Below are 115,343 nucleotides of genomic sequence, written 5' to 3'. Positions count from 1 at the left end.
GGGCGCCCGAAGGCTTGTTCGAGCGCGGCATTCCGATTCTGGGTATCTGCTATGGCATGCAGACCATGGCCGAACAGCTGGGTGGCAAGGTGGCCAGCTCCGAAAAACGGGAGTTCGGTTATGCCCAGGTCAAGGTGCGCGCCAAGGGACCGTTGCTGGCTGACATCACGGACCACCTGACCCCGGCCGGCGACTCGCTGCTGGACGTCTGGATGAGTCACGGTGACAAGGTGGTGACCATGCCGGAAGGCTTCGAGCTGCTGGCTTCCACCGAAAGTGCCCCGATTGCGGCGATGCAGGACCTGAGCCGCAACCTTTATGGCGTGCAGTTCCACCCGGAAGTCACCCACACCCTCCAGGGCAAGCGTATTCTTGAGCATTTCGCATTGAACATCTGTCAGTGTGAGGCGCTCTGGACACCGGCCCGGATCGTGGACGATGCGGTGAAGCAGATTCGCGAGCAGGTGGGTTCGGATAAGGTGCTGCTGGGTCTGTCCGGTGGCGTGGATTCCTCGGTAACCGCCGCGCTGTTGCACAAGGCGATTGGCGACCAGTTGACCTGCGTGTTCGTGGACAATGGTCTGTTGCGTCTGCACGAAGGCGACCAGGTGATGGACATGTTTGCCAGCAACATGGGTGTGAAGGTCATTCGCGTAGACGCCGAAGACCTGTTCCTGTCCAAGCTCAAGGGCGTGGATGACCCCGAGCAGAAGCGCAAGATCATTGGCAACACCTTCATCGACGTGTTCGACGACGAAGCGGCCAAGATCACCGACGTGAACTGGCTGGCCCAAGGCACCATCTACCCGGATGTCATCGAGTCCGCCGCTTCCAAAACGGGCAAGGCGCACGTGATCAAGTCCCACCACAATGTGGGTGGTCTGCCAGAGACCATGAAGATGAAGCTGGTGGAGCCGCTGCGCGAGCTGTTCAAGGACGAAGTGCGCCGGATTGGTCTGGAGCTTGGCCTGCCGTACGACATGGTCTACCGCCATCCGTTCCCGGGGCCTGGCCTCGGCGTTCGCATCTTGGGCGAAGTGAAGAAAGAGTACGCCGACATCCTGCGCCGCGCCGATGCGATCTTCCTGGAAGAGCTGCACCGGGCCGACCTGTACCACAAGACCAGCCAGGCCTTTGCTGTGTTCCTGCCGGTCAAGTCCGTGGGCGTGGTGGGTGATGCCCGCCGCTACGAATACGTGATTGCCGTGCGTGCCGTGGAAACCGTGGACTTCATGACCGCCCGTTGGGCACGCCTGCCATATGAAGTACTGGAAACCGTGTCCAACCGGATCATCAACGAGATCACCGGTGTGTCCCGGGTAACCTACGACATTTCCTCCAAGCCGCCTGCCACCATCGAGTGGGAATAAGCGTCGTTTCCGATGGCGTCTGAAAACCAGCTCCCGGATGATCTATTCTGGATGAACCGGGCTCTGCAATTGGCGGCTCAGGCGGCTGAATTGGACGAGGTCCCAGTGGGTGCTGTGGTGGTGCTTGATGGCCGGGAGATTGGGGCTGGCTTCAATGCCCCCATCTCCGGCTGCGACCCCACGGCCCACGCCGAAATCCGGGCGCTACGAGATGCCGCTGCCCGGGTTGGCAACTACCGTCTTTCCGGCGCAACTCTGTATGTGACCCTGGAGCCTTGCACTATGTGTGTGGGGGCCATTGTCCACGGCCGCATCAGTCGGCTCGTGTATGGTGCAACGGAACCGAAGGCCGGAGCGATTGAATCTGCCAGGAACACCCTGGATGAGCCGCACCTGAACTGGCGGGTTGAGCCGGTGGGTGGCGTCATGCAGGAACGCTGCAGCCAGATACTCAGCGATTTTTTCAGCCGGCGCCGGCGGGAAATCCGGCAGCGTCGTAAACAACAAAAAGCAGGGAAGGGGAGCGACCACGTATGAAAGTGCTTGTTACCGGCGGTGCCGGCTATATTGGCAGTCACGTTGTTCGGCAGTTGGCTTCAGCGGGTCACGATATCGTTGTCTTTGACAACCTATCCACCGGCTATCGCTGGGCGGTAACGGCCGGAGAGCTGGTGGTGGGCGACCTGGCGGACGAAGAAGCCATTGAATACCTGTTCTCCCAGCACCGATTCGAAGCGGTACTGCATTTTGCCGCCAACATCGTGGTGCCGGAATCGGTCGCCAACCCCCTGAAGTATTACAGCAACAACACCCGGAACACCCTGAACCTGCTCAAGGCGGTAGAGCGACACCAGGTGCCTTACATGGTGTTCTCGTCCACGGCGGCGGTTTATGGAATGCCCGATGAGACCGTGCTGACCGAAGCCTTGCCCTTGGCGCCGATCAACCCTTACGGTGCCTCCAAGATGATGAGCGAGCGCATGATCATGGACCTGGCCAGTGCCAGTGAGCTTAACTACGTGATCCTGCGTTACTTCAACGTGGCGGGCGCCAATCCCGATGGCTTGCTGGGCCAGGCAACACCCGAAGCCACCCACCTGATCAAGGTGGCGAGCGAGTGTGTCACGGGCCAGCGTGATGGCATGAGCGTGTTTGGTACTGATTATGACACCCGTGACGGAACCTGCATCCGCGATTACATCCATGTGGAAGATCTGGCCAAGGCCCACGTTATGGCGCTGGAATACATGGCTGGGGGTGGTGAATCGCAGGTTCTCAATTGCGGTTATGGCCGGGGCTTCACCGTGCGGGAAGTGATCGATGTGGTAAAAAGCGAATCCGGCGTGGATTTCCCGGTCGAGGAAACCGGTCGCCGCGCTGGCGATCCTGCTGCCCTGATGGCAGACAATACCCGTATTAAAGATGTGCTGGGCTGGCAGCCGGATTACGACGATCTGAATACCATCGTTCGCACCGCGCTGGCCTGGGAGAAAATCTGGCAGGAGAAAAAGACGCAGAATGTTTGAATTGCACCCGAAACTGGCAGCGGATACCCATCACCTTGGCACCTTTGGTTTGTGCGAAGTTCTCCTGATGAATGACAGCACCTGGCCCTGGGTGATTCTGGTGCCGACTGTGCCTGATATTCGAGAGATTTACGAACTGTCGAAAATCCAGCAGATTCGACTGCTCGAAAGTTCTGCCATCCTAAGCAAGGGTATGATGGGCTTGTTCCGTGGCGACAAGATGAACGTTGCTGCCTTGGGGAACATGGTTCCGCAACTGCACCTGCATCACATTGTCCGCCACGAAGGCGACCCCGCCTGGCCGGCGCCGGTATGGGGTAAGCAGGCTCCGGTGCCCTACACAGAAGAAGAGCTGAAAAAGGTTCAGGAAAAACTGCAGCCACTGCTGGAAAAGCTGGTCTGAGCCGGATTTTAATCCAGACCCTGCTGCCACTGTGCCAGGGTCTGGGAGCCCACCAGGATCATCCGCAATTCTGTTTTAAGCTTTACTTTCAGTTCCTCCCGCTCCCGGGAAGTGGCATCCAGTGCCTCGGCCCCCTGATTGAACACCAGGGTTACCATGGATTCCGCCACCAGCCGGGCATCGGACAGCAGCTTTCCCTGTTCCTCGGCAAAACGGTCAAGATCGTCCGCCAGTTCCGCCACAAAGTGATCGATCTCCGCCTTTACGGCGGTACGGAACGTTTTCGACACCCCCGTGCGCTCGCGCAGCATCAGGCGGAACAGGTTGGCGTTATTGCCCAGGTATTCCATGAAGGTATCCACGGAGGTGGCAATGGCACTGCCATCCCGGGCAATCCGCTTGCGGGCCTGACGCATTAACTGGCGGAGCGCAACACCGCCTTCATCAACCAGTGCCAGCCCCAGTTCGTCCAGGTCATCAAAGTGTCGATAGAACGACGTCGGCGCAATCCCCGCTTCGCGGGTGACTTCCCGCAAACTGAGACTGCCGAACCCCCGGTCCGAACTCAGCTGGTTCAGCGCCGCGTCCATCAGCGCCCGGCGGGTTCGTAATTTCTGCTCTGCTCTGGTCGACAAGGCGTGGCTCCATTTACCGCTAAAAACGGGCATTCTAGCCGGCGGGTCATCCAACGTCATCCGCTGACCATATTTGCCCTTCAGTACACCTGATTTCCGGCCCTATTGTGTTTATAATAGGCGGCTTTCTTTTAAGGTCTGAATGGCAGTTTTCAGGCTACGCTCGGAGTAGCGTCAGGTTGGGTAGGGCTTTCCGAAAATTTGCGGAGCCAGGGATGGCGGAGCATAAGCGCCACATGGATGTGCCGCAGGAGCGCTTTTCGGAAAGCCCTACCCAACCTGATGCGGGCGACTTGCCCGATGAGCTAGACCATGCGAGGCAAGCAATCAGGCAGAAGCAAACTTTCCGGGACACACTGTGAATACGTCCCTGTACGCTTGACTGCAGCATCCATGCTGCAGACAGTCCCGGAAAGTTCACTTCTACCTGCTTGCCCAGACAACACAGTTAAACGTAAACGCACACATTAAACGTAACGGGAACCGGTATGCGCAGTCATTATTGCGGTGGGATTAACGAATCCCACATTGATCAGGAAGTCACACTTTGCGGTTGGGTACACCGCCGCCGCGACCACGGTGGGGTCATCTTCCTGGATCTGCGGGATCGGGACGGCATGTCCCAGGTCGTGGTTGACCCAGACACCCCCGAAAGCTTCGCCCTGGCGGAAAAAGTTCGCAGCGAGTTCGTCATCAAGGTTACCGGCCGTGTGCGTCGCCGCCCCGCCGGTACCGAGAACAACAACATGCCCACCGGTCAGGTAGAACTGCTCGGTAAAAATGTTGAAATCCTGAACGCCGCCGCCACCCCGCCGTTCCCGCTTGACGAACACGTGGACGTGGGTGAAGACGTGCGCCTGCGCTACCGCTTCGTGGACCTGCGCCGTCCGGAAATGATCAACCGCCTGCGCTTCCGTTCGCGGGTCACCAGCTACATCCGCAACTTCCTGGACAGCCGCGGCTTCATGGATGTGGAAACCCCCATCCTCACTCGCGCCACTCCGGAAGGCGCCCGTGACTACCTGGTGCCCAGCCGGACCCACGAAGGTTCCTTCTTCGCACTGCCGCAGTCGCCCCAGCTGTTCAAACAGCTGCTGATGGTGTCCGGCGTGGACCGCTACTACCAGATCGCCAAGTGCTTCCGTGACGAAGACCTGCGTGCTGACCGTCAGCCGGAGTTCACCCAGGTGGACATCGAGGCCTCTTTCATTGATGAAGAGACTCTGATGGAACTGAACGAAGACATGGTCCGCTCCCTGTTCAAGGACGTGCTGGAAGTCAGCCTGCCGGAATTCCCGCGCATGCCGCATTCCGAAGCCATGCGTCGTTACGGCAGCGACAAGCCGGACCTGCGTATCCCCCTGGAACTGGTCGACGTTAACGATCTGGTCGAAAACGTGGACTTCAAAGTGTTCGCCGGCCCGGCTAAAGATCCCAAAGGCCGCGTAGCAGCCCTGCGTGTACCGGGTGGCGGTAAGCTGACCCGCAAGCAGATCGACGACTACACCAAATTTGTTGGCATCTACGGCGCCAAGGGCCTGGCCTACATCAAGGTCAACGACATGTCCCAGGGCGTTGAAGGCCTGCAGTCGCCGATCATCAAGTTCCTGGGCGACGAGCCCGTGATGGCCATGATGGAACGCGTGGGCGCGGAAGACGGCGACATCGTCTTCTTCGGGGCCGACAAGACCATGGTTGTTAACGAAGCCCTGGGCGCGCTGCGCGTTAAGCTGGGCCACGACCTGGAAATGCTCACCTGCGAATGGGCACCGCTGTGGGTAGTAGACTTCCCGATGTTCGAGGAAACCCCGGACGGCGGCCTGACCGCCATTCACCACCCGTTCACCGCGCCGTCCTGCAGCCCGGAAGAGCTGGCGGCGGACCCGGCCAACGCCTTGTCCCGCGCTTACGACATGGTCCTGAACGGCACCGAGCTGGGCGGCGGTTCCATCCGTATCCACAGCGAGCAGATGCAGGAAGCGGTGTTCCGCATCCTGGGTATCGGTGAAGAAGAAGCCCGTGCCAAGTTCGGCTTCCTGCTCGACGCCCTGAAGTACGGTTGCCCGCCGCACGGTGGCCTGGCCTTTGGCCTGGACCGCCTGGTGATGCTGATGACCGGCTCCAGCTCCATCCGTGACGTGATCGCCTTCCCGAAAACCCAGAGCGCCACCTGTCTGATGACCCAGGCGCCGGGCGAAGTGGATGAGCGTCAGCTGAAAGAGCTGAACATCCGCCTGCGTCGTTCCGCCAAGGCGGCCGATGGCAACAAGGCAGAGGACAAGGCGTAAATTCTGTTCACCGGGGTGGCGTCATCACGCCATCCCGGTTAACCGAAAGGAGTTTTGATAATGGCTGGACACAGTAAATGGGCCAATATCAAGCACCGCAAAGCGGCCCAGGATGCCAAGCGCGGCAAGATCTTCACCAAGATTATCCGTGAGCTTACCGTGGCCGCCCGCCTTGGAGGCGGTGATCCCAACGACAACCCTCGTTTGCGGGCAGTGGTCGACAAGGCCCTGACCGCCAACATGAAAAAAGACACCATCGAACGGGCTATTGAACGCGGTGCCGGCGGTGGTGACGACAACAACTACGAAGAACTGACCTACGAGGGTTATGGCCCTGGTGGGGTGGCGTTCTTCGTGGAAGTCATGACTGACAACAAGAACCGCACTGTGGCCGAGGTTCGTAACGCCTTCAATAAATCCGGCGGCAATCTGGGCACCGACGGTTCGGTGGCGTATCTGTTCACCAAGCAGGGCATCATCAGTTACGGGCCGGAAGTGGACGGCGACAAGCTGATGGAAGCGGCGCTGGAAGCTGGCGCCGAGGACCTGCAGGAGCAGGATGATGGTTCCTATGAGATTGTCACCACGCCCGAAGAATACCTGGATGTGAAGGAATCCCTGGTCAATTCCGGCCTCAAGCCCGATAACTCGGAAGTGACCATGGTGCCAGCCACTCGCGTGGACCTGGACCAGGAGGGCGCCGAGAAAATTCTCAAGCTGATCGACACGCTCGAGGACCTGGACGATGTCCAGAACGTCTACCATAACGCGGAGATTTCCGCCGAAATCATGGGATCGCTCTGAGGTGATTCCGCCAACCGGGAGCAGGGGAGTCTGATGGCCATCATTCTGGGCGTGGACCCCGGATCCCGCATTACCGGCTACGGCATCATCCGTGTGGAAGGCCGTACCACCGAGTACATCGACAGCGGCTGCATTCGGGTGGGCGAGAAGCCCTGGGCCGAGCGCCTGCAGACCATTTTTCATAGCCTGGCCCTGCTGATTGGCGAGTATCGCCCTGAAGAGTTCGCCATCGAGCAGGTGTTTATGGCCCGCAACCCGGATTCCGCCCTCAAGCTGGGTCAGGCCCGGGGCGCGGCCATTGTCAGTGCTGCCAACAGCGGGTTGCCGGTGCACGAGTATTCGGCCCGCCAGGTGAAGCAGGCCGTTGTAGGCACTGGTGGTGCGGACAAGGCCCAGGTGCAGCACATGGTGCAGGCGTTGCTGAAGCTTTCCCGAAAACCCCAGGCGGATGCCGCCGATGCCCTGGCGATCGCCCTGTGCCACGCCCACATGAACCAGAGCGTGCTGCGCCTGGCATCAACGGGTGGCAAGGTGCGTAGCGGGCGGGTGCGCCGACAATAACTGGCTTTTCAGAGCCAAAGGAGACCTCCCTTGATTGGTCGTGTTCGAGGACTGTTGATCGAGAAAGCCCCGGGCCATGCCCTGGTGGAATGCGCCGGGCTGGGATACGAAATCGATATCCCCTATACCACCTTCTTTCACCTGCCGGACACCGGGCAGGAAGTCACCCTCCATACCCATTTTGCCGTTCGTGAAGATGCTCAGAGCCTGTTTGGTTTTGCCGCGCGCCTGGACCGGGACCTGTTCCGCCTGTTGATCAAAGTGAACGGCGTGGGCCCCAAGCTGGCGGTGGGCATTCTGTCCGGCCTGGATGCGCAGCAGTTTATCCGCTGCGTGGAAACCCGGGACGTCAATGCCCTGGTCAAGTTGCCGGGGGTGGGCAAGAAAACCGCCGAGCGCCTGCTGATTGACATGGCCGACCGCATTGGCCAGTTGGAAGGCCAGTTTGTGCCCTCTGATATCCCCGCCAGTGGCGAAACCGGTGCAGGGATACCCCCTGCCGCCGGCCCGGATCCGGCCGAAGAAGCGGAAGCGGCCCTGATTGCCCTGGGCTACAAGCCCCAGGAAGCCGCCAAGGCCATCGGCCGGGTGGCCGAGCCGGGCATGAACAGCGAGGCTCTGATTCGCCTCGCACTGAAAAACATGATTCCGACCCGCTGACGCGAAACAGAAGCCAATCAAGGGATTGTTGTTAAAACTTCATGACGACAACCTGTAAAGAGCGTAACGTGACTCACACACTGCCCCTTGTACAATCTGCGCAACATGAACAACCGGCAGAGCCGGCAGTTACCCTGTTCATTGCCAGCAACCGGATAACACCATGATCGAATCGGACCGACTGATAACACCAAAAGCCGGCGAGTACGAAGAGGTCCAGGATCGGGCCATCCGACCGACGTTGTTGGCCGAATACGTGGGCCAGCCCACCGTGCGCGAGCAGATGGAAATCTTCATCTCCGCCGCTCGCGCCCGGGAAGAGGCGTTGGATCACGTACTGATTTTTGGTCCGCCAGGTCTGGGTAAGACCACGCTGGCCAACATCATCGCCAATGAAATGGGCGTTGCGATCAAAACCACCTCTGGTCCGGTGCTTGAGAAAGCCGGTGATTTGGCAGCGTTGCTGACCAACCTTGAAGAAGGCGATGTGCTGTTTATTGATGAGATCCATCGCCTGAGCGCGGCAGTGGAAGAGGTGCTGTATCCGGCCATGGAGGATTACCAGCTGGATATCATGATCGGTGAAGGCCCGGCGGCCCGTTCGATCAAGCTGGATCTGCCGCCGTTTACGCTGGTGGGCGCCACCACCCGCGCAGGGTTGCTGACGTCGCCGCTGCGAGACCGTTTTGGCATTGTCCAACGTCTTGAGTTCTACAACCATCGGGACCTGACCGACATCATCGTACGCTCAGCGCGGCTGTCGTCTGTGGATATCGATGAGGCTGGTGCGTTTGAAATTGCTCGCCGTTCCCGGGGTACGCCGCGAATTGCCAATCGCCTGCTGCGTCGGGTTCGCGACTTCGCCGAAGTGCGCAGCAATGGCCACATCAGTTCCGACATCGCTGACCAGGCCCTGAATATGTTGAAGGTGGATAATCAGGGCTTCGACCACATGGACCGTCGTCTGCTGCTGGCCATGATCGAGAAATTCGATGGTGGCCCGGTGGGCGTGGAAAGCCTGGCTGCCGCCATCAGTGAAGAGCGGGGCACCATTGAAGACGTATTGGAGCCGTTCCTGATCCAGCAGGGGTTCATGATCCGGACACCTCGGGGCCGTATGGTCACATCCAACGCCTACCAGCATTTCGGCGTGGTGGCTCCGGCTTCCGGCAAGGAGGATGATCTTTTTGACTGATACTCAGACTTCTTCCCGTTTTGAGTTGCCAATCCGGGTCTACATTGAGGATACCGATGCCGGCGGCATCGTATTTCACGCCAAGTATCTGCACTACATGGAGCGGGCGCGAACCGAGTGGATCCGTAGTGAAGGCGTTGGCCTACGGGCCGGCCTGGAGCACAACATCAGTTACGTGGTCCAGCGCATGAATATTAACTACCGGGCGCCGGCCAAGCTGGATGATCAGTTGCTGGTAACCGCCGAGCCCGACGATTTCTCCCGGGTCTGGATGGCGTTTCGCCAACGGGTCTATCGCGCCTCTGACCGGCAGCTTTTGTGTGACGCCGAGGTGCGGGTGGCCTGCATTGCCCTGGATACCGGGCGGCCCCAGCGGCTACCGGAAAACATGCTGGAAATCCTGCAGAGAACAGCATAACTTACTGAAAACGAATATTTATTGCTTGGGAGTGAACAGTGGAATCGGAACTTTCAGTCTGGCATCTGATTGCGAACGCCGGGGTTCTTGTGCAGCTGGTTATGTTGCTGCTGGCACTGGCATCGGTAATTTCCTGGGCGTTGATTTTTCAGCGCATTCAGGTGTTCCGGAAGGCCCGCGCCGCACAGCTTGAGTTTGAAAACCGCTTCTGGTCGGGAATGGATCTGGGGCAGTTGTACAAGGAAGTGAACGACAACCCCACGCCTTATTCCGGCCTGGAGTCGGTATTTCGGGCCGGTTTCAAGGAATTCTCACGCCTGCGTCAGCAGAGCCGGGATGCCGATGCCGTTATGGAAGGTTCCCAGCGGGCCATGCGGGTGGCTTTCTCCCGGGAGCAGGAGCGGCTTGAAACCCATCTGCCTTTCCTGGCGACGGTTGGTTCCACCAGCCCCTATGTCGGTCTGTTCGGTACGGTATGGGGCATCATGAATTCGTTCCGGGGTCTGGCGCAGGTGCAGCAGGCGACCCTGGCCACCGTGGCACCGGGCATTTCCGAGGCGCTCATTGCCACCGCAATGGGCCTGTTCGCGGCGATTCCGGCGGTTGTGGCCTATAACCGGTTTTCGGCCCGATCAGAATCCCTGCTGAAGAACTACGAGACCTTCGCCGAGGAGTTCTCCAGCATCCTGCATCGCCGCGTGCACAGCAGTGAGCAGGCTGCATGATTAATCGCACCGCGAAGGGGAGGCAGGCAGCATGAGTGGCATGAAAGGCATGGGATTGATGCCGCAGCAGCGGCGTAAGCCAATGGCTGAAATCAACGTGGTGCCCTACATTGATGTGATGCTGGTGTTGCTGATCATCTTCATGGTGACGGCACCCATGCTGACACAGGGTGTGAAGGTGGATCTACCGGAGACCACATCAGAGCCCATTCAGCAGGAGCAAGACGTTGAGCCCATCACGGTGTCGGTGGACAGCAACGGGGCCTACTACCTGGAAGTCGGGGATGAGCGCGGCAATCCGATATCGCTACCCCAGGTGCGTGACCAGGTCAGCAAGATTCTCTCGCAGCGTTCGAATGCCGAGGTGTTTGTGCGGGGTGACGAGTACGTGGATTACGGCGTTGTGGTGCGACTGATGGCCGAGCTTCAGTCTGCCGGCGCCACCGGCATCGGCCTCATAACCGATGCTCCCGATAATAAGCAGTAACCGGTTGGTGGGTTCGTAGTGAAAGGTCATGAACGGGACAGTATCAGTACCGGCAAGGCACCCTGGAAATCACCGGTGGCGTTGTCTGTGGCGCTGCATGTGTTGGTGCTTGGCGTTGCCATGGCTGGCTGGTCCTGGGCGGAGCGGCCGCCTGAGCCCAAACCCAACGTTATTTCGGCCCGGTTGATCAGTCCCGAACCCAAGCCCAGCCCTGTTGTTGATGACAAAGAGCGACAACGGGAAAAACGGGCGGAAGAAGAGCGGGAGCGTCAGCAGGCGGAAGCCGAGCGTAAGCGCCAGCAAGAGCAGAAACGCCTGGAAGCCGAGCGCCAGGCCCAGGCAGAAGCCCGCAAACGTGAGGAAGAGCGCAAGCGTCAGGAGGCCGAAGAGGCCCGCAAGCGCGCTGAACAGAAAGCGCGCGAAGAAGCCGCCAAGCGCAAGGCGGAAGCCGAGGCCAAAGAGCGGGAGCGTCAGCGCCTCGAAGAGAAGCGACGCCAGGAAGAAGCTGAGGCAAAACGCAAGGCGGAAGAGGAAAAGCGTCGTCAGGAAGAGGCAGAGCGCAAGCGCCGGGAAGAAGAGGCCCGTAAAGAGGCGGAACGTAAACGTCTGGAAGCTGAGCGGCGTTTGCGGGAAGAGCAACTGCAGGCCCTGGCAGAGCAAGCTCGTCAGGAGCAGGAAGCCGAGGAACGCCGACGACGTGAAGCGGAGGCCGCCCGGGCCCGGGAAAAGCAGATGTTGTCCGAGAGCGAGAAATACCGGGGTTTGATCCAGAAGCGAGTGATTGATGCCTGGTACATACCCTCATCCGCTACCGAGGATATGGTGGCACGGCTTCAGATCAACCTCCTGCCCACCGGCGAGCTGGTTGGTGTAAAAATACTCGAGAGCAGTGGTAATGCTGCCTTTGATAACTCCGCGCTGGCTGCGGTGCGTTCCGTGAATCGTTACCCGGTTCCGGAAAGCCGGGATACTTTTGAGCGATACTTTCGGCAGTTTACGATCGAATTCAACCCACGACGCCTGTGACGAGACTGGTGATTCCGATGACTCAAGAACAAGTGCCTGTTAAGTCCCCGATGCGTTCATTGGTGCTGGTCTGCATGACCATGCTGATGCTTGCAGCGGGCAGCGCCCGGGCCGAGTTGCTGATTCGCATTACCGAGGGTGTGGAGTCGGCAATCCCGATCGCTGTGGTACCTTTTAAAGAAACCGGCACCATGCCCCCGGGCGATAAGATCAGTAGTATTGTCCGTTCTGATCTGACCATGAGCGGAGAATTCAATCCGTTGGAACCGGAGAAGATGCTTAGCCTGCCTTCCCGTCAGTCGGATGTGTATTTCCGTGATTGGCGCATGCTGGGACAGCGTTACCTGCTGGTGGGTGAGGTCACTCGTCGTGGGGAGCGCCTGGAAGCCCGTTATGAGCTGTTCGATGTCAACCGTGAAGAGCGGATTCTGGGCGAGACCGCGGCAGCTCCGGCCAGCAATGCCCGATCCCTGGCCCACCACATAAGTGATAAGGTTTATGAAGCGATCACCGGCGAAACCGGTGTCTTCTCCACCAAGCTGGCTTATGTCACTGTTACCGGGCAGGGAGATGATATCCGGTACCGCCTGCAGGTCAGTGATATTGATGGTAAGCGCGCCAAAGTCCGCCTGGAAAGCGATGAGCCCATTCTGTCGCCAGCCTGGTCTCCGGATGGCAAAACCCTGGCCTACGTTTCGTTTGAGACTGGCAAGCCGGTAATCTTCACTCACGAACTGGCTACCGGCAAACGTCAGAAGGTGGCAGACTTTCGGGGGCTTAATTCGGCGCCTGCCTGGGGACCCGATGGAAAATCCCTTTTGATGACCCTGTCGCGGGATGGCAACGCAGAGGTTTACAACATGGATCTTTCCACCCGCGAGCTGACCCGGCTGACCAACCACTGGGCAATCGACACTGAAGGTGTCTGGGATCATGCCGGCAGAGGCATCTTTTTTACCTCCGACCGTTCTGGCGGCCCACAGATCTACCATATGGAGCGCCCGGGTGCCGAGGCCCGCCGCATTACCTTTGGCAGCCGCTATAACGCCCGGCCCCGTCCGGGACCGGATGGGCAGTATGTGTACCACGTGCACCAGAGAGACAATGCGTTCCTGATTGCCCGCACGAACCTGAATACTGGCGAAGAAAGTATCGTCACCCGCACGGAAGCGGATGAATCCCCGAGCCTGGCGCCGAATGGCCGGATGCTGATTTACGCAACCGAACAGAATGGTGACAGCGTGCTGACTGTGGTGTCGGCGGATGGAGGCGCCGCCTACAGCCTGCCGGCGGCCGAGGGCGAAGTCAGGGACCCAGCCTGGGGACCGGTGACGACGCGTTAAGCCCTTAACGTCACAAAATAATTACTCATATCACCAAGAGGAAACCCGAGTATGAATCTTTCAATGTCGAGCAAAATGGTTGCAATGTTGTTGGCCGCCGGCCTGGTGGCGGGTTGTAGTTCAACCGGTGAAACCATGGATGACGAAGGCTACGGCTCCGATGTGGAAGCGATCGACCAGGAAGGCGGTGCCACGGTTTATGATGGTACAGGTCAGGAAGGTGGCGTTTCTTCCTCTGCCATGACCGATGAAGAGCGTGCAGCGGCTCAGCGCAAGGCAGAGAGCGAGCAGGCGGCCCAGGCAGCGCTGCGCGATGTAACGACCTTCTATTTCGATTTCGATACCTCTGAAATCAAGCCCGAAGCCCGGGAAGTGCTGATTGCGCACGCGCGCTACCTGGCAGAAAACCCACGTGCGGAAGTTCGTATTGAAGGTCACGCCGATGAGCGCGGCAGCAAGGAATACAACCTTGCACTGGGCGAGCGCCGAGCCAACGCGGTCGAGCGTTTTCTGATCGTCAACGGCGCTTCCCGTGGCCAGACCGAAACCGTAAGTTACGGTGAAGAGAAGCCGGCGGTTCGTGGCTCTGGTGAAAATGTCTGGGCACAGAACCGTCGAGTTGAGCTGGTTTTTGACTAAGCTTGCATTGAAAAGAACCATGTAACTATCGGATGTTCCCATGAGAAAAAAACTCATGGCGGCGGTGCTTGTCCCGCTGGGCCTTGGCCTGGCGGGGCCTCTCCAGGCACAGTCGTCGACGCCGGCATTCCAGAACAACAGTTCCGAGGCCCAGAGAAAAGCGGCCAACAGTCAGGCTACCGCAGAGCTTTTCTACATGATTCAGCAGCTTCAGCAGACCGTGCGTGAACTGCAGGGGCGGGTCGAAGAGCAGGGCTACCAGATTGAACGGCTGCAACAGCAGGGACGGGATCGCTACGTAGATCTGGACCAGCGCCTTCTGGATCTGGCCAAAAAACTGGAGGAGCGTGGCGGCAGTGCTCCTGATTCGTCGCCTGCGGGGGCTTCCGCTGGTTCCGGTGAACAGGAAAAAACGCCTACGAAAGCGTATCGCCCGCCCGAACCTAACGAAAAGCAGGCCTATAACGAAATTATTAGTCTGATTCGTGAGGAAAAGGCTTACGATGCGGCGATAGGGCGCCTGTATGAGTTTATCGACAAGTACCCGGAAGGCGATCTGACAGTCAATGCGTATTACTGGCTGGGCGAAGTCTATCTGGCCAAACCCCAGCTTGAGCAGGCCAAACAGGCCTTTACCATTGTTGCAACCCGCTACGCGGACCATCGCAAGGCACCGGATGCCATCTATAAGCTTGGGGTTACCCTGGAGCGCCTTGGCGAATCAGAGGAGGCCCGGCGGCGTATGGAAAGCGTGGTGAACAAATATCCGGAATCCGGGGCGGCGAAACTGGCGCAGGATTTTCTTGATAACAACCAAGGTTGATCATAAATTCATCGTCTTGATTGCTTGCTGATCAGAGATCAAAAAAAGTGACAAGAAAGTGAATAAAGGGGTTGAACAGCCCAAAAAATTCATTACTATATGCGCCTCGTTTGGGTCGTTAGCTCAGTTGGTAGAGCAGTTGGCTTTTAACCAATTGGTCGAAGGTTCGAATCCTTCACGACCCACCAAATTCAGGGCAGCAGGCTATGTCTGAGGTCCGCCGGATGAAAGGCCGGCAAAACCAGTTAGGGGTCGTTAGCTCAGTTGGTAGAGCAGTTGGCTTTTAACCAATTGGTCGAAGGTTCGAATCCTTCACGACCCACCAACACGCAAGCTGGCCAATACGGCGGTTTGCAGAAAAAAGAGCCTTCGGGCTCTTTTTTTTTGGCTGGCAGAACCCATATAGGCAGGCAAGTTTTCAGATTGGCTGTTCCGGCAGTAGGGGTATGTTGCAAGTCCCTGAAGCATCGTGGGAAATGATATACTCTGCCGGCAAATGCATTTCAGAGACCCAGTGATGACACGATCGCAAGACCGTATCCTTGTTCAGGAACACTTGGCCCATCAGGCGGAGCCCCAGCCCCTGAGTGCCCATGAAAAAGCCGGGCTGGAAGCGCGTATCAAGGAAGTCTTGAAAGAAAAAGATGCCGTTCTGGTCGCGCACTACTACACAGACCCGGACATCCAGCGCCTCGCGGAAGAATCTGGCGGCTGTGTGGCCGATTCCCTGGAAATGGCCCGTTTCGGCAATCAGCACCCCGCATCAACCGTGGTGGTGGCCGGGGTTCGTTTCATGGGCGAGACGGCCAAGATCCTTAATCCTGAAAAACGGGTGATCATGCCCACGCTGGAAGCCACCTGTTCGCTGGATGTGGGCTGTCCCGCCGATGAATTTTCCGAGTTTTGCGATCAGCATCCGGACCGCACCGTGGTGGTTTACGCCAATACCTCTGCGGCGGTAAAAGCCCGCGCGGACTGGGTGGTAACCTCTAGTTGCGCCCAGGCCATCGTGGAGTACCTGGACGCCAAGGGCGAAAAGATTCTCTGGGCGCCGGACAAGCACCTGGGTAGCTACGTGCAGAAGCAGACTGGGGCGGACATGTTGCTCTGGGATGGGTCGTGTATCGTTCACGAGGAATTCAAGTTTCGCGGTTTGGAGGATCTCCAGGCACTGTACCCGGAGGCGGCCGTTCTGGTGCATCCCGAGTCGCCCGATGCGGTAGTAGAACGGGCCGACGTGGTTGGCTCTACGTCGCAGCTGATTCACGCGGTACAAACCCTGCCCAACCAGGAATTCATTGTAGCGACCGACAACGGCATTTTTTACAAAATGCAGCAACTGGCGCCGAACAAGACCCTGATTGAGGCGCCGACAGCCGGAAACGGTGCCACCTGTCGCAGTTGCGCCCATTGTCCCTGGATGGCGATGAACGGTCTGGAGAACCTGCTGCAGGCCATAGAGCAGGGCACCCAGGAAGTTCAGGTGGATGCCGGGTTGCGTGAAGCCGCTCTCCGCCCGCTCCGCCGCATGTTGGATTTTACCGCCGATATGAACCTGAAGGCTGCCGGTAACGCCTGATTGTTGCCGGCTTAGCCGTTCTGCGTCTGAATGCGGCGTGTAAGGTCGCCCAGTCGCTCGTTCACCACTTGCCGTTCGGTCGATCCCGCCGGCAGTATCTCCTGGGCCTGGCGCAGTTGGCGCCGTGCCGACTCCAGATCCCCCATCAGTACGTAGTATTCCGCCCGCGCCCGGTGTACCCCGACAATGTTGCGGGCCATGCCCTCGGCTTCGGCCAGTCTCAGCCACAGGTGTTCATGGCCTGGATAATCCCGGGTAAGGTCCCGAAGCAATCGTGCGGCAGCAGCCCCGTTGCCAGCCTCTATTTCTGCTTTGGCCAATGCGTAAGATACCGGGTAATTGCCGGGGTTGCGGTCCAGTGCGGGCTGCAATAACCGTTTGGCTTCTTCGTGGCGCTGGGCGCTGATGAGGACATCGGCGAGCGTGACCTGGAAGGTGATTCGTCCCGGGTTGCTGTCCAGAAGCTGTTCGAGAATGTTTTGTGCCTTCTCGTATTGGCCGTTTTGCTGGTAGGCGACGGCCAGGCCGTACTGGATGGCCTCACTTCTGACAGCATCCTCTCGTTCGAGGTAGGCCTCAAAGGTATCCACGGCAACCTGTGGTGAGCGAGCGTAATGCACCTGGAACCGGTTGCGCATTAAATGGTATTCCTGTCCCTCACGGATGTGCTCGTCCGGGTACTGTTCGGCCCGGCTGCGGGTGTCTGCCACCCGGCTCTGGGTTAATGGGTGAGTCGACAGGTATTCGGGGACGCGGTTCCCCTGCAGGCGGTTCTCGCGCATCATGATTTCGAACATCTCCGGCATACCCCTGGGGTCCATGCCGGAGCTGGCAAGAATATCCAGTCCCACCCGGTCGGCTTCTTTTTCGTGAGCGCGGCTGTAGGCGAGCATGTTCTGCATGGTCAGCGCCTGGGTCCCGGCGATGGCGGCAATGCCGATGTCGGACTGGGTGACGGCGGAAAGGATGATGCCGGCAATCATGCCAGCCACTGTCAGCGGCGTTGTGGTTTCCTGTTGTTGCATGCGCCGGGCGAAGTGTCGCTGGCTGAGGTGAGCCAGCTCGTGGGCCAGAACCGAGGCAAACTGGTGTTCGCTGGTTGCTTTCAGGAAAAGCCCTCCGTTAACGCCGACAATGCCGCCGGGCACTGCAAAGGCGTTAAGGGCGGGATCGTCAATGATGACCAGTTGCAGGTCCCGGTCTTCAAGGGGGGCTGAAGGCACCAACTGGTAGAGGATGTTGGTCAGGTAGTTGAAAACCAGTGGATCCTGGATGCGTGGTGCCGACCGGCGCAGGGAGACCATCACCTGTTCCCCGATGCTGTCTTCCTTCTGGCCGGCAATCAGCCCTCCGCTTCCCCCGATATCGGGCAGGTCCCTGTCCTGTGGATACCCCGCCACGGGGCTGAGTGCCAGCGCTGCTGACAGTGCCACTGCAGTGGGGGAGGGAGATTTGGCGAAGAGCTTGAATAAGTGCTTCATGGAGTCCGATAATGCTCCGGTCGTGGGGTGCTCGACATTAACAGGTTTAATGATGCAATAGAGTAACACCCCCGGCATAATGCCTGCCCGAATACTGTCTGAATCTTAATGGTAAGTTCTGCTTATGGCTGACCGAGTGCTCGATGCCAGTGGTTTGCGTTGTCCGATGCCGCTGTTGAAAACCAAGCTGGAGCTCAATGGCATGGCGCCGGGCGAGGTGCTGGAAGTGTTGGCAACGGATTCCGGTTCTTCGCGGGATATCCCTGCGTGGCTGAATTTGTCTTCCCACAGCTTGATCAGCCAATCGGAGAATCATGGAACCTGGCGTTTCGTGATAAAGTGCGGCGGTTAAAACCCGGAGTTATTCATGGTCAGAATTTTACGGGGCCTCGCCCACAAGTATTTCTCGGACGAAGAAGCGGTCATCCTGTTCCTGCTTCTGGTAACCGGTACCTTTTTCATCATCTGGTTCGGTGCCATGTTGGCGCCAGCGATTGCCTCACTGATCATTGCCTTCATCCTGCAAGGCCTGGTCACAAAGCTGAAACGCCTTGGCGTTCCTGAATTTGCCGCGATTCTTGGCGTCTTCCTGGTGTTTCTGGGTATTTTGGTAGGCGTCATTTTCGGCCTGTTGCCGTTGATCTGGACCCAGGTCAGCACGTTGGCCGGCGAAGCGCCCCGCATCATTGGCGAGCTTCAGAGTTATCTCGATTTATTGCCCCAGCAGTATCCCCACCTGGTGTCGGCTGAAGCCGTGAATGCCTTGTATGAACAGATTTCTCAGGAAGTGGGAAACATTACCCAGTGGCTGGTGTCTTTCTCGCTGTCGAGCATCCCGGATCTCGTGGCGCTTCTGATCTACGTCGTGCTGGTGCCCATTCTGGTGTTTTTCTTCCTGAAAGATCGCGAGGTTCTGGTGGGTTCTGTTGGCCGGCTGTTGCCGCCCCAGCGGCCGATGATGGTGCGTATCTGGCAGGAAGTGAATCAGCAATGTGCTAATTATGTCCGTGGTAAGGCGCTGGAAATTTTCATCGTCGGCGGAGTGACCTACGTGGTGTTCAAGCTGCTGGGCATGCCGTACGCCGCCCTGCTGTCCCTGCTCGTGGGTCTGAGCGTGGTGATTCCCTATATTGGTGCCGCCGTGGTCACCATCCCTGTGGCGGTTATCGGTCTGTTTGCCTTCGGTTGGGGCACGCACTTTATCTGGGCGATGGTGGCCTACGGCATCATCCAGGCACTGGATGGCAATGTCCTGGTCCCGGTGCTGTTCTCGGAGGTTAACAACCTGCATCCGGTGGCCATCATTATCGCGGTGTTGTTCTTTGGCGGTATTTGGGGGCTTTGGGGTGTGTTCTTTGCTATTCCTCTGGCTACCATGCTCAAGGCCGTCTTCGCAGCCTGGCCGGTGAAAGAGAGTGCTCCGCCACCGACCGCCAAAGAGTAAAGCGCCAGCTCAGAGCTGGCGAACCGTTTCCAGCACCTCGTCCACGTGGCCCGGCACTTTGACCTCTCGCCATTCGTTACGCAGCACGCCTTCCTTGTCGAACAGGAACGTGCTGCGCTGAATGCCCATGTGCTCTTTGCCATACAACTTTTTGAGCTTGATCACGTCGAATAGCTTGCACAGGGTTTCGTCTTTGTCTGAAATCAGGTGAAACGGAAACTGGTATTTGGACCGGAAATTTTCATGGGCGCGCAGGCCGTCACGAGAGACCCCGAGAATGACCGTGTCCTGGTCCTCAAAGTCGGTGATCCGGTCCCGGAAGTCCTGGCCTTCGGTGGTGCAGCCCGGCGTGTTGTCTTTCGGGTAGAAATAGATGACGATGTTCCGTCCCCGGAGATCTGCCGGGCGTATGGTCTGATCGCCGGTTGCCGGAACTTCGAAATCGGGGATCGGCTGGTTCAGTGCTACGGATGTCATGACATCTCCTTTAATTCTCTTGTGTCAGTTCAAACCCAACATTACCATATCGGTTTTATTCGGACGGAGCTTTTATGATTACGGGTAGCCTTGTCGCACTGGTCACGCCCATGTATCCCAATGGTGATATCCACTGGGAAGAGCTGGACAGACTGGTCGAGTTTCATATTGAAAACGGCACCAATGGTATTGTCGCTGTTGGTACCACCGGTGAGTCCGCGACCCTGGATCCGGAAGAACACATCCGGACCATTGGTCACATCATAAAACGTGTTAACGGCCGAATCCCCGTGATTGCCGGTACCGGTGGCAACAGTACCCGGGAAGCCATCGAGCTCACCAGCGAAGCTGAAAAGCTGGGTGCCGACGCCTGTCTGCTGGTTGTGCCTTACTACAACAAGCCGACACAGGAAGGGCTGTATCAGCACTTCAAGGCCATTGCCGAGGCTGTGCCGGGCATGAACCAGATGCTGTACAACGTGCCGGGACGCACCGCCTGCGACATGCTGAACGAAACCGTGCTGCGTCTGGCCGACATTCCCAACATTGTCGCCATCAAAGACGCCACCGGTAACATCCCTCGCGGTGCCGAACTGATCGAAGCCCTTGATGGCCGCCTGGCGGTTTATTCCGGCGACGACGCCACAGCTGCCGAACTGATGCTGGCTGGCGGCAAGGGCAACGTGTCTGTGACTGCCAACGTGGCCCCTAAAGCAATGTCCGAACTTTGCGCCGCTGCGATTGCAGGTGATGAAAAGGAAACTCAGCGCCTGAATGAACTGTTGAGCCCGCTGAACCGCAAGCTGTTCCTGGAAGCGAACCCGATCCCGGTCAAATGGGCGTTGCACCGCATGGGCATGATCAGCGAGGGCATCCGTCTGCCTTTGACGCCGCTGAGTGAGAAGTTCCACGGTGAGGTGGAAGAAGCGCTCAAGGCTTCAGGTGTCCTCTGAAGCTCATGCAACCACCCGTTAACCGGAGTAACCCGATGCAGGTTCTTGCTGGAGCCCGTACTAAAACTGTTTCCCTGTCCCGGCCCATGGCCGGGATTCTGCTTTTCGCTACCCTGGCTGGTTGCAGCCTGGTTGAAGACCGTTCCGAACGCTACGTGGATGCGCCCGAAGGCCAGCCCATTTCGGTGCCTGAAGGAGCGCGAGCATCCCGTATTGACCAGGCGATGCCTATTCGCGATATCAACACGGATGATAACCGTCGCCTGTATCCTTCATCCATTCCCAAACCGCCGGACATGACCTCCGACATCCTTGAGCAGAATTATGTGATCGAGGAGCTGGACGGTCGTGTCTGGTTGCTGGTCAATGAAGTGCCGGGGCGCCTGTGGCCGGCAGCGAGTGGCTGGATGAGCGAATCCGGTCTTGGAGTGGCTTACGACAGTCCGCAACTGGGTATCCAGCAAAGTGAGCTGGTGAACTTCAGTAAGCGCAGCCGCCAGCTGGTCGGTCTGCCGGACAGTCCGGACGCCAATGAACCCAAAACAGTCGTGCAAATGCGTCTGGCGCCTGGTATTCGCCGCAAGACCACCGAAATCCGGATGCGCGTTCTGGAACGGGATCAGGCACCGGATGAACTGGTAGCCTGGCAGGATCGGGAAACCAGTGCCGCCCGCATTGAACAGCAAAAAGCGTTGTTGGCGGATCTTGGTGCCTACCTGCAGGGCCGGGAAGACAGTAAGTCTTTCTCTCGGGCAGCATCTGGCATGGTGGCCGAGCCGAAGGTACGTTTGATTTCCAGTGATGACGACGTGGCCCAGGCGGTGACCGTGGCGCTGGATTATGGCCGTACCTGGGCGGAGCTGAATCGCTCCCTCGAGGAGATCGGTGCCCAGGTACAGGATCTGAACCGCAGCGAAGGCTGGTTCCAGGTGGATTTCCGTACCGAGGATGAGCGCTCAGCCGGTCTGTTGTCGTGGTTCAGTAATGACGACAAGCCGCTGCACACGCACACCGTGTTTGTGGAGCAGGCCGGTGACGTTCAGCGTGTGACGGCCGAGCAAACCGATGCTTATGATGGCGAGCTGACCTCTGCGGATCTGCTCACCCAATTGTTTGAAAATTTGTATTGATAGGGCGAGTCCCTGTTCGCAGCTATCTGTCTGGAGAAAGTAATGGAAAAGCGTGAAGAGCTTTATGCCGGCAAGGCCAAGTCAGTTTACCGGACCGACGACCCGGAGCGGTTTGTTCTGGTATTCCGCGATGACACCTCGGCCTTTGATGGTGAAAAGAAAGAACAGCTCGACCGCAAAGGCATGGTCAACAACAAGTTCAATGCCTTTATCATGGAGAAGCTGGAAGCCGCCGGCGTACCCACCCATTTCGAAAAACTGCTGTCGGATACCGAATCACTGGTCAAGAAGCTGGATATGATTCCGGTGGAATGCGTGGTGCGTAATGTCTCGGCCGGCAGTCTTTGCCGTCGTCTGGGGGTGGAAGAGGGCCAGGACCTCAATCCGCCGACGTATGAGCTGTTCCTTAAAAACGATGAATTGCATGACCCGATGGTCAACGAGTCTCTGGCAGTGACCTTCGGCTGGGCGGGTGAACAGGAACTGGCTCACATGAAAGAGCTGACCTATCGGGTCAATGAGGTTCTTAAGAACCTGTTCCTGGATGCCGGTATGTTGTTGGTGGATTATAAGCTTGAGTTTGGTCGCAGTGGCGGCGAAATCGTCCTGGGCGACGAATTCAGCCCCGATGGCTGCCGGATCTGGGACAAGGAAACCCGCAAGAAGATGGATAAGGACCGCTTCCGTCAGGGATTGGGTGATGTGATTGAGACCTACGAAGAAGTGGGCCGTCGCCTGGGTATCAACTTCGACTGAAAACCGGACAAAGGCAAAGGTGAGATATGCGTAAACTGATGATTGCCCTAAGTGGTTCGCTGGTGCTTGCGGCACCGTTGGCCCAGGCAGACGTGGTCGGGCTGGGTGCCAGTGTTAACTATTGGGACTCGGATCTGTCCGGTAAAGCTGGCACCAACAACGACATCGTGGATGTCGATAACCAGCTCAACCTCGACAGTGACACCAATGCCAACGCTTCCGTTTACGTGGAACACCCTGTTCCTGTGCTGCCCAATGTGAAGCTGAACTACACTCTGATTGAGCAGAGTGGTCGTGGGCAGCTGACGACATCATTTGATGGCGTTCCCGCTGGTGAAGTGCAGTCCGATCTCGATCTCGAACAGCTGGACCTGACTTTCTACTACGAAGTTCTGGATAATTGGGTCAACTTGGATCTAGGCTTGACGGCTCGTGATTTGGAGGGCGAATTAGTCGTTCAAAAAGCTGGTGTTACGTCTTCAAAAACTGAAATTGATGGCTTGATCCCCATGGGTTACCTCGCCGCCCGCTTTGATCTGCCGTTTACCGGTGTTTCGGTGGGTGCCGAAGGCAACCTGATCAGCTATGACGGCGACTCGGTGCACGACTTCAACGCCTACGGTCAGTACGAGTTTGCCATGCTGCAGGTACGTGCCGGTTATCGCCAGATGGCCATTGACTATGAAGACGACGATGACCGCCTGGACGTGGAAATCGACGGCCCGTTCATCAGCGCGGGCGTGGCGTTCTAGGGAGAGAAAATCTTGAGGATTCTGGTTACCGGAACTGCCGGTTTTATCGGCTCACACCTGGCCCACCGCTTGCTGGATAGGGGGGATGAAGTCATTGGCGTGGACAACGTCAATGACTACTACGACGTCCGCCTCAAGGAAGCGCGCCTGGCCAGGCTGCTGGACAAGCCCGGCTTTACGGAAATCCGCAAGGACGTGGCGGACCGCAACGCCATGGAAGCCCTGTTTCGGGACTATCAACCCGAGCGCGTGGTGCATCTGGCCGCCCAGGCCGGCGTCCGCTACTCCATCCAGAATCCCAACGCCTACGTGGACGCCAACCTGGTTGGCTTCATGAATATCCTGGAAGGTTGCCGCCATAACAAGGTGGAGCACCTGGTATATGCCTCCAGCAGTTCGGTGTACGGCGCCAACGAAACCATGCCGTTTTCGGTCCACGACAATGTGGACCATCCCCTGAGCCTGTACGCCGCCTCCAAGAAAGCCAATGAGCTGATGGCGCACACCTACAGCCACCTGTATAACCTGCCCACCACCGGCCTGCGGTTCTTTACCGTGTACGGTCCCTGGGGCCGTCCGGACATGGCCCTGTTTATCTTTACCAAGAAGATCCTGGCCGGCGAGCCGATTGATGTATTCAACCACGGCCACCACAAGCGGGACTTCACCTACATCGATGACATCGTGGAAGGTGTTGTTCGCACCCTCGATAACGTGGCGGAACCCAATGCCGACTGGAGCGGTGACCAGCCGGACCCCAGCAGCAGTAAGGCGCCGTACCGGCTCTACAACATCGGCAGCAACAACCCGGTGGAGTTGTCCCGTTTTATTGAAATCATCGAAGAGCGGACTGGCAAAAAAGCCGAGAAGAACCTGCTGCCGATGCAGCCCGGGGACGTGCCGGCCACCTACGCCAATGTGGACGACCTGATCAACGATGTTGGCTACAAGCCTGCGACACCCGTGGAAGAAGGCATTGGCCGCTTCGTGGACTGGTACCGGGGTTTCTACCAGGTCTGAGACCGGTCACTGCTCCGGTCGTGAGCCAAACACCTGCGGTGTTTGCGTCAGCGGGCAGGTGAACGCCAGGTAAACCGCTTCGAGCTGCAGACCCGTCCTATCTGGTTTGCCGTAGAGGCGATCACCAACAATCGGATGCCCCAGCCCAGCCAGGTGCCTGCGTATCTGGTGCTTGTGACCGGTTTCAATCGCGACAGATACCTTGCTGGTATTTCTCTCCTCATCAACCTCCAGTGTGGTAACCCGGCTTACAGAGGGCTTGCCATCCAGGGCAACATCGATCACCTGATCGTCTGCCTCAAGAATGCCGGTCACTTCAGCTTGATAAACCTTGGTGACATCGCGGCCGGAGAACAGCGCAGACAGCGCACCGGCAGCCTTGCTGTCGTGCGCCACCAGCATTAACCCTGCGGCCTCACCATCGAGCCGGTGCACCAGAAAACAGGGCTTGTTCAGGGTGACCTCGGCCAAACGCAGCAAGCTGCAATGATCCCCCCATTGGGAACCCTGTGACAGCAGGCCGTGGGGTTTGTGCCAGACACTGTACCTGCCTTTGTCTTCAATCAACGTGGGAACTTGCGGTTTTCGGGCAAGTACCTGATCATCGTAGAAAAGCTGGACCCGCGTACCGGGCTGCAGGGACCGCTTGGCCTTGCGAAGCCGCACCTGCTTGCCTTTTGAGGTCCACCAGCAGGCGCCCTTGGCCATGGCATCCTTGATACGCTGCTTGGACAGGCCTGATGCTTCAGCCAGGAGGTCCACCGCCAGTTGCGGTTTTTGGGCAGTCAGGTCCAGCGTTTTTTTCATAATGGGTGGGCTCGTTCGGCCATCAGTGAATGGGGCGATTATAACCAGAACCAGCCATGTTTCAGGAATAGTTCATCAAGGTAAGCTCGACTATGCATTCATCCTGGATGATCGGTGTGGATCTCGGTGGCACCAAAACCGAAGCGATTCTGTTGGACAAGGACAGCCACGCGCATTTCCGTAAGCGCGTGCCCACGCCTCGTGAGGATTACCAGGCGGTTCTGGCCACCATCAGGGATCTGGTCACGGAGGCGGAATGCCAGTCTGGGGAGCGGGATCTGCCCGTGGGGGTCGGCATCCCCGGCAGTGTCTCCGGCGTCACCGGAAAGGTAAAAAACTCCAACACCCCTTGCCTGAATGGCCGCAATCTTCCCGATGATCTGTCGGACATACTGTCCAGGGCGGTTACCGTCACCAACGATGCCAACTGTCTGGCGCTGTCTGAAGCTACCGATGGCGCGGGGCAGGGCGCTGGCGTCGTCTTCGCCGCCATCCTGGGGACCGGTTGTGGTTCCGGTATCAGTGTTGATGGGCGGTTGCTGACCGGCCCCAATGGGGTGTCCGGCGAATGGGGTCATAACCCCACGCCCTGGACACCCCAGAAAGAGCTCGACCAACGCTCCTGCTTCTGTGGTCAGTCCGGCTGTAATGAGACCTTCCTTTCCGGCACGGGTATGACACTGACTCATCAACTATTATGGAATAAGACGATGGCGGCGCCGGACATTGCCCAGGCAGCGAGGGCGGGTGACCACAAGGCTGGTGAAACCATGAATCGTTATCTGGAACACCTGACCCGTGGCCTGGCCGGAGCCATTAACCTGTTGGACCCGGATGTGATTGTTCTGGGAGGCGGAGTGAGCAACCTTCCGGAGCTGTATCAACATTTGCCGGAACGTTTGCCAAGGTATGTATTCGGTGGTGAGTTCAGCACGCCCATTCGACAGGCCATGCATGGTGATTCCAGTGGGGTACGCGGGGCGGCCTGGCTGGCGGTGCAGCCCGATGTGGCAGTTAAAGGAGGTGGACCATGCCCATGATTGGATGGCTTTTTATTCTGGGCGCCTTTGCGATGGTGATTGGCAGCCTCTTGTTGCTGAAAGACGCTGGCAATATAAAGGTTCCAAAGGAAAAGCTCGAAAAGGTTCGAAAGCGTAAGGCGGAAGCCGAAAAAGAAGACGAGCGAGAGAGAGAACAAAAAGACGACTGGTGAGTGTTCATGTTTCGAAAGACCAATACATCGCCATTCGAAGATGCGTTGAAGTGCGAAGCGGAAGGGTTGGAGCTGTTGCGTGCCGGCGTTGCCAATACGGGATGCGCGGCCTTGGCGGTACCAAAGGTTATTTCTGTCAGCGAACGGGAACTGGTTATACCCCATATTGAACAAGCCCAGCCAACGCCCGCTTTGATGTCTGCCCTGGGCGAAGGCCTCGCTTGCCTGCACAAACTGCCCCAGTCATGTTATGGCCTTGGGCATGATAACTACATTGGGTTGTCTCCACAGAAAAACCGATGGTGTGACAACTGGGGTGAGTTTTTTCGGGACGACCGGCTGGGCTATCAGATATCCCGCATACAGGATGCGAAGTTGAGAAACGAGTTTCAGGGAGTCCTGGCGCGTAACAGTGACGCCCTTGAAGGCTTTCTGAATGAACACTGCGTTCGGCCCAGTCTGTTACACGGGGACCTTTGGGCGGGCAATGCCCTGTTCGACAGGAAGAAGGCCTGGTTGATTGACCCAGCCGTCTATTACGGAGACCGGGAAGCCGACCTGGCGATGACCGAATTCTTCGGCGGTTTTACCAGTGATTTTTACCAGGCCTACGACTCGGTTTGGCCCCGCACCAGTGCCTACGCCGTAAAAAAAGACATCTACAATCTCTACCATGCCCTGAATCACTACAATCTGTTTGGCAGTGGTTATCTTGGTCAGTGCCGACAACTGCTGCTAAGTTTGGAAGCCTCATTGAATCATTAGCCAAGCCCGCACATCTCCCTCAGGCAATCAGGAGCCACCATGATCAAGGATCTGACTCTTCATAACCGCCGGCACCAGGTCATTCGTGCCATCGAGAAAAATAACAGCAGTCTGGCCAATGCCGACAGGCAGCAGAAATACCAGCTCATGGCGGAATCGCCTTACCGGTTCTTCCGGGGCACCAGCCATCTGTTCTGGCAGGATATGTTTAATGACTGGCGCTTCTCGCTGTTCGGGGGGGTGCCGGGCTCCCAGACCTGGATTCAGGGCGATGCCCATGTCTATAACTTCGGTGCCTTTGCCAACCATGATGGCGACGTGATCTACGGGCTGGATGATTTTGACGATGCGGTGGTCAGCGATTACCAATACGATCTCTGGCGGCTTGCGGTCAGCCTGGTTCTCGATACCCGGGAAAATGGCCGCTTTGACGGTGACGATTGCCTGGATGCCCTGGAGCAGCTGGCCGAGGCCTATCTGGCGATGGCCACCGACTATCAGGACAACGATCTGGATGAGGAAGTGCACTTCACCCGGAAAACCGCCGACAAGCCGCTGAAAAAATTTCTTAAGAAAGTCGACAAGAAAAAAGGCCGGGGCAAGATGCTGGAGAAATGGACCCGGCTGCAGAAAAACGGCAAGCGAGTCTTTGACACCACCCTGCCCAAACTGCGCCGGCTCTCGCCGCAGGGCCGAAAACGGTTTATCGAGGCGTTTGAAACCTACCGGGCCGCCCGGGAGGGCGTCAGCAGTGACTTTTTCCAGCTTAAGGATGTCGCTCGTCGGGTCAGTGCTGGTACGGGCTCACTGGGTACCACACGGTACTATGCACTGATTGAAGGCGAAGAGGGCGATGAGGGCGACGACATTATCCTGGACATCAAGGAGCAGGTTGGTCCGGCGCTGTTACTGGCCATGTCCGAAGAGGAACGCGAGGCCTACGCCAATGCCTATCCCAGCGAAGGCGAGCGCCACGCCCAGGCTTTCCATGCCCTGGCGGAACACCCGGACCAATATCTTGGGTGGCTGGAGCTGGATGGCAAGGTGTTTTCCGTGAGAGAGCGTTCACCCTTCAAAGACGATTTCGACACGGGCAAGCTCACCAAGAAAAGCCACCTGAAGAAAATGGCGGCGACCTGGGGCGAAGTACTGGCGACGGAGCATAAGCGCGCCAGTCGTGGGCTCAACGAGGAGGAGCCGTTCCTGTTTGAGCAGACACTCCAGCGTTTGACGTTCAAACGTGAGCGGGAGTTCGTGCAGCTAATCCAGGCCATTGCCATCCACTATGGCGAGTGTGTGGAGCAGGATTACCAGAATTTTGTGGATGCTTTCCTGGCGCCTGATTAGGGGCAACCAGTGAGCCTCTAAGGCTCTATCTCTTCGGCCAGTTCCTGATCCAGAGACGCCTCTTCAGTGACCTGGTCGGTCTGACTTAATGAACGATGGGGAATGTGTCTGAGGGTCCGAAACGAAAAAAGCCAGTTATCACGGTCTCCCGTAACTAACTGGCTTTCTTTGGAATTCTGGTAGGACCAGGCAGATTCGAACTGCCGACCTCTGCCATGTCAAGGCAGCGCTCTAACCAACTGAGCTATGGTCCTGTGCTCTTCAGCGGGGACGTAATATACGGGGTCATCCCTTATTGGTCAACAACTTTTCTGTCTCTTGTAGTCCAAAGCTTTAGAGCGAAGCGGGATTTGCTCCGGCATCGATGCGCCACCCGGACTCAGCGTCATCAGTTCCAGCGCGGCCCGCGGTCTGTATCCCACCAGGGAGTCGCGCTACTCTGTGCTAAAGAGTTGTTGAACTTTGCCCATGCCCCCTAAGGAGACGCAATGTTTGGTCTGACGGTTCGGGATCAGATGATGGTTACCCATAGCTTAAACGGCGACGTGTTTGGCCCCGCGCAAAAGCTTCATGGGACGACCTACGTAGTGGATGTCACTTTCGAGCGCCATCAGTTGGATAAGAATGATCTCATCGTCGAGGCGGATCTAGCTGTCCAGCTGCTTCGGGAGGTTCTTGGCGAGTTTGATATGCAGAACCTGGATGAGCGTTTGGAGTTTGAGGGCCGCAACACCACCACTGAATTCATGGCCGGAGTGGTGTTTGAGCGCATGGCCAATGCGGTTCGCCAGGGCAGGTTAGGAGACAGTGGCAAGGGACTTTCCAGCCTGCGCGTCACCCTGTCCGGGTCGCAGGTTGTCTGGGCCACCTACCACGCGGGAATCTGAAGGCCAGGCAATTGTCTGGATAGCTATAGGTACGTTACATTTCCAGACTTATACAAAATCGGGGCATCACCGGGCTGCGGTCCGGTGTCAATGATGAGGTGCGAGGGCCATGCAGGATTGGCAAATGGATTGGCAACATGAGGAGCCAGAAGACGATGGCCAGCTTGAGTTGCCGGGGATCGCCCTCGACAGGAGTGATGAATTGCTGGAATCCCTTGGCGAGTTGGAGCAACGGCTGGAGCAGGTGCGGCTTACCGCGGAAGAGGTGGAATTGCTGCGCCGGTTCCGCAGAAGCGATGCCAACAACCGGCGCATGGTCATGCGGCTTCTGGCCGGATAGCAGCCAGAAGCTCCCGATTACTTCCCTTTCTTGTACACGTTTTCGTAAACGTAGTTAGTGGCTTCCACAAAGCCGTCAATGCTGCCGCAATCAAAGCGTTGGCCCTTGAACTGATACGCCAGTACGCAGCCATTCTTCGCTTGTTCCAGCAGTGCATCCGTAATCTGCACTTCGCCGTTCTTGCCAGGCGGTGTGTTCTCCAGAATCTCGAAAATGTCCGGGGTCAGAATGTAGCGGCCAATGATCGCCAGGTTGCTTGGGGCGTCTTCCGGGGCCGGCTTTTCCACCATGTCGGTAATGCGGTACAGGCCATCTTTCATGGACTCACCGGCAATGACGCCGTACTTGTGGGTTTCATCGGCAGGCACTTCCTCGATGGCCACGATTGAACAGCGGAACTGGTTGTACAGCTTCACCATCTGGGTCAGCACGCCGTCTTCGCCTTCCGGGGCCACACAGAAGTCGTCGGCCAGCACCACAGCAAACGGATTGTCGCTCATCAGGTTGCGGCCGGTCAGGATGGCGTGGCCCAGGCCCTTCATCTCATTCTGGCGGGTAAAGGCGAAGCTGTTGTTGTCGATCAGGTCGCGGATGGAGGTCAGAAGATCCTCTTTCCCCGAACCGGCGATCTGGTGCTCCAGCTCATAACTGATGTCGAAGTGGTCTTCCAGCGCCCGCTTGCCACGACCAGTCACAAACCCAAACTCGTGAATCCCGGCTTCGGCGGCCTCTTCGACGCCGTACTGCACCAGCGGCTTGTTAACAATGGGGAGAATTTCCTTGGGCATGGCCTTGGTGGCGGGCAGAAAACGGGTGCCGTAACCGGCAACGGGGAACAGACACTTCCTGATCATGGGAAAATCCTTGGTTTCTGATTCGTAGGTACTGAATTTCCGCAGTTTACCGAAGATGCCGCCCCAGGGGGAGGGGCCGTGGGCCGGAATCAGTTGCGGGCCTTTCATTGTTAGCAAATAGTCAAAGCTGGTTTTACGTTTTGTTGACAATCGCGTGAGGGGCGAGTAATTTTCAGTCTAATCTATCTCGTTTTGTTGACAACCTTATGAACCAACCAATCATCCAATCCTCTACCCGCGCAGACGAGGCCTTTGATTGTCTGCAAACGGCGATCATTACCGGCGAGCTGGCTCCCGGCGAGAAAATCGGGGAGCTGGAGCTTTGCAACCGCTTTGAATTGACTCGTGGTCCCCTGCGTGAAGCCCTTGGGCGACTCGAGTCCCGTGGGTTGCTGGTTCGCAGGCCTCACGCCGGGGTCAAGGTGGTGTCGGTCAGTGCCGAAGAGTTGATGGAGCTGTACCGGATTCGTGAAGTCATGGAAGGGCTGGCTGCGCGCCAGGCGGCCGAGCGAATGACGGATGAAGAAATCCGGGCGCTGCAGGAAACCCTGGACGCGCACGAGAAAATGATCGAAGAGGCCAAGGGCCAGGCTTATTACCAGGCCGAAGGCGACTACGATTTCCACCACCGAATTGCCACCGGCAGCCGCAACACCAAGCTGGCTCAGATGCTGCTGGGCGATCTCTACTACATGGTGCGCATGTACCGATATCGCCTGAGTACTTCGGCAGGGCGGCCACACATGGCTCTGGGCGAGCACCGTCATATTGTCGAGGCTCTGGCCCGGCGTGACGGCGAACTCGCGGAATTTCTGATGAAGCGGCACATCAACGCCGCCCGCCAGAACATCGAGAAAAAGATCAAAGAAGGCGTTCTAACCATTTAACTGGGAGGTAACACACCATGGCTAACAAACTTTCTCCGGGCGCGCGTTTTCGCAAGGCCCTGAAGGAAAACCAGCCGCTGCAGATTGTCGGCACCATCAATGCGTACTCAGCCATGATGGCCGAGCGAGTAGGGCACCAGGCCATTTACCTGTCAGGCGGTGGTGTGGCGAACGCCTCCTACGGCCTGCCGGACCTGGGCATGACCACCATGAACGACGTGGTCGAAGACGTGCGTCGTATCTGTGCGGCTACCGATCTGCCGCTGCTGGTGGACATCGACACCGGCTGGGGCGGCGCCTTCAACATCGCCCGCACCATTCGCGAGATGGAACGTGCCGGCGCTGCCGCCGTTCACATTGAAGACCAGGTTGCCCAGAAGCGTTGTGGCCACCGTCCGAACAAGGAAATCGTTTCCAAAGAGGAAATGGTGGATCGTGTGAAAGCGGCCGCCGATGCCCGCGAAGACGACGATTTCTTCATCATGGCCCGTACCGACGCGTTCCAGAAAGAAGGTCTGGAAGCGGCCATCGATCGTGCCAAGGCCTGTATCGAAGCTGGCGCCGACGGCATCTTCGCCGAAGCGGTTCACGAGCTGTCTGATTACAAGGCCTTCGCAGAAGCCATTGACGCGCCCCTGCTGGCCAACATCACCGAATTTGGTGCTACTCCGCTGTACAACAAGAAGGAACTGGCGGAAGCCGGTGCCTCCATGGTGCTGTACCCGCTGAGTGCCTTCCGCGCAATGAACAAGGCGGCGTTGACTGTTTACGAGAGCATTCTTGAGAAGGGTGATCAGAAAGACGTGGTGGACATGATGCAGACCCGTATGGAACTGTACGATTTCCTGAACTACCACGACTTTGAACAGAAGCTCGATGAGCTGTTCGCCCAGAAGAAAGACTGAACCGTTTTAAAGGGCGCTCCGGGTGGGGCGCCCTGAACACCAAACCCAAGCCAAATTAAACAACACCAAAAACTCTGTAAATGGGAGATGATCATGGCTGAAGCAAAGAAACTCGGTGGTGCTGGTCTGCGTGGCCAGGTAGCTGGTGAAACAGCCCTGTGTACCGTTGGTAAAACCGGTGCCGGCCTGACCTACCGTGGTTACGACATTAACGTGCTGGCGGACAACGCCCAGTTTGAAGAAGTCGCGTACCTGCTGCTGCGTGGCAAACTGCCGAACCGTCAGGAGCTGGACGAGTACAAGGCCAAGCTGAAGGCGAATCGCGAACTGCCGGAAGCCCTGCGTACCGTTCTGGAGCAGATTCCCAAAAACGCCCACCCGATGGACGTGATGCGTACCGGTTGCTCCATGCTGGGTAACCTGGAAACCGAGGAAGATTTCAGCGAGCAGGACGACAAGATCGACCGCATGCTGGCGGTATTCCCGGCCATCATTACCTACTGGTACCGTTTCGCCAACGAAGGCGTGCGTATCGATACCGCCAACACCGAGTGTGATTCCATCGGTGGTGTGTTCCTCGAGCTGCTGCACGGCAAGAAGCCGAACGAGCTGCACGAGCAGGTGATGAACGTGTCCCTGATCCTGTACGCCGAGCACGAGTTCAACGCCTCTACCTTCACCGCTCGCGTGTGTGCGTCCACTCTGTCTGACATCCACAGCTGCGTGACCGGTGCCATCGGTTCCCTGCGTGGTCCGCTGCACGGTGGTGCCAACGAAATGGCCATGGAGCTGATCCAGAAGTTCAGCAGCGCCGACGAAGCCGAAGAAGGCCTGATGGGCATGCTGGAGCGCAAGGAAAAGATCATGGGCTTCGGCCACGCGATCTACAGCGAGTCCGATCCGCGCAACGCCATTATCAAGAAGTGGTCCGAGAAGCTGGCGGAGGAAGTCGGCGACACCGTGCTGTATCCGGTTTCCGTCCGCTGCGAGGAAGTCATGTGGCGCGAGAAGAAGCTGTTCTGTAACGCTGACTTCTTCCACGCGTCTGCTTACCACTTCATGGGCATTCCGACCCAGCTGTTTACACCGATCTTCGTGATGTCCCGTGTATCTGGCTGGACTGCCCACGTGAAAGAGCAGCGTGCCAACAACCGCATCATCCGTCCGAGCGCCGACTATACCGGCCCGGACCACGCGGAATGGCAGCCGATTGACGAGCGTTCCTAAGACGTTTTTTTAGCCACGGAAGACACGGAAAACACGGAAGGGAAAGACAAAAGCAAAGATATTAATTAGCCACGAAATCCACGAAAGAACACGAAATAAAAAAAACAGCCTTAATGCTTTTTTTCGTGGATTTAGTGGGTTTCGTGGCAATTTTAATCTTTTTTCTTTTCCCTGTTCTTCCGTGGATTCCGTGGCAAATCACGCATTCCAAGAGATTTCTAAATCATGAATACTCAGTACAGAAAACCCCTCCCGGGCACCAGCCTGGAATTTTACGATACCCGCCAGGCGGTGGAAGAAATCCAGCCGGGTTCTTACGACAAACTGCCATACACCTCCAAAATCCTGGCGGAACAGCTGGTTCGCCGTTGCGATGCGGAGTCTCTGACTGATTCACTCAAGCAGCTTATTGAGCGCAAGCGCGAGAAGGATTTCCCCTGGTATCCCGCCCGCGTTGTGTGTCACGACATCCTGGGCCAGACCGCACTGGTTGACCTGGCCGGCCTGCGTGACGCTATTGCCGAAAAAGGCGGCGATCCCGCCAAGGTAAACCCCGTTGTTCCCACCCAGCTGATTGTTGACCACTCGCTGGCCGTTGAACACGCCGGTTTTGAAGAAGACGCGTTCGACCAGAACCGCGCCATTGAAGATCGTCGTAACGAAGACCGTTTCCACTTTATCGACTGGACCCGCACCGCGTTCAAGAACGTGGACGTGATTCCGGCCGGTAACGGCATCATGCACCAGATCAACCTGGAAAAGATGTCACCCGTTATTCAGCACCGTCCGGACGAAGATGGCCATCAGATTGCCTTCCCGGACACCTGTGTGGGCACCGACAGTCACACCCCGCACATTGATGCCCTGGGTGTTATTGCCGTGGGTGTTGGCGGCCTGGAAGCCGAAACCGTCATGCTCGGCCAGCCATCCATGATGCGCCTGCCGGACATCGTTGGTGTGAAACTGACCGGTGAACGCCAGCCTGGCATCACCGCCACCGACATCGTTCTGGCCATTACCGAATTCCTGCGTAAAGAGCGCGTGGTTGGCGCCTACCTTGAGTTCTTTGGTGAAGGCGCTTCCAGCCTGACTATCGGCGACCGTGCCACCATCTCCAACATGACGCCGGAATACGGCGCCACCGCCGCGATGTTCTACATCGACGAGCAGACCACCGACTACCTGAAGCTGACCGGCCGCGAGCCGGAGCAGGTGGATCTGGTTGAGAAGTACGCCAAAGAAACCGGCCTGTGGGCCTACCAGATGACCGGTGCCGAGTACGAGCGCGTGCTGGAGTTTGATCTCTCCACCGTGGTTCGCAACGTGGCTGGTCCGTCCAACCCGCACCGCCGTGTGGCCACTTCCGCGCTGCACGACCAGGGCATTGCCGTGAACCTGGACAAGGCGCTGGCAGAAGAGAAAGAAGGCAAGATGCCGGATGGCGCGGTGATCATCGCCGCCATTACCTCCTGCACCAACACCTCCAACCCGCGCAACGTGGTGGCCGCCGGTTTGCTGGCCAAGAAAGCCAACGAGCTGGGCCTGATCCGCAAGCCGTGGGTGAAGTCCTCCTTCGCGCCGGGTTCCAAAGTGGCCCGATTGTATCTGGAAGAAGCCGGCCTGCTGCCTGAAATGGAAAAACTGGGTTTCGGCATCGTGGCATACGCCTGCACCACCTGTAACGGTATGTCTGGCGCGCTGGACCCGAAGATCCAGCAGGAAATCATCGACCGCGACCTGTACTCCACGGCGGTGCTTTCCGGTAACCGTAACTTTGACGGCCGGATTCACCCCTACGCGAAGCAGGCGTTCCTGGCCTCACCGCCGCTGGTCGTGGCCTACGCTATTGCCGGTACCATCCGCTTTGACATCGAGAAAGATGCCCTGGCGTACGACAAGGACGGCAACCCGGTGACCCTGAAGGATATCTGGCCGTCCGACGAGGAAATCGACCGCATCGTCGGTGAGTATGTGAAGCCGGAGCAGTTCAAGTCCGTCTATATCCCGATGTTCAACCTCGACGAAGCCGAGCAGGCGGAGAGTCCGCTGTACGACTGGCGCCCGATGTCCACCTACATCCGTCGCCCGCCCTACTGGGAAGGCGCACTGGCGGCCGAGCGCACCATGACCGGCATGCGTCCGCTGGCGGTGTTGGGTGACAACATCACCACCGACCACCTGTCGCCGTCCAACGCCATCATGATGGACTCCGCTGCGGGTGAATACCTGCACAAGATGGGCCTGCCGGAGGAAGACTTTAACTCCTACGCAACCCACCGTGGCGACCACCTGACCGCCCAGCGCGCGACCCTGGCCAACCCGAAACTGCTGAACGAAATGGTTCGGGACGAAAATGGCGAGATTGTCCAGGGCTCCCTGGCGCGTCTGGAGCCGGAAGGCGACGTGAAGCGCATGTGGGACGTGATCGAAACCTACATGGACCGCAAGCAGCCGCTGATCATCGTGGCCGGTGCCGATTACGGTCAGGGTTCCTCCCGTGACTGGGCCGCCAAGGGCGTTCGCCTGGCGGGTGTGGAAGTGATCGTGGCCGAAGGCTTCGAGCGCATACACCGCACCAACCTGGTGGGCATGGGCGTATTGCCGCTGCAGTTCAAGGAAGGCGAAACCCGTAAGACCTACAACATCGACGGCACCGAGACCTTCGATGTGAAGGGTGAGATTGCCCCGGGCGCTGAGCTGACCCTGGTTGTGCATCGCAAGAACGGCGAGAGCGTGGAAGTACCGGTGATCTGCCGCCTCGACACCGAAGCGGAGCTGAACATCTACTCCGCTGGTGGCGTGCTGCAGCGTTTCGCACAGGACTTCCTGGAAGCCGAAGGCGCGGCTTAAAACGTTATTGGCCACGGAATCCACGGAAGAACACGGAAAAAGAAACAAGAGATAAAAGATTGCCACGAAATCCACTAAATCCACGAAAAGAAATTCGTTAAATCGTTTTTTTATTTCGTGTTCTTTCGTGGGTTTCGTGGCTGAAAATGTCTTTGCTTTTGTCTTTTCCTTCCGTGTTTTCCGTGGATTCCGTGGCAAAAAATGCTTTAAAAAGAGGCATTCCCATGAGTTTCCCGAAGCAAATTAAGGTACCGGCCACCTACATGCGTGGCGGCACCAGTAAAGGCGTGTTTTTCCGCCTGCAGGACCTTCCGGAGCCGTGCCAGGTTCCGGGTGAGGCCCGTGACAAGTTGCTGCTGCGGGTAATCGGCAGCCCCGATCCCTACCAGAAGCAGATCGATGGCCTGGGTAACGCCACCTCCAGCACCAGCAAATCGGTGATTTTGGCGGCACCCACCCAGCCCGATCACGACGTGGATTACCTGTTCGGTCAGGTGTCCATCGACAAGCCGTTTGTGGACTGGAGCGGTAACTGCGGCAACCTGACCGCCGCCGTTGGTGCGTTTGCCATTCATGGCGGTTTTGTGCCGAAAGAGCGGATTCCGGAAAACGGCGTCTGCACGGTGCGTATCTGGCAGGCCAACATCCAGAAAACCATTGTGGCCCACGTGCCCATCACCGATGGTGAAGTCCAGGAAACCGGCGATTTCGAGCTGGACGGGGTCACCTTCCCGGCGGCAGAAATCGAAGTGGAGTTCATGGACCCGGCCGACGGCGATGGCGCCATGTTCCCGACTGGCAACGTTGTGGACGACCTTGAAGTGCCGGGTGTCGGCACCCTTAAGGCGACCATGATCAACGCCGGTATTCCGACCATCTTCCTGAACGCGGAGGAAATCGGCTATACCGGCACCGAGCTGCAGGAAGCCATCAATAACGACGTGCAGGCGCTGGACCGGTTTGAAACCATCCGTGCCCACGGTGCCGTAAAGATGGGCCTGATCAAGGACATCAGTGAAGCCGCCAATCGGCAGCACACGCCGAAAGTGGCGTTTGTCGCCAAACCGGTGGATTACGTGGCCTCAAGCGGCAAGACCATCACTCCCGATGACGTGGACCTGCTGGTACGTGCGCTGTCCATGGGCAAACTGCACCACGCTATGATGGGCACGGCTGCCGTGGCCATTGCCACTGCCTCCGCAGTACCCGGCACGTTGGTGAACCTTGCTGCCGGTGGCGGCGACCGCAAGCATGTGACTTTCGGTCATCCGTCCGGTACCTTGCGTGTAGGCGCTGAAGCATCACAGGTGGACGGCCAGTGGACCGCCACCAAGGCCATCATGAGCCGCAGCGCCCGGATCATCATGGAAGGGAATGTCCGGGTTCCCGGCGATACGTTTTGATCAAGGAGGCGTCATCCAGAGCCAATGAGATGACGTAAGCCCTTGCAGGAAGTGAATCGGTTAGCTGTGACCGATTGTGCCCCTGAGCAACAAACCGTCTATTCTTTGGATAGCGGGGCGTCGCCAGGGGCTTTTTTATTTCTATTGCGTCCGAAAGGAGGCCAGCTATGTCAGCAACGTTTGATGTCAATGAACGCCCGGATTACGACCAGGTGTTGCAGCAAATCGCGGACTATGTACTTAGCTATGAGATCGATAGTGACGAGGCTTGGAACACGGCCCGTAACTGCCTGATTGATACCATAGGATGTGGATTGCTGGCCCTGCGATTCCCGGAATGCACCAAACATCTGGGGCCCATGGTTGAAGGTACCACCGTCCCTAACGGGGCCCGCGTCCCGGGCACGCCCTTCCGGCTGGACCCGGTGAAAGCCGCCTGGGATATTGGCTGCATCGTGCGCTGGCTGGATTACAACGACACTTGGCTGGCGGCTGAGTGGGGCCACCCCTCGGATAATCTGGGGGCGATCCTGGCTGTGGCTGATTATCTTTCCCAGAAGCGTATCGCCGAGGGGAAGGCACCTCTGGTGATGAAGGACGTGCTGGAAGCCATGATCATGGCCCACGAAATCCAGGGCGTGCTGGCGCTGGAAAACTCCTTTAACCGTGTCGGGCTGGATCACGTGGTGCTGGTGAAAGTCGCCTCCACCGCCGTGGCGGCCAAGCTCATGGGCGCCAATCGGGAGCAGATCCTTTCGGCATTGTCCCACGCGTGGGTGGATGGCCAAGCGCTTCGCACTTACCGCCACGCGCCCAATGCCGGCTCCCGCAAATCATGGGCAGCGGGTGATGCCAGTAGCCGGGGCGTGCGACTGGCCGATATGGCCATGCGCGGGGAAATGGGCATTCCCGGCGTGCTGACCGCCCCCCAGTGGGGCTTCTACGACGTGCTGTTCAGCAAGACCAACAAGGACCAGAAGCTCAAACCGGAAGACAAACGCCAGTTTTCACTGCCACAGCCGTTTGGCAGTTACGTGATGGAAAACGTGCTGTTCAAGATTTCCTTCCCGGCGGAATTCCATGCCCAGACCGCCGCCGAGGCCGCGGTAACGCTGCACCCGGAGGTAAAGGATCGCCTTAGTGAGATCGATAAAATCGTGATCACCACTCACGAATCCGCCATCCGCATCATCTCCAAGGTTGGCAAGCTGGCTAACCCCGCAGACCGGGACCACTGCCTGCAGTACATGACGGCGGTGCCCCTGATTTTTGGCAGCCTGACCGCCGAGCATTACGAGGACAGCTTCCACGAGGCGCATCCGGAAATCGACGAGCTGCGTGACAAGATGGAAGTGGTGGAAGACGAGCGCTATACCCGGGAATACCTGGAGGAAGACAAGCGCTCCATTGCCAATGCCATCCAGGTGTTCTTCAAGGACGGGTCGAGCACGGATCAAGTGGCTGTGGAGTACCCGATTGGCCATCGCCGGCGTCGTGAGGAGGGCATTCCGCTGCTCGAAGAGAAATTCCGGGCCAACCTGGCGACCCGCTTTCCTGCCACGCGTTGTGAGACCATTTTCGAACTCTGCCGGGATCAGAGAGCGCTGGAAAACACGCCCGTGTCTGAATTCTCCAGTTTGTTTGTGATCTGACCCCGTTGGCTCAGGAGGTTTCCGAATCCCGCACGGCGAGGCGGGATTCGATCCGTTCCAGCGCGTCGGCAATGCGCTCCAGGCTGCCGGCTACCGTGCGCCACTGACGGTCTGTCATGGGTGATGATTCCGCACCCAGCGTCGGTATGTTGTCCCGGGGTATGGTTTGTGATCGTGGAGCCGGCTTCTTCCGTTGGGCCAGGTCCGGCTCTTCACCGAGCAATTCGGTGCGAATGGACTTCAAATCGTACGGATCAATGAAGGGGCGGTCCTCGGAATACGCGCACATCAACATGCCATCACACAGCTTGTTGATTAATCGCGGAATCCCGCCACTGATATCGTGAATCTCGCGCACCGTCTCGTCATCAAACAACCGGTTGCCACCGTGGCCGGAGACCAGCAGGCGATAATCGATGTACTCGGCCGTTTCCGCCTGCGACAGCCCTTCAAGGTGAAAGAACAGTTTCACGCGCTGCGCCAGCTGAGGAATGGCGGTGATGGCCTGTCGCAGCTCCGGCTGGCCCAGCAGGATCACCCGCATCGAAGGCCCCCCCATACTCTCCATGCCAGTCAGCATCCGTATGTCTTCCAAGTTCTCCCGGGTCAGGTTCTGGGCTTCGTCGATGGCCAGTATCACCGGGGTACCGGCGGCGGCCATTTTTTCCAGGTACTCGGTAATCTGGAACAGCATGGCCACCTTGGTGTCTTCCGTTACCTCGATCCCGGCTTTGCGAAGGATCAACGCAAACAGGTCCCGGGATTCGAGATTGGTATAGGAAATGTTCAGCAGCTTAAGGTTACCTTCCAGGTTACGAACCGTCTTTTTCAGCAGGGTGGTTTTACCCGAGCCGATTTCACCGCTGATCACCACGAACCCCTCAGAGCTCCAGATGGCGGACGACATGTACACATAGGCCCGCGAGTGTTGCTGGCTCATGTAGATGAAATCGTCCTCCGGGGTAATCCGGAAGGGGTGACGGTGCAGGCCAAAAAAGTCCAGATACATAGTCAAATCCCTTGTCAGGCCAATGCCAGCATTTGTCGTGTGCTCACCACCGGCTGATCCGTTGGACAGGCGGCAAAACTGTCGCTGACGGTGCCAAACCGGAAATCCTGCAGCAGGCGTTCCAGACGTTTTTCACACTTGTCCAGATTAGTGTAGTGCCGAAAACGGGAAAGCCAGCTGGCGTTGTTGAACCTGGGCTGACCGGGGTCGACCTCCCAGGGGTGCAGGTAGAAGATCTGTGGCCGAATCCCGAAGCCCGATGCCTGAGCAAACAGATGTCGGAACAGTGGGTAGGGGAATTGCCGGAAGTAACCCCCGCCGGCGGCGGGTATCGGCATCCCCAGGATTTTCGCGGTGGTAAGCGGGAACTCCTGCAGGATTGCTCCCTTGTCGGTCTTAAGCGTGTAAGGCGTGGAGGGAGAACCGGGGATGCCGTACTTGTCGTGATGTACCGGGAAAATGCTTGAATCCCATTTGAAACCGCATTCCACCAGGATATCCAGTGCCCAGAGCGAATCCCGGGTAATGGAATAGCTGGCTGCCCGATATCCAACCACGGGTTTGCCGGTCAGATCCTCCAATAGCTGCTTGGAGTGTCGAGTTTCTTGACGAAATTCCTCCGGGGTCTGGCGGTAAATCAACTGATGACTGTAACCGTGAGAGGCGATTTCGTGGCCGGCTCGGTCAATCTCCCGAACCAGATCCGGGCAGTGCTCCGCGACCCAGCCCAATACAAAGAACGTGGCCTTGACATGATAGCGCTCGAACAGCGCCAGCAGGCGTTCGGTGTTCTCCCGCACCCGTAGTGGCTGGCTTGACCAGCTGTCCCGGGGGACCACATTCGACAGCGCGGCAACGTGGAAATAATCCTCCACATCGACACTCATGGCGTGCAACGGTTGGGCTGATTGGGTCCGATCCGACATGATTTTTCTTCCTTGTTGGAAACACAATGTTTGATGGGCTATAAAGAAGTGTAAAATAACTTTACAAAAAGATACAAAAACTTGTTAAGTACAGTTTCTCAGCAGTCAGAGAACTGACAAGGAAGTTCGACGTGTCCTATATCCGTTTTCGAAAGCACTACCTCCATATCCCTTATCTGGTGCTGGCGGTGATTGAGTTTGCGGTTCTGCTGGGCGTGTTTATTGTCCTGACAGGTGTCTACGCCCCGCAGAGTGTTCCGCCCGGCCCAGAGGGAGTGTTGTCGGCATCGCTCCTGTTTGCCGCCATTCTGAGTCTGGGGACGCTGGCCATGGGCGGTTACGCCGAGATTGTTCGGGAAACCCTTTCTCAACTGTATTTCCGCACGCTGGTGGCTTACTGCTTTCTTGGCGGTATTGCGCTGGCACTGGTCTACGCCTTTCTGCCGGCCATGGACCCAGGCAGCACCAACCTGTTCTGGGCGGTGTTGATCTGTACCTTTGTGGTGATCGTGCTGCGGCGGCTGTTCCTGGCCATGGTGGATTCTCAGCAACTGGTTCGCCGGGTGGTGGTTTTCGGCGCTGGAACGGCCGCCCAGGACTTACTGGATGATTACGACGCCAACATGCGGGCAATGGGAATACGGGTGGTCGGCTGCCTGGCGGATACCAGTGAGCCTGTTGTGGCTGAAGACCGGTTGCTCACCACCCCGGCGGATCTTTACCAGTATTGCCGCAAGAATCGCATCTCCGAAATTGTGATTGCGCCCCAGGAGCGGCGGCGCAGCGAAGGTGGCTGGCTGCCGGTTCCGGAATTAATGGAGTGCAAGCTGCGGGGGATTGCCGTGACCAACGCCATTGATTTCTACGAGCGGGAGCTGAGGAAGGTGAAGTTGGAGCTGGTACACCCATCCTGGATTGTGTTTTCCGAAGGTTTCCGGGTGTCGCGTTTTGTCCAGTGGACCAAGCGGTTGACAGACCTGGTACTCAGCCTTGTGCTGCTGGCGATTGCGATTCCCTTCATGTTGTTAACCGCCTTGGCCATTGTTCTGGAGACCGGTCGCCCGATTCTCTATAGCCAGAAGCGAGTAGGCCAGCTGGGCCGGGAATTCCGCATCTACAAATTCCGCAGCATGCGTCAGGACGCGGAAAAGGATGGCAAGGCCCGCTGGGCGTCGGCTAACGACAACCGCGTGACGCGGGTCGGGGCCTTCATCCGCAATACTCGCCTCGATGAGCTGCCACAGATCTACAACGTAATCCGGGGCGACATGAGCTTTGTTGGCCCCCGGCCAGAGCGGCCCGAGTTTGTGGCCGAACTGAAAGAAAAAATTCCTTTTTATGACACCCGGCACTATGTCCGCCCCGGCCTGATGGGGTGGGCGCAGCTGAATTATCCCTATGGCGCGTCTATTGAAGACGCCCGGGGCAAACTCGAGTACGACCTGTACTACTCTAAGAATCACAGCCTGTTGATGGATTTTCTGATCATGATTCAGACCGTCGAGGTGGTGTTGCTTGGCAAGGGCGTACATTGACTGACAGACCTGGCAAAGACAAAGGAACGGGAGGTTCTATGGGTATCTTGAGTCAATTCAGAAACGGACTGCTTGTGCTGGCAGCCCTCCTGCTGACGGCCTGCTCGGGGATACCATCCTCCGACAAGATGCCGCCCGCTTCGGAACTGGAAGCCGACCCCTATGAGATTGGGGTGGGGGACACCATTACCGTGCATGTCTGGCGTAATCCCGAGCTGGGACAAGCCATTGTGGTGAGACCCGACGGCTACATTTCACTGCCCCTGATGGGGGATGTGAAAGCCGAGGGCAAAGAACCCGAGGCCCTGGCCTCGGAAATTACCGCAGGCTTGTCCGAATACATCCGGACGCCGGAAGTTACCGTGATGGTGACCAATCCGGTGAGTAAGGAATTCCGCAATCGGGTGCGCATTACCGGTCAGGTCACTTCACCACAGTCCGTGGCCTTCCAGCCCGGGATGACGGTGCTGGACCTGGTGCTGATGGCGGGCGGCCTCACGGATTTTGCCGCCGACGGTCGAGCCACGCTCTCAAGGATGGTCAACGGTGAATACAAGACCTGGGAGCTGGATCTGGGCGCCATGTTGCGTGACGGCGACATGACCTACAACCACGCCCTGCAACCCGGTGATGTGATTAGTGTGCCTCGTAAGCAGCTGTTTCGTGGGGAACTCTGATGGACCTTCAATTTCTGCTGGATACGCTCCGTGCCGTCAGGCTTGAGCTGTATCGCAAGCGCGTCCTGGCGGCAGTTGTGTTCATGGTGGTCACTGCCGGAGTACTGGCAGTGGGGTATATCACACCAAAAACCTATACCTCGGAGGCGGTGCTCTATGCCGACCAGAGCAGCATCCTTGAGCCACTGCTTCGAGGCCAGGCCGAGGTGACTCAACTGGACCGCATCAACGAGGCCCGGGAAACCATCGAGAGCCGGAGCTTCCTGGAACAGGTGGCTTTGGATACGGGCCTGATTACCAGTAACCAATCCGATCAGCAGCGCAATGGGGCCATCGCCGAGCTGCGTGACCAGGTGAACCTGCGGGTGAGTAACAGAAGCTTTCTGGAGCTGAGTTACCGCAGCAGCAGTCCGGAACAGTCGTTCCAGGTGCTGAGCACGGTATTGGACCGGTTCCTGGAACGGACCGCGCGCAAGAAACGCTCCGAGAGCCAGAGCGCCTATGAGTTTATCGACTCTCAGGTCAAAGCCTACCAGCGACAGTTGGAGGCCGCCGAGCAGCGCCTGAAAGATTTCCGGATTCGTAATCAGGATGGCACCGAAGGCAATGTGAATGCTCGCATTGAGCGGCTTCGTGGTGACATTGAGAATCTGAAACTGGAAATCGAACAGAGCCGGTCGCAGATTGAATTGACGCGTAAACAGCTCGCAAATGAAGAGCCCGTGCGGCGGGTTGCGGTTGATGGCGGCCTGTCCACGACTGCCCGTCGCCTGGAAGCTTTGCGCCAGAAGAAAGACAGCCTGCTGCTTCAGTATCAAGAGCGCCATCCCGATGTGGTGGCGGTAAACGCGCAGATCGCTGAGCTGGAAGAGCAGCTCGCTAGCGGTACCGCCGAAGAGACCGACGTGGGCCGGACCGAGGTGATGGAAAACCCCACCTACGAGAGCCTGAAGCTTCAGCTGGCTGAGGCAACCACCCGCCTGGCGGTACAGGAAAAACGCCTGGAATCGTTACAGGGGCTGCTGGATGAGGCCTTCGAGCGGGGTGACAAGGTTGCCGCCAATGAGGCTGAGCTGGCAGAGCTGACACGGGATTACGACGTGACGCGGGATGTCTATGAAGACATGCTGCAACGCCGGGAGCGGGCGCGCCTCACCATGACGCTGGATGTTCAGGGTGAGGGCGGTAGCTATCGGATTCAGGAACCCGCGTCTTATCCGGTGACCTGGGATGGCCTGCAGTTGTACCAGATCGGCATTGCCGGCCCGTTCCTTGGCAGTGCTACGGTGATGGGGCTGCTGGCCATGCTGGTAATGCTGGATCAGCGCCTGCGTTCACCACGGGCCTTGCAGTTGGCCCTGCCGCCGTCCATTCCGGTGATGGCGACCATCCCCCATTACAGCAGTACCTGGAAAGACCGTCTGTTGAGAAAAGACGTGCTGTTCCTGGTGTTCGTGCTGGGTCTGTTTATGGTCGGCTACCTGGCATTCCTCATGTTCAGCGTGATGGGCGTGACACCCGAGCAGCTGATTTCGAAAATCAATGAAATGCTGGGCCGGGGAGGTCAGTGATGGACGACAGCAAGCTTTATCGGGCGTTGCTCAAGAGCCAGAAGGAACAGCCGGCGGAACCGGCGCCAGGTGAAGCCCGGGCCGAGGAGAATTTCCGGCGGGAGCGGCCTTTTGCCGAGTCTTCACGCCGTTATCCAGAGCCGCCCTTACTGAAGACGGACAACGCGGATCATCGCCCCACGGTTTACGATTCAGCGGTGTCGCTTGGCATGATCGCCAATCCCCGACCCTGGTCTCATGCCCAACTCAGGGAGCGCAAAATCATCTATCCGGCCATGCCGGACAAGCGGGTCATGGATGCCTACCGTGAATGGCGCATCCAATTGCGCAACCGGGCGGATGACGATGGCAATTTCACCGTGCTGTACAGCAGTCTGACTCATCAGGGCGGTTCGGTGCTGACGGCATTCAACCTGGCGGCTGCCTTCGCCATGGACGCCCATACCTCGGCCCTGCTGGTGGATTGCGACCCGTACCACGCAGAACTCAAAGAGCTGGTGTCGGTACCCATGAATTCCGGTGTGACGGATTACGTAGCCGATTCGTCGTTGTCGGTGAAATCCATCCTGTATCCCAGTGGTGTCGATCGCCTGACGGTGGTGCCGGCGGGTACCCAGGCGTCATCGGCGGTTGAGCTGTTTTCTTCGGTGCGCATGCGTGAACTGATGGAGGAACTGAAGCGCCGGTATTCTGACCGCTGCATCATCGTCAACGCCCCTCCCATTCGCAGAAGCACTGAGGCCCGAATTCTCGAGCGATTTGCCGATCAGGTGGTCTTTGGCGTGCCCTTTGGCGATGTCACCGCCGATGTGGTGAGTGAATGCGTGGAAGCGGTGGATCTGCAGAAATTTTCCGGTCTGGTCTTTCAGGAGTAGAACAATGAATGCCAGGGACGATTCTTACAGGCAGGCCGGTTGCCTGCTGATTGCCGGCAGTCTTGCCTTTTCAGCGCCGGTTCTCGGGCAGTCGGCGTCGGATGCGATAGATAGCATCAGTGGCTCGGCTAGTGTGTTTGGTGGCGTTGTTCACACCCGGCTGGACACTGGCACGGGTGAGGAAAGCAACACCAAGCCCAGTGCTGGTGTCTCGGGCGACATTGGCGGCTCCATGAGTAGTGGCGCCAACAATCTGGACCTCCGTTACGGCGGCAGGCTGACAACCCGGCGAAGTCTGCCCAATGGCGACCAGACCGACGACAGCTCCATTACCGGTGCCTCCCGGTATCAATACGCCGATCCCTCCAGCATCATGGATTTCAACCTGGGCCATTCGGTCCAGTCGGTCCGTAACGATACCGGTTTTGTTCTCAATGCCGGGGATTACGATACCCGCCACACGGTTCGGGGTGGCGCCGGGCTGACTTTCCAGCCGGGCGAGGTGACTTCGCTTCGTCTGTCGGGCCAGGCGGGCAAAAGCTTTGGTAGCGGTGACCTGGAGGACGAAAAGTCCTGGACCACCGGGGCGGATTTGAGGCGCCGGTTGTCGGCGCGATCAACCGGGCTGTTAACCACTCGCCGCAGTTGGTCCGAGAGCCAGGGAGTGGACACCACCATCGACAACGCCGAGTTGGGCTATGAACGCCAGCTCGAAACCGGCTGGTTCAGTATTGCCGCCGGTGGCAGCTGGTCGGAGACTGAATTTCCCGGCGACCGGGTTACGAATGAAAGTGAAGCGGTTACCGGCCACGTCTCCCGAATCTGGTCGACCACGGATAGCAGTACAACGGTTCGTTACGAGCGTCGGCTGTCGGACAGCGCCACGGATCTGTCTCTGGACTTGCCGGAAGAACTGTCGTTCCTGCCTGATACGATTCAGCTCCAGGATCTGGTGACCACGGACTCTGTTCTGGTTGCCCACAATACCTCACGTCTGTGCCGCATCTGCCGCTTCTCAATGCTGGCGGAGGCGTCAATGCTCGAGTCCGAACTTTCCGACGCCAAAACCCACGAGTATCGGACCAGCCTTAACCTGTCAGTGGATATCACCCGGGTGCACGAATTCCTGGCCAGCTACAGCTGGCAAGCCGAAGCCGGTGAGGATTCCGGCGATATTCAGGTGCAAATCCACCGTTTGAGTCTCGGGGTAACCCGGCGGCTGGCCGAGGATGTGCGGTTGGGGCTTGAGCTGAACCAGGCCTGGTTACGGGATGATCAGGAGGGTAGTGACCGCGATGAATACGGGCTGCGGGTCTTCCTGACCCGCAATTTCAGCCTGATGGAAAGGCGTTAACCAGGTAACGGGCAGAAGGGAATCATGTTCGAAAACAGACGCAGTATCGAGTTGCCGGCAGACCTGCCTCCCCAGTTGATCGCGGTGGTGGACACCGAGGAGGAGTTTGACTGGCGGGCCGAGCCGGATTCCGCCGCTGACCGCGTGACCGCCATGGACAGTATTGACCGTGTTCAGGATGTTTTTGATGAATACGGGATAACGCCCTGTTATGTCATTGATTATCCCATCGCCAGCAAGCCCGGTGGCTACCGCAAGCTGAAGGCATACGTCGAAGAGGGCCGGTGTGAAATTGGCGCTCACTTGCATCCTTGGGTGAATCCGCCGGTGAGCGAGGCTTTGACTCGCGCCAATACCTATCCCGGCAACCTGCCAGCAGAGCTGGAGAGACAAAAACTGAGCCTGCTGCGAGACACCATCCAACAGAACCTGGGTGTGCTGCCGGTGGCCTACAAGGCCGGGCGTTACGGCTTTGGACCCAACACCGGGCGAACATTGCAGGAACTGGGGTTTCACATTGACCTTTCTATTTGTCCGCCACTGGACTCGCGGTCTGACGGGGGGCCGGATTATCGGCGGTTTGATGCCTGGCCATTCTGGTTTGGTGAAGCTGACAACCCCATGCTGGAGCTTCCCTGCACCGGCGGTTTCGTCGGCTGGTCCGGTCGTGCCGCGTTACCCGTGTATGAAGCCGGCCTGGCCTTGAAAAAGTTCCGGGCGCCGGGCGTTCTCTCCCGTGTCGGCGCGGTGGACCGACTGATGCTCTCGCCAGAGGGCTTCACCACCGGTGAACACATACGGCTGGTTCGTGCCCTGTATCGGCAAGGCCTGCGCAGTTTCACTTGGAGTTTTCACAGCCCCAGTGTGGTGCCGGGCAACACCGAATATGTGCAGGACGATGAACAGCTAACGGATTTTATTGACCGCTTTCGTCGGTTTTTCGACTTTTTCTTCAACGAACTGGGCGGCCAGGCCACCACGCCAACGGGCCTGCACCGTCTTATCAGGGAGAACAGGCTATGAGAGTGCTCGGTATCTCTCCTCTGGACAAGGACTCAACGGTTGCCATTGTGGAAGACGGGGAAATCCTGTTTGCCGCCGGGGAAGAGCGGTTTTCCCGAACCAAACAGCAGGATGGCTTTCCACAGCAGGCCCTCGAGAAGGCCCTGGCCTGGACCGGGCTCAAACTGTCCGACATGGACCAGGTTTGTTATCCGTTCCTAACCTGGGAAAACGAACAGCGGCTTTACCTGGATAACCTGGAGCAGGAGAAGGCATTTCTTCGCGGCTTTCAGCCGGCGGACCTGAGCAGTCAGATCCGTTCGGCCCTGGAAAAAGTGCCCGAGCGAAACCAGCCTATTCATGGCCTTGAACACCCCAACGCAATGATGGAGAAGGGGTTCCTGCACAGTTCGTTCTACAGCATGGCGGGTGCCCAGAAAATCGCGTCCAACAACGCGGCACTGAAAGGCTCACGGCAGTGGGCGGAATACGCCACCGATAGTTTCCGGCACTGGCAGAAAGACCTGGAAAACGGCCTGGAGCGCAACGGCTGGCGCAAACCCGTCAAGCGCATGGACCACCACCTGTCGCACGCGGCTAATAGCTATCTCTGCAGCGGTTATGATCGTGCCCTGTGCGTCACACTGGACGGCTATGGCAGTGGTCTGGCCGGCTCAATCAGTGAAGCGGATAACGGCAAGATACGGCGCCTGCATGGGTTGCCGTTTCCCAATTCACTGGGCACGCTCTATGAGCACGTGACGTCCAGCCTCGGTTTTCGCCCCAGTCGTCACGAGGGCAAGATTGTCGGGCTGGCCTCTTATGGCGATCCCACCATCCTGGGTGATGTCTTGCTGGCCCGGGTCAAACAGTTGCCGGGCGATTTCCGCATCTATGAGGCCAACAACGTCTATTTTTCCCGATACCTGGCCTCCAAGTTTCCCAAAATCGACGTTGCGGCCGCCTATCAGTATGTGTTGGAAAAGCTGGCTACCGACTATATCCGCTACTGGGTTCAGAAAACCGGTATCGGCAATCTGGTGCTTTCCGGAGGGGTCACCGCCAACGTCAAGCTCAACCAGCGGATTTTCGAGATTGAGGGTGTCAATAACATCTTTATCTACCCGAACATGGGGGACGGCGGTTGCGGTACCGGTGCCGCGCTTTATCACACCTGGCCCGGAGGCGTTAAAGAATCGATCAGCAGTGCCTATTTAGGGCCGGATTACTCCGAGGCACAGATGGAAACCGCACTCAAGGCAAGGGGATTGGCTTACCAGCGCCCTGAACATCTGGCTGCCGAAGTCGCGCGCCTGGTTCACGAAGGCAATGTGGTCGCGCGCTTTGACGGGCGCATGGAATACGGGCCACGGGCACTTGGCAACCGTTCCATCCTCTACCACGCCAGGGAGCCAGAAGTGAACCAGTGGCTGAACAAGCGGTTGGGTCGGACCGAGTTCATGCCCTTCGCCCCCGTCACGCTCTTTGAAGCCCGCGAGCGCTGTTACCACAACATCAAGGGCGCCGACCACGCCGCCGAATTCATGACCATCACGTTCGATTGTACCGACTTCATGCGCGAAACCTGCCCGGCGGCGGTGCACGTGGATGGCACCGCCCGGCCGCAGTTGATTCGTCGGGAGGTGAATCCTGGCTACTACGACATTCTGGCGGAATACGAAAAGCTCAGCGGCATTCCCAGCCTGATCAATACGAGTTTCAACATGCATGAGGAACCGATCGTGAATAGCCCGGAGGATGCGGCCCGGGCGTTTATGCAGGGTGCGCTGGATTATCTGGTGATGGGACCGTTCCTGGTGCCACAGCCCAACCCGGCCCATTGACCTCAGAGCCAAGCAGGATACCGCCCATGAACGCCGATCGCCTGGAAGTGACTCGCCAGCCCGTGCCGGAACCGGCGCAGCTGCAGGCCATCTGGCAAGAGCTGGAGGGACGCTCTGCGCCGCCGGTCTTTTTGTCATGGCAGTGGCTGGGGCATTGGCTGGCGGTTTATCAACCCCCGGCAGAACTCCTTGAGGTCAGGGAAGGAGCCCGTGTTATCGGATTGGGTATTGTGGTGGCCACGGAAGAAAGGCGCCATGGCGTGCTGCACTCTCACTGTTTGCGCTTGCACCAGACCGGTTACCGTCACCAGGACCAGATATGGATTGAGTACAACGGCTTTCTAGCCGAACAGGGTCGTGAGACCGACGTCGCCGAAGCCTGCCTACGTTACCTGTGCGATGAGATGCCTGACTGGGACGAATTCATCATCGGTGCCATTGATGCTGGCGAGGCGAAATTCTTTGCCGGCATGACGGGGCTGCACTCACACCTGCGGTGGGAGGCTCCCTGTTTCGGGGTGGATCTGAACGCCTTGCGCAGCAGTGGGCAGCATTACCTGTCCACGCTTTCCCGCAACACCCGGCACCAGATCAACCGCGCACACAGGCTGTACGAGTCACGGGGGCCACTGAGCCTGGTCCGGCCCGACTCCGCACATGAAGCGGTGGCGGTGTTTGACAGCATCGGCCCCTTGCACCTGCATCGCTGGGGGGACGGCCCGGACCAGAGCGGTTACGCCAATCCCGACTTCGTGCGTTTCCACCGCAGTCTGATTGAGGACCAGTGGGCCAGTGGCGGGGTGGACCTGGTGTCGTTGAAAGCGGGAGACGAGGTCATCGCTTCCTTTTACAACCTGCTGTACGACCAGAACGTCTATTTCTACCTCGGTGGTATGAAAACGGAAGACGATAACCGGCTTAAACCCGGCCTTTTAGGCCACAGCCTTTGCATAGAGGACTATCGCCAGCACGGCTTCCACTACTATGACTTTATGGGCGGTGAGGAACGCTACAAGTCGCAACTGGGCAGCTTCCACTGCCAACTGGTGCAGGTCTCCCTGCAACGCAGCCGCTTCAAACTCCGATTGGAGGATGTGGTTCGCAATGCCCGCAATCGTCTGCGGCAGGAAAGTGCCGAAAAGCTCAAGGAACGGCTTAAGGGAAGGGTGAAGTAATGCAGATCCGGATTGATCGTTTCCAATACGCGGATCATCAGGCCTGGCGGCGGTTCATTGCCCAGCAGCCCCAGGCAACAGCCTATCACCACCCGGCCTGGCTGCAGGCTATTCAGCAGTCCTACGGACACCCTGGCTGGTTGGTCTCGGCCTGGCAGGATGGCGCCATGGTTGGTGTTCTACCGGTCTGCCAGCTGCGCCGACCTGGGCGGGATGCCCTGGTGTCGCTGCCTTTTTGTGATCTGGGCGGCCCTGTGTCCGAGGGAGAGGACAGTGGCTCTGCGCTGGCAGAAGGAGCCCGGACCCTGCTGGATGACCTGGGAATAGGCCGGATGGAAATACGCCAGCGCGGGCAGCCACTCGATGAGGAATCCGTGATTCGGCCCGATCCGGAAAGCCTGGGAGAAAAAGTCAGTTTGCTGGCGGATCTGCCCGCCACACCCCAGGCCCTGTTTGCCGGCTTCCGGACCAAGTTGCGAAGTCAGATTCGCAAGGCGGAAAAAAACGGTCTGACGGCGACCGTTGAGTACGGTCCGGAGGCGATAGACGCCTTCTATCCGGTTTTCGCCGCCAACATGCGGCGCTTGGGGTCGCCGGTGCATGCCAGAGCCTGGTTCCAGGCCCTTCAGGCAACTTTCGGGCCGCAGCTGCTGGTCGGTCTGGTGCGGCTGGAGCAGCGTGTGGTGGCTGCAGGCGTGGTGTTGATCCAGGGCCGGCAGGCCTGTATTCCCTGGGCGTCGACGCTGAGCGAGTACAACCACCTGGCTCCTAACATGCTGTTGTACTGGCAACTGCTGAGCGAAACCACCCGGTTGGGGTGTGAACAGTTTGATTTCGGGCGGTCCAGCCTGGGCGAGGGCACTTATCGTTTCAAGCGCCAGTGGGGGGCGTGGCCGGTAGAGCTTCAATGGCAGAACTGGCACGTCGATGGCCGGATAACCAGTGTCGGGGGGAGTGGTCCCGGCAAACTGGCCCGGCATTCCCGTCAGTTGGTGGAAGCCTGTTGGCAGCGTTTACCCCTGGGCCTGGCCAACCGGATTGGCCCGCATCTGAGGAAGCACATCAGCTTATGATTGAGTTTCTGGCGGTGATCACAATGTGCAGTCTTCTGGTGCCGGCGTATGTGTACGTCGGTTATCCGGCCATGTTGTGGCTGCTGACCCGCCGGCGCACGTTCAGGCCCGCTCGTCAGTCAGACATGACCCCGCCGTTAACCCTGATCATCTCCTGCTACAACGAAGCGGCGGTCATTCACGACAAGCTGGTGAATGCCCTGAGCCTGGATTATCCGGTGGAACAGTTGCAGATTCTGGTGGTCTCCGATGGCTCGGACGATGGCACCGACGAGATCGTACGAACGTTTGCCGACCAGGGCGTGCAACTGATTCGCCAGGAAGGGCGGCTGGGCAAAACCATGGGTCTGAACCTGGCCATGGAGCAGGCGCGTGGTGAGCTGGTGGTATTCAGTGATGCCAACGCCATGTACGCGCCGGATGCCCTGCGCATGTTGGTGCGGCATTTCGCCGACCCGGCGGTTGGTTACGCGGTGGGGGCGGCGCTCTATACCGACAGTGATACCGGAGCCAGTGCCCGTAGTGAAAATCTTTACTGGCGCTATGAATTGGCCATCAAACAGATGGAAACCCGCCTGCATTCCGTGGTGGGTGGAGATGGCGCCATATACGCCATTCGCCGGGCGCTCTGGCAACCCCTGCAATCAAAAGACATCAACGACTTTGTGAATCCGCTCCAGATCATCGCGCTTGGGTATCGGGGCGTATTTGACCCGGAGGCACGTTGTTTCGAGGAAACAGCAGGTCATTTCGAAGGTGAAATCGCCCGTAAGGAGCGCATCGTCAATCGAAGCATCCGCGGGCTTATGCGAGTGAAAGTCACCATGAATCCGTTCCGGGTCGGCGTCTTTGCCTGGCAGGTGGTATCGCACAAATTGCTGCGCTGGCTGATCCCCGTGTTCCTGCTGGTGGCAGCCGTCGGCTCGGTGCTGCTGGCAATGGCGGGAGTTTTGGTATTCCAGTGGCTGGCAATATTCATGGTGGCTTGTTTGCTGTTGGCGGCTGCTGGAATGTTGGTCCGGGACAAGAATCGCCTGCCGGGTTTGGTTTCAGTTCCCTATTACTTTGCGATGGTCAACCTGTATGCATTACGGGGCATTCTCAGGGCCTTGTCCGGTGAGACCCAGGTAACCTGGGCCAGCGCCCGACCGGCCCAGAAACGGGAGCAGGAGTGATGTCGAAGTTCGCGCTGCTGTTTTTAACGGTGTTCTTCGGAAGCCTGATCGCCGCGCTGGTCTACAGCGGCACGGCCGCGTTGGTAATCTACCAGCTGGTCTATTTCCTGAATCCCGATGATCGCTGGTGGTCAGCGGTGATCCCTGGTTTGCGTTATTCCATGATCACCGTGCTGTTGATGATGCTCGTAGTGGCCCTGAAGTTCCGGGATTACGGCCGGCTGGCCCCCTGGTCGGAGATGCCGATCTTCAAGTACATGATTGCCTTGGTGATTCTGTATTACGTGGGGTACCTGTACGCGGTCAACCTGCCGCTGCACAAGGCCTACAGCTTTCAGTTCCTGAAGCTGGTGATCATCATGATGATCGCCTACAAACTGATCTATTCCGAGCGGGCGCTGACGGCTTGCCTATGGGCGTATGTGATCGGCGCCACCTACATCGGCTACCTGGCCTGGCTTAACGGGCGCAATGCCTATGGCCGGGTGGAAGGCATCGGCATGGTGGATGCGCCGGATGCGAACCACACTGCCGCGGCGCTGGTGCCGGCCGCGGTGATTCTTATGTATTACGCCTGGTTGGGAAACATGAAGGTGCGCCTGCTGGCACTGTTCTGTGGCGCGTTCATCGCCAACGGCCTGGTGCTGATCAACAGTCGGGGCGCGTTTCTTGGTGTTGCGCTCAGCCTGACCGTCTTCCTGTTTTATATGCTCTTTTCCAGGTACCAGCAGAAAGGCCAGCGGGCGGCGGCGATACTCATGATTGTGGTGGGCATCAGTGGTGGCCTGTATGTTGCCGATGACCTGTTTTGGGAGCGGGTCCAGACGCTCCAGTCCGAAGATCGCAATGTCAGCGGCGCGAGCCGGCTGGCCTTCTGGTGGGCCACCTTCGACATGATGGACGATTACCCCCTGGGTATTGGCGTGGGTGGCTATGAAACCCTGTCGCCGGTTTACATGGATGAAGAGACCCGGGGAGGTGTGGAACATCGGGCCGTGCATTCCATGTGGTTCCAGGGCCTGGCGGAGACCGGGTGGCAGGGCATGGTGGTGTTCGGGTTTTTGTTGCTGTCACTGTACCGGTTATCCCGGCGGGCCAAACGCCATGTGCTGGAGCAGGAGAACACGAGAGCCTATTTCAAGCTGCTGGCCCTTGAATGCGCTCTGATCGGCTTCCTGGTGGCCGGCTCGTTTATCGACCGGTTCCGGGCCGAGATCCTCTACTGGATGATTCTTTTCCTGGCTGCGGCCATCAATGTCTACTACCTGCAGGACAAGGCGAGCCGCAGCGATACCGGAGGCGGGAAATACCCTCAGGTTGCAAATGGACGTGTTGACTCATGAGACCTCTTCGGATTCTGCAGTTTATTACGCCATCGGGTTTTTATGGCGCCGAGCGCTGGATACTGGCTCTGGCCAATAACCTGGAACCGGGTCAGGTGGTGTGTGACCTGGCCGTCAGTCAGGAGACTTCTGACCAGGACCTGACGCTGGCTGAACTCTACCCGGCTTCGGTAGGGCAGGTTCATCGCGTCCCGATGGCTGGTCGCTTTGACTGGCGGGTGGTCAATCGGTTGGCGGCGATTATCCGGGAGCGTGAGATCGACATCATTCATTCCCATGGCTACAAATCCGACATCCTGGGTTTTCTGGCGGCCCGCAAGACTGGTATTCGTTGTGTCAGCACGCCCCACGGGTTTGCGGGCAGGGTAGGCCTGAAAATGGCCCTCTTCATCCGGCTGGGTACCTACACGCTTCGCCATTTTGATGCCGTTGCTCCGTTGTCCGAAGAGCTGGTGGCAGACATGGCCCGGTTCGGAGTGCCTGAGCATAAGGTTCGGTTTATCCGTAATGGCGTGGACCTGGCGGAGATCGACCAGGCGCTCTGCGAAATGCCACCGAGAGAACCGGTTGAGGACCGGAAAGTCATCGGTTTTGTGGGCCAGATGATTCCCAGGAAAGGTATTCCGGACCTGCTGTCGGTATTTGACCAACTCTACGGCCGTGATCCTTCCTTGCGTCTGCAGCTATTGGGTGATGGCAGACAACGACCGGAGCTCGAGCAGCAGGCAGCGGCACAGGACAGTGCGCCGGGCATCGAGTTTCTGGGCTTTCGCAACGACCGGCTGGCGTTGTTGAGCCGGTTTGATCTGTTTGTGATGACGTCATCACTGGAAGGTATTCCGCGTTGCATGATGGAAGCGATGGCTGTGGGGGTTCCGGTGGTTGCTTATGACATTCCGGGGGTTGATCAGTTGATTGAGCATGAGCACAACGGTCTGCTGGTGCCCTACGGAGACCAGCAAGCCCTGGCCGACAGCTGCCGGCGATTGCTTGCGGATGCCGAATGGGGCCGACGATTGGCTGCAGCCGCCCGAAAAACCATTGAAACGGAGTATTCCGCCGGGCGAATGGCCCGGGAGTACTCGTTGCTGTTCGCCCAACTGATGGGGCGCGGAAGCGCGTCAGTTCACATGGCAGGGGGCGCAGGCTGAGTATGTGTGGACTGGCTGGCTTTTTTCGCAATCCTGGTACTCCCGAGCGCTCCAACCATGAACCTTGGCTCCAGGCCATGGGGCAGGCGATTGTTCATCGGGGGCCAGACGCCGGTGCCATCTATCTGGATGACCGTATCGGGCTCTGCCACCGCCGCTTGAGCATTCTCGATCTCAGTGACGCTGGCACTCAGCCCATGGTTTCCACCTCCGGGCGTTATGTCATCGTTTTCAATGGTGAAATCTACAACTTCGCCCAGCTCCGCCGGGAGCTGGAACAGCAGGGCGTCGTATTCCACACCCGGACAGACACCGAGGTGCTGCTGGAACTTTATGAACGTCGGGGCGAGGCCTGTCTGGAGCGTTTGAACGGTATGTTTGCCTTTGCGATCTGGGATCGGCAGGGCGGAGAGCTGTTCATGGCCCGGGATCGCTTGGGCAAGAAACCCCTGTACTACTGGTTTGGTGAAGGACAGCTGGCTTTTGCCTCCGAGATCAAGGCTCTGTTGGAGTTGCCCTTCTTCAGGCCCGCGTTGAGACCGGATGCGGTGAAGGATTTCTTTGCCTATCAATACGTGCCGGACCCTAAAACCATCTACCAGGATGTGTTCAAGCTGGAACCGGGCTGCTGGTTGAAGACCGATGGCCTGAATACAATAACCGGTCGTTATTGGGAGTTGTCCTTTCACCCTTTGGTCGGGCGCAGTGTCGGGCAGATTGAAGACGAGCTGTTTGGTTTGATCGATGAAGCGGTGTGCCAGCGCATGATCAGTGATGTTCCTCTGGGGGCCTTCCTGAGTGGTGGTGTCGATTCCAGTGCCGTGGTTGGGCTGATGGCCGGCCACGCGCCCCGGCCTGTCACCACCTGTGCTATTGGCTTTGATTCCGAGCGCTTTGACGAGGTGCACTACGCACGCCAGGTGGCCCAGCAATTTGGAACCGATCATCACGAATTTACGGTTCGTGACAACGTGGCGGAGCGCCTGGAAAGCATTGCCCGCTATTTTGACGAGCCCTTTGCGGATGCTTCTTTTGTGCCCACCTGGTTCGTTTCGCAGCTGGCCCGGCAGCAAGTGACGGTCGCCCTGGCCGGCGATGGTGGCGATGAAAACTTTGCCGGCTACAGCAAGTACCAGACGGACGCCGTGGAAAACCGGTTGCGCAGCCTTGTTCCCGGAACACTCCGGCATCACCTGTTGCCGCCATTGGCCGGCATCGCTGGCTGCTTCCGGCACACGCTGACCAACAAGGCCCAGACCTTGATGGAAACCCTGGCCCAGGAGCCTGATACCGGCTTTTTCATGTCCAACTGCTTCTTCCGACAGTCGGTGTGGGACCGCCTGGTAACGCCAGAATTTGCCGCCAGTACCCGCGATTACGATCCGGCGGACGTCACCCGCAAGCATTACCGCGAGGCGCCGGCGGATGACCATCTTTCCAGGATCCTCTACACCGACATCAAGACCTATCTGCCGGGGGATATCCTGGTGAAGGTGGACCGGATGAGCATGGCCAATTCCCTGGAAACCCGGGCACCGCTGCTTGATTACCGGGTGGTGGAGTACGCCGCCTCCATCCCGGCGGGCCTGAAGCTTCGCGGCAAGGAAGGCAAGGCGATTCTCAAAAGCAGCTTTCGTCGGTTACTACCCGACGACATTCTCTACCGGAAAAAAATGGGCTTTTCCGTGCCCCTGGCCCAGTGGCTGCGCCGGGAAATCCGGCCATTGGCTGATGAGCTGTTGACCGATCCCGAAGGCGGCCTGGCCCGGTGTTTTGACATGGGCGAAGTGAAAAAGCTCTGGCAATCCCACCTCGATGGCAATGACCGCCACACCCAGGAACTCTGGAGCATGGTGGCGTTCGCCCTCTGGTGGCGGAATTATGGAGGGCATCTGGCATGACTGACACGGTGCGAGTACTGCATGTGACCTTCAATATGGGGATCGGCGGCACCGAACAGGTAATACGTCAGCTGATTACGGGCCTGGATTCGGAGAAGGTGACCAGTGAAATCCTGTGTATTGACGGCCAGGTGGGCGCCATAGGTGAGCAGCTCCGGGAGTCTGGCATTCCCATAGTGGCAGTACAGCGGCGCCCGGGGTTTGATCGCAGTCTGATCCGCATCATCCGGACCCGTTTGCGCAAGGGCCATTTTGATGTTGTCCATTGCCACCAATACACCCCCTGGGTTTATGGCTGGTTCGCCGCGCTGGGGTTGCCGGTCAGTGTTGTGTTCACGGAGCATGGCCGTTTTTACCCCGACCGCTATCGCTACAAGGCGGCATTGGTGAACCAGGCAATGGCCCGGACAAGCCGGGCGATGGTGGCGATTTCCGACGCCACTCGTCAGGCACTTGCCCGGTATGAATTCCTGCCGCGCTCGCGCATCCGGGTGGTCTATAACGGCATCGCTGCTTTGCAGCCCGACCATGACCGGGTGGCGGCGTTGCGTGCGGAGTTGGGGATTCCGGAGGAGGCGTTTGTGATGGGCACGGTCTCACGCATGGACCCGGTGAAAAACCAGTCCATGATGCTGCGCGCCTTTCACCGGTTCCTGCAACAGTGCCCGGAAGGCTGGCTGCTGGTGGTGGGCGACGGAGCCGAGCGGGAATCGTTGCAGTTCCTGGCCGGGGAGTTGGGCATCAGCGAGCGGGTGACTTTTACCGGCTCGGTGTCTCAGCCCGCTAATCATATGGCGTTGATGGAGGTGTTTTTGCTGTCTTCGTTCACCGAAGGCACCTCCATGACCCTTCTGGAAGCCATGAGCCTGGGTATCCCGGCTGTGGCGACCGATGTCGGAGGTAATCCCGAGATTGTTCGTGAGGGCATCAACGGCATGCTGGTGCCAGTGGACGACGAACAGGCCTTCGCCGAGGCAATGATCGGGCTCTGGCAGGAGCCCGAAACCAGATCGCAGCTGGGGCAGGGCGCCAGGACGCGATTTGACGAACGTTTCTCCCGGGAGGTCATGGTGAACGCCTACCAGGAGATTTATCGGGAAGCGGCCCACAAGGAGTCCTGAGCCGATGGCATCCGTCCGGCAATCGGTTATCTATTCATCGCTGTCGCGCTATCTGTTGATGGCCATCGGTCTGCTGTCGACGGTGGTGGTGGCGCGCCTGCTGACACCGGGTGAAATTGGTACCTGGGCCATTGGCAGTGCCATTGTCATGGTGCTGAGTGAGTTCCGCTTGCTGGGCGCCGGGGTGTACCTGGTGCGTGAGCCCGAGTTGTCCGAGACAAAAATCCGCAGTGCACTGGGCGTGACCTTTTTGATTTCCTGGGGACTGGGTGGTGCCGTGGTGCTGGCGTCTCCCTGGGTGGCTGATTTCTATGACATCGCCGGTCTGGAAACACTGTTTTACTTGCTGTCCCTGAGTTTTTTCCTGGCACCGTTTGTCAGCATTCCGACCGCGCTGCTCCAGCGCCAGATGGATTTTGGCCGGCTACTGGTTATTGGCGTCTGCGGTGCCGGTGGGGGCTTCCTGGTGACCCTGGGCGGTATTTTTATGGGCCTGAGTTACTACTCCATGGCCGTGGGGCTTGCGGCCAACACCCTCATCCAGATGCTACTGGCCAATAGGCTGAGCCACGATCGGTATTGGCGCCCGGTCTTTCGTGGCATTTTTCCGGTCATGCAATTGGGTGTGTTCAGCTCCGCTTCCAACATGATGAAAAAGTCCCTGCTGACCGTGCCCGACATGATTATTGGCAAACTTGGTACCACCACCCATGTGGGCCTGTTTTCCCGGGGGCTGGGATTTGTCGATTTCCTCTCGAATACTGTCCAGCAGGGCGTGGGACCGGTGGTCTTGCCTTATCTTTCCGACAAGGTCCGAACCCGGGGCGATGTGGGTGAGGCCTATCTGCGGGCCGGGGTATTGTTGGGTGGCGTGTTGTGGCCGGTGCTGGCGGTCGCCGCTGTCAGTAGCCTGGTGGTGATCCGGTTCTTCTTCGGCGACCAGTGGGACCAGGCGGCACCATTGGCCTCTGTGCTGGCGGTTTGGGCGATGATGCGCTGCGTCCACGGTCTGGCCCCGGAGCTGCTGCTGTCCAGTGGCCGTGAGAAGCTGCTGATGTTTCGGGAGCTGGCCCTGCTATCGGTTTGCATTTTGGGCGTGATCGGGCTGTTTCCTTTCGGACTTATCTACGCCGCGTTTGCGTTTGTCCTGGTGGGGCTTGTGGACATTACGCTGACGACCTGGATTGTCTGGCGTCAGTTCCAGCTGTCTGCGCAGCAGCTATTAAAGGCGTGGTGGCGGAATGCGGCACTTGCGCTCATCTGTGTGGGAACCGCTCTTGCGCTTGATCTGTGGATTGGTTTCGACACGGCACCGCCCTGGCTGTCGGTGCTGGTGATGGCGGTTGTGATCACGCCGGTCTGGTTTTTTACCCTGGGCCTGATTGGGCATCCCTTGTGGCAGGAGGTGAATATCTTTCCGAGACTCTATCAGGTGTTTATCCGTGAGAAGCGCCTGCCGGTCAGTTGGGTTCGCAAGTATCACGAGGTGCGGTACCGGAAACCTCTCAGAAAGACTCTGGCCGGCTTTGCGCAATTACCTCCGATTCCATGCCAGCCCGAGGCAGAGGTGGAACTGCACATGCTCACCTGCGTGCATGATCTGGACATGGCGCTGGCATCGCTGAAATCGCTGTTGCGGTTCCGCCCGGGACTGGCTGTGGTTGTTCACGGTGATGCCACCCTGACAGCGGAGCACAAGCGCTTTCTGGAAAACCAGGTGCCGGGTTGTCGGGTAATCCTGTTGGCGGAGGCTGACCAGGCCATGGCTTCGCATCCATGGCTGGCGGAACTTCGGGATCGTATTCCGGCAAGGTTCACGCTTGGCCCAGGGTATGACCGCCAGAGGGCAGCCTGGGCCCTGAAAGTGCTGGATTTTCATGTGCTGGCTAAGCGTGAGCGGATCATTGTGCTGGACTCCGACACCCTGTTCATTAATCCACCAGTGGAATTGATGGAGTGGATTGAATCCGGGGACCAGAAGTCGTTCTACAGTGTTCCCTGGGGACCGAATTTCAGACTCTCGCAGGCGGCGTGTGAGGCTTGCTTCCCCGGGCTTGAGTACCCGGAACGCTTCAATGGTGGCCTGTTCGGCTACTCCCGGGATGTTGTTACCACGGAACTGGTGGCCGAGGTGCTGGAGAAACTGCTGGAAAACCCGGACCTGCCGCTCTATGGCGATGAGTGCATCTGGCGCTTGATCCTCGCACACCGGCCGGCCTCGGCACTGGAGTTTTCGAAATACCCGCTGGTGACGAATGCCCGGCCGGAAACCCGTCGTTTGGTGGATTTTTCACGCGCACGCTACGTGCACTTCATCCTCAAACACCGGGGCGGCTACTATGAAATGGTGGCGCGCCGTGTGTTGGCTGAAATGAGGGCGGAACATGGTGAAGATGGGTAACGCACCGGCAGTCAGCGTGATTATTCCGACGGCAGGAGAAGCCAGCCGCTGGCAGTCGCTGGAATGGGCCATTACCTCGGTCAGGGCCGGTAACGATATCGGGATCGAAGTTGTGGTGGTTCTCAATGGCGATCGTTACTGCCCGAATTTGCGGGCCTCTCTGGAGTCACGTCCGGATGTCCGGCTGATCTATTTGCCGGAGGGGGATCTTACCCGGGCGATTGCGCGGGGCCGCCAGGCGGTCAGGGGGCGGTATTTCTGCTTTCTTGATGACGATGACGAGTACCTGCCGGGCACACTGAGTACACGCCTGCGGTTAATGGATCGCCATCCCTTGATCGATGTTCTGGTGACCAATGGGTACCGTCGCCAGTGTGATGATAGCGGCCGGGAAACAGAGACACTGATGTTTTCCGGGCTGACAGACAATGCAGAGAACCCACTGATGGGCTTGACCCGGGCTAACTGGCTGGCTTCCTGCGGTGGCCTGTTCCGGTCGGCCACTGTCGGCCCGGAATACTTTAACGGGATCCAGAAATACTTCGAATGGTCCTGGCTGGCCATACGGCTGTCGCTCACCCGTAACATCCGCTTTCGGGATATTCCCACATTTGTAGTGAATGACACGCCGGACTCACTCTCAAAATCTCTCGCTTACCTCACCCGGGAGCTGGATTTCCTGCTTCGGGTGCTGAACGAGCTGGATACGCCAAAGCCTTTCCGGCGCCATCTCCATCGAAAACTGGCAGCCAAGCACATCAGCTTTGCCAATGCCGCGCTGACCCAGGGGTTCAGGGGGAAGGCGCTACGTCATTACCTGGCCTGTCTGGGCTCTGGTCGGGCCGGGTTGGCTTATGCCTTGTGGGTGCGCAAGCTCATCCTTAAGTAACTAAATGTAACAATATAGTGCTTTTATATTTCGAATTGTTTCATTAGTTGTTTGGCGTCATCGTAGGTTGACACCAATACTGTACCTGAAGCCCTGAAAATCAAGGAGGCGGGAGTGTCTGCCATGGGTAAAACAGGTCTGATTTCCATATTGTTGGCAATGACTGTGTTGGCGGGTTGCCAGTCCATGGGCGGAAGGTCCATCGACGATCTGCCACCAACCGCTGCCATTCCCTCTACCAGCGAGCCCGGAACCGTCTACGCGCAATACTACGATGATGTGTCAGGTATGGTGCTGGACGACTTGACCGCTTCTGCGATTTTCCCGGACCAACCCACGGAGGTTGCCGCGTTGAACCAGCTGGCACGTCTGACCAAGCGAGGCAACGACTACGGGACACTGGTTCGCGGTTACATTATTCCACCGACGGATGGTAGCTATGAGTTCTTTGTCGCCTCGGATGATGAGTCGGAGCTGTTCCTGAGTTCCGATGCGTCAGCGGACAATCTGCGCCAGGTTGCTCATGTACCGAGGTGGACCAAAGCCGAAGATTATAGCCAGTATGCGTCACAACGGTCTGGATCGATTAGCCTGAGTGGTGGCAACCGGTACTATTTCGAGCTGCTCCATAAGCAGGCCGGCGGCGGCGATCACTTCAGCGTTGCCTGGACCGGACCGAATATGGGCCAGCAGATTATTAGCGGTGATTATCTTGCCTCCTGGGCACCTTCGGCCTTTGAGAGTGGTGATGCCTCGCAGAGTTACAGCCTGGGATATCGAATTGGGTATTTTGATGGCGACAAGGGGCTGGCTTTCTCACAGGACTACCCCCCGCTGGACCAGGATGAAGACGGTCTCTACGACAATTGGGAAGTCTATTATGGCCTGGACCCAACCGACCCCTCTGATGCCTCAACCGACACGGATGGAGATCTCCTGAGTGCCGAAGAAGAGTTTCTGGTGGGCACCAATCCGACCAATCCCGATACTTCCGGCGATGGCCTGACGGATGGGGAGAAGTACGCCTATGGCCTGGATCCACTGGATCCAAATGACCTCTATGTTGAAATCGAGGGGGAAACCGTCAACCTCTACGAATACCTTCACGGCGAACCTGAGCCCCCGGCGCTGGTTATGCAGAATGGTTTTGTAGGCCATTATTTTGCCAGTGACCGGTTTATCGATTTCGCCTTTACCCGTACCGATGAAGCGATCAAGTTTAGCTGGGGTAATGGCAGTCCGGATCCAGCCATACCGAGTGACTGGTTTGCCGTGCGCTGGTTTGCACAGATTTATCCGCCCCACGATACGGGTACAAAAACCTACCAGTTGAACATGCGGGGGGATGACGGCGTACGAGCCTGGCTGAATGGTGAGCAGGTCCTCTCCGGCTGGAAAGCACAGGCGCCCACCACCTATTCCGCGACCATTGAACTGGATGCCGGACAGGCTCCCTATGAGTTGGTGGCTGAATATTACGAGGGCCAGGGAGGGGCATCGGTAGAGCTGTGGTTGTCGGATCCACAGACCGGTACTGTTATTGATCAAGCCAGCACTTTCCAGAGGCCAGTTCTGGATATGACGGAACAAACACTTCTGGTGGATTCCGACGCGGATGGCATCCCGGATGTCTGGGAGCTTAGTTATGGCCTGAATCCCTGGGAAGATGACGCTGGAACCGTCCACAATAGCCAGGGGCTGACCAGCCTGGAGGCTTATCAGATGGGCGTTCATCCCTGGACACTGGAAGATGTGACTGAACCGGTTGAGGTTACGCCACCGACCACAACCACTCCGGACACCGGTGGACAGATAACCCTTTCCTGGACGGCACCGGGTACCCGTATCGACGGTAGCTCAATCTCACTCAGTGAAATTGATCACTACCGGGTTGATTATGGGCAGCAGATCGAAGATCTCTCACAGACCGTTGACGTTGAAGCTGGCACCACCAGCTACACCTTCGACGGGCTGGCGACCGGTACCTGGTACTTCCAGGTATATGTGGTGGACACCGGTGGACTGGTGAGCCCCGGGTCGGAAGTGGTCTCGGGAGAAGTGCAGTAGGGGGCAGTGGGCTGTACTAGGGTGCCAAAGGCACTGGCCGGTTCAACTGGTCAGTGCCTTTATTTTTTCGGCCAGGTCCCAGGCGGTATGACGGCTGTCGAAGCGCGAACGGTTGTTGTAGCCGTCGAAACTGCCTGAGTATTCGTCATTTTGGACAATTTCCACCAGTCGCCGGGCCAATGCCTCGCTTTCCTCGAAGTCGAACAGTTCACCCAGTCCATACTCCTCCACCATGGTGCCCAGAGCGCCGTCCCTGGGCGTAATGTTCAGGATCGGGCGGTTGATGGCCAGGTAGTCGTAAAGCTTCGAGGGCACCTGGCTGCGGGTCGCCGGCTGGATGTTGACGACCATGTCAGCACCTGTGAGCGCCTGTAGACATTGCTGGTAGGGCTGCGGTGGCTCGATCATCAGGCTGCCATCATCAATCAGGGCCCCAAAGCGTTTCCTGACATCGTAATTCAGCAGTATATCACCAATCTGCCGGAAGCGGATCTGGCGCCTGCTATCGGCGAGTTGCCGGTTTGCCTGCTCTATGGCCTGGAGCAATGGGGCAGGATCACGCACGCCGTACAGGAATCCGGCATGACACAGGGTGAAATAACGGCTATCCGGGACGGCTGCCTCCGAGGCTGTGAAATCCGCCAGATCAAAGCCATTGGGCATAACGAAGAACTTGTCGGCGGGTTGCCGGGGGTAGCGTTGGAGGAACTCCTGCTTCAGTGGTTCGGTATTCAGTGACACGGCATTGGCGTGTTCCACAATACGCTGCTCCCAGCGCAGGGCCCAGGCATCGAGGAGGGCGCCCTTGGATGGGTGGAACGGGTTGTTCATCCACGGGTCCCGGAAATCGACAATCAGGGGTGTTCGCGTCAGTCGGCTGACCAGGTAGCCGACGATGAGGTCGGACCAGGGCGAACCGGTGGCAAAAATGACATCGATGTTCTGCTCCCTGACAATCCGGCGGGCCCGGGCAACGGCCGGCAATACCCAGGGTCCGGCCTGGTCCGGGAAATAACACAGGTTGTAGATGAAGTCCTTCATTTGCTGGAACCTGCCAGTCTCCGGGAGACCGTTGTCGGGCTGCGCTGTTGCGCTGGTGGCCGTTCGGAAGCTTGTTGCAGGTTCTGCCCGGCCTGAATTGCCCCCACGTTTTACCAGGCCCTTAACCGAGCGACGGGCAGTCAGTAGCACCTGGAATACATCGCGGCTGGCCACACGGTGAATGGTTTCATCGTGCACCGGTAACTCAATGTGCGAAAGGGCCGACTGCTCCGGCGATAGCTGTGCCTCGGGGGTGGTCAAAACATGGCACTGGCCACCCTTGAGGTTACGCAGGAACTTGATGGTGCGCATGCAGCCCGGTACCCCGGTACTGATGGTGGGCGGAAAGAAGTAGGCAACAAACAGGACGTTGCTGCCTCCCAGATCGGCTTCGGGCAGGGCGGCCTGCTGTTTGGCGGTCATTGTGCACTCCCTGTTGCGAATGTGTTACGGGGCTTCCGTCAGGCCGACCACATCGATTAATCCGTCAACCTCGTGGAGCAGGTTGCGTATTTCCATGAATGAGGCGTGGCGGACCAGCACGCAGGTAATGTCTGCTGTCTGCAAAACCTGCAGCATGTTCACCAGTTTGATGTTGTCGGCCTGCAATGACGGCGGCAATTCCCGCACGTTGGGTTCCACCACCAGCACCTGGCACCCCAGTTTCGCAATGCCCTGGGTGATTCGCAGGGCTGGGCTTTCCCGGAGGTCATCGATGTCGGGTTTAAACGCCACGCCTAGGCAGGCCACACGAATATCGCTGCGCTGGGTGCCCGGGTGGTCCTGCTCCATTCGTTCAATGGCACTTTGCACCTTGGTCATGACCCAGTCGGGCTTATGATCGTTGATGTCTCTTGCGGTGCGAATGAGCCGCGCTTGCTCGGGGGCACTGTGGGCAATAAACCAGGGGTCCACGGCGATGCAGTGGCCACCCACACCGGCACCGGGCTGCAGGATGTTCACCCTTGGGTGCCGGTTCGCCAGCCGAATCATTTCCCAGACGTTGATATCCAGGCGATCGCAGATCAGTGACAACTCATTGGCATAGGCAATGTTGATATCCCGGAAGCTGTTTTCGGCCAGCTTTGCCAGTTCCGCCGTCCGGGCCGTGGTAATGACGCATTCTCCCTGGACCACCTGGCGGTAGAGTGTGACAGCGGTTTCAGCGCAGTAGGGCGTGATGCCGCCAATCACCCGGTCGTTTTCCACCAGTTCCCGGATAACCTGTCCTGGCAGCACCCGCTCGGGACAGTGAGCCACCCGGATGTCGGAAGCAGAGCCATGGGAATGGGGAAGAGTGAGGTCAGGGCGTTCCTCGGCCAACCATTCACATACCGCTTCGGTGGTGCCAACCGGGGAAGTGGATTCAAGGACCACCAGATTGCCCGGCCGCAACGAAGCGGCTAGTGAGCGCGTGGCGGCTTCCACGTAACTCAGGTCGGGCACGTTGCCATCCTTGAACGGTGTGGGCACGGCAATCAGGAAGGCGTCGGCGGGTTCGGGCCGGGTTGCGGCGCGCAAGTACCCTTCGGTCACTGTGGCTCGAACCACAATGTCCAGGGAGGGCTCCACAATGTGCACTTTGCCCTGATTGATGGTGTCCACCGCACGCTGATTCACATCCACACCGAGAACATCAACCCGCCGGGATGCAAACACCGCAGCGGTGGGTAACCCGACATAACCCAATCCCATGACGACAATGCGTTTGAGGTCATTCATAAACAGAGTCCTTGTACCTTGCGGAAATAGGAGGGATCGGCCTGCAGCGCCTTGATGATTCGTTGGCAGGCAAGGCCATCGCCGTAAGGGTTATAGGCCCGGGCCATGCTCCGATACGCAAAGCGATCCTTGGTGAGCCGTTTCACCTCGCCAACAATGCGCTCAATGTCAGTGCCTACCAGCTTGACCGTGCCGGCTTCCACCGCTTCCGGACGCTCGGTGGTGTCGCGCATAACCAACACGGGTTTGCCGAGGGAGGGGGCTTCTTCCTGAATGCCACCGGAGTCGGTCAGGATCAGGTGGCTGCGGTTCATCAGGTACACAAAAGGCAGGTAATCCAGCGGTTCGATCAGATGAACCGACCGGTTATTGCCGAGCAGGCGCAGGACGGGTTCGCGAACGTTGGGGTTCAGGTGTACCGGGTAGACAACCTCCAGGTCCGGATGTTCGTCCGCCATCCGGGCAATGGCCTGGCAGATACGTTCGAAGCCTGCACCAAAGCTCTCCCGACGGTGGCCCGTGACCAGGACCAGCTTTTTATGGCCATCCAGAAAGGCAAATTGGTGCTGCAGGCGTTTAGCCAGGGCCCGGTCCCCATCAATGCGATCCCGGACCATCAACAAAGCATCAATAACTGTATTACCCGTAACCCGGATATGTTGCTCTGACACCCCTTCACGCAGCAGGTTGTCGCGGGCGGTATTGGTGGGTGCGAAATGCAGGTTCGCCAGGGCGCTGGTGAGCTTGCGGTTGGCTTCCTCGGGCCAGGGTGAATACAGGTTGCCGGTGCGCAGGCCTGCCTCTACGTGGCCTATGGCAATGTGTTGGTAATAGGCCGCCAGACTGGCGCCCAGGGTCGTGGTGGTATCGCCATGCACCAACACCAGGTCAGGGCGTTCCTCCTGAAATACCGGTTCCAGGCCCTGGAGGATATCGCCGGTCAAGCGACTCAGGGATTGGCCGGGTTTCATCAGGTTAAGGTCGTGGTCCGGGCGGAGATCAAAAAGCTCGAGAACCTGATCCAGCATCTGCCGGTGCTGGGCAGTGACGCAGACCTTCGCATGGAAACCGGGAGTATTCGCCAGAGCCAGGGCCAGAGGCGCCATTTTGATGGCTTCCGGCCGGGTACCAAAGACGGTTAGTACTCTCATACAAGACCTTCCCTGGAGAGTGCTGTTGATTTTGTTTGTAACATCAGGTTACACAATGTTTCGATTTTCTGCACAGAAATTAGTCAAAAAAATTTACATCTCGCACAGGAAGCGCTTGTGCAGACGCTGAAAACCAATGCTAGACTTTTACCGTGTGTAACATGATGTTACTTTTTGATGGGCCAAACGGTTTGGAAGGGGTGGTCATGACTTTCTCACGCAGACGTTCGCTGGGCCTTGTCATTGCGCTGGTCGGCATGTCAGGGCCTTTTGCCGCGCAGGCAGAGGTTATATTTGAAGAGAATTTTGACGATCAGCCGGATTGGACGAGTGCCATGCACAGTAGCGACACGGTGCAAAGCGCGGACACGCATATCATTCCCGAAGGCTGGTATTCCATTCGTCAGGATCCCGTTTGGGCCCCCTCAACCGGCCATCCGGACAGGCACGAATCCATCGAGATACTGGAAAGTAACGCTGACAAGGCCAGAAGTGGCAGTAAGTCTTATGTCAGTTGGCGTGACTCCTATGATGCCGGTTGGGATTACTGGGGCTCGGAATCAATGATGGTTAAATATTTTCCACAGGGCTATGACCAGCTTTATGTGGAATTCTGGGTGCGGTTTGACGACAACTGGATGCGGGAGTACGTCCAGGGCACCGATGCGGCCGGCTCAAAAATGTTCCGAATTTCCAGTTGGCGTGGTGAAGGTCAGGGCAACGAATACCAGGCCTTTGGCGGCGGCGACCTGGGGCCGATCTTTATCTGGGATCACAACATTACCGGGTACGGCGTGAGAAACGCCATGTCGTTACGGGGCGGCCCCCATGGCGACAACTACGGCTTTGTGACAGGTGATATTGAGGATGCGCCGCGATCCCTGGTTGGTTCCGGGGACCTGAACATGAACTTTACGGGCGATGTGCAGGGGCGTGGCATTGATGGTACAACGCCAAAAATACCCGACAAGCTCAACGGTGGCTTCATTACCACCGATCCGTACGCCAGCGTTTCCCATGACCAGATCTTTGGCCCGGGTGACACCTGGACCAAAATGGCCTTCTTCGTAAAGATGAACTCCTCACCGGGTGCCAAAGACGGCGTGCTGATCGAATGGATGGATGACCAGCAGATATTCAAACTGGAAACCATTCCCTGGATCCGGCCTTCAACCACCGAAGATGAAAATGCCAAGTGGAACCTGGTGGCCATCGGCGGCAATGACTTCTTCCAGACTTACCCGAACGATCAGCGCCACGAAGAGTGGTATGCCTACGATGACCTGGTGATAAGGACGGATATACCCAGCTATCTGCAGACCGATACAGCCCTGGCGCCGCCTTCAGCACCCCCTCAGATCACTGTTGATTAGATGTCGGATCTGTTGCACCGGTTGGGGTTAGTACCTGTATCTGCTGGTCAATCCTGTTTTTCAGGGTTGACCATTCCTGCGTCAGTTCCTTCCGGAGCGTAACCTGATCCGCTTTCAGTTCGTCAAGACGACGGCCAACCTCGCCTATGGCGTGATTAATGGCGTCTACCGAGCATGGATCGGTGTAAACAAAGCCTTTTGAGAAATAGCGCCGGATGGTCAGGGTGTTTGCAAGCACGGCCGGTTTATTGGCCACCAGAGACTCATAGGCCCCGCAGTTCAGGGTGAATTCCTGGGTTGTCAGGATAATGCTGAAGTCACACCTGAACAGGTGATCAATGTAGTCTTGCTCCGGCACAAAGCCCAACAGATGAATATTGTTATCGACAGCATCCAGGGTGTGCGGATTCGCTTTTTTGAAGTTTCCGGTTACATAGAAGTCTGTGTCGGGATGCTGTTTCATGGCCTCAAAAACTTCCCGATAGGGTTCATCCTCAGCAAAGGTGCAGACAAAGAACCCCGACAGTTTCCCGGTTTCCCCGGCACTGTGATTATCACCAGGTCGCAGCGCCGGCAGGGGATCCGGGAGAATGTAGGCGTTTGCGCCCTGTTGTTTGATGTACAACCGCAAATAGCGATTGGTGACGATGGTAATGTCGGCGGTGCGAAGGGTGAATCGGCTCAGTGCATGGAATACCCGCCATTTAAGCTGCCTGGAATGGCGGGTACCGAACTTGAAGTTGGTGTGGCGGTCAACGACCACCCGATAACCGAAAAGGGGCCTTAATAGCAACACCAGCGTGGCCAGGATTACGGATGGATTCTGGACGAATACGATCTTTGGTTTGCAGGTGAGGAGGGTTCTGATCGTTCTCTGCGTGAGCACGAGATAGCGCGGGACACCCTTTTTGCTGGTTTCAAGAATATGAAGCTGCGCATTGAATTTGCGTGAAAGCTCCACCGTTCGGCGTTGGGTCTCCCAGGAGAGCCAGATTCTGTCAGTAGCCATGATCGATGCCATCCATCCCGATGACGTTCTTGAATTTACCATTGCGCCCCCGCGGAATACTCTCCACGGGTTCAATTGTCAGCACCATGGCATCCGCGACCCGTTTCCGGAAATTGGCCCGGATGGTGTCGGAGTCTGATGGCTCCAGTAGGCCCTCGGGCACCAGCTTGACCGTGCAGTGGTCTGGAGCTGTCTGGATGATCTGGGCTTCCCGGATACCACGAACACCTTTGAAAATATGGTCCATACGCCCAAGACGTCGTCCATCGGGCGTCTGTATGTAATCATCCTCGCGACCGTTGATCGCCTTAAGGATACTGACAGGGCCGGACCCGGGGGCTCTCGGTGACTCCAGGGTAGCGGTGTCACCAATCCGGTATCGCAGTATAGGCATGCAGGTATTGGTGAGTGTTGTCGCCAGTATCGGTCCTGAGTCGGGTTGCTGTTCACTGGTACAGACTTCGGCAATGCCGAGCAGAGGGTTGGTCCGATAAAGGCCGCTTTGATCCTGGCCGGCGAAGACCAGGTACTCTGCGGTGCCGTAGTAGTCGAAGACCGGGCAGTTGAACACGGACTCTATTTTCTCCCGCTGCCAGTCCAGGAGTGTTTCGGAATTGGTGACGATGGCTTTTGGCTGGAATTTTGGCTCTGTGGCCGAGCGCAGATAACAGGAAGCCAGTTCACTGATGGCGGAGGGGTAGCCAATCAGCTCCCGGGGTTGGAAGCGGTCCAGGTCCCGCCGATACCAATCAAAGGTTTGGTCGTTCAGGTGATAAGCCGAATAGAGGCGCTGGTTTTCTGCCCGATTGTAGCGGGCAAACGGCGGCGACATATTATCGGGGGGTTGTACCATGCGACCGGCAAACGTGGCGCGGCGGGCGCCGAAAGGCACACCATGGCTTTCCTCATGATCAACCACCAGGGCCATGGCCAGCTTGTAGGTGTGCTCGTTGACCCCAAGCGCCAGGGGCGTGCCGGTGCTGCCGCTGGTGTGCTGCACAAGCCAGGGTTTCTCCCCGGCATGGCGTAGTTCTTCAGCATTTTCCCGGACGGTTTGCTTGTCCAGGGGTGGGATTTTATGCAAATCCGATAGCGCGGTGATGTCGTTCTCATGCAGCCCATGTTCGGCGAACAGTCGCTGGTAGTAGGGGATGGCGTTTCGACAATGCCTGACCATGCGGTGCAGTTGCTGATTCTGCCAGGTTTCGCGCTGGGCGGGCGTCCATTCGCGGGCGTCTCGGGCCTGCTGTAACAAGTGGTGATAAAGACCGGTGTAGCGTTTCTGGAATAACCGGTATCCCATGCCGGTAACCAGCAGGTTTTGAAGCCAGACCGGTGAGGCCAGGTAGATGGCTTCTGCGTTACTGGCCATCGGAATCGGCCTCTTTTTTGGCGGATTCGGTTTTTGGGGTCAGGCGGTTGCCGATCACCTTGGCAGGGTTGCCCGCCAGAATGGCCCCAGGCTCGGCACTGCGGGTCACCACACTGCCGGCGGCCACCAGGGTCTTGTCAGCCAGGCTGACCATGACGATGGCCTGGTTGCCCAGCCAGCAATCGCGGCCGATGTGAATCTTTTCAAAATGGCCACCCTGTTCTTTGATGGGGGTTTCCGGATCGGTGAAGTTGTGCTGGCGGCTGCCGCTGAGCACATGCACTCCGCTGCCCAGCAGGGTGTTATCGCCAATACTGCATTTGCCAATGTTGCACCCGGGGCCGATGTAAATGCCTTCGCCCAGGGTGGTGTCCTGATGGGACAACAGGGTGAGAAAGCTTACGCTGATGTTGTCCGAGGTGTGTGTGCAAGCCAGCTTGTAGAAGGCGGCACGAAGGTATACGCCGATCTTGCCGGGGATCAGGCTCAGCAGTTGTGAAAAAGACTGGAAGACACTGTCTTTGTTGCCCGCCAAGCTCACTACCCGATACAGCAGGAACAGCGGCAGTGCCAGTACCAGGAACACGAGTTTGATCAGTTTCTTGATTTGATGGCGAGTACTCATCGGCGATCCAACCTTGATGCCAGCCAGGCCCGTTCGTGGTCAAGCCTGAAGGTTTTAAGGCCCCGAAAGACTCGGGCAGTGACGCGTCCGAGCAGTTCGGGTAGGGGTAAAACCGGCGGTGCCAGGCGCGATGCCTGGATCAGGTCCGTCTGCAGGGCCACCTCTGGCAGGGTCATGGTTGCCAGGTGGGGGCCGTGATTCTGTAGCAGAATCATTTGTATGCGGGTGAAATGCTTTTCCGGGCTCTTTTCAAGGGTGCTGACCACGTAATCAAGCCACTGCTGTCCTTTTTCCAGATAGCGATTCCGGTACTCTGGATCAAAACAGGCGGCCTGATACATCAGCATGGCCTTGCGAATATCCTGCGCCGCCCAGGTGTGGTTGTCGAACTCCAGGTCTTCGGACTGGGCGAGGAAGGGTTGCTCGTTTTCCACTATCCAGCGTGTGTAATGACGAAAACAGGCAAGGGCATACTGGTAGTGCCAGTCATGGCATTCGGCTTCATGGCTGAGCAGTAAATATCGACACAGGCTGCTGAGAAAGACCAGGTAATGCCAGTTCGCCTCCCGGTCCAGCAGGTTTCGTGCATCGAGATCATCGTCTGGATGGCAGGTCTGTTCAATGACATCCCGGGCGCGTTCCAGCCAGTCGTATCCAGGTTCCAGAAGATGGGCATCCAGCAAAGCGTTCAGGTAGTTGCCGGTACCTCGGGTAAGGGGGTAACGGTGACGGGTGGGGCGCTCCAGATGGAGTATGGCTTTGATTTTTGGCAGATCCTGCTTCTTGACCGCCAGTACCTGCTCCAGAAAGCCGCCGCAGCCCTCGTGTAATCCCACCATCCAGCGGGTCAGGTCCATGACCGCTTCCCGGGAGGTGGCCTGTCCGGTCATCAGGTAGTGGTAGAGAAGGCCGGTGGTATAGCAATGCTCCGCACCCGGCCCACCGCCGGTTTGCCCCGGTGTGCTGCTGGTCTGGTTGTGGCGGCTGAACGTCCGGTGCGTGGCCGTCTGGGCCGGCAGGTAATGATCGGTATGCCAGAACAGGCCGTTGTTGTATTCCGATCGGTCTTTCTGGGTGTGGTAGATATCAATGTCGGCGACGTGGGACGCCAGGTCGTTCATCAGTTCAAACCAGCGCCGGTCCCCGGTGGCCGCAAACTGACGGGCGAAGCCGTAGAGCGCGTCGTACTGGTTGTTGTAGTGGGAAACCAGTGGTGGCTCGTCATCGGGCTGATACAGGCATTCGTGATCCGCAAAAATATCGCCGAAATTGCGCCAGCCATATTCATCGATTGCTTCGCGCTTTGCGAAGAAGTTAGAGGGGCCGTCCAGACCCAGCTGCAGCAGGCCGGAAAGCGGGTCGTGCTCGGCGTTGGCAGAGAACCAGGGGAAAGCGTGGGCCTGTTGGTAGGTCGATCCTGGTAGGACCGGCACCAGCGGCGCGTAGGCCCACGCTAGGTCAAAGGCCGGGTCCTGATAACTGAACAGGCAGCACAGGGTTCGGCGTTCACCACCCTGCAGTTCGTGAAGCCGGTTATCTGGCTGCGCCGGAAACAACCCCACCGCCGTGGTTTGGTTGTTGTGATGGATGCTCGAAGGAAAGTTCTGCCAGAACCCCGGGACCGCGATCTGGAGCTGGTATTCCGGGCCGCTGAGTTTCAGCTGTGGGTTGGCTCTTTTACCACTGGCCTCGGCCCCATCGGTGAGTAACCGGTAGCCCGGCAGGTGGGTGGTTCTTTCCTGGTGGCGGTCAACGTGGTTCAGGCTGTCCCAGTTTTCGCCGCCACTGGAATCCTGGTAGAGGGTGACCTCGGCTGCGGTTTGCCACTGGCTGTCGGGAGCTGTGGCATCGGCCTGGAGACTGGCAGTGTCGTGATGGCCTGACGTGTTGGTGACCAGCTCCAGACTGCGAAACAGCACGGAGCCTTCGTCTCCCAGGTCCCACAAACCGCCGGGATGGCGGGCACGATTTGGGTTGTGAATCTGCACCTGCGCCCTAACCACGCCGGTGTGAGAAGAAATGCGGAGCTGGCAGTGAAACCGGGCCAGGGGGCTGTCATCGGGCCGCAGCCATTGGCCGGTGAGTGTCGCGTAGACATACAGGGAGCCACTGCGGCGCAGGTGCCAGTCGGCATCCGCCACCGTCTTGCACAGGCTGCCATGCTCATCTCTCAGCTCGGGTTGGGTGGTGATGCTCCCGGCATTGCTCTGGTTTTGCCAGATTGGTTGGTTGGATGTCAGCCGGAACGTGCCGCCGGCGGTCTGGATTTGCCAGCCACCAATGGCGGAGTCGATGTCCATGGGCTGGTTACTAGCAGTGTTGGTGGCTTCCCGAACCCATAGGGTCTGGTCTGAACGGGGAGCCAAATCGGTTTCGAACTCCACCAACACCCACCGGATGCTGGCATCGGGCCATCGGCACAACACGGTAAAACAGGCTGGCAGGGGCTGGTCACTGTTTGCCACGGTCAGCGCCAGTTTTGAGGCGTCACGAATCAACCCGCGCGCCAGGGGGACGCCCACGAAAACAGGCTCGCTGTTCCTGGCGATGCCGGTGGTTTCGGTAAGTCGAATGGCGATCGGTTCCATGGTTTTGCCCACAGCTCAAGTCCGTTTGCTCTTCAAGAGCATAGCGCCCATTTGTTGTAACATAAAATTACATTTAGGCGCTTTTCCGTTCACTGTAAAGTTTTTTGACAAGGAATCGCAGCTGGTGTCCTTCCTCGCTACCTCGCATCCAGAGCCAGGCTATGACAAGTGTGGCTGCCGCTGCTGAAAATACAAAAACGACACCCCTGGTCAGGAACTCCACCAGAAAGTGCTGGCTGGCAAGCGGTAATGCGATGGTCAGGGAAAGAGCGAACAGTGTGCCTGCGGCCGCGGGCAGGCAGAGTAACGCAAGCCGGCCAACGCTGAATTTTGTTTCCCGGTCCAGGATGACCAGCAACAATACTGTGGTCGCCACCGCCAGCCAGCCCCTGGCCCAGGCCATGGTGTAGAGGCTTTCCCGTGCTATGCCGGCGAGCACGGCAATAATGATCAGCGTGGATAACAGATCAAACCAGAACAGCAATTTCACTCGCCCCTGGGCAATCAGGGCGTCACTGATCACGGAGAACAGGCAAAACGTAAAGAAGAACAGCCCAAATGGCCGTAGCAGGCCCGCAAATTCACTCCAGTCCGGCCCCAGCAGCACACGCACAATCAGCTCCGGGTACATCATGATGAAAGCGGTGATCGGCGTGAGCACTGTGATCAGCAACGCCATTCCCAACCGAACCCGAAAAGCGAGGGTATCCGCTTCCTTTTTGCCTTCGGCAATGGCTGCCAGCAGCGGTTCAGTCATTGGGATGATCGCAGATAAAGCTGGCAACAGGCTCACTTCCCGGACCAGGTTATAGCCACCCAGCTGGGTGGTGCCGAACCAACGGGAGACCATCAGGTTATCAATCTGGGAACGGGTGAATCCGACGATTCCCCGCATCAGCAACCACTGGGAAAATCGCCACTGCTGGCCGAGATGGGCCAGGGTCCAGGATGGCCGAAAATCATGCACGCGGTAGGAGCCGATGGTGAACACAACAGCTGAGACTACCGTCCCGGCAATCATCGCCCAATGGCTGGGGCTGATAAACGCCCAGGTAACAACGGTGGCGAACGACAGCAGTTTTTGCCATAGCGTCAATCGGAACACAGGCCGGTAGTTAATTTCCCGGGCCAGGAGCATCACGCCGGGTGTTTTCAGGGAACGAATGGGCAGGGTTACCGAAGCCACGGCCAAGGCAGGCGCCAGGGCTGGTGTATCAAAGAACGAAGCAATGGGAACGGAAAGCATGATGATCACTAGGCACATGGCGGATTTTATGCTGATGTCCATGCTCCAGGCGGTATTGAGGTCGGTATTGCTCACCTCTGTCTTCTGGATGATGTACTGCTGGCTGCCCGTTTCCACCAGTAATTCAAAGAACTGCAGGGCGATCATCACCAGTGCCACGACGCCGAAGTGCTCCGGCAACAGCAGCCGGGCAAGGATCAGGGTGCTGACAATGCCCAGCCCGCGCTGTATCAGCTGGAGGCTCAGCAGCAGACCGGCACTTTTAACGACACGAAGGCTGGCAGACATTGGCTACCGATTATGTAAACGGATGGTATCAAGCCGTTCGTTGATGGCGGCCGTTGCATCGTCACAGCTCAGCGGCGAGCAGGCCGCAAGCAGTGTGACCAAGGCAAACCGGCTTTCTCCCTTGAGTGTAGCCGGTATTTGCAGAAGCTTGGCGTCGCGGTAGCTATAGGCCCGGTAGCTACCCACCTGGTACCACTGGGAAACAGCCACCTTCTGGCGGTTTATCAGGTGTTGGTAGATGTTGATATTGTTCCGGGTGTCAGCCTTTAGCCAAAGTTCACCATCGATGGTGGGGCGCAGGTAGGGCACCAGCTTGTGGTCTGTGGCGGGTGAACGGACGGATTGTGCCAGGGATACCCAGACGCCATCACCGTCCTGCCAGAGTTCCTGGTTCAGGCTGGCGGGTAGTCTCAGCGTGACAGGAAGTTGCGACGGCTCGACCGGCTTGAGTTCGGAGTTACCCGGCTTCCATGCCGGGGCGGCTGTGGCGGTAAACTGGGCCAGGTTAATCGCAAGTGGTCCAACCAGGAAAGCGATAACCAGCGCCGCAAACCCCTTGCGGAAGATCGTGGTCGGCTGAGTCTCAGGCACATGGACGGTCCGTCGACGAGCGGGCGCAAAATACAGCGCCGGAAGAATGAAAGCACCGTACACCAGCCAGCCCAGCATCTCGTGATCGGTCAGTAACGGGCTTTGCATCCGGCTTTGATAGCCGATCACCACCAGCATGAAAATGCGCACCCAGTTGGCGATCAGGCCAATCACCATGGCCGCTGTTACCAGTCCCATCCAGCCCTTCCAGCGGTAATCGTTAAGAATGGAGACAACTGCGGCAAGCAGAATGGAGATGGCGAAGTAGCGAATGCCGGAGCAGCCGTCGGCAATGATCAACCGGCCCCAGGGCAGGGTGATCGAATTGCCTTCAATCAGTGCGGTCATATCGAACAACTGGATCCAATAACTGACCACCGCACTGGCAAGGGCAACCAGAGCGGGTATGAAGTCTGCCCAGATTGGTAGCGAGAGGGATAACAGCAATACGTAGGGCAGAAACCGTAAAGCGCTGTTTAATCCCAGCAGGGTCCAGGCGACGCACAGCATGCCGGCGGGCAATAGCAGGTAGCTCAGGGTATCGATACGCACCAGTTCCACCAGTGCCCATGCCAATGTTACCAGGACCAGTAATACCGCACCGGCCAGACTATGTTCCTGGATCAGGCCAGGCTTTTTACCGGGAGCGTGAGGTGGATGGATCACCAGCAGGATGAGGAAAATAATACCGGTTGCCAGACCGTGGGCAAGTACCTGCTCGAATTCGAGCCATTGCCCGAAGAGCCGGGCCCAGGTAGGAAAAAAAAGAACGACGGATACTGCGGTAACCAGCAGATAAGGGCGGTATAAATGAAGGTTGTCCAGTGTCTTCCTTAACATCGTCTCGGGCCGACCTGTCGCGTGTCTCTTACGACATTATGGGTACGCAAAAGCGAGAGATACAAGAAAAGCCAGCCGGAGCTGGCTTTCCCTGTGTTCTGGTCAGGCTTTCTGACGGCGGCGTGCGGCTCCGAGGCCAGCAAGGCCCAGTCCCAGCAGCGCCAGGGTGCCGGGCTCGGGTACCGGGACCACGGATTCGACAATGACTACCAGATCATTGAAGTCCTGATCCGAGTTGGCGTAGAGCACGTCTTCCCAGGCCAGAATATACTCGCCAGGAATCCAGGGCCCCGCAGAGAACGGATCAATCTGGATTTGATCTCCGGTGCCGTTATAGGCAACCATCTGATCGTTATCGCCATTCAGAAGGCTGTCTGAATAAAACAGGGGGCCGTCGCTGGTGCCCATGTAGAAGCCAAATTCGTTGGCGGCAAAATCAACCGTTGTGTCGTCAAAGTTCACAACCACGGAACCATCCGCCAGAATCGAGAGCAAGGATTGCGATCCGGTTGTTTGTGGACCGCTGAACAGCTCGACCCAGGAGCCTGAGTCGTATCTGTCATAGACCCCAAAGGTGTTGATGTTCGAGTTGCCCGCGATCTCGATAACGAATGTGCTGACAGAGCCGCCAGACCCGGCTACCTGCCAATAACTGTCCATTCCGTCGTCCAGGTAGTCTTCATAGGCATTCACGGAAGAGTCGCCTCCCACGGTAATGCCATCAAGAATTGACTGCAGGTTGGGGTTTCCCGGGTCGGGACTTGTGGTGCTCACAAGAGCACTTGCTGAGGTAGCCCAGGCAGATACAGCGACCGCCGCTACGATAAGTTTGAGTTTCATGAGAGTATCTCCGGTTGTTAGCTCTAATTCCTTGTAGTTTGCTTTGCAACCAGGCGGTCTCCTTTGCTTGAGAGATCCTTGGCTTTCCGTCCCATCCTCACGAATGGTTTGGCACCGGTCGGGTGCTCCCCGAAGCTTATAATATTGGTAGCGATAACCGTGCCAGTTGTTAAGGTGTTGAAATTAATGGTAAATAATTTTGTTTTGGAAGGCGTGTGTAAAGGATTTCGACAACGGCCGTGGAAGAAGGGTTTGAAGCCGCTCGGCAATTCGCATGTAACAGAATTGCCGAGCGGACTGTCAGTCTGGTTTACAACGCCTCCCGGGCGGCTTCCAGATGTGCGGAGATTTCTTCGTTCTCCGGAGCCAGGGCAACGGCCTGTTCAAGAACACGGATGGCTTCGTCATTCTGGCCAGCCAGGTGCAGCAGCCAACCATAGGTGTCCAATACCATGGGGTTGTCTGCTGCTTTTTGGGAGGCTTGTTCGGAGAGAGCCAGAGCCCGCTGGGGGTCACTTTCCCGGAGAACCCAGGCCAGGTTGTTCAGGGCTGCGGGGTTGCCGGGGTTGCTGTCCAGAACCGTTTCATAGTGGCTTATGGCCAGTTGCTCCTGGCCGTCGCTTACCAGCCAGTCTGCCCGCGCCATATTGGCGGCCGGGTTCTGAGGCTGCTGCTCGATCCACGCTTGGGTCACCGAGCCCAGAGCCTCGGCGCCTTCGCTCCGTGCCAGTCTTAACAAGGGCGGAATGAGCACATCACGCCGTTGTTCCTGCCACTGGGAAAACAGATAGTCGAACGCCTGCGTGGTGCCATTATTGGCTTCGAGCACAGACGTGCGGGCGATAATCGTTGGGCCGGCTTTACCGGTTACCTCTTCCGCCGCATCAATTTCTTCCAGGGCACGATCAAGGTCGCCCTCGGCCTGGGAGATGGCTGCCGGGAGCAATAACACCCGCAAGGAGTTGGGCGCCAAACCAATGGCTTCCGAGGCTTTGGCCCGGGCTGTTTCGTAGTTACCGGCATTCACCGCAGCGCGGGTTTCTGCCAGTAGGAGCTCAATGTCAGCCTGCTTTACATACTCGGAGTCGGTTTGCTGGTACGGGGCAAGACGTTCCCGTGCCTGTGCAAGGTTACCCACTCCAATGTTGACGAGCGCAGCGAGTACATCAGCGTTTTGTTCCAACTCCGGAGTTTGTTCTGCCAAACCATCGAGCCAATCCACAGTGTCCTGGGGCGGATGGCTTCGGGCGTAAAGCCTGGTGGCCTGTTGTAACGCTTCAATACGATCAGGTGTGAGGCGCGCCACTTCCAGAAGCTGGGTGATGGCAGCGTCGGGCTGTCCAGATGTTATGTAGTGATGGGCCAGTGCCAGGCGCAGGCGGGTGCGCTCTGGTTCGTTGTTGATGGCCTTCTGCAGGCTTGCGATGCCAGCTGTCTGACGCTCCTCATCGTCAAAAGACAGGGCAAGAATGCCGTGCATGGCAAGGATGTCATTGTCATTGGGGCGGGCCTCCATGGCGCGCTCCAGTGTCTGCAGGGCCTCTTCCCGTTTGCCGGTGTCGATCTGTGCCATGGTGGCGGAACGCAGAAAGGGTGTCGGCGTGGTTTCCGGGTCCAGGTTTTCGGCCAGCAGCCGACTCCCTTCTTCGGCATTACCGGTGCTGGTACTCAGGGCACCGAGCATTAGCGCAGCAGCCCGGTTGTCCGGATCCATCTCCAGCATATCTCCGAGAATTCGCTTGGCCTCGTCAACATTGCCTTCCTGCAGTGCTGCGATGGCTGCTTCTCCCTGTTCGCGCGCGGTGGTGTCCTGGTGTTCGGCAAGGATCTTGTTATACACCTGAGCCTCCACCGCCTTGCCCTGTTCGGTCAGTACCCGGGACAACAGCGTCAGGATGTTGCGTCGTACCGGGAGGAATACATCCGAGGCCGGCAACTCGCTGGCCGCGTCAGTGAGGGTCTGGGCCGCGCCATCCAGGTCATTTTCCTGATACTGGGCGGCGCCTTTCCAATAGCGAACCTGGGGCTCTGGAGGGTTTTGCTCCAGCCAGTCGTTAGCGGTGCGCACGGCTTGGCTGGCCTGGTTGAGGTCCAACTGCGCCCGCAAGGTGCCAACCACCGCCTGAGGGTTGGATGGGTGGTTCTCCATCAGGTTGCGAAACAGTGACAGCGCTTCGGTTGCATCTCCCGAAAGCCGCAGTGCCTCGGCCCGCAACAGGCTTGCTTCGGTTTGCTGGACGGGGCTTTGTGGCTGATATTGGTCCAGGGTTTCCCGGGCGGACAGGTGTTTGCCCAGGCGCACGTAGGCGGTGGCTAACGGCAGGGCCACGTCGCTGGCGTGGCCTTCCATCCACGGCTCAAGGAGCTCCGCAGCTTCCCTGGCGGCTCCAATGTCCAGGTAGAGTTCGGCGAGCATGACCACATGATCGACGTTGTCCGGGTCTGCCTTGATGGCATTTCTGACTTCGAGCAACGCCGAGCGGTACTGCCCCTGATCGGTGTAGGTTTCTGCCCGTTCAATGTGAGACGCCGCTTCATCGGTATTCGATGAATCGCCGCCGTTACAGCCTGTCAGAAGGGGCAGCAGGATGACGCCTGTCGCCAGCAGTGCGAGCAGGGGATGTCTGGCTTTGAGGCCGAATGTTTTCATTGTTTGGGCTCCTCCTTGATAGGTATGACAATGAGCGGGGCAAGCCCCGGTGCCAAGGCTCAGGACGTGGACACGGGCGTGGATGTTTCAATGCGGTACTTGTCCGTCAGGTTATAAAGGGTGGGCCGGGTAACGCCCAGGAGCCGCGACGCCCTGGACATATTGAAACCAGTGTTCTGAAGGGCCTGGACGATGGCGCCGCGTTCTGCTTTTTCCCGAACCTGCCGGAGATTCAACTGGTTGGCATGGTCTTCGTCCGACTGCTCCAACTGAAGATCATCGGCCGACACCCGTTTGCCGTCAGCCATGATGATGGCTCGTTTGATCTTGTTGATCATTTCCCGGACGTTGCCAGGCCAGTGGTAGCCATTGATGGCCTGGACTGCATCCTCGGCGAAGCACAGGTTGGGGCGGTCCATGTCAGTACCCAGCTGCTTGAGCAGAGAGCGGGCAATTACCAGGGCATCCCCGTTGCGTTCACGCAGGGCGGGAACGTCCAGAGTGATTTCGGCGATGCGGTAATAAAGATCTTCCCGGAATTCCCCCTGATCCACCAGTTCCTGGACGTTGCGATGGGTAGCGCAGACCACCCGCACGTCCACGGGTATGGGGTTGACTGAGCCTACCCGGTCCACGACCCGTTCCTGCAGGAAGCGAAGCAGTTTCGCCTGCAGGGCCATTGGCATGTCGCCAATTTCGTCGAGGAACAGGGTGCCGCCATTGGCGCTTTCAATCTTGCCTTTCTTTGCCTGGGTCGCGCCGGTGAAAGAGCCTTTTTCGAAACCAAAGAGTTCGCTTTCCAGAAGGTTTTCGGGAATGGCAGCACAGTTGATGGCCGCAAAAGGCTTTTCTGACCGGGGGCTGCGGTCGTGCAGGGCCCGCGCCAGCAGTTCCTTGCCGGTACCGGTTTCGCCGGTAATCAGCGTGGTCACATCCGTTGGAGCTACTTTTTCGATGGTACGGCAAATGGCCAGCATTTCCGGGCTGGCCGCGACAATGCCTTTGATGTTGGAGTAGGTACTGCCGCTGGTCAGTTCGCTGTTTTCTTTTTCCAGCTCGGCGAGGCGGAAGGCACGATTAACGACAAAGGTAAGAATGTCCGCATCCAATGGCTTCTGGTAAAAATCACTCGCACCCATGCCGATCGCCTTGATGGCATTCTCACGATCTTCCCTTCCGGTGACAACAATGACCTTGGTGGCCGGAGCCAGTTTCAGGATGTCTTCCAAAAGGGCAAACCCCTCCGTCGCGCCGCCGGGGTCTGGAGGCAATCCGAGATCAAGTGTTACCACCTGGGGCTCCAGACGGCGAAGGATAGCCAACGCCGATGTGCGATCAGCGACGACCGATACCTCAATGTCCTCGCTGAAACACCAGCGCATCTGGCTTTGCAGGCCCGGGTCGTCCTCAACTATCAGCAAATGCTTCACGGCAACAACCAGTCCTTTGATCGATATTATTGTCAGGTCAGGAATGGCTGACACATGGTTATGTTTTAGCCATTCCTGACCTGAGTTATAACTGATTATTGACGCTTTGCAACGCTGATTGCTGAAAATAGTTTTTTGTGACGATTTATTGGCGCACTATCCGGTTCATCGATGTCAGAGAATGGTTCGGCATGCTTGGATGGTGAGTTGTCGGGGTGGGCAAGAGGCAGTTTGATGGAAAAGCACGACCCCACACCGGGTTCGCTGGTGACATCCATATCACCGCCAAGCTCCCGGATGTATTCCTTGGCCTGGTAGGCGCCGATACCCATTCCGGTGAGGCCCTTGGTGCTCTCGAACGGTTTGAATAAGCGGGTATGGATGAATTCTTCGGTCATGCCGCTGCCGTTGTCCTGAATAAACAGCACAACACTGCTTTTGGTGGTTTTCAGGTTGAGGGTGACTTCGCCATCTGGCGGAGTGGCGTCCTGGGCATTTCGCACCAGATGAGCTAACACGTTTCGTAATTGCTTGCGGTCAGCGCGCACCTCAATGACATCGGCAGGCGGTTGCTGAAGCACCGGAGCGGGAAGCCGCCGCGAAAGATCTTCGGTGACTTCCAGAAGCAGGGAGCAGAGGTCTGTGGTGGTTAGCGGCTCGGTATTGTTCTCCATGGGATTGCGAATCTGCTCCACCAGGTTCGACATCTTCTGGACCGCATGGTCGGTGGTGGCAATCATGTCATCAAAAAACGCCGGGTTGTTCCGGTGCCTGGGGGCATTGCTGACCATAAGGGAAAGCTGGGCGATCAGTGTCTTGAGGTCGTGAACCATGAACGCGGTGGCCTTGTTGACCGCCTCAAACTGCATGGCTCTCGACAGGCGATTCTGGGCATCGGCCTGGGCCAGTAAGTTGCAGCTCTGGCGCGCCACCACCTTGATCAGGTCAAAGTTTTCCCAGTTCAGCTCCACGTTCGCCCAGGATTTGCCAACAACCACCATTCCATACAGGTCCTTGCCGAGGTAGAGCGGGATAATCAGCCAGGCGTTCGGTAGCTTGGTAAGGGTGTCGGGCAGAGGGGGCAGTTTATGGGCCAGGGCAGTGGCTTCATAATCTGTCAGGTCGATAATCCATTCCCGTTCCTGAAGATACATGACCAGTTCCGCATCCCTGTCGATGATGGTATAGCGGGGCACGTTCATGTTCAGGCTCGCCTGCAGAATGTAGTTCTGTTGATCGTCCTGCAGCCATAACGCGCCCGCATTGCTCTCCACCAGCCCCGCCAGTATTCCGATGACCCGTTCGGGCAGAGGGGGATCGTCGCCAAGATTGGCCAGTTCCCGGGTCATCTTCAGCCATTCCTCGCGGTAGTCGTATTTGTAGTCGAAGAAATTCCGGCTGATGAAAACCATTAACCGCGCCCGGATCCTGCGCGACAGAATCAATGTGGCCAGGAATGCCAGGGCGATGGTGATGAAGACAACTTCCAACGCCTCGCCCCAGTCGCCTCCCATGGCTCGTACGTAGTAGCCGCCCGCGGCCAGGAAGAGCAGATACCCCCCGGCGAATATCAGGGTTCCCACATGGAAAACGGCGGTGCGCGAGAGGTGGAAATCCACCGGTTGCCGGCGGGTGTTCAGGACATTAACAGCGAACAGTGGGATGAGTGCGGCGTTCACGAATCCCCGGGCATCCCAAAGCGGCTCGGTGATTTGGCCAAACAGCAGGGCATCGGAGTACATCAGGAAGTCGTAAGCAAACAGGGTGGCAGTACCGACACACAGATACTTGAGCGATGAGCGCCCAAACGCGGGTGAGTTGCGCCAGATCTGTTCCACCAGTGAAAGCCCGAGCAGGGAAAGCGCCAGTTGCCCAATGATTCGGGGCTTACCAGTAATGAGATTGACAGAAAACAGGGCCTCGACGATGCCCAGAACGGCCAGCGATGTAACCAGTACCGCCGCCGCAATTCCGAGCCCCTTCTTAAGGGAGTCCGTTCGTCCGCCCTGGCGCAAGGCGGTTTGCAGTATGGCGAACAGCAACAGGATCCAGGCGCTGTCACGGAAGAGTTCAAGGAGGTAACGAGCCAGAAACCCTGGCTGCCCGAGCAATGCCTGCGCCACCAGAATAGCGGCCCAAAGGGTGCTGATAATGGCGGCAAGAAACAGTGCCCGGTCGATATCGCGCCTGAGGTAGCGGGTGGCAACCAGCACTGCCAGCACTCCATACAGCGCAGCGGCAGTGCCGTAGCTGATGATGCCTGGATCCCTGAGCATCGGCCTGTCCTTAAGTGTATCTGCTTATCCGCGAAGTGAATTAAAGCCTTCGCGCGAGCACATTTGCTCTTACAATAGCTCAAAATTCAGGAGGTCTGTTAATGGACAGAGAAGACACTGGCGCCGTGGTGATCCCCATGCCTGAGCCCCGGCTGCAGATGGGGGCGCAACAGCTCGATAAGGCAGCTGGCGAAGAGCCGGGTGTATTTAATGGTGGGCTCGCGGCTGCCCCGGCGCTTGATGAGCTGTGGCTCGATGAGCTGGCCGATGGCCTGAGCGAGCATGCCTGGATGGAGCTGGACCTGGCTGCACGAATGCCTGCGGGGCTTCTGGATGCGCTGCACCACGAGGTCAGTGTCCTGCATAACGCCGAAGCCATGCGCCGGGCGGGGATTGGTCGTGGTGAAGACCTGATGAAAGACCGCAGCATTCGCCGTGACCAGATCGCTTGGATGGAAGGTATTACTGAACCACAAGCCATGCTGTTCCGTTTTCTTGATGAGCTTATGGCGGGGCTGAACCGGCGCCTGTTTCTGGGCCTCAAACGCTATGAAGCCCACTACGCCACCTTTGAGGCGGGCGATTTCTACAAGCGGCACCTGGACAGTTTCAGGGGCAGGGCCTCTCGTGTGGTCACCCTGGTGATGTATCTCAATGAAGGCTGGGGCCTGGAAGACGGTGGCGAGCTTCGGGTGTTCAGTGCCGAAGATGAAGAGCGCGTGGTTGGTCTGATGCGTCCCGAGCATGGCAAGGCGGCGTTGTTTCTGAGTGAGGAAATACCCCACGAAGTGCTGCCGGCCAACCGCACCCGATTCAGTATCGCCTGCTGGTTCCGCCAGGATGAGGTGCCATTGCCGTTGTAGGGTAACCAGGCGTTGTGAAGGCCGAAACCTTCTGTTACTATGCGCGCCGCTTTCAGGGAAAAGTCCTGAAACGCCGTTATGGTGGCCCCATTGGTGCCTCCGCAACATGAAACCGTGAACCCGGTCAGGCCCGGAAGGGAGCAGCCGCAGCGGTGGAATTGTGTGCCGGAGGATCGCTGATGGGGTCACCCCCAGATTTCCCTCCCCCTTTCTTCTTATCAACTCCGGTCCGTGCTAGAGTTAAGCCCATTTTTCACAGCAGTTGATGGAACATGAGCTATCAGGTTTTAGCCAGAAAATGGCGCCCCCGCACCTTTGAAGACATGGTTGGGCAGGAGCATGTGCTGCAGGCACTGGTCCATGCCCTTGAGCACGAGCGGTTGCACCATGCCTACCTGTTTACCGGCACCCGAGGGGTGGGCAAGACCACCATTGGCCGCCTGCTGGCCCGTTGCCTGAACTGCGAAACCGGCATTACGCCCAATCCCTGTGGCGAGTGTGACAGTTGTCGGGAAATCCTCGACGGCCGGTTCGTTGATCTGATTGAAATCGATGCTGCTTCACGCACCGGCGTGGACGACATGCGGGAACTCACGGATAACGTGCAGTACTCGCCGACCCGGGGCCGTTATAAGGTGTACCTGATTGATGAGGTGCACATGCTCACCAATCAGTCCTTTAACGCGTTCCTGAAAACGCTGGAAGAACCTCCCGAGCACGTCAAGTTCCTGCTGGCCACGACGGATCCGCAGAAATTGCCGGTCACGGTGCTGTCCCGTTGTCTGCAGTTCAACCTCAAGCGCATGACGCCCGAGCATATCGTTGGTCACCTGCGCCATGTATTGGGCGAAGAACAGATCCCGTTCGAAGAGCCCGCGCTCTGGCTACTCGCCCGGGCGGCCGATGGCAGTATGCGTGATGCGCTGAGCCTGACGGACCAGGCCATCGCCTTTGGCGATGAAAAACTGTCGGCCAGTGATGTCAGCAACATGCTGGGCACCATTGACCAGAGAGACATCGAACGCATCGTTAACGCCCTGGTTGAGCGCGACGGGCCTGGCCTGCTGACCGAGATCGGGCGCATTGCCGAATTCGCGCCAGACTATGGCGTGATTCTCTCGGACATGCTTTCACTGTTCCACCGGGTCACCATGGAGCAGGTGGTGCCTGGGAGTGCCGACAACGCCATGGGCGATGCCGCGCAGGTGCAGGCGCTGGCTCGTAAGCTCAGCGCTGAAGACGCTCAATTGTTCTACCAGACCGCCCTGATTGGCCGCAAAGATCTCGCTGTCACACCGGATGCCCGCATGGGGTTCGAAATGACATTGCTGCGCATGCTGGCTTTCCGTCCCGGCGCGGATCGTCGTGAGCCACCGGCTATTGGTGCAGGCAACAGCGACCGTGGCTCCCACAGCGAAGACCCCGAACCTGGCCCGGCCCCACAGCCAGCAGCCGAAGCGCCTGCTCTGGATACGCCGCCCCCGGCACCCGAGCCTGCCCACCAGCTCCCGGTTGCACCAGTGCCGGAGGAATACCCCGAGCCTCCGCCATTTGAGCCTGACTCGCGCCCGGTCGAGCCGGAGCCGCAGTTAGAGGCAGAACCAGAACTTCCCGCCGCGCCTGAGCCGGAGGCACAGGAAACCGCCGTTGCGGAGACATCGGTGGAGCACGCTGTCGCGCCGGAAAGCGAGCCTGCGCCGGCCCGCGTGGAAGCCGAAGCGCCGGTGACCGGTGATTTCGTCTGGGAGCGGGATTTCCGCCAGTTGGGCATTAACGGTATGCCGGGGAACCTGGCCAGTAACAGCGCCATGGCAATGGACGGCAACGCCGTGGTGTTAACGCTGGATGAAGGCCATGCCCGGTTGCTGAACGCACGCCACGAAGAAAAGATCCTGGCTGCCTTGAGATCCCGCTTTGGAGACACCACAACTCTGAAAATAGAGCAGGGGAATCCTGGCTCTCATACGCCGGCTGCCTATGAAGAGCGGCAGCGCGCGGCACGCCAGCAGGCTGCGGAGCAGGCCATTGCCCAGGATCCTTTGGTGAAACGTATTGTCGAACAATTTGAGGGGCGGGTGGTTACCGAGAGCATTCGCCCGGCCGACTCAGGCAGGAGATAGTCAGATGATGAACAACATGGGCGACCTGATGAAAAAAGCCCAGCAAATGCAGGAAGAAATGAAAAAGGCCCAGGAAGAGGCGGCCAAGGCCGAGGTGACGGGCGAAGCCGGTGCGGGCCTGGTGAAAGTGACCATGAACGGCCGCCACGACGTCCGCAAGGTCGATATCGATCCCTCGTTGCTGTCTGAAGAAAAGGAAATACTCGAAGACCTGCTCGCCGCCGCCGTGAATGACGCGGTGCGCCGGGTGGAAGCCGACCAGAAAGACCGGATGTCCGGTATGATGTCGGGCATGGGTATGCCGCCTGGCTTTAAGATGCCCTTCTGATTTGCTTTATCGCGTTTTTTGAGGAGTTTTCATGGCATTCAGCCCGCTGGTTGATGAATTGGTGGAATCCCTTCGGTGCCTGCCGGGCGTGGGCCAGAAAACCGCCCAACGCATGGCGTTTCACCTGCTGGAGCGTGGCCGTTCCGGCGGTGTTCGCCTCGCCGGCGCACTGAACCAGGCGATGGACGGTGTGCGGCGCTGTAACAGTTGTCAGAACTTCGCCGACACCGAACTCTGTCCCATCTGCGAAAAGCCCGAACGCCGTAATGGCACCCTCTGCGTGGTGGAGAGCCCGTCGGATCTGCTGGCCATTGAGCAGGCCGGAGATTACAAGGGCAGCTATTTCGTGTTGATGGGCCATCTTTCCCCAATTGACGGGGTAGGGCCCGAGGAAATCGGTATCGAGCGTTTGCTTGAGCGCGTTCATAGCGAAGGCGTCACCGAAATGATCCTGGCCACCAACCCAACCGTTGAAGGCGAGGCGACGGCCCACTACATCGCTGATCGCCTGGATGGCCGTAACGTCCTGATCACCAGGCTTGCCCATGGCATTCCGGTGGGTGGGGAACTGGGCTATGTTGATGGCTTTACGCTGACCCACGCCTTCCGGGGGCGCAAACCCCTCGCCGAATAACTATCAGGCTTTTTATGACCGAAACAGATACGGCCATCGCAGTTCCCCCTTCCCCGGACAACGTTCGCTGGCTGGAAAGTCCGGAGACACTGGACACCTGGCTGGACAAGCTGGGCCCGAGAGAACCCCTGGCCCTGGATACCGAATTTGAACGGGTTTCCACGTTCTATCCCATCCCCGGCCTGGTGCAACTGGGTGGTAATGGCGAGTTCTGGCTGGTTGAGCCGGAAGTCGCTGAAGCTTCCAGACTTTTTCGCGAAGTGCTGGCGGACCCAAACCGGCCGAAACTGCTCTATGCCATGAGCGAGGACCTGGAGCTGTTCCGCCACTGGCTGGGTGTGGTCCCGGCCGGCGTGCTGGATCTGCAGATTGGTGCCGCCCTGGCCGGTGCCGGATTTTCCGTGGGCTACGCCCGCCTGGTGGAAACCCTGTTCGGGGAAACCCTGGACAAGTCCGCCACCCGTTCCGACTGGCTCGCCCGTCCGCTGAGCCCTGAGCAGCAGCGCTACGCGGTGGATGACATCCGTTTCCTGTGGCCATTGTACCAATGGGTACAAAAGCAGTTGCAGGCCAGAAATCTGGAGCCGGCCTTTGAGGAGGAATCCAGACGCTTTGCCGATCAGGGCGAGGACAGCGCAGATGCTCAGTTGCATTACCTGAAGCTGCGTGGCGGCTGGACCTTGTCCCGGGAAAAGCAGGGTGTGTTGCAGGCCCTCGTTGCCTGGCGAGAAGGTGAGTGCCAGCACCTGGATCGGCCCCGGGGGCGGGTGCTGAACGACGGGCTTCTGATTGCCGTGGCAGATCGATTGCCATCCACCGCCGTAGAGCTCAAGGATGTCCAGGGCGTGCCGGGTGGCTTCGTGCGGCGTTATGGCGAGACCATCCTGAGCCTGATAGCCAATGCCCGCGAACAGGACCACTCTGACCTGGAGCTGATTCCCGGCCCCCTGACCCGTGACCAGCAGGCTACCTACCGACAGGTCAAGAAGCACGTCCGGAAGGTGGCGGAAGACTTTGATATTCCGATAGAAATACTGGCACCGCGCAAGCGTCTTGAAAAAGTTGTCAAAGATGGCTGCCTGGCCGGTGATCCCTTTTTTGAAGGCTGGCGCCTGCAACTGCTGACGCCGGCACGAAACGACATTGAGGAACTTCTGAAGCAATGACAGACCGACAATTTGTCTCGGTATTTCGCAGCAGCAAGAAAGCCGATACCTACATTTATGTGTGCCGTGGCCAGGACTGGCAGGAACTCCCCGAAGGTCTGCGTTCGATCTTCGGCAAGCCGATCCACTCCATGGACCTGCTGTTGGACCCGGAAAAAAAGTTGGCAAGAACGTCGGGCAAGGAAGTGCTTGAGGCGCTGGCGGAGAAAGATTTTTATCTGCAAATGCCCGAAGAGCAGGAAACCTACATCGTCGACTTCAAGCGCAAGATCGAGCAGCATCGCCAATGATCGCCCAGGTGCCTTTCTGGCAACGCAAGCGCTTGCATGAGATGACGCAAGCGGAGTGGGAATCGCTTTGTGATGGCTGCGGCCAATGTTGCCTGCAGAAGCTTGAAGACGAAGACACCGGCGAGGTTTACCACACCGAACTGGTTTGCCGCTACATGAATACGGATAGCTGCCGATGTACGGTGTATGACCAACGTTTGCAGAAGGTGCCGGGGTGTACCGTGCTAACCCCGGATACCGTGGCCGACTACGACTGGCTACCACGAACCTGTGCTTACCGGACATTGGCCGAGAGCCGACCACTGGCAGAGTGGCATCCGCTGCGCAGCGGGGATCCGGAGTCGGTTCACCGGGCCGGCCTTTCGGTTCGGGGCAAGGTGGTCAGCGAAGACAGCGTGCCGGAGCGAGACTGGGAAGAACATATAATTCATTGGGTTCTGTAAATGCTTGATACTGAAACGACACTGGCCTACGGAATTTTCTGGGCCGCCTACGCCATCGCTTTCGTGGTGTTTTTCTACATGATGAAAGCACTGTTCCGGCTGTTACCGGTGTATGGCCTTCGCTCTTTATTGCTGGCCGCCCTGGTTGTCCTGTTCCTCACGCCGGTCCAGTCACCGGAGGTGGCGGGTTGGTGGATACCGGCATGGTTGTTCACGGGATACGAATTCATCTTGGGCCACACTGAAGCGGCCGGCCGGGGCCTGTTCAACTTTGCCGTTGCCGGGGTAATTATGCTGCTGGTGTGGATTCTGGATCTGGTTCGCTACCGGCTGGTTAAGAAGTAAGCCAGAAGCAACTGAAGAAAACAAAAATGAGGTAAGTAACGGATGACGACACGACTTCACAGATTATCCCTGGTGTTTCTGGTAGCTGTTTTTCTGCCTTTGCGAGCGTTCGCGCAGGATCCAGCCCTGACCATGCCCGAACAGGCGGACGTCAGGATTGTCGTGGACATCTCCGGTTCCATGAAGGAAACCGACCCGGAAAACCTGCGCCGGCCGGCAGTGCGCCTGCTGGCCCGGATGCTACCCGAAGACGCCTCTGCCGGGCTCTGGACCTTCGGGCAGTACGTCAACATGCTGGTGCCACATGGGGCCATTGACGACGACTGGCGCCAGATGGCCATTGACCGGTCCGAGCAGATCAACTCCGTGGCATTGCACACCAACCTTGGCCTGGCCATTGAGAAAGCCAGTGACGACTGGCTGTCGGGCGGGACGCTGGAAAACACTCACCTGATTCTCCTGAGTGACGGCAAGGTGGATATTCCCGAGGGGGATGCCGCTGACCGGGCGGAAGAAAAACGGATTCTTCAGGACCTGGTCGCCGGACTTGCCGAGCAGGGTCTCACCATTCATACCGTGGGTCTCTCCGAGCGAGCGGACATTGAGTTTCTGCGTGAACTGGCGCGTACGACTGGTGGCAGTTTCCGTCTGGCCCAGAGTGCAGACGCCCTGAATCTTGCCTTTGCCAACGCCCTCAACACCGCCGTACCCCAGGAACAGATTCCCATTGAAGGTAATGGCTTTACCGTTGATGAAGGCGTGGAAGAGTTTACCGCGTTGATTTTTTCCGGTGGCGACGCAGAGCAGGAAGGTCCTCTCGAGTTGACTGCCCCGAATGGTGAACCGTTTTCCGTGGCGAACACGCCAGACAACGTCCGCTGGGCGGAAGAGCCGGGTTACGACCTGATCACGGTCAGTAACCCCCAGGCGGGTGAATGGCGCATTCGGGGCACACTGGGCCAGGGCAGCCGGGTCACGGTGGTTAGCGACATGCGCATGGCGGTGAAAGAGATTCCGCCAGAGTTTTCCGAGGAAGACCCCTTCCAGATCGAAGTGGCTTTTTATGAAGACGCGGAGAAGCTGACAGACACGGACTTCCTGGATGTCATGGAAGTGGCGCTGGAAATTACCGCCAGTGATGGTCGCAAGGGCCGAAAAGTTCTCTCGCCCGAGGCACCGCCGGAAGACGGTGTTTATCGCGACCAGGTTGGTAAGCTGCCGGAGACCGGTCAGTACACGGTGGAAGTGATTGCCAAGGCGGAAACCTTCTCTCGCAAATTCAGTGCAACCACCACATTCGTTGTGCCGGGTGAGGAACTGCCGGTGCCAGTGGTCTCCGAGCCGTTGGTGCCCGATCTGAGCCAGCAGGCGGGATCGCCGGAACTGGTCGGCGAGCCGGAAGTGGCACCGGAGCCTGAACCAACCCCGGAACCGAAGCCTGAGCCCCAGCCTGAGCCGGCTCCCGAGCCTGAGCCAACCCCGGCTCCCGAAGTGGCTGAGGAACCGGCAGTGCCTACGCCCTCAGAAGAGCCTGCTGATGAAGGCTTCCTGGGCATGCCTATCTGGGCGCTTGGCGCCGGTGGAGCTGGCCTTGCTGGTGCCCTTGGTTTTGGCCTGTTTGTCGCCTATCGCAAGAAAAAAGCCCAGGCAGAAGCAGAAAAGGCGGCCGCTGCGGATCGTGAAACCGTCGACGATTTGCCTCCGGAGCAAGAGCCCGAACCTGAAAAAGAAGAGGCTCCACCGGTTGTGGAAGCTGAACCAGAGGCCAGTGAAGAGCCCGAGAGCGAGGCTGAGCCGGAACCAGAGGCTGAACCCGAGCCTGAGCCGGAACCAGAACGGGAGAAGCAGGAAGAGCCACCGGAGGTGACTACGGAAGAGCCGGAGGTTGAGGATATTCCGGAGCTTGAGCCCGAAAAAGAAGCTGAACAGGAATCGGAAGCCGAGCCTGAGGCGGAGCCGTCGGACGAAGAAAAACTGGTTGATAACGAGCTGGCTGACGAGACACTTGCCGACGAGGACATCCCCGTTGCGGATACGCCAGTAACAGATGACGACATCGATGACTTGCTGGCTACGGAAGGGGAGACGTCGGAAGAGCCCCAGTCGCCAGCAGAGCCCGAAGCGCCCGAAGCTGAACCCGAACCGGAACCGGAACCGGAACCGGAACCCGAAGATGATCTTGAGGAATTCGGCCTGGAAGATTTCGATCTGTCCGAATTTGATGATCTGCCGGATTATGAAAGCGAATTTGATAAGCTGGAGGAGGAGCAGGGCGAAGCCGATGCTACCGGCGAAGATGCCTCCGAAAAGGGCGACAAAAACAAGGAAAACAAACAGTAACCAACAGGAAATAGACGCATGAAGTTCACCGGTACCGAAAAATACGTAGCCACCGACGATCTGCAGATGGCGGTTAACGCGGCCATCTCACTCCAGCGCCCGTTGCTGATCAAAGGCGAGCCCGGCACCGGAAAAACTCTGCTGGCTGAGGAAATGGCGGACGCCCTGGGAATGCGCCTGATTCCCTGGCACATCAAGTCCACCACCAAGGCCCAGCAGGGGCTTTATGAGTACGATGCTGTCTCAAGGCTGCGGGACTCCCAGCTGGGCGACGAACGCGTTAATGACATCCGCAACTACATCGTCAAGGGCAAACTGTGGGAAGCCTTTGAGGCCGATGAGCCGGTGGTCTTGCTGATTGATGAGATCGATAAAGCGGACATTGAATTTCCCAACGATCTGTTGCTGGAACTCGATCGCATGGAATTCTTTGTGTATGAAACCCAGCAGTACGTAAAGGCCAAGCACCGGCCCATCGTGGTGATCACCAGTAACAACGAAAAAGAACTCCCGGATGCTTTCCTGCGGCGGTGTTTCTTCCACTACATCCGCTTTCCCGACCACGACACCATGCGCAACATCGTGGATGTGCATTTTCCCGGCGTTCAGCAGCGGCTGGTGCGCGACTCTCTGGATGTTTTCTTTGATGTTCGGAAGGTGCCGGGTCTGAAGAAAAAGCCCTCCACCTCGGAGCTGATTGACTGGCTCAAACTGCTGATGGCCGATGAGTTGTCGGCCCAGGCGCTTCAGGACCAGGATAAGAGTTCCGCGCTACCGCCGTTGTATGGCGCCCTGGTGAAGAACGAGCAGGATGTTCACCTGCTACAGAAGCTGGCGTTCATGGTCCGTCGCCAAAACTGATCACTGGCGTGAGCCCGTTTTATGTTGATCGATTTCTTTCTGGAAGTGCGTCGAGCCCGCGTTCCCGCAAGCCTGAGGGAGTTTCTGGACTTGCTGGAAGCGCTCCAGAACCACCTGGCGTTTGCAGACATCGAAGCTTTCTATCACCTGGCTCGGCTTTGCCTGGTGAAGGATGAGCGCCATTTTGACAAGTTCGACCGGGCCTTCCGGGCTTACTTTGAAGGTATTGAAGATCTGGATGAATTGCTGGAGGCCATGATTCCGGATGACTGGCTTCGCAAGGAATTTGAAAAGCACCTGACTCCAGAGGAAAAAGAGAAAATAAACTCCCTTGGGGGTCTGGATGAGCTGATCGAGACCTTCAAAAAGCGCATGGAAGAGCAAAAAGAGCGCCATGCCGGGGGCAATAAATGGATCGGTACCGGTGGCACATCTCCCTTTGGTGCCTATGGCTATAATCCGGAAGGCTACCGCATCGGTCAGGACAAGGGGCGCCACGGCAGGGCGGTGAAAGTCTGGGAGAAACGTGAGTTCCGTGATCTGGACGACAGCGTGACGCTGGGCACTCGGAACATAAAGCTGGCGTTGCGCCGATTGCGTAAATTTGCTCGACAGGGGGCGGCGGATCAACTCGACCTGGACGACACCATCCGGTCCACGGCTCGCAATGCCGGCTATCTGGATCTGAAAATGGTGCCGGAAAAACACAACACCGCCAATGTCCTGATTTTCTTCGATGTGGGCGGTTCCATGGACCCGCACATCCGGGTGTGTGAAGAGCTGTTTTCAGCAGCCCGTCTGGAGTTCAAACACCTCGAGTATTTCTATTTCCACAACTTTGTCTATGAAAGCGTCTGGCAGCACAACCTGAGGCGCATGAATGAGACCGTCAACACCTGGGACCTGCTGCACACCTATTCGCCGGATTACAAAGTTATTTTTGTTGGTGATGCCACCATGGCGCCGTACGAGATCACCCATCCGGGCGGGTCAATTGAGCACTGGAACGAAGAGTCCGGTGCCACCTGGTTTCAGCGTATCACTGAGCATTTCGAGAAGGTGGTATGGCTCAACCCGCTCCCGGAGGAGTACTGGCAGCCTGGCGGCTCACTGGGTATTACCCGACAATTGGTAAACGACCAGATGTATCCCCTGACCATTGAAGGTCTCGAGGCGGCCATGCGGGAATTGAGCCGATAAAAAAGCCGATGCGCGTATGCGCATCGGCAAGGCTCGGCGTGTTCGGCAGGGAGGCCAAAATTGGCTCGAAGGGATTCCCTGCCTGGTTACTTACGTGGCAAGTACAAGACCAGTTCCCATTATTTCCACTCAAATCAAACAGTCAGAGGCGGAAACGCGTTCCCTCCGGTGGTTGCAGACTCCGTAGTGTTAACTAAGCTGACACTTGGCTGGCCAATCTTTTAGCTTTCAATGGTGATTTTTGGCAGGCTGGGTTTGCGCAGGGAAATTTTTTCGGAGGGCGCGACCACCTTCGCCTCGCCGGTAACCACTTTCTCATCATTCTGGTTACGGACTTCGCATTGGAAAACAACCCGGTTCCGGCGTTCCTTGCGCAGTACCGAGAGGGTGACCGTGAGTGTGTCATCGAGCTTGACGGGGCGCTTGAAGGCCAGGCTCTGTTCCAGGTAAACCGTGCCGGGGCCCGGCATGACGGTTGCCAGGGCGGCAGAAATCAACGAGCCACTCCACATGCCGTGGGCAATACGCTCCTTGAACATGGACTCTGCAGCAAATTCGGAATCCAGATGCACCGGGTTCACATCCCCAGAGACAGCGGCAAAGAGAACCAGCTCGTCTTCGGTGAGCGTTCGGGTGAAAGTGGCAGAGTCACCCTCATTCAGCTCGTCGTAGGTGATGTTCTCCAAAATGTCCAGGGTATCGCTCATCAAAAGCTCCGATTTGGCAGTATTTTGTGGGGTATTGCAGGATCTGTTCGCTGAAAGCTACCTCATAAGGAATAAAACTGCTATTCTCTTTCCGTCTTCAAAGGTTGAGACCTTTGTAGGGTTGATTTTTTAACCAATTCGACCTTCGAACAATATAATAAGAAAGGGGGTGCCGCAGCCATCCGGTGCCTCCCAAAGCGCTAACGAGACAGGAGAAGGTGATGGATTTCAAGCAGTTCTATCAGGACAAATACCCCGCTGGTGTGTCGCTTGACGTTGACCTCAACCAGTACAAAAGCATGGTGGATGTGTTCGAGCAGGCAACGAAGAAATATGGGGACAAACCTGCATTCTCTGCCGTTGGCGCAACGCTGACTTACCGGGATCTTGATATTCAGAGCCGCAACTTTGCGGCTTGGCTGCAGAATCATACCGATCTCAAGCTTGGTGATCGCATTGCCGTCCAGATGCCGAACGTCAGCCAGTACCCGGTGATTATCTATGGTGCCATGCGTGCGGGCCTGATAGTGGTGAATACCAATCCGCTCTATACCAAGCGGGAAATGGAGCACCAGTTCAACGATTCCGGTGCCCGTGCGTTGGTCGTGTTGGCGAACATGGCCGACAAGGCTGAGAAGTTGGTGCCCAACACCGGTATTGAGCATGTGATTGTCAGTGAAGTGGCCGACATGCATTCGCCGTTCAAGCGCACCCTGATGAACGCCGCAGTCAAGTACCTGAAAAAAATGGTGCCCCCCTTTAATATTCCAGGTGCCCACAAGCTGCCCGCCGTGTTGGCCGCCGGTGCAAAGGAAAAATTCACCCCTGTTGAAATCAAGCCGGATGACCTGGCGGTACTGCAGTACACAGGTGGCACCACGGGTGTGGCAAAGGGGGCCATGCTGACCCATGCCAACCTGATGGCCAACGTCATTCAGGTTCGTCCGATGCTTGAGGACCAGATTATCGACGGCCAGGAGGTGATCATTGCGCCTCTGCCGCTTTACCACATTTACTCGTTTACCCTGAACTGCGGCATCATGCTCGAAGCTGGGGCTCATAACATATTGATCCCGAATCCACGGGATATTCCGGGTTTCGTCAAAGAACTGAAGAAACACAAGTTCTCGGCGTTTATGGGGCTCAATACTCTGTTTGTGGCCCTGTGCAACAACGAGGATTTCCAGGATCTGGACTTTTCTGCGCTGAAACTCACTGCCTCCGGTGGTATGGCGTTGACCAGTGACACCGCCAAAACCTGGCAGCGGGTGACTGGCTGTGAAATCACCGAGGGCTACGGTTTGACCGAAACCTCGCCGGTGGTCACTTTCAATCCCCACAGTGCGGTCCAGATTGGCACGATTGGCCTGCCCATTCCGTCCACCTTCGTGAAAACCATTGACGATGAGGGCAACGAAACTCCCATTGGTGAGCCGGGCGAACTGTGCGTGAAGGGGCCTCAGGTTATGCGGGGTTACTGGCAGCGCCCGGACGATACCCGTAAGTCGTTTACCGAGGATGGTTATTTCCGCACCGGGGATGTGGCGCTGATTCAGGAAGACGGTTACCTGCGCATCGTTGACCGGAAAAAAGACATGATCATCGTTTCCGGCTTCAACGTTTACCCGAACGAAGTGGAAGACGTGATCATCAGCCACCCGAACGTGGTGGAGTGTGCCGCAGTCGGTGTTCCGGATGACAAGAGCGGGGAAGTGGTCAAGGCTTACGTCGTGGCCAACAAGGAAGGCGTGAGCGCCAACGAGCTCAAGGAGTTCTGTCGTGAACGCCTGACCGCCTACAAGGTGCCGAAGCATTTTGAGTTCCGTGATGAACTGCCCAAGACCAACGTGGGTAAAATCCTGCGTCGGGAGCTGCGGGACGAAGCCAATGATCAGAGCAAGCAAAATAAAGACAGTGAGCAGGGCGAAGAGAGCAAGGCATAACCGCCAGACACGGCTTTCTTAAGCTCCAGGGACCCCGCTTCGGCGGGGTCTTCGTGTTTCTAAGGGCCACTTTTCCCGCTAGACTGTGGCGCCTTATTCAACGACAGAAAACCCTGAGTCGCGAGCCAATTACCCTTTGATGACTGACACCACTCAAACAAACCGCCCCGACAACCCCAAAGCCACCGTGGCTGACCTGATGAGCCAGCTGGACGATTGCAACCAGCAGGAAGCAGCCCGAATCATTCGTTCGGTCAGTCGCCATAAGGGCAAACCGGGTGAGAAAGAGCTGGCGAAAATGTCCGATTGGCTGGAGCGGGGCAAGAAAAAGGTCCAGGCGCGCCGGACCCTGCATAAGCCAGCCAGTTTTCCGGCGGGGTTGCCGGTCAGTGACCGGGTGGATGACATCAGTGCGGCGATTGAAAAACACCAGGTGGTGATCATTGCCGGTGAAACCGGCTCCGGCAAGACCACCCAGATTCCCAAGATCTGCCTGAACCAGGGCCGGGGGCTGCGCGGCCTGATTGGCCATACCCAGCCACGGCGTATCGCCGCCCGCAGCGTGTCCAGTCGCATCGCGGAGGAGCTGGGTGAGCAGGTTGGTCAGCAGATTGGCTACCAGGTGCGTTTTACCGACAACACCTCGGAAAGCTCCCGGGTGAAGGTGATGACCGACGGTATCCTGCTGGCTGAAATCCAGCACGATCGCTTCCTGGACCGCTACGACACGATCATCATCGACGAGGCCCATGAACGCAGCCTGAACATCGACTTTCTGCTCGGTTACCTGAAACAGCTGCTGCCGAAGCGCCCGGACCTGAAAGTCATCATCACCTCCGCCACCATTGAGGTGGAGCGTTTCAGTGAATTCTTTGGCGAGGCACCGGTCATCGAAGTGAGCGGGCGCACCTATCCGGTGGACGTTCGCTACCGCCCACTCGCCGGCGATGAAGACGACCGGGACCAGAGCTGGACCGACGGCGTGCTCTCGGCCATGGAGGAAATCGAACAGCATGAGCGTCAGGAGAAGAAGCCTCCCGGCGATGTGCTGGTGTTTTTGCCCGGTGAGCGGGAAATCCGGGCCCTGAGCAAGGTGCTGCGCCACGCCGAGTTGCGCCACACCGAAGTGCTGCCGCTTTACTCCCGGCTCAGCAACCAGGAGCAGAACCGGGTGTTCCAGGCCCACAAGGGCCGGCGCATTGTGCTCTCCACCAACGTGGCGGAAACCTCGCTGACGGTGCCCGGTATCCGCTATGTGATCGACACCGGCGTGGCCCGCATCAGTCGCTACAGCGTGCGCTCGAAAATCCAGCGTCTGCCCATTGAGCCTATCTCCCAGGCCAGTGCCAACCAGCGGGCAGGGCGCTGTGGCCGGGTGGCGCCGGGTATCTGTTTCCGCCTGTACGATGAAACCGACTTCATCAACCGCCCGGAATACACCGATCCGGAGATCCTGAGAACCAACCTGGCCTCGGTCATCCTGCAAATGACCACCTCCGGCCTGGGCGAGATTCGCCACTTCCCGTTCCTGGAGGCACCGGAGCGCAAGCAGATCAACGATGGCTACAAGCTGCTGGAAGAATTGAGCGCCGTTGATGCCAAACGCCGGGTCACCAAACTCGGCCGCACCATGGCCCGGCTGCCGCTGGACCCGAGACTCGCCCGCATGCTGGTGACCTCGGCCGACCAGGGCAGTCTGGCCGAGGTGCTGATCGTCATCGCCGGGCTCAGCATCCAGGACCCCCGCGAGCGGCCCCAGGAAAAGCAGCAGGCCGCCGACCAGGCCCACGCGCCGTTCAACGACAAGGAGTCGGACTTCGCCACGCTGCTCAACATCTGGAACTGGTTCGAGGAGCAGCGCCAGGAAATGTCCCAGAACCAGCTTAAAAAGCTGTGCCAGAAGACCTTCCTGAGCTGGATGCGCATGCGCGAGTGGCGCGACATCCATCGCCAGTTGACGCTGATCTGCCGGGAACAGAAGCTGGCCCTGAACAAGGAACCGGCCGGTTACGACCCGATCCACAAGGCGATTCTGGCCGGCCTGTTGGGCCAGGTGGCGGTAAAAGTGGAAAAGCGCGAATACCTGGCTACCCGCAATCGCAAGGTCATGATCTTTCCCGGCTCGAAAGTGGCGAAAAGTGGTCCCAAATGGATTGTGGCAGCGGAGATTGTCGAAACCAGCAAGGTCTTCGCCCGCATGGTGGCCGGTATCCAGCCAGAATGGGTCGAGCCCCTGGCCGGGCACGTGGTCAAGCACCATTACTTTGAGCCCCACTGGGAGCAGAAGCGCGCCCAGGTGATGGGTTATGAGAAGGTCTCGCTGTATGGGCTGGACGTGGTGCCCAAACGCCGCATTCCCTATGCCAAGGTGGACCCCAAGGAATGTCGGGACCTGTTCATCCGCCGGGCCCTGGTGGAAGGCGACTACCGCTCCAAAGCGCCGTTTATTGCCCGCAACCGGGAAATGCTCGACACCGTCGAGAACCTGGAAAAGAAAACCCGTCGCCGCGATCTGCTGGTGGACGACGAAGTACTGGTGGCCTTTTACGACGAGCGCCTGCCGGACGACATTATCAGCGGCCGGCACTTCGAAAGCTGGTGGAAGAGATTGTCCGCCGAGGAGCTGAAAAAACTCGAGCTAACCGAGGCGGATGTGTTGCAGCGCCCGGTGGACCAGTCCGCTGCCGAGCTGTATCCGGATTACCTGGAATGGCAAGGGGTCAAATACCCGCTGAGTTACGAATTCGAGCCCACGAGCGAACGCGATGGCGTGACCCTGCGGGTGCAGTTAATGGCCCTGAAGCAAATTCCCGAGCGCCGGCTGGAATGGCTGGTGCCCGGTTTGCTGCGGGAAAAATGCATCGCTCTGGTCAAGGGCCTGCCGAAGTCCCTGCGCCGCAACTTCGTGCCGGTGCCGGATTTTGTCGATGCCGCGCTGGAGAACATGCAGCCGGACAACGAGCCCCTGGCGTTGAAGCTGGGCGAGCAGCTGCGCCGCATGACCGGCGTGCAGATTGATCCGGACGCCTGGCCGGAGGACGAACTGCCCCGGCACCTGCGCATGAACCTGCGGGTGACCGGCGACAAGGGCAAGACCATCGCCGAGAGCCGCGATGCCAGTGAGCTTCAGGACAAGCTGGAGGGCAGGGCCGAGCAGGCGTTGGCCTCGGCCACGGACCAGGAGACCGATGACCGGGAGCCGGCGGAATACACCGACTGGCAGTTCGGCAAGCTGCCTGAAAAGGTGCAGACCGAGAAAGGCGGCATGCAGGTCACCGTTTACCCGGCCCTGGAAGACCTGGGCCAAAAGGTCCGCACCACCCGCTGTCTCGACCGGCTGACCGCCGAAGACACCACCCGTCGGGGCATTGCCCGGCTGATCATTCATCGTTTCGGTAATACGCTCAGCGATCTGGAACGTAAACTCCCCCGGTTCCGCCAGTCGGCGCTGATGTTCGCGCCGGTCGGGAAGGCCAAGGTGCTGCTGGATGATCTGCTGCTGTCCACCGTGATGCAGCATTTCCTGGCCGAAGATCTGCCACGGGACCGGGACAGCTTTTTGCAATGCTTTGATGAGCACCGTGGCGATTTCATCCCGGCACTGGAGGAAGCTGACGAACGGCTCTACCAGGCCATGACCGGCTACCAGAAAATTGCCAAACAACTCAAAGGAAAGATCAGTCTGGCCCAGGCCAACAGCATGGCGGACCTGAAATTCCAGATGCAGAACCTGGTGTACCCGGGCTTTTTGGTGGATACCCCGGCTCAGTGGCTGGCCCGTTTTGGCGTCTATTTCGAGGCGGCGGATATCCGGCTGGAAAAAATGCCCCGGGAAATGGGCCGGGAGCGGGAATTCCTGCACACCATCGAACCGTTGTGGGCACGCTACGCCACCAAGCGGGACCAGCAGAAACGCCAGGGCGTGAAAGACCCGGAGCTGGAACTCTACCGCTGGATGCTGGAGGAATTCCGGGTGTCGTTCTTTGCCCAGCAACTGGGGACGGCGATGACTGTGTCGGTCAAACGCCTGGATAAGCAGTGGGAGAAAACGCGGGTTTAATGAGGGAGGATTGGAGGGCAGGGAGACAATGCATATTCGGGAAGCAATTACCACCGACTGTGTTAGTATTTCCGCAGACAAGTATCACATTCCGAATTTATAACTGTGACGTGGGGTTATCGTGATTAAAGCCGTCATCAGCGGAACCGGTCTGTACACGCCGCCCGCCACCATAACGAACGACGAGCTGGTCCAGGCATTCAACCAGTACGTGGAATTGTTCAACAACGAACACGCGGAGGCGATTGAGCGCGGAGATGTCGACGCCTTGCAGCCTTCCTCCTCCGAATTCATCGAAAAAGCCTCCGGTATCAAGCGCCGCCACGTGATTGACCGGGATGGCATCCTCGATCCCACCCGCATGAAGCCCTATATCCCGGAACGCAGCAACGGCGAGCCGTCGGTACAGTGCGAAATGGCCGTGGCAGCGGCCAGGGAAGCGCTGGAGCAGGCCGGCAAAACCGCCGCCGACGTGGAAGCTGTTATTGTGGCCTGTTCCAACCTGCAGCGGCCATATCCGGCCGTGGCCATTGAAGTTCAGGCAGCCCTGGGTATTGAAGGCTTCGCTTACGACATGAACGTCGCCTGCAGCTCTGCCACTTTTGGCCTGCAGGCTGCCGTAAACTCGGTTGAAAACGGCGCAGCCCGGTCGGTACTGGTGATCAGTCCTGAGATCTGTTCCGCTCACCTGAACTTCCGTGACCGCGACAGCCACTTCATTTTTGGCGATGCCTGCACCGCCATCCTGGTGGAGCGCGAGGAAGCAACTCAGCCGGGGCAGGGGTTTGAAATTCTGGGTACCCGTCTGAAAACCCAGTTTTCCAATAACATCCGCAATAATTTCGGTTTCCTGAACCGCGCCGATGAAGCCGGCGTCGGTAAACCCGACAAGCTGTTCATCCAGCAGGGCCGGAAAGTGTTCAAGGAAGTGTCTCCCTTGGTCGCCCAGACCATTCAGGAGCACCTGGAGTCCCTTTCATTGGCGCCTGCCGACCTCAAGCGCATGTGGCTGCACCAGGCCAACCTCAACATGAACCACTTGATCGCCAAAAAGGTGCTGGGTCGGGAAGCGGATGCAGAGGAAGCGCCAGTCATTCTGGACGAATACGCCAATACCAGTTCGGCGGGTTCGGTGATTGCCTTCCACAAGCACCAGGATGACCTGAAATCCGGCGATCTCGGCGTCATTTGCTCCTTTGGTGCCGGCTACTCCATCGGCAGCGTGGTTGTTCGTCACCGCTGACCTGTGTCTATCACTTCCACCCGAGACTGAACATGGAAAAGACGTACTTCTCGCGCGGACTGTCTTCCGCAGTGATCAGCCTGGCTTTCCTGGTGCTGTGGAGCCATGCCGCAGTTGCCCAGAACGTGCAGGAGCCGATGGACCCGGCAAAAGCTCCGAAGATTTCAGAGGACGATCCGTTCGAAAGCTGGAACCGCAAAGTATTCGCCTTCAACGACGGCGTGGACCGCTGGTTCCTTCGCCCGGTGGCCAAGGCCTACCGTACCGTTACTCCCGATCTTGTGGACAGGGGGGTGACCAACTTTTTCAACAATCTGGGTGAGGTCAGCAACTTCACAAACAGTGTGCTGCAAGGTAAAGGCGAATCAGCGGTGGTCGCCTTTGGACGGTTTACGTTTAACACGATTTTCGGGCTAGGGGGCATATTTGATGTTGCAACCAGCTTTGATTTGCCCGAGCGAAATGAGGATTTTGGCCAGACCCTGGGCGTCTGGGGCGTAACATCCGGCCCATACTTGGTGCTGCCTTTGTTGGGCCCCTCGACACCGCGCCATACCACCGGTTTCCTGACCGACAGTTTCGTGTTGCCGTCGGCCTGGGATGAAATTGAAGATCCTGACCGTTATTACCTGCGTGCCCTTCAGATCATTGATGTAAGAGCTGATCTGATTCCTGTGGAAGGCATGATTTCCGGGGACCGCTATACTTTCATGCGTAACGCATTCCTGCAGCGCCGTGAATTTCTGCTTAACGATGGTAAAATTACAGATGACCCTTTCGCGAATGACGATGAAGACCTGATGCTCGAGGATTTCTGAGCACTGACCCGGGCGGGGCCCTGAGGCAGCATGTACTATGACTTTTTCGGCTTTCGGGAACCCCCGTTCTCGATTGCACCCGACCCCCGCTATCTGTACCTGAGCGCTCGCCACAAGGAAGCGCTGGCCCACTTGATGTATGGCGTTCAGGGTCAGGGTGGCTTCATTGTTGTTACCGGCGAAGTGGGCACCGGAAAGACGACCGTCTGCCGGTGCTTCATCGAAAACGCCCCGTCCCATGTCGACATTGCCCTGATTCTCAACCCCAGGCTGTCCGCTCGGGAGTTGCTCTCCGCCGTTTGTGACGAACTTGCCATCGACCATGCCCCGGATGCCAGTATTAAAATGCTGGTGGATGCCATCAACCGGGACTTACTGCAGGCCCACGCTGAGGGCCGTCATAAAGTGCTGGTGATTGATGAAGCCCAGAATCTGTCGGCGGACGTACTTGAGCAGTTACGGCTACTGACCAACCTGGAAACCGCCGAAAAGAAACTGTTACAGATCGTATTGATTGGTCAGCCGGAGCTTCAGGGGTTGTTGGCACTGCCCGAGCTTCGACAGCTCAACCAGCGGGTAACCGCCCGATATCACCTGGATGCCATTGAACGCTCGGAGCTACCCGCCTACCTCCATTACCGGTTGGGCGTTGCCGGGATTAGAGGCGAAATATTCACGCCAGGGGCCATCCGTCAATTGTACCGCGCAAGCCGTGGGGTTCCCCGTCTGATCAATCTGGTTGCAGACCGGGCTCTGCTTGGCGCTTATTCCGAGGGCGATCATCAAGTCAGTAAACGCCATATTCGTCAGGCGGCCCGGGAAATCCAGGCTGGTCCTGAAAGGTACTCGGGCAGCAAAGTCGCCGGGGTCAGCCGGTCAAGGCATGTCGGGCTGGTGTCGGTATCGGTGATTCTGGCCATACTGGGAACGTTCCTGTTGTTGGAGCGCCAGACCAGTGAGGCCATACCCGTGATGACGCCCAAAACACCCCAGGCGGAAGGTGCCGTGCAACGGGTGCCCGCTCCGGTTATGCGGGACACTGTATCCGGGAAGCCTGAAGTAACAGAACCTTCGCCAGTCACGCCATTTGCGGAAAACCGCCATACCCTCTCGCTGGCACCGGCATTTGTCACACTGTTTGAGATTTGGGGTGAGACTTTCGATCCTTCAACCACGTCGATGGCATGCGAATATGCCTGGACGGTTGGGCTGGCCTGTCTGGAGCAACGTGGCAGTCGCGGCAGTCTTGCGCGTCTGAACCGCCCGGCGATTCTTTCACTGCGGTCTGAAGGAGGGGCGCCCACCTACGTGGTGCTGCGGTCTCTGGCGGGCAACCATGCACTGATTGAAACACCTGAGGGCCCACAAATGGTATCTTTTGATGACGTGGAGTCACATTGGTTCGGCCACTTCTATGTCCTCTGGCAAGCCCCTGATTACATGATCGACGGTGATCTTCACAAGGATGCCGCTGGTGAGGAGCTTTGGGTTGGGGCCCGCATGATGCAGTTGGCCGAGCGCCTGGCTGGTTCCGAACCGGAAATTGCCCGGGTGAAGGCCATGGCGATGAACGAGCAGGTTCAGTGGTACCAGCAACAACGGGGCTTGAAAGTGGACGGTATTCCGGGGGCACGGACCCTGATCCAGATGAACGAGGATCTGTCAGCCGACGTGCCTACCTTGTCTGGCTCCTCGGGAACGAGCGGGGGGCGGTAACAGATGTCCTATATTCTCGAAGCGTTGCGTAAATCCGAAGCCGAGCGTCGCCAGGGCCAGGCGCCAGACTTGGGGCAGCCAGTGCAAATGGTTTATAAACCCCGCAGAAAGCCGCTGCCCCTGGCGTTTTGGCTGGCCCTGGTGCTCGTGCTGAATGCCGGTGTTCTGGGTTACGTGTCCTGGCCTGAGATCCGGGCCCGTTTTACCACCGCTCCCGCACAACAGACGGCTCGAGTACCGGCGTCGACAGAAGTCGAGCCAGTGAGTGAAAAGAAGATGGCAACACAGGTTAATCCTGTACCCGGCAATGAAGCTAAGAGGCCGGTCCAGGAAACGTCGAGCGCGGGAGCCTCTGGGGCTGGACCTACCCAGGAAATGGCACAAACGCCTGTAGAGGAACAGCCCACCATTATTGTTCCCAGGCCGGCGAGCCAAAGGGAGTTGACACCAACCCGGCCGCAGGGCAGGGTACCTCACCTTGTGGAACTGCCGCTTTCCTTTCAGAAGAGTATTCCCGACTTGACCTTCAACAGCCATATTCTGTCCTCCAATCCCCTGGCCAGCAGCGTGATGATCAACAATCAGTACCTGCGGGTGGGTGATCGCCTGGGCGACATCCAGGTTGAACGCATTAACGAAGACAGCGTGGTATTCAGTCAGGGTGGGCAGTTGTTCCGTATTGGTACTACCCGCAATTGGATGAGCCCGCGCTAATGGCCCTGTCGGAAGAGGTCAAACAACAGATACAGCAAGCCTACCGGGATGTCCTGGCGGGCAAGTCGATCCGTGCCCGTTACGGCCAGCGATTGATGATCGCCGAGATCGCCAAGTACATGGGGTCGATCGACGACAACGACGGCCAGCGCACCTCACCACCGGCCACCTGCGTGGTCGAGGCTGGCACCGGTACCGGTAAAACCCTGGCGTACCTGATTGCCGCCATTCCGGTGGCCAGGGCCCTGGGCAAAACGCTGGTGATTTCCACCGCTACCGTTGCCCTGCAGGACCAGATTGTCCTGAAAGACCTGCCGGATCTGCGCAAACACAGCAAGCTGGATTTCAACTGGACTCTCGCCAAGGGCCGCGGCCGCTACCTGTGCATGTCCCGGCTGGAAAGCCGCCTGCACGATGAAGGCCATGGCGACAGCGACACCATGCCGCTGTTCCTGCTGGACAATCCCCAGGATGGGGATGCCGCCGACAAGGCCACCTTCGAGCGCATGCTGGCCAGCTACGGCTCCCGGGAGTGGGACGGTGACCGGGATCACTGGCCGGAGCAGATTCCGGATGAAACCTGGCGTCAGGTGACCACCGATCATCGCCAGTGCACCAACCGGCATTGCGCCTATTTCGACAGTTGCGCGTTCTTCGATGCCCGTAAGGAGCTGGAAGACGCCGACGTGGTGGTGGCTAACCATGACCTGGTACTGGCCGACCTGGCCCTGGGCGGCGGTGCGATCCTGCCTGAGCCGGAAAACGCCCTGTTCATTTTCGACGAGGCGCACCATTTGCCGGACAAGGCACTGAACCACTTTGCTGCGTCGGTCCCCCTGAACGCCACCCGTCAGTGGCTGAAACAGCTGTCCCAGGCGCTGGTGAAAATGCAACCCTGGGTGCCCGGCGGCTCCCAGGCTGCCAAGGCCATTGAAAAAATCAGCACCTCCGGGCGGGATCTGGATCACGAGCTGACCCGGGTGTATGAGGAAGTGGAGCAGAATACCGGCTGGGAGTTCAATGAAGAACGACGCAGTGCCCAGTGGCGTTACCCGGAGGGCGAACTGCCGGAGGCTCTTGCTGCCCTGGCTGCGGACACGCGTATTGTAACGGCCGGGTTGGTCCGGCAACTGGGCGTGCTGGTGGATGAACTGCAAACCGCGTTCGATGAACGCAAGGACCCGGAATTGGACCGGGACACCGCGGAATCCTGGTTCCCCGTGATTGGCAGTTTCCACAGCCGTGCGGAAGAGCAACTGCGACTCTGGGCAGCCTGGTGTGAAGGCGTCAGTGCCCCCACCGAGGACGAAAAGGCGGAGGAGGGCGCCAGCCCCAAACGCTACGGTCCGGCCCCGGCGCGCTGGGCGGTACGCCAGCGCTGGGATCACGCCGAAGACATCACCCTGTACAGCTCGCCGGTGCTGGCGGATAACCTTCTCTACAGCCGCTTGTGGTCCCGCGCCTACGGGGCGGTACTCACCAGTGCCACGCTGACGGCCCTGGGCCGGTTTGATCGCCTGCGAGCCCGGGCCGGGCTGCCGGAGGCCAGTCGTTACATGGTGGTGCCCAGCTCCTTCCGTTACGCCGAGATGGCCACCGTGGAAGTGCCATTCATGGCCGCCATGCCTACCGATGATGGTTTTGGTGATGCCCTGATCAAGCGCCTGCCCGAACTTTGGGCGGGTGAGAAAGCCACGTTGGTTCTTTTCACTTCCCGCCGGCAAATGCAGCAGGTCCGGGATGCACTGGCACCGGAATACCCCGAACTGATCCTGACCCAGGATGACATGGCCCGCAATGAGGTACTGCGCCAGCATTGCAGTCGCGTGGACGAAGGCCGGCCCAGCGTGCTGTTCGGGGTGGCGAGCTTTGCCGAGGGCATCGATCTGCCGGGCAAGTATCTGCACCACGTGGTGATTACCCGCCTCCCATTCTCGGTTCCGGACGATCCCATCGAGGCCAGCCTGGCGGAATGGGTAACTCAGCGCGGTGGCAACCCGTTCATGGAAATTACCGTGCCGGATGCCTCGGTGAAACTGGTGCAGGCGGTAGGTCGATTGCTCAGAACCGAGCAGGACACCGGCCGGGTGACCATCCTGGACCGCCGCATTGTGGCCCGTCGCTATGGGCAACTGCTGCTGGATTCCCTGCCACCGTTTCGTCGAATCATCGATTACTCCTGATCAGGTGCGGGCGGGCAGCGCATAAAACGGCATTTGGGCTACACTGATGACAGTGCAATAATGTATACCCAAAAAGAATGAGTGGCGCTGTTTTTATGCGTATTGTATGCTCGTAGACTGATTCACGGAGCAACGGATTCCAATGAAATTACAACAACTTCGATATATCTGGGAAGTTGCCCACCATGACCTGAACGTGTCTGCAACGGCCCAAAGCCTCTTTACCTCCCAACCTGGCATCTCCAAGCAGATTCGTCTCCTGGAAGACGAACTCGGGCTCGAAGTGTTCGCCCGTAGTGGCAAGCATCTGACCCGCGTGACCCCCGGCGGCGAAATCATCATCCAGGAAGCGGGTGAGATTCTGCGCCGGGTGGAAGGCATCAAGAAAATTGCCCAGGAATTCAGCAATCAGCGCAAGGGCGATTTGAGCATTGCCACCACTCACACCCAGGCCCGGTACGCATTGCCGCCGGTGATCAGCGGCTTTATTGAAGAGTATCCGGATGTGTCCCTGCACATGCACCAGGGAACGCCTACACAGATTTCTGAAATGGCCGCCAACGGCGCGGCGGACTTTGCCATCGCCACCGAAGGCATGGACCTGTTCAACGATCTGATCATGATGCCCTGCTACAAGTGGAACCGGTGCGTGATCGTGCCCAAGGACCACCCCCTGGCGCAGGGACAGGAGTTGGCTCTGGAAGAGCTGGCCAAATTCCCACTGGTTACCTATGTATTCGGCTTTACCGGCCGCTCCAAGCTGGACGAAGCCTTCCAGTCCCGGGGGCTCGAGCCCAAAGTTGTGTTTACCGCCGCCGACGCCGATGTCATCAAGACTTACGTGCGCCTGGGACTGGGTGTGGGCATCATTGCCAGCATGGCGTTTGATCCGGAAGTGGACACTGACCTGGTGGCGCTGGATGCCAGCAAGCTGTTCCGGCCGTCCATTACCCGCATCGGCTTCCGCAAGGGCACTTTCCTGCGCGGTTACATGTACGACTTCATGCGCCGTTTTGCGCCCCACCTGACCAAGGAGCGGGTGGACGAAGCCGTGGCCCATCAGGGCAGCCGTACCGAGATTCAGGAGCTGTTCAAGGATATCGAGTTGCCGACCTACTGAGTAAGGCTCCCACAGAAAGCAAAAAGCCCGCTGCCAGTCATGACAGCGGGCTTTTTTACGCCTGGCTTTCGCTCGTTCAGCCGGACTTGCCGATCAAGTTGCCTGCGTGCAGGCCGCATTCCTTATGGGTGGCTTCCTCCCACCACCAGCGGCCTTCGCGCTCGTGCTGTCCGGGCAGGACTGGACGGGTGCAGGGCTGGCAGCCGATGCTGACAAAGCCTTTCTCATGAAGGGCGTTGTAAGGCGCTTCGGACATGCGGATATAGTCCCACACGTCTTTTGACGTCCAGTTCGCCAGCGGGTTGAACTTGACCAGTTCCCGGCCTTCGCCGGAGAAGGTGGTATCGGCCTGGACCACGGGCACATCGTTGCGGGTACCCGGGCTCTGGTCCTTGCGTTGGCCGGTGATCCAGGCATCCACGGTGGCCAGCTTGCGCTTCAATGGATTGACCTTGCGAATGCCACAGCATTCGGAATGGCCATCCTCGTAAAAACTGAACAGGCCCTTTTTGTTCACCATGTCCTGCACTTCGCCGGCATCCGGGAACAGCACTTCGATGTCGATGCCGTAATGCTTTCGGACTTTGTCGACGAACTCGTAGGTTTCCGGGTGCAGGCGACCGGTGTCCAGGGTGAATACCTGCAGGTTGTCGGTGAGCTTGTGGGCCATCTCAATCAGCACCACATCTTCGGCACCGCTGAAGGAAATGGCGATGTTGTCGTAGCGGGCCAGGGCGGCTTTCAGGATCGCTCGGGGGCTCTGGTCTTCCAGGTCTGAGCGCAGGGAATCGATATCAGTCATGGTTATCCAGTATGCGTGTGCAAGGTAGCCTCAAGGCTAACATTAATGGGCTTATACCCTGAAGAAATTAACAACTATATATTTATTCACTTACGGTTTGCGCTTCTGTCGGATTTCCATGCATTTTGGTGCAGTTTTTCATATCATACCTGCCATCAATGAGGGACGCAGGTCCGCGCCCCCGCACTTTTCATCAGTTTTCAGGAGACCGTTGTGGAACTCGCATGTCTTGACCTTGAAGGGGTATTGATCCCGGAAATCTGGATCGCTTTCGCGGAAAAAACCGGCATTGAGGAGCTCAAGGCAACCACCCGGGACATTCCTGATTACGACGTGCTGATGCAGCAGCGCCTGCGCCTGCTCGACGAGCACGGTTACGGCCTGCCGGAAATCCAGGAAGTGATCGGCACCCTGGATCCGCTGCCCGGCGCCGCCGACTTCCTCAACTGGCTGCGTGAGCGCTTCCAGGTGGTGATCCTGTCCGACACTTTCTACGAGTTCGCCATGCCGCTGATGAAAAAGCTGGGTTACCCGACTCTGCTGTGTCACAAGCTGGAAGTGGCGGAAAACGGCCAGATTACCGATTACCTGCTGCGCCAGCGCGACCCGAAGCGCCAGTCCGTGCGTGCTTTCCAGTTGTTGAACTACCGGGTGATCGCCGCCGGTGATTCCTACAACGACACCACCATGCTGGGCCAGGCGGAAGCCGGTATCCTGTTCCACGCCCCGCAAAACGTGATCGACGAGTTCCCGCAATTCCCTGCGGTTCACAACTTTGATGACCTGCGCCAGGAATTCCTGAAGGCCAGCGCGGTGCACGAAGCCTGATAAGGCGAAACGTGTTGGGATAGGCAAGCGGGCAGGTTTCCAGGAACCTGCCCGTTTGTTTTATGAGCGACCGGCTGTTTCCAGTAGCCGCATCAGCGGCCGGACCTTGGCCAGGGTTTCCTGGTACTCGGCCTCTGGCTCTGAATCAACCACGATGCCCCCGCCGCCCCAGCATCGAATGGTGCCGTCGCCTTCGCACAACAGGGTGCGGATGGCGATGTTGCTGTCCAGCCGCCCGTCCAGCCCATAGTAGAACACCGAGCCGCAGTAGGGGCCCCGCCAGTGCGGTTCCAGTTCTCGGATGATTTCCATGGCCCGGATTTTCGGAGCGCCGGTAATGGAGCCGCCGGGGAAGGCGTCGATCAGGGCTTTGATCGGTGTGACGCCGGCTTTCAACGAGCTACGGATGTGGCTGACCAGATGATGAACATTGCGGTAGGACTCAAGCGCGAACAATTGATCAACAATCACTGAGCCCGGCTCGGCATTAAGTCCCAGGTCGTTGCGCAGCAAGTCCACGATCATCAGGTTTTCAGCCCGGTCCTTTTCGGAAGCCTGGAGTTCGGCAGCCAGGGCTGCGTCTTCTTCCGGAGTCGCACCACGGGGGCGGGTGCCCTTGATGGGGCTGGTGACCACTGCGCCATCCTGGATTTCCAGGAAGCGTTCGGGCGAGATCGACAGCACGGAATCATCGCCAATCCGAAGAAACGCGCTGTATGGAGTGGGGTTGGCGTTAGCCAGGGCCAGAAATGCCTGCCATGGGCTGCCCTGGTAGTGCCCGGTAAATTCCTGTGACAGGTTGGCCTGGTAGCAGTCACCGGCGCGGATGTACTCTTTCACCGCCTGCACGCCGGCCTTGAACTGCTCCGGAGTCTGGCGTGGCGCAAAACCGGTGGGCATCTGCCAGCCATCGGTGTCTGGCGCGGAGGGCGTGGCTAGCCATTGATTCAGGGAATCACGTACCTCGACTGGACATTGCGGGTGAATCCAGAGCTGATATCCACCGGTTTCGTGATTGTGGCTGGCGGTCCAGAGATAAAATCCGGCGGACATCGCCGGAAAAGGGCAGTCGGGCACCAGACTGGCCAGGCGCTTTTCCCGGGCATAGCCCAGTTCGTACCCCAGGATTCCCAGCCAGCCGCCGGGCAGGGCGGGGATCGCGTCTTCGGTATCCAGTGGGTATTTGTTGCGCAGTCTATCCATGCGCTCGGCCAGGGCCTGACTATCGAGTGGTTGAGTGTTGGCCGGGATGTCGATCCGGCTTAGTGCCAGGGCACTGAAGCCACTAAGCTGTCCGCGGCTGCCCTCAGAGCCGGGGCTGCCAAGATAGGCGAAATCGTGGCTTTTGGCAGCATGTGACAACAGTCTCTGGTAACTTGCCTGATCAAGGGGTGTAACGCTGGAACCCACGCAATAGCCTTCCAAGTTGTGATGTGGTTAAAACACCCATTATAACGGATAACGCACACTGAACTTTTTTGGATTTCAGGGACCTTAATGGGCATGATCGGAAAATCACTGGCCGCCCCCCTTAATCGATGGATCAACCGCCGTCTACCACGCTCAGACAGCCAGGTTTTTGGCCAGAAAAACATTTTTATCCTGCCGACTGGAGCTGGCATGGTATTCGGCTTATTGCTGCTGGTGATGCTGGTTACCGGTATCAATTATCAGAACAGCCTGATTTACCTGTTGGTGTTCCTGCTGGGAGCGATCTTTGTCGGCGCCATGCATCAAACCCATCGTAATCTGTCTGGCCTGACGTTGGCCCTGTTGGCAGCGGGGGATGGTGAAGCCGGAGCTGATGTCCCATTCCGGTTCCGGATTGTCAGTGGTAAGGACGACAGTCTCGGGCTTTCCCTATCAGTCGCTTCTGCCCGGACGGATGGCATTCATGTCCCGGCCGGTGAGGTGCGGGAAGTGTCGTTAGCCCGGATTTCTCACAGCCACCCTGCAAGTCTCGCAGACTAAGCGGGTGACCGCCATGACCGCTCAGATGTGGGCACGATTGATTAATAATTAATCATTTTTTGTCGTTTGGATACACTGCCCCCTTTCCCCCATTGCGTCGGGCCGGGGGAGCCCGGGCATCTACCCTGGAACCAAGCGGCGTACCAGATCCGTGAGTTCGTCTTTGTAGGGATAGCTGTCACTCATCAGCACCCGGATTCGGCGGGTATTGCGGATGATGACCGCGCCAACCTTGATCAGCTTCAGCCGCAGGTTGCTGGCGCTCATCCGTTCGAAGGGCGTCTTTTTCAGGTGCGCTCGTAATCGCTCGAACAAGGTGTAAGCGAAGCCAGATAGGATCAGCCGCCATTGATTGGTCCACCACTGAACGCTCGACGTTCGATCCGCGAACAGATACAGCTGTTGGTCTTTGATCCTGTTCTCCATGTCGCCTCGGGCACAGTACTGCTCGTAGTAGAGTTTGAAGCCGTCGTCATAGCGGGAGCTGATGACAAAGCGAGGATTGGAGCCAAGCTCGCCTTCTTCCAGACGGGCCACCACCCAGCGAGGGTATTTCCAGGAACGCGCCTGGTACCGGAACCGGTAAGTGGCAGCGATTTTATCGCCCACTTTCTGGTGTGTGTCTCGAACCAGCTTCGAAGGTGCTTCAACGTCTTTGAGCAACCGGCTGTTCTTACTGATACCGACCAGGTAATCCACATTGTTCCGGTCGCACCAGCTCAACAGGCGAGGCCGATAGAATCCACTGTCACCCCGGAACACGATGCGGGTGTTGGGCCAGTACTGCCGGATGAACTTTACCAGCAGGGCCAGAATGGCCCAGCTGTGGCGGCTGTCGCTGCGGTTGCTGGTGCGCAGGTAACTCACCAGCAGATGACGGCCACA

General features: G+C 58.1%; 99 protein-coding genes, 3 tRNA genes, 1 other RNA gene and 1 riboswitch (1 of these 104 running past the window's edge). Of the genes, 78 read left to right on the top strand and 25 right to left on the bottom strand.

All coding sequences use genetic code 11. The features are described 5' to 3' along the window. The 4 genes in view from guaA to BY454_RS03700 are tightly spaced (at most 12 nt apart) and all read left to right on the top strand, a layout consistent with a single transcriptional unit that may run on beyond the window. On the top strand, positions 1-1,370 hold the 3' portion of the coding sequence (gene guaA, locus BY454_RS03715) for a glutamine-hydrolyzing GMP synthase (RefSeq protein ID WP_104415271.1). Its footprint begins 208 nt before the window's first position; 1,370 of the gene's 1,578 nt are visible here — the last part of the coding sequence; its start codon lies off the left edge, out of view; it ends in the stop codon at positions 1,368-1,370. 12 nt (positions 1,371-1,382) lie between these two features. After that, complete coding sequence (tadA, locus tag BY454_RS03710; protein WP_104415272.1) at positions 1,383-1,907, top strand: tRNA adenosine(34) deaminase TadA; 525 nt, start codon at positions 1,383-1,385, stop codon at positions 1,905-1,907. Then, the gene (gene galE / locus BY454_RS03705; RefSeq protein WP_104415273.1) at positions 1,904-2,896 is read left to right on the top strand and encodes a UDP-glucose 4-epimerase GalE; all 993 of its coding nucleotides are present in this window, start codon (positions 1,904-1,906) and stop codon (positions 2,894-2,896) included. Before tadA ends, galE begins: the two co-directional genes overlap by 4 nt. Next, positions 2,889-3,299 (top strand): HIT domain-containing protein, encoded by a 411-nt coding sequence (locus BY454_RS03700; protein WP_104415274.1) that lies wholly within the window; start codon positions 2,889-2,891, stop codon positions 3,297-3,299. Before galE ends, BY454_RS03700 begins: the two co-directional genes overlap by 8 nt. A gap of 8 nt (positions 3,300-3,307) precedes the next feature. Here the strand turns inward: BY454_RS03700 and fabR are convergent, their stop codons facing one another. After that, the gene (gene fabR / locus BY454_RS03695) at positions 3,308-3,934 is read right to left on the bottom strand and encodes an HTH-type transcriptional repressor FabR (protein ID WP_104415275.1); all 627 of its coding nucleotides are present in this window, start codon (positions 3,932-3,934) and stop codon (positions 3,308-3,310) included. Positions 3,935-4,422: 488 nt separating this feature from the next. On the opposite strand from fabR, the gene aspS reads away from it, so the two are divergent. From aspS to nadA, 15 genes are all read left to right on the top strand, one after another. After that, positions 4,423-6,222 carry an aspartate--tRNA ligase gene (gene aspS / locus BY454_RS03690; protein ID WP_104415276.1) on the top strand — a complete coding sequence of 600 codons (1,800 nt, stop codon included), beginning with the start codon at positions 4,423-4,425 and terminating at the stop codon, positions 6,220-6,222. A gap of 60 nt (positions 6,223-6,282) precedes the next feature. Next, positions 6,283-7,026: a YebC/PmpR family DNA-binding transcriptional regulator gene (locus BY454_RS03685; RefSeq protein ID WP_104415277.1), complete on the top strand. Its 744-nt coding sequence runs from the start codon at positions 6,283-6,285 to the stop codon at positions 7,024-7,026. A 33-nt stretch (positions 7,027-7,059) separates the two neighbouring features. Continuing rightward, positions 7,060-7,587, top strand: a complete 528-nt coding sequence (gene ruvC / locus BY454_RS03680; RefSeq protein WP_104415278.1) for a crossover junction endodeoxyribonuclease RuvC — start codon at positions 7,060-7,062, stop codon at positions 7,585-7,587. Between the two features lie 30 nt (positions 7,588-7,617). Continuing rightward, positions 7,618-8,247 carry a Holliday junction branch migration protein RuvA gene (gene ruvA / locus BY454_RS03675; protein ID WP_104415279.1) on the top strand — a complete coding sequence of 210 codons (630 nt, stop codon included), beginning with the start codon at positions 7,618-7,620 and terminating at the stop codon, positions 8,245-8,247. 163 nt (positions 8,248-8,410) lie between these two features. Next, the gene (ruvB, locus tag BY454_RS03670) at positions 8,411-9,442 is read left to right on the top strand and encodes a Holliday junction branch migration DNA helicase RuvB (protein ID WP_104415280.1); all 1,032 of its coding nucleotides are present in this window, start codon (positions 8,411-8,413) and stop codon (positions 9,440-9,442) included. Then, positions 9,435-9,860 carry a tol-pal system-associated acyl-CoA thioesterase gene (gene ybgC / locus BY454_RS03665; protein WP_258075553.1) on the top strand — a complete coding sequence of 142 codons (426 nt, stop codon included), beginning with the start codon at positions 9,435-9,437 and terminating at the stop codon, positions 9,858-9,860. Before ruvB ends, ybgC begins: the two co-directional genes overlap by 8 nt. A 38-nt stretch (positions 9,861-9,898) precedes the next feature. Next, on the top strand, positions 9,899-10,585 hold the full coding sequence (gene tolQ / locus BY454_RS03660) for a protein TolQ (protein ID WP_104415282.1): 687 nt from the start codon (positions 9,899-9,901) through the stop codon (positions 10,583-10,585). Between the two features lie 40 nt (positions 10,586-10,625). After that, a complete protein-coding gene (gene tolR, locus BY454_RS03655) occupies positions 10,626-11,072 on the top strand; it encodes a protein TolR (RefSeq protein ID WP_104415362.1) in 447 nt (148 codons plus the stop codon). 18 nt (positions 11,073-11,090) lie between these two features. Further along, the gene (gene tolA, locus BY454_RS03650) at positions 11,091-12,098 is read left to right on the top strand and encodes a cell envelope integrity protein TolA (protein WP_258075552.1); all 1,008 of its coding nucleotides are present in this window, start codon (positions 11,091-11,093) and stop codon (positions 12,096-12,098) included. Between the two features lie 50 nt (positions 12,099-12,148). Next, complete coding sequence (gene tolB / locus BY454_RS03645; RefSeq protein ID WP_258075556.1) at positions 12,149-13,441, top strand: Tol-Pal system beta propeller repeat protein TolB; 1,293 nt, start codon at positions 12,149-12,151, stop codon at positions 13,439-13,441. A gap of 51 nt (positions 13,442-13,492) precedes the next feature. Further along, positions 13,493-14,080 (top strand): peptidoglycan-associated lipoprotein Pal, encoded by a 588-nt coding sequence (gene pal / locus BY454_RS03640; RefSeq protein ID WP_104415284.1) that lies wholly within the window; start codon positions 13,493-13,495, stop codon positions 14,078-14,080. 40 nt (positions 14,081-14,120) lie between these two features. Beyond that, the gene (gene ybgF, locus BY454_RS03635; protein WP_104415285.1) at positions 14,121-14,903 is read left to right on the top strand and encodes a tol-pal system protein YbgF; all 783 of its coding nucleotides are present in this window, start codon (positions 14,121-14,123) and stop codon (positions 14,901-14,903) included. A 112-nt stretch (positions 14,904-15,015) separates the two neighbouring features. Continuing rightward, a tRNA-Lys gene (locus BY454_RS03630) sits at positions 15,016-15,091 on the top strand. 61 nt (positions 15,092-15,152) lie between these two features. Then, positions 15,153-15,228 (top strand) — tRNA-Lys (locus tag BY454_RS03625). Positions 15,229-15,420: 192 nt separating this feature from the next. Further along, positions 15,421-16,482: a quinolinate synthase NadA gene (gene nadA / locus BY454_RS03620; RefSeq protein ID WP_104415286.1), complete on the top strand. Its 1,062-nt coding sequence runs from the start codon at positions 15,421-15,423 to the stop codon at positions 16,480-16,482. 11 nt (positions 16,483-16,493) lie between these two features. Here nadA and BY454_RS03615 read toward each other — a convergent pair whose 3' ends face one another. Continuing rightward, entirely contained in the window at positions 16,494-17,963 is a 1,470-nt protein-coding gene (locus BY454_RS03615; protein ID WP_104415287.1) for a M48 family metalloprotease, read from the bottom strand. Between the two features lie 124 nt (positions 17,964-18,087). Here BY454_RS03615 and BY454_RS03610 point away from each other — a divergent pair, with 124 nt between their 5' ends. Both BY454_RS03610 and BY454_RS03605 read left to right on the top strand, forming a co-directional pair. Next, positions 18,088-18,315 (top strand): sulfurtransferase TusA family protein, encoded by a 228-nt coding sequence (locus tag BY454_RS03610; RefSeq protein ID WP_104415288.1) that lies wholly within the window; start codon positions 18,088-18,090, stop codon positions 18,313-18,315. Positions 18,316-18,330: 15 nt separating this feature from the next. Then, entirely contained in the window at positions 18,331-19,407 is a 1,077-nt protein-coding gene (locus BY454_RS03605; RefSeq protein WP_104415289.1) for an AI-2E family transporter, read from the top strand. A 9-nt stretch (positions 19,408-19,416) separates the two neighbouring features. On the opposite strand, the gene BY454_RS03600 is transcribed toward BY454_RS03605, so the two are convergent. Continuing rightward, positions 19,417-19,884, bottom strand: a complete 468-nt coding sequence (locus BY454_RS03600) for a peroxiredoxin (protein WP_104415290.1) — start codon at positions 19,882-19,884, stop codon at positions 19,417-19,419. Positions 19,885-19,958: 74 nt separating this feature from the next. Between BY454_RS03600 and dapA the strand changes: the two genes are divergently transcribed. Genes dapA through BY454_RS03575 form a run of 5 tightly spaced genes read left to right on the top strand, consistent with a single transcriptional unit; the run spans position 19,959 to position 24,495 of the window. Next, entirely contained in the window at positions 19,959-20,837 is an 879-nt protein-coding gene (gene dapA / locus BY454_RS03595; RefSeq protein WP_104415291.1) for a 4-hydroxy-tetrahydrodipicolinate synthase, read from the top strand. A 35-nt stretch (positions 20,838-20,872) separates the two neighbouring features. Continuing rightward, complete coding sequence (bamC, locus tag BY454_RS03590) at positions 20,873-21,967, top strand: outer membrane protein assembly factor BamC (protein ID WP_104415292.1); 1,095 nt, start codon at positions 20,873-20,875, stop codon at positions 21,965-21,967. Positions 21,968-22,009: 42 nt separating this feature from the next. Further along, positions 22,010-22,723 carry a phosphoribosylaminoimidazolesuccinocarboxamide synthase gene (gene purC / locus BY454_RS03585; protein ID WP_104415293.1) on the top strand — a complete coding sequence of 238 codons (714 nt, stop codon included), beginning with the start codon at positions 22,010-22,012 and terminating at the stop codon, positions 22,721-22,723. Between the two features lie 26 nt (positions 22,724-22,749). Then, a complete protein-coding gene (locus BY454_RS03580; RefSeq protein ID WP_104415294.1) occupies positions 22,750-23,475 on the top strand; it encodes a TIGR04219 family outer membrane beta-barrel protein in 726 nt (241 codons plus the stop codon). 12 nt (positions 23,476-23,487) lie between these two features. After that, positions 23,488-24,495 carry an NAD-dependent epimerase gene (locus BY454_RS03575; RefSeq protein WP_104415295.1) on the top strand — a complete coding sequence of 336 codons (1,008 nt, stop codon included), beginning with the start codon at positions 23,488-23,490 and terminating at the stop codon, positions 24,493-24,495. A gap of 6 nt (positions 24,496-24,501) precedes the next feature. Here BY454_RS03575 and BY454_RS03570 read toward each other — a convergent pair whose 3' ends face one another. Beyond that, positions 24,502-25,302 (bottom strand): RluA family pseudouridine synthase, encoded by an 801-nt coding sequence (locus BY454_RS03570; RefSeq protein WP_104415296.1) that lies wholly within the window; start codon positions 25,300-25,302, stop codon positions 24,502-24,504. A 92-nt stretch (positions 25,303-25,394) separates the two neighbouring features. Between BY454_RS03570 and BY454_RS03565 the strand changes: the two genes are divergently transcribed. The 4 genes from BY454_RS03565 to BY454_RS03550 are packed head-to-tail and all read left to right on the top strand — an operon-like array spanning position 25,395 to position 28,627. Further along, positions 25,395-26,342: an ROK family protein gene (locus BY454_RS03565; protein WP_104415297.1), complete on the top strand. Its 948-nt coding sequence runs from the start codon at positions 25,395-25,397 to the stop codon at positions 26,340-26,342. Then, complete coding sequence (locus BY454_RS03560) at positions 26,333-26,515, top strand: DUF2897 family protein (protein WP_104415298.1); 183 nt, start codon at positions 26,333-26,335, stop codon at positions 26,513-26,515. Before BY454_RS03565 ends, BY454_RS03560 begins: the two co-directional genes overlap by 10 nt. A gap of 6 nt (positions 26,516-26,521) precedes the next feature. Then, entirely contained in the window at positions 26,522-27,280 is a 759-nt protein-coding gene (locus BY454_RS03555) for a fructosamine kinase family protein (RefSeq protein WP_104415364.1), read from the top strand. Positions 27,281-27,319: 39 nt separating this feature from the next. Beyond that, positions 27,320-28,627, top strand: coding sequence for a DUF2252 family protein (locus tag BY454_RS03550; RefSeq protein WP_104415299.1), 1,308 nt, complete (start codon positions 27,320-27,322; stop codon positions 28,625-28,627). Between the two features lie 177 nt (positions 28,628-28,804). Here the strand turns inward: BY454_RS03550 and BY454_RS03545 are convergent. Next, positions 28,805-28,881 (bottom strand) — tRNA-Val (locus tag BY454_RS03545). Positions 28,882-29,115: 234 nt separating this feature from the next. Between BY454_RS03545 and BY454_RS03540 the strand changes: the two genes are divergently transcribed. Both BY454_RS03540 and BY454_RS03535 read left to right on the top strand, forming a co-directional pair. Continuing rightward, positions 29,116-29,514, top strand: a complete 399-nt coding sequence (locus BY454_RS03540; RefSeq protein WP_104415300.1) for a 6-pyruvoyl trahydropterin synthase family protein — start codon at positions 29,116-29,118, stop codon at positions 29,512-29,514. 124 nt (positions 29,515-29,638) lie between these two features. Beyond that, entirely contained in the window at positions 29,639-29,854 is a 216-nt protein-coding gene (locus tag BY454_RS03535; protein ID WP_258075551.1) for a hypothetical protein, read from the top strand. Positions 29,855-29,871: 17 nt separating this feature from the next. On the opposite strand, the gene galU is transcribed toward BY454_RS03535, so the two are convergent. After that, entirely contained in the window at positions 29,872-30,708 is an 837-nt protein-coding gene (galU, locus tag BY454_RS03530; RefSeq protein ID WP_104415365.1) for a UTP--glucose-1-phosphate uridylyltransferase GalU, read from the bottom strand. A 206-nt stretch (positions 30,709-30,914) separates the two neighbouring features. On the opposite strand from galU, the gene BY454_RS03525 reads away from it, so the two are divergent. The 6 genes from BY454_RS03525 (at position 30,915) to prpD (ending at position 39,632) form a co-directional block, all read left to right on the top strand. After that, positions 30,915-31,595, top strand: a complete 681-nt coding sequence (locus BY454_RS03525) for a GntR family transcriptional regulator (protein WP_104415302.1) — start codon at positions 30,915-30,917, stop codon at positions 31,593-31,595. Between the two features lie 17 nt (positions 31,596-31,612). Beyond that, positions 31,613-32,500: a methylisocitrate lyase gene (prpB, locus tag BY454_RS03520; protein WP_104415303.1), complete on the top strand. Its 888-nt coding sequence runs from the start codon at positions 31,613-31,615 to the stop codon at positions 32,498-32,500. 93 nt (positions 32,501-32,593) lie between these two features. Further along, positions 32,594-33,727: a bifunctional 2-methylcitrate synthase/citrate synthase gene (prpC, locus tag BY454_RS03515; RefSeq protein ID WP_104415304.1), complete on the top strand. Its 1,134-nt coding sequence runs from the start codon at positions 32,594-32,596 to the stop codon at positions 33,725-33,727. 225 nt (positions 33,728-33,952) lie between these two features. Continuing rightward, complete coding sequence (gene acnD / locus BY454_RS03510; protein ID WP_104415305.1) at positions 33,953-36,577, top strand: Fe/S-dependent 2-methylisocitrate dehydratase AcnD; 2,625 nt, start codon at positions 33,953-33,955, stop codon at positions 36,575-36,577. Between the two features lie 224 nt (positions 36,578-36,801). Continuing rightward, positions 36,802-37,980 carry a 2-methylaconitate cis-trans isomerase PrpF gene (gene prpF, locus BY454_RS03505; RefSeq protein ID WP_104415306.1) on the top strand — a complete coding sequence of 393 codons (1,179 nt, stop codon included), beginning with the start codon at positions 36,802-36,804 and terminating at the stop codon, positions 37,978-37,980. 167 nt (positions 37,981-38,147) lie between these two features. Then, positions 38,148-39,632 carry a 2-methylcitrate dehydratase gene (gene prpD / locus BY454_RS03500; RefSeq protein WP_104415307.1) on the top strand — a complete coding sequence of 495 codons (1,485 nt, stop codon included), beginning with the start codon at positions 38,148-38,150 and terminating at the stop codon, positions 39,630-39,632. A 10-nt stretch (positions 39,633-39,642) separates the two neighbouring features. On the opposite strand, the gene BY454_RS03495 is transcribed toward prpD, so the two are convergent. Beyond that, positions 39,643-40,641 (bottom strand): ExeA family protein, encoded by a 999-nt coding sequence (locus BY454_RS03495; protein WP_104415308.1) that lies wholly within the window; start codon positions 40,639-40,641, stop codon positions 39,643-39,645. A 14-nt stretch (positions 40,642-40,655) separates the two neighbouring features. Continuing rightward, positions 40,656-41,567, bottom strand: a complete 912-nt coding sequence (locus BY454_RS03490) for an XrtA system polysaccharide deacetylase (protein WP_258075550.1) — start codon at positions 41,565-41,567, stop codon at positions 40,656-40,658. A 131-nt stretch (positions 41,568-41,698) separates the two neighbouring features. Between BY454_RS03490 and BY454_RS03485 the strand changes: the two genes are divergently transcribed. The 17 genes from BY454_RS03485 to BY454_RS03405 all read left to right on the top strand — a co-directional run bounded on the left by BY454_RS03485 (position 41,699) and on the right by BY454_RS03405 (position 64,721). Further along, positions 41,699-43,102: a TIGR03013 family XrtA/PEP-CTERM system glycosyltransferase gene (locus BY454_RS03485; protein ID WP_104415309.1), complete on the top strand. Its 1,404-nt coding sequence runs from the start codon at positions 41,699-41,701 to the stop codon at positions 43,100-43,102. A 74-nt stretch (positions 43,103-43,176) separates the two neighbouring features. Then, positions 43,177-43,779 carry an XrtA/PEP-CTERM system exopolysaccharide export protein gene (locus BY454_RS03480; RefSeq protein ID WP_258075549.1) on the top strand — a complete coding sequence of 201 codons (603 nt, stop codon included), beginning with the start codon at positions 43,177-43,179 and terminating at the stop codon, positions 43,777-43,779. Further along, on the top strand, positions 43,779-45,350 hold the full coding sequence (locus tag BY454_RS03475; RefSeq protein ID WP_104415310.1) for an XrtA system polysaccharide chain length determinant: 1,572 nt from the start codon (positions 43,779-43,781) through the stop codon (positions 45,348-45,350). The genes BY454_RS03480 and BY454_RS03475 overlap by 1 nt, the downstream gene beginning before the upstream one ends. After that, complete coding sequence (locus BY454_RS03470) at positions 45,350-46,225, top strand: polysaccharide biosynthesis protein (protein ID WP_104415311.1); 876 nt, start codon at positions 45,350-45,352, stop codon at positions 46,223-46,225. Before BY454_RS03475 ends, BY454_RS03470 begins: the two co-directional genes overlap by 1 nt. 4 nt (positions 46,226-46,229) lie before the next feature. Then, positions 46,230-47,579 (top strand): hypothetical protein, encoded by a 1,350-nt coding sequence (locus tag BY454_RS03465; protein ID WP_104415312.1) that lies wholly within the window; start codon positions 46,230-46,232, stop codon positions 47,577-47,579. 24 nt (positions 47,580-47,603) lie between these two features. Then, complete coding sequence (locus BY454_RS03460; RefSeq protein WP_104415313.1) at positions 47,604-48,602, top strand: polysaccharide deacetylase family protein; 999 nt, start codon at positions 47,604-47,606, stop codon at positions 48,600-48,602. Continuing rightward, positions 48,599-50,425: a carbamoyltransferase family protein gene (locus BY454_RS03455; protein WP_104415314.1), complete on the top strand. Its 1,827-nt coding sequence runs from the start codon at positions 48,599-48,601 to the stop codon at positions 50,423-50,425. Before BY454_RS03460 ends, BY454_RS03455 begins: the two co-directional genes overlap by 4 nt. A 26-nt stretch (positions 50,426-50,451) precedes the next feature. Next, positions 50,452-51,600, top strand: coding sequence for a GNAT family N-acetyltransferase (locus BY454_RS03450; RefSeq protein WP_181049638.1), 1,149 nt, complete (start codon positions 50,452-50,454; stop codon positions 51,598-51,600). Beyond that, the gene (locus BY454_RS03445; RefSeq protein WP_104415315.1) at positions 51,600-52,673 is read left to right on the top strand and encodes a FemAB family XrtA/PEP-CTERM system-associated protein; all 1,074 of its coding nucleotides are present in this window, start codon (positions 51,600-51,602) and stop codon (positions 52,671-52,673) included. Before BY454_RS03450 ends, BY454_RS03445 begins: the two co-directional genes overlap by 1 nt. Continuing rightward, the gene (locus tag BY454_RS03440) at positions 52,670-53,848 is read left to right on the top strand and encodes a glycosyltransferase family 2 protein (RefSeq protein WP_104415316.1); all 1,179 of its coding nucleotides are present in this window, start codon (positions 52,670-52,672) and stop codon (positions 53,846-53,848) included. The genes BY454_RS03445 and BY454_RS03440 overlap by 4 nt, the downstream gene beginning before the upstream one ends. After that, a complete protein-coding gene (locus BY454_RS03435; protein ID WP_104415317.1) occupies positions 53,848-55,191 on the top strand; it encodes an O-antigen ligase family protein in 1,344 nt (447 codons plus the stop codon). Before BY454_RS03440 ends, BY454_RS03435 begins: the two co-directional genes overlap by 1 nt. Continuing rightward, positions 55,188-56,342: a glycosyltransferase family 4 protein gene (locus BY454_RS03430; protein WP_104415318.1), complete on the top strand. Its 1,155-nt coding sequence runs from the start codon at positions 55,188-55,190 to the stop codon at positions 56,340-56,342. Before BY454_RS03435 ends, BY454_RS03430 begins: the two co-directional genes overlap by 4 nt. 2 nt (positions 56,343-56,344) lie before the next feature. After that, positions 56,345-58,243 (top strand): asparagine synthase (glutamine-hydrolyzing), encoded by a 1,899-nt coding sequence (gene asnB, locus BY454_RS03425; protein WP_104415319.1) that lies wholly within the window; start codon positions 56,345-56,347, stop codon positions 58,241-58,243. Beyond that, positions 58,240-59,364, top strand: a complete 1,125-nt coding sequence (locus BY454_RS03420) for a glycosyltransferase (RefSeq protein ID WP_104415320.1) — start codon at positions 58,240-58,242, stop codon at positions 59,362-59,364. The genes asnB and BY454_RS03420 overlap by 4 nt, the downstream gene beginning before the upstream one ends. A gap of 4 nt (positions 59,365-59,368) precedes the next feature. Beyond that, positions 59,369-61,765 carry a lipopolysaccharide biosynthesis protein gene (locus tag BY454_RS03415; protein ID WP_104415321.1) on the top strand — a complete coding sequence of 799 codons (2,397 nt, stop codon included), beginning with the start codon at positions 59,369-59,371 and terminating at the stop codon, positions 61,763-61,765. Continuing rightward, positions 61,758-62,654, top strand: coding sequence for a glycosyltransferase family 2 protein (locus tag BY454_RS03410; protein WP_181049637.1), 897 nt, complete (start codon positions 61,758-61,760; stop codon positions 62,652-62,654). The genes BY454_RS03415 and BY454_RS03410 overlap by 8 nt, the downstream gene beginning before the upstream one ends. A 123-nt stretch (positions 62,655-62,777) precedes the next feature. Then, positions 62,778-64,721, top strand: coding sequence for a PA14 domain-containing protein (locus tag BY454_RS03405; protein WP_104415323.1), 1,944 nt, complete (start codon positions 62,778-62,780; stop codon positions 64,719-64,721). Between the two features lie 42 nt (positions 64,722-64,763). Here the strand turns inward: BY454_RS03405 and BY454_RS03400 are convergent, their stop codons facing one another. The 3 genes from BY454_RS03400 to wecB are packed head-to-tail and all read right to left on the bottom strand — an operon-like array spanning position 64,764 to position 68,635. Beyond that, on the bottom strand, positions 64,764-66,185 hold the full coding sequence (locus tag BY454_RS03400; protein WP_104415324.1) for a glycosyltransferase: 1,422 nt from the start codon (positions 66,183-66,185) through the stop codon (positions 64,764-64,766). Positions 66,186-66,209: 24 nt separating this feature from the next. Continuing rightward, on the bottom strand, positions 66,210-67,484 hold the full coding sequence (gene wecC / locus BY454_RS03395) for a UDP-N-acetyl-D-mannosamine dehydrogenase (protein WP_104415325.1): 1,275 nt from the start codon (positions 67,482-67,484) through the stop codon (positions 66,210-66,212). Then, positions 67,481-68,635 (bottom strand): non-hydrolyzing UDP-N-acetylglucosamine 2-epimerase, encoded by a 1,155-nt coding sequence (gene wecB / locus BY454_RS03390; RefSeq protein WP_104415326.1) that lies wholly within the window; start codon positions 68,633-68,635, stop codon positions 67,481-67,483. Before wecB ends, wecC begins: the two co-directional genes overlap by 4 nt. A gap of 206 nt (positions 68,636-68,841) precedes the next feature. Here wecB and BY454_RS03385 point away from each other — a divergent pair, with 206 nt between their 5' ends. Then, on the top strand, positions 68,842-70,008 hold the full coding sequence (locus tag BY454_RS03385) for a hypothetical protein (protein ID WP_104415327.1): 1,167 nt from the start codon (positions 68,842-68,844) through the stop codon (positions 70,006-70,008). Here the strand turns inward: BY454_RS03385 and BY454_RS03380 are convergent. The 10 genes from BY454_RS03380 to prsK all read right to left on the bottom strand — a co-directional run bounded on the left by BY454_RS03380 (position 69,995) and on the right by prsK (position 85,763). Beyond that, positions 69,995-71,017, bottom strand: coding sequence for a glycosyltransferase (locus tag BY454_RS03380; protein ID WP_104415328.1), 1,023 nt, complete (start codon positions 71,015-71,017; stop codon positions 69,995-69,997). The genes BY454_RS03385 and BY454_RS03380 overlap by 14 nt on opposite strands. After that, complete coding sequence (locus BY454_RS03375; RefSeq protein ID WP_104415329.1) at positions 71,007-72,389, bottom strand: phenylacetate--CoA ligase family protein; 1,383 nt, start codon at positions 72,387-72,389, stop codon at positions 71,007-71,009. Before BY454_RS03375 ends, BY454_RS03380 begins: the two co-directional genes overlap by 11 nt. Further along, complete coding sequence (locus BY454_RS03370) at positions 72,379-73,014, bottom strand: acyltransferase (protein ID WP_104415330.1); 636 nt, start codon at positions 73,012-73,014, stop codon at positions 72,379-72,381. Before BY454_RS03370 ends, BY454_RS03375 begins: the two co-directional genes overlap by 11 nt. Then, positions 73,011-75,602 carry a hypothetical protein gene (locus BY454_RS03365; protein WP_146082683.1) on the bottom strand — a complete coding sequence of 864 codons (2,592 nt, stop codon included), beginning with the start codon at positions 75,600-75,602 and terminating at the stop codon, positions 73,011-73,013. Before BY454_RS03365 ends, BY454_RS03370 begins: the two co-directional genes overlap by 4 nt. 73 nt (positions 75,603-75,675) lie before the next feature. After that, the gene (locus BY454_RS03360) at positions 75,676-77,136 is read right to left on the bottom strand and encodes an oligosaccharide flippase family protein (RefSeq protein ID WP_104415332.1); all 1,461 of its coding nucleotides are present in this window, start codon (positions 77,134-77,136) and stop codon (positions 75,676-75,678) included. 3 nt (positions 77,137-77,139) lie between these two features. Beyond that, complete coding sequence (locus tag BY454_RS03355) at positions 77,140-78,567, bottom strand: exosortase/archaeosortase family protein (protein WP_104415333.1); 1,428 nt, start codon at positions 78,565-78,567, stop codon at positions 77,140-77,142. Positions 78,568-78,669: 102 nt separating this feature from the next. Beyond that, positions 78,670-79,407, bottom strand: coding sequence for a PEP-CTERM sorting domain-containing protein (locus BY454_RS03350; protein WP_104415334.1), 738 nt, complete (start codon positions 79,405-79,407; stop codon positions 78,670-78,672). A 41-nt stretch (positions 79,408-79,448) separates the two neighbouring features. Beyond that, positions 79,449-79,530: riboswitch (cyclic di-GMP riboswitch) on the bottom strand. A gap of 187 nt (positions 79,531-79,717) precedes the next feature. Next, positions 79,718-82,057 carry a tetratricopeptide repeat protein gene (locus tag BY454_RS03345; protein ID WP_104415335.1) on the bottom strand — a complete coding sequence of 780 codons (2,340 nt, stop codon included), beginning with the start codon at positions 82,055-82,057 and terminating at the stop codon, positions 79,718-79,720. A gap of 59 nt (positions 82,058-82,116) precedes the next feature. Continuing rightward, complete coding sequence (gene prsR / locus BY454_RS03340; RefSeq protein WP_104415369.1) at positions 82,117-83,487, bottom strand: PEP-CTERM-box response regulator transcription factor; 1,371 nt, start codon at positions 83,485-83,487, stop codon at positions 82,117-82,119. A gap of 95 nt (positions 83,488-83,582) precedes the next feature. Further along, positions 83,583-85,763 carry an XrtA/PEP-CTERM system histidine kinase PrsK gene (prsK, locus tag BY454_RS03335; protein ID WP_104415336.1) on the bottom strand — a complete coding sequence of 727 codons (2,181 nt, stop codon included), beginning with the start codon at positions 85,761-85,763 and terminating at the stop codon, positions 83,583-83,585. Positions 85,764-85,864: 101 nt separating this feature from the next. Here prsK and BY454_RS03330 point away from each other — a divergent pair, with 101 nt between their 5' ends. From BY454_RS03330 to BY454_RS03275, 12 genes are all read left to right on the top strand, one after another. Continuing rightward, positions 85,865-86,626, top strand: coding sequence for a 2OG-Fe(II) oxygenase (locus tag BY454_RS03330; RefSeq protein ID WP_258075548.1), 762 nt, complete (start codon positions 85,865-85,867; stop codon positions 86,624-86,626). An 88-nt stretch (positions 86,627-86,714) separates the two neighbouring features. After that, positions 86,715-86,811, top strand: an RNA gene (ffs, locus tag BY454_RS03325) — signal recognition particle sRNA small type. A gap of 87 nt (positions 86,812-86,898) precedes the next feature. Then, positions 86,899-88,746, top strand: a complete 1,848-nt coding sequence (gene dnaX, locus BY454_RS03320) for a DNA polymerase III subunit gamma/tau (RefSeq protein ID WP_104415337.1) — start codon at positions 86,899-86,901, stop codon at positions 88,744-88,746. Positions 88,747-88,750: 4 nt separating this feature from the next. Beyond that, positions 88,751-89,074, top strand: coding sequence for a YbaB/EbfC family nucleoid-associated protein (locus tag BY454_RS03315; protein ID WP_104415338.1), 324 nt, complete (start codon positions 88,751-88,753; stop codon positions 89,072-89,074). 31 nt (positions 89,075-89,105) lie between these two features. Next, complete coding sequence (gene recR, locus BY454_RS03310; protein ID WP_104415339.1) at positions 89,106-89,708, top strand: recombination mediator RecR; 603 nt, start codon at positions 89,106-89,108, stop codon at positions 89,706-89,708. 14 nt (positions 89,709-89,722) lie between these two features. Further along, a complete protein-coding gene (locus BY454_RS03305; protein ID WP_104415340.1) occupies positions 89,723-90,874 on the top strand; it encodes a ribonuclease D in 1,152 nt (383 codons plus the stop codon). Beyond that, complete coding sequence (locus BY454_RS03300) at positions 90,871-91,164, top strand: YcgL domain-containing protein (protein WP_104415341.1); 294 nt, start codon at positions 90,871-90,873, stop codon at positions 91,162-91,164. The genes BY454_RS03305 and BY454_RS03300 overlap by 4 nt, the downstream gene beginning before the upstream one ends. Continuing rightward, entirely contained in the window at positions 91,161-91,607 is a 447-nt protein-coding gene (locus BY454_RS03295) for a YcgN family cysteine cluster protein (protein WP_104415342.1), read from the top strand. The genes BY454_RS03300 and BY454_RS03295 overlap by 4 nt, the downstream gene beginning before the upstream one ends. Continuing rightward, entirely contained in the window at positions 91,608-91,952 is a 345-nt protein-coding gene (locus tag BY454_RS03290) for a hypothetical protein (RefSeq protein WP_104415343.1), read from the top strand. 42 nt (positions 91,953-91,994) lie between these two features. Further along, entirely contained in the window at positions 91,995-94,292 is a 2,298-nt protein-coding gene (locus tag BY454_RS03285; protein WP_104415344.1) for a vWA domain-containing protein, read from the top strand. Between the two features lie 18 nt (positions 94,293-94,310). Next, positions 94,311-95,153 carry an AAA family ATPase gene (locus BY454_RS03280; RefSeq protein WP_104415345.1) on the top strand — a complete coding sequence of 281 codons (843 nt, stop codon included), beginning with the start codon at positions 94,311-94,313 and terminating at the stop codon, positions 95,151-95,153. 21 nt (positions 95,154-95,174) lie between these two features. Further along, entirely contained in the window at positions 95,175-96,353 is a 1,179-nt protein-coding gene (locus BY454_RS03275) for a vWA domain-containing protein (protein ID WP_104415346.1), read from the top strand. Between the two features lie 221 nt (positions 96,354-96,574). Here the strand turns inward: BY454_RS03275 and BY454_RS03270 are convergent, their stop codons facing one another. After that, positions 96,575-97,060 carry a MaoC/PaaZ C-terminal domain-containing protein gene (locus BY454_RS03270; RefSeq protein ID WP_104415347.1) on the bottom strand — a complete coding sequence of 162 codons (486 nt, stop codon included), beginning with the start codon at positions 97,058-97,060 and terminating at the stop codon, positions 96,575-96,577. A 221-nt stretch (positions 97,061-97,281) separates the two neighbouring features. Here BY454_RS03270 and BY454_RS03265 point away from each other — a divergent pair, with 221 nt between their 5' ends. The 8 genes from BY454_RS03265 to cysB all read left to right on the top strand — a co-directional run bounded on the left by BY454_RS03265 (position 97,282) and on the right by cysB (position 110,857). Further along, the gene (locus BY454_RS03265) at positions 97,282-99,003 is read left to right on the top strand and encodes an AMP-binding protein (RefSeq protein ID WP_104415348.1); all 1,722 of its coding nucleotides are present in this window, start codon (positions 97,282-97,284) and stop codon (positions 99,001-99,003) included. Between the two features lie 139 nt (positions 99,004-99,142). Then, on the top strand, positions 99,143-103,063 hold the full coding sequence (gene hrpA, locus BY454_RS03260; protein WP_181049636.1) for an ATP-dependent RNA helicase HrpA: 3,921 nt from the start codon (positions 99,143-99,145) through the stop codon (positions 103,061-103,063). 121 nt (positions 103,064-103,184) lie between these two features. Next, positions 103,185-104,306: a beta-ketoacyl-ACP synthase III gene (locus BY454_RS03255; RefSeq protein WP_104415349.1), complete on the top strand. Its 1,122-nt coding sequence runs from the start codon at positions 103,185-103,187 to the stop codon at positions 104,304-104,306. Positions 104,307-104,338: 32 nt separating this feature from the next. Next, positions 104,339-105,124, top strand: a complete 786-nt coding sequence (locus tag BY454_RS03250) for an MlaA family lipoprotein (protein ID WP_374953535.1) — start codon at positions 104,339-104,341, stop codon at positions 105,122-105,124. A 30-nt stretch (positions 105,125-105,154) separates the two neighbouring features. Next, positions 105,155-106,840 (top strand): ExeA family protein, encoded by a 1,686-nt coding sequence (locus tag BY454_RS03245; RefSeq protein WP_104415350.1) that lies wholly within the window; start codon positions 105,155-105,157, stop codon positions 106,838-106,840. 3 nt (positions 106,841-106,843) lie between these two features. Continuing rightward, on the top strand, positions 106,844-107,554 hold the full coding sequence (locus BY454_RS03240) for a general secretion pathway protein GspB (protein WP_104415351.1): 711 nt from the start codon (positions 106,844-106,846) through the stop codon (positions 107,552-107,554). Beyond that, positions 107,554-109,737, top strand: coding sequence for an ATP-dependent DNA helicase DinG (dinG, locus tag BY454_RS03235; RefSeq protein WP_104415352.1), 2,184 nt, complete (start codon positions 107,554-107,556; stop codon positions 109,735-109,737). The genes BY454_RS03240 and dinG overlap by 1 nt, the downstream gene beginning before the upstream one ends. Positions 109,738-109,879: 142 nt before the next feature. Next, positions 109,880-110,857, top strand: coding sequence for an HTH-type transcriptional regulator CysB (gene cysB, locus BY454_RS03230; RefSeq protein ID WP_104415353.1), 978 nt, complete (start codon positions 109,880-109,882; stop codon positions 110,855-110,857). Between the two features lie 76 nt (positions 110,858-110,933). Here the strand turns inward: cysB and BY454_RS03225 are convergent, their stop codons facing one another. Next, positions 110,934-111,659: a phosphoadenylyl-sulfate reductase gene (locus BY454_RS03225; protein ID WP_104415354.1), complete on the bottom strand. Its 726-nt coding sequence runs from the start codon at positions 111,657-111,659 to the stop codon at positions 110,934-110,936. A 213-nt stretch (positions 111,660-111,872) separates the two neighbouring features. Between BY454_RS03225 and thrH the strand changes: the two genes are divergently transcribed. Beyond that, positions 111,873-112,487, top strand: a complete 615-nt coding sequence (thrH, locus tag BY454_RS03220; protein ID WP_104415355.1) for a bifunctional phosphoserine phosphatase/homoserine phosphotransferase ThrH — start codon at positions 111,873-111,875, stop codon at positions 112,485-112,487. A gap of 60 nt (positions 112,488-112,547) precedes the next feature. On the opposite strand, the gene pabB is transcribed toward thrH, so the two are convergent. Beyond that, complete coding sequence (pabB, locus tag BY454_RS03215) at positions 112,548-113,897, bottom strand: aminodeoxychorismate synthase component I (RefSeq protein ID WP_104415356.1); 1,350 nt, start codon at positions 113,895-113,897, stop codon at positions 112,548-112,550. A gap of 210 nt (positions 113,898-114,107) precedes the next feature. Between pabB and BY454_RS03210 the strand changes: the two genes are divergently transcribed. Beyond that, positions 114,108-114,458, top strand: coding sequence for a hypothetical protein (locus BY454_RS03210; protein WP_146082682.1), 351 nt, complete (start codon positions 114,108-114,110; stop codon positions 114,456-114,458). Between the two features lie 120 nt (positions 114,459-114,578). Here the strand turns inward: BY454_RS03210 and BY454_RS03205 are convergent. Beyond that, positions 114,579-115,343, bottom strand: a 765-nt coding sequence (locus tag BY454_RS03205; protein WP_146082681.1) for an IS1380 family transposase, incomplete at its 5' end; no start/stop codon positions are given.

This window comes from Marinobacter persicus, assembly GCF_002934325.1.
GTDB lineage: Bacteria > Pseudomonadota > Gammaproteobacteria > Pseudomonadales > Oleiphilaceae > Marinobacter > Marinobacter persicus_A.
The sequence above is the reverse complement of the archived record's forward strand: the minus strand, read 5'-3'. Positions and strand labels throughout refer to the sequence as shown.

Coding starts and splice junctions, on each gene's coding strand:
- BY454_RS03565 (WP_104415297.1), top strand. CDS start 25,395: ATGCATTCATCCTGGATGATCGGTGTGGATCTCGGTGGCACCAAAACC.
- BY454_RS03250 (WP_374953535.1), top strand. CDS start 104,339: ATGGAAAAGACGTACTTCTCGCGCGGACTGTCTTCCGCAGTGATCAGC.
- BY454_RS03420 (WP_104415320.1), top strand. CDS start 58,240: ATGACTGACACGGTGCGAGTACTGCATGTGACCTTCAATATGGGGATC.
- galU (WP_104415365.1), bottom strand. CDS start 30,708: ATGATCAGGAAGTGTCTGTTCCCCGTTGCCGGTTACGGCACCCGTTTT.
- bamC (WP_104415292.1), top strand. CDS start 20,873: ATGCAGGTTCTTGCTGGAGCCCGTACTAAAACTGTTTCCCTGTCCCGG.
- BY454_RS03300 (WP_104415341.1), top strand. CDS start 90,871: ATGACAGACCGACAATTTGTCTCGGTATTTCGCAGCAGCAAGAAAGCC.
- pal (WP_104415284.1), top strand. CDS start 13,493: ATGAATCTTTCAATGTCGAGCAAAATGGTTGCAATGTTGTTGGCCGCC.
- prpB (WP_104415303.1), top strand. CDS start 31,613: ATGGCTAACAAACTTTCTCCGGGCGCGCGTTTTCGCAAGGCCCTGAAG.
- dnaX (WP_104415337.1), top strand. CDS start 86,899: ATGAGCTATCAGGTTTTAGCCAGAAAATGGCGCCCCCGCACCTTTGAA.
- BY454_RS03535 (WP_258075551.1), top strand. CDS start 29,639: ATGGATTGGCAACATGAGGAGCCAGAAGACGATGGCCAGCTTGAGTTG.
- BY454_RS03550 (WP_104415299.1), top strand. CDS start 27,320: ATGATCAAGGATCTGACTCTTCATAACCGCCGGCACCAGGTCATTCGT.
- tolB (WP_258075556.1), top strand. CDS start 12,149: ATGCGTTCATTGGTGCTGGTCTGCATGACCATGCTGATGCTTGCAGCG.
- BY454_RS03615 (WP_104415287.1), bottom strand. CDS start 17,963: ATGAAGCACTTATTCAAGCTCTTCGCCAAATCTCCCTCCCCCACTGCA.
- BY454_RS03490 (WP_258075550.1), bottom strand. CDS start 41,567: ATGTCGGATCGGACCCAATCAGCCCAACCGTTGCACGCCATGAGTGTC.
- prpF (WP_104415306.1), top strand. CDS start 36,802: ATGAGTTTCCCGAAGCAAATTAAGGTACCGGCCACCTACATGCGTGGC.
- BY454_RS03370 (WP_104415330.1), bottom strand. CDS start 73,014: ATGAGTACTCGCCATCAAATCAAGAAACTGATCAAACTCGTGTTCCTG.
- BY454_RS03700 (WP_104415274.1), top strand. CDS start 2,889: ATGTTTGAATTGCACCCGAAACTGGCAGCGGATACCCATCACCTTGGC.
- BY454_RS03470 (WP_104415311.1), top strand. CDS start 45,350: ATGGACGACAGCAAGCTTTATCGGGCGTTGCTCAAGAGCCAGAAGGAA.
- BY454_RS03385 (WP_104415327.1), top strand. CDS start 68,842: ATGACTTTCTCACGCAGACGTTCGCTGGGCCTTGTCATTGCGCTGGTC.
- BY454_RS03405 (WP_104415323.1), top strand. CDS start 62,778: ATGGGTAAAACAGGTCTGATTTCCATATTGTTGGCAATGACTGTGTTG.
- nadA (WP_104415286.1), top strand. CDS start 15,421: ATGACACGATCGCAAGACCGTATCCTTGTTCAGGAACACTTGGCCCAT.
- ruvB (WP_104415280.1), top strand. CDS start 8,411: ATGATCGAATCGGACCGACTGATAACACCAAAAGCCGGCGAGTACGAA.
- BY454_RS03365 (WP_146082683.1), bottom strand. CDS start 75,602: ATGGAACCGATCGCCATTCGACTTACCGAAACCACCGGCATCGCCAGG.
- BY454_RS03280 (WP_104415345.1), top strand. CDS start 94,311: ATGAAGTTCACCGGTACCGAAAAATACGTAGCCACCGACGATCTGCAG.
- BY454_RS03610 (WP_104415288.1), top strand. CDS start 18,088: ATGGCTGACCGAGTGCTCGATGCCAGTGGTTTGCGTTGTCCGATGCCG.
- BY454_RS03210 (WP_146082682.1), top strand. CDS start 114,108: ATGGTATTCGGCTTATTGCTGCTGGTGATGCTGGTTACCGGTATCAAT.
- BY454_RS03225 (WP_104415354.1), bottom strand. CDS start 111,659: ATGACTGATATCGATTCCCTGCGCTCAGACCTGGAAGACCAGAGCCCC.
- prsK (WP_104415336.1), bottom strand. CDS start 85,763: ATGCTCAGGGATCCAGGCATCATCAGCTACGGCACTGCCGCTGCGCTG.
- BY454_RS03450 (WP_181049638.1), top strand. CDS start 50,452: ATGAACGCCGATCGCCTGGAAGTGACTCGCCAGCCCGTGCCGGAACCG.
- BY454_RS03350 (WP_104415334.1), bottom strand. CDS start 79,407: ATGAAACTCAAACTTATCGTAGCGGCGGTCGCTGTATCTGCCTGGGCT.
- asnB (WP_104415319.1), top strand. CDS start 56,345: ATGTGTGGACTGGCTGGCTTTTTTCGCAATCCTGGTACTCCCGAGCGC.
- wecB (WP_104415326.1), bottom strand. CDS start 68,635: ATGAGAGTACTAACCGTCTTTGGTACCCGGCCGGAAGCCATCAAAATG.
- acnD (WP_104415305.1), top strand. CDS start 33,953: ATGAATACTCAGTACAGAAAACCCCTCCCGGGCACCAGCCTGGAATTT.
- tolR (WP_104415362.1), top strand. CDS start 10,626: ATGAAAGGCATGGGATTGATGCCGCAGCAGCGGCGTAAGCCAATGGCT.
- BY454_RS03570 (WP_104415296.1), bottom strand. CDS start 25,302: ATGAAAAAAACGCTGGACCTGACTGCCCAAAAACCGCAACTGGCGGTG.
- BY454_RS03290 (WP_104415343.1), top strand. CDS start 91,608: ATGCTTGATACTGAAACGACACTGGCCTACGGAATTTTCTGGGCCGCC.
- BY454_RS03465 (WP_104415312.1), top strand. CDS start 46,230: ATGAATGCCAGGGACGATTCTTACAGGCAGGCCGGTTGCCTGCTGATT.
- BY454_RS03240 (WP_104415351.1), top strand. CDS start 106,844: ATGTCCTATATTCTCGAAGCGTTGCGTAAATCCGAAGCCGAGCGTCGC.
- BY454_RS03305 (WP_104415340.1), top strand. CDS start 89,723: ATGACCGAAACAGATACGGCCATCGCAGTTCCCCCTTCCCCGGACAAC.
- BY454_RS03525 (WP_104415302.1), top strand. CDS start 30,915: ATGAACCAACCAATCATCCAATCCTCTACCCGCGCAGACGAGGCCTTT.
- purC (WP_104415293.1), top strand. CDS start 22,010: ATGGAAAAGCGTGAAGAGCTTTATGCCGGCAAGGCCAAGTCAGTTTAC.
- BY454_RS03555 (WP_104415364.1), top strand. CDS start 26,522: ATGTTTCGAAAGACCAATACATCGCCATTCGAAGATGCGTTGAAGTGC.
- BY454_RS03430 (WP_104415318.1), top strand. CDS start 55,188: ATGAGACCTCTTCGGATTCTGCAGTTTATTACGCCATCGGGTTTTTAT.
- BY454_RS03275 (WP_104415346.1), top strand. CDS start 95,175: ATGTTGATCGATTTCTTTCTGGAAGTGCGTCGAGCCCGCGTTCCCGCA.
- BY454_RS03330 (WP_258075548.1), top strand. CDS start 85,865: ATGGACAGAGAAGACACTGGCGCCGTGGTGATCCCCATGCCTGAGCCC.
- dinG (WP_104415352.1), top strand. CDS start 107,554: ATGGCCCTGTCGGAAGAGGTCAAACAACAGATACAGCAAGCCTACCGG.
- BY454_RS03295 (WP_104415342.1), top strand. CDS start 91,161: ATGATCGCCCAGGTGCCTTTCTGGCAACGCAAGCGCTTGCATGAGATG.
- hrpA (WP_181049636.1), top strand. CDS start 99,143: ATGACTGACACCACTCAAACAAACCGCCCCGACAACCCCAAAGCCACC.
- BY454_RS03415 (WP_104415321.1), top strand. CDS start 59,369: ATGGCATCCGTCCGGCAATCGGTTATCTATTCATCGCTGTCGCGCTAT.
- BY454_RS03345 (WP_104415335.1), bottom strand. CDS start 82,057: ATGAAAACATTCGGCCTCAAAGCCAGACATCCCCTGCTCGCACTGCTG.
- BY454_RS03400 (WP_104415324.1), bottom strand. CDS start 66,185: ATGACCGCCAAACAGCAGGCCGCCCTGCCCGAAGCCGATCTGGGAGGC.
- BY454_RS03315 (WP_104415338.1), top strand. CDS start 88,751: ATGATGAACAACATGGGCGACCTGATGAAAAAAGCCCAGCAAATGCAG.
- BY454_RS03600 (WP_104415290.1), bottom strand. CDS start 19,884: ATGACATCCGTAGCACTGAACCAGCCGATCCCCGATTTCGAAGTTCCG.
- recR (WP_104415339.1), top strand. CDS start 89,106: ATGGCATTCAGCCCGCTGGTTGATGAATTGGTGGAATCCCTTCGGTGC.
- BY454_RS03445 (WP_104415315.1), top strand. CDS start 51,600: ATGCAGATCCGGATTGATCGTTTCCAATACGCGGATCATCAGGCCTGG.
- galE (WP_104415273.1), top strand. CDS start 1,904: ATGAAAGTGCTTGTTACCGGCGGTGCCGGCTATATTGGCAGTCACGTT.
- BY454_RS03580 (WP_104415294.1), top strand. CDS start 22,750: ATGCGTAAACTGATGATTGCCCTAAGTGGTTCGCTGGTGCTTGCGGCA.
- BY454_RS03245 (WP_104415350.1), top strand. CDS start 105,155: ATGTACTATGACTTTTTCGGCTTTCGGGAACCCCCGTTCTCGATTGCA.
- BY454_RS03265 (WP_104415348.1), top strand. CDS start 97,282: ATGGATTTCAAGCAGTTCTATCAGGACAAATACCCCGCTGGTGTGTCG.
- BY454_RS03475 (WP_104415310.1), top strand. CDS start 43,779: ATGGACCTTCAATTTCTGCTGGATACGCTCCGTGCCGTCAGGCTTGAG.
- wecC (WP_104415325.1), bottom strand. CDS start 67,484: ATGAATGACCTCAAACGCATTGTCGTCATGGGATTGGGTTATGTCGGG.
- BY454_RS03285 (WP_104415344.1), top strand. CDS start 91,995: ATGACGACACGACTTCACAGATTATCCCTGGTGTTTCTGGTAGCTGTT.
- BY454_RS03435 (WP_104415317.1), top strand. CDS start 53,848: ATGTCGAAGTTCGCGCTGCTGTTTTTAACGGTGTTCTTCGGAAGCCTG.
- ruvC (WP_104415278.1), top strand. CDS start 7,060: ATGGCCATCATTCTGGGCGTGGACCCCGGATCCCGCATTACCGGCTAC.
- BY454_RS03685 (WP_104415277.1), top strand. CDS start 6,283: ATGGCTGGACACAGTAAATGGGCCAATATCAAGCACCGCAAAGCGGCC.
- BY454_RS03460 (WP_104415313.1), top strand. CDS start 47,604: ATGTTCGAAAACAGACGCAGTATCGAGTTGCCGGCAGACCTGCCTCCC.
- prpD (WP_104415307.1), top strand. CDS start 38,148: ATGTCAGCAACGTTTGATGTCAATGAACGCCCGGATTACGACCAGGTG.
- BY454_RS03360 (WP_104415332.1), bottom strand. CDS start 77,136: ATGTCTGCCAGCCTTCGTGTCGTTAAAAGTGCCGGTCTGCTGCTGAGC.
- BY454_RS03455 (WP_104415314.1), top strand. CDS start 48,599: ATGAGAGTGCTCGGTATCTCTCCTCTGGACAAGGACTCAACGGTTGCC.
- BY454_RS03380 (WP_104415328.1), bottom strand. CDS start 71,017: ATGGCTACTGACAGAATCTGGCTCTCCTGGGAGACCCAACGCCGAACG.
- dapA (WP_104415291.1), top strand. CDS start 19,959: ATGATTACGGGTAGCCTTGTCGCACTGGTCACGCCCATGTATCCCAAT.
- BY454_RS03540 (WP_104415300.1), top strand. CDS start 29,116: ATGTTTGGTCTGACGGTTCGGGATCAGATGATGGTTACCCATAGCTTA.
- BY454_RS03560 (WP_104415298.1), top strand. CDS start 26,333: ATGCCCATGATTGGATGGCTTTTTATTCTGGGCGCCTTTGCGATGGTG.
- aspS (WP_104415276.1), top strand. CDS start 4,423: ATGCGCAGTCATTATTGCGGTGGGATTAACGAATCCCACATTGATCAG.
- cysB (WP_104415353.1), top strand. CDS start 109,880: ATGAAATTACAACAACTTCGATATATCTGGGAAGTTGCCCACCATGAC.
- ybgF (WP_104415285.1), top strand. CDS start 14,121: ATGAGAAAAAAACTCATGGCGGCGGTGCTTGTCCCGCTGGGCCTTGGC.
- BY454_RS03605 (WP_104415289.1), top strand. CDS start 18,331: ATGGTCAGAATTTTACGGGGCCTCGCCCACAAGTATTTCTCGGACGAA.
- BY454_RS03355 (WP_104415333.1), bottom strand. CDS start 78,567: ATGTTAAGGAAGACACTGGACAACCTTCATTTATACCGCCCTTATCTG.
- BY454_RS03375 (WP_104415329.1), bottom strand. CDS start 72,389: ATGGCCAGTAACGCAGAAGCCATCTACCTGGCCTCACCGGTCTGGCTT.
- BY454_RS03440 (WP_104415316.1), top strand. CDS start 52,670: ATGATTGAGTTTCTGGCGGTGATCACAATGTGCAGTCTTCTGGTGCCG.
- BY454_RS03495 (WP_104415308.1), bottom strand. CDS start 40,641: ATGTATCTGGACTTTTTTGGCCTGCACCGTCACCCCTTCCGGATTACC.
- BY454_RS03410 (WP_181049637.1), top strand. CDS start 61,758: ATGGGTAACGCACCGGCAGTCAGCGTGATTATTCCGACGGCAGGAGAA.
- BY454_RS03270 (WP_104415347.1), bottom strand. CDS start 97,060: ATGAGCGATACCCTGGACATTTTGGAGAACATCACCTACGACGAGCTG.
- prpC (WP_104415304.1), top strand. CDS start 32,594: ATGGCTGAAGCAAAGAAACTCGGTGGTGCTGGTCTGCGTGGCCAGGTA.
- tadA (WP_104415272.1), top strand. CDS start 1,383: ATGGCGTCTGAAAACCAGCTCCCGGATGATCTATTCTGGATGAACCGG.